At 63.2% G+C, this 112,059-nt stretch carries 110 protein-coding genes, 3 tRNA genes and 1 riboswitch (2 of these 114 running past the window's edge); of the genes, 24 read left to right on the top strand and 89 right to left on the bottom strand.

Annotated elements, in window-relative coordinates; translation table 11 throughout:
* The 18 genes from ABEA12_RS08910 to ABEA12_RS08825 form a co-directional block, all read right to left on the bottom strand.
* Positions 1 to 625 carry the 5' portion of a hypothetical protein gene (locus tag ABEA12_RS08910; protein WP_210101512.1) on the bottom strand. 32 nt of this gene lie to the left of the window's left edge, so 625 of the gene's 657 nt are visible here — the first part of the coding sequence; the start codon lies at positions 623 to 625; its stop codon lies beyond the left edge, outside the window.
* A 17-nt stretch (positions 626 to 642) separates the two neighbouring features.
* Positions 643 to 1,125: a hypothetical protein gene (locus tag ABEA12_RS08905; protein WP_210101513.1), complete on the bottom strand. Its 483-nt coding sequence runs from the start codon at positions 1,123 to 1,125 to the stop codon at positions 643 to 645.
* Positions 1,116 to 1,667: a hypothetical protein gene (locus ABEA12_RS08900; protein WP_210101514.1), complete on the bottom strand. Its 552-nt coding sequence runs from the start codon at positions 1,665 to 1,667 to the stop codon at positions 1,116 to 1,118. Before ABEA12_RS08900 ends, ABEA12_RS08905 begins: the two co-directional genes overlap by 10 nt.
* A 220-nt stretch (positions 1,668 to 1,887) precedes the next feature.
* Positions 1,888 to 2,310 carry a helix-turn-helix domain-containing protein gene (locus ABEA12_RS08895; protein WP_210101515.1) on the bottom strand — a complete coding sequence of 141 codons (423 nt, stop codon included), beginning with the start codon at positions 2,308 to 2,310 and terminating at the stop codon, positions 1,888 to 1,890.
* Complete coding sequence (locus tag ABEA12_RS08890; RefSeq protein WP_210101516.1) at positions 2,307 to 2,960, bottom strand: hypothetical protein; 654 nt, start codon at positions 2,958 to 2,960, stop codon at positions 2,307 to 2,309. The genes ABEA12_RS08895 and ABEA12_RS08890 overlap by 4 nt, the downstream gene beginning before the upstream one ends.
* Positions 2,953 to 3,099, bottom strand: coding sequence for a hypothetical protein (locus ABEA12_RS08885; protein WP_210101517.1), 147 nt, complete (start codon positions 3,097 to 3,099; stop codon positions 2,953 to 2,955). The genes ABEA12_RS08890 and ABEA12_RS08885 overlap by 8 nt, the downstream gene beginning before the upstream one ends.
* Positions 3,100 to 3,102: 3 nt before the next feature.
* Positions 3,103 to 3,453, bottom strand: coding sequence for a hypothetical protein (locus ABEA12_RS08880; protein WP_210101518.1), 351 nt, complete (start codon positions 3,451 to 3,453; stop codon positions 3,103 to 3,105).
* 153 nt (positions 3,454 to 3,606) lie between these two features.
* The gene (locus ABEA12_RS08875; protein WP_210101519.1) at positions 3,607 to 4,998 is read right to left on the bottom strand and encodes a DNA primase family protein; all 1,392 of its coding nucleotides are present in this window, start codon (positions 4,996 to 4,998) and stop codon (positions 3,607 to 3,609) included.
* The gene (locus ABEA12_RS08870) at positions 4,998 to 5,258 is read right to left on the bottom strand and encodes a hypothetical protein (RefSeq protein WP_210101520.1); all 261 of its coding nucleotides are present in this window, start codon (positions 5,256 to 5,258) and stop codon (positions 4,998 to 5,000) included. The genes ABEA12_RS08875 and ABEA12_RS08870 overlap by 1 nt, the downstream gene beginning before the upstream one ends.
* Positions 5,255 to 5,548 (bottom strand): hypothetical protein, encoded by a 294-nt coding sequence (locus tag ABEA12_RS08865; RefSeq protein WP_210101521.1) that lies wholly within the window; start codon positions 5,546 to 5,548, stop codon positions 5,255 to 5,257. Before ABEA12_RS08865 ends, ABEA12_RS08870 begins: the two co-directional genes overlap by 4 nt.
* Positions 5,549 to 5,666: 118 nt before the next feature.
* Positions 5,667 to 5,873 (bottom strand): O-methyltransferase, encoded by a 207-nt coding sequence (locus ABEA12_RS08860; RefSeq protein WP_210101522.1) that lies wholly within the window; start codon positions 5,871 to 5,873, stop codon positions 5,667 to 5,669.
* Positions 5,874 to 6,046: 173 nt separating this feature from the next.
* Positions 6,047 to 6,499, bottom strand: a complete 453-nt coding sequence (locus ABEA12_RS08855) for a hypothetical protein (protein WP_210101523.1) — start codon at positions 6,497 to 6,499, stop codon at positions 6,047 to 6,049.
* 139 nt (positions 6,500 to 6,638) lie between these two features.
* A complete protein-coding gene (locus tag ABEA12_RS08850) occupies positions 6,639 to 7,985 on the bottom strand; it encodes a recombinase family protein (protein WP_210101524.1) in 1,347 nt (448 codons plus the stop codon).
* Positions 7,986 to 8,002: 17 nt separating this feature from the next.
* Positions 8,003 to 9,382 (bottom strand): M50 family metallopeptidase, encoded by a 1,380-nt coding sequence (locus tag ABEA12_RS08845; protein ID WP_345467693.1) that lies wholly within the window; start codon positions 9,380 to 9,382, stop codon positions 8,003 to 8,005.
* Positions 9,379 to 10,554 (bottom strand): 1-deoxy-D-xylulose-5-phosphate reductoisomerase, encoded by a 1,176-nt coding sequence (gene dxr / locus ABEA12_RS08840; RefSeq protein WP_210102620.1) that lies wholly within the window; start codon positions 10,552 to 10,554, stop codon positions 9,379 to 9,381. The genes ABEA12_RS08845 and dxr overlap by 4 nt, the downstream gene beginning before the upstream one ends.
* Positions 10,555 to 10,775: 221 nt before the next feature.
* A complete protein-coding gene (locus tag ABEA12_RS08835) occupies positions 10,776 to 12,410 on the bottom strand; it encodes a tripartite tricarboxylate transporter permease (protein WP_425571761.1) in 1,635 nt (544 codons plus the stop codon).
* Between the two features lie 15 nt (positions 12,411 to 12,425).
* Positions 12,426 to 12,929: a tripartite tricarboxylate transporter TctB family protein gene (locus tag ABEA12_RS08830; RefSeq protein WP_210101525.1), complete on the bottom strand. Its 504-nt coding sequence runs from the start codon at positions 12,927 to 12,929 to the stop codon at positions 12,426 to 12,428.
* On the bottom strand, positions 12,926 to 13,930 hold the full coding sequence (locus ABEA12_RS08825) for a Bug family tripartite tricarboxylate transporter substrate binding protein (protein WP_210101526.1): 1,005 nt from the start codon (positions 13,928 to 13,930) through the stop codon (positions 12,926 to 12,928). Before ABEA12_RS08825 ends, ABEA12_RS08830 begins: the two co-directional genes overlap by 4 nt.
* A gap of 260 nt (positions 13,931 to 14,190) precedes the next feature.
* Here ABEA12_RS08825 and ABEA12_RS08820 point away from each other — a divergent pair, with 260 nt between their 5' ends.
* Both ABEA12_RS08820 and ABEA12_RS08815 read left to right on the top strand, forming a co-directional pair.
* Complete coding sequence (locus tag ABEA12_RS08820; RefSeq protein ID WP_210102622.1) at positions 14,191 to 15,765, top strand: sensor histidine kinase; 1,575 nt, start codon at positions 14,191 to 14,193, stop codon at positions 15,763 to 15,765.
* The gene (locus ABEA12_RS08815) at positions 15,762 to 16,442 is read left to right on the top strand and encodes a response regulator (RefSeq protein ID WP_210101527.1); all 681 of its coding nucleotides are present in this window, start codon (positions 15,762 to 15,764) and stop codon (positions 16,440 to 16,442) included. The genes ABEA12_RS08820 and ABEA12_RS08815 overlap by 4 nt, the downstream gene beginning before the upstream one ends.
* Here the strand turns inward: ABEA12_RS08815 and ABEA12_RS08810 are convergent.
* Positions 16,439 to 16,969: a MaoC family dehydratase gene (locus tag ABEA12_RS08810; protein WP_210101528.1), complete on the bottom strand. Its 531-nt coding sequence runs from the start codon at positions 16,967 to 16,969 to the stop codon at positions 16,439 to 16,441. The two genes, ABEA12_RS08815 and ABEA12_RS08810, sit on opposite strands and share 4 nt — an antisense overlap.
* 232 nt (positions 16,970 to 17,201) lie before the next feature.
* Between ABEA12_RS08810 and ABEA12_RS08805 the strand changes: the two genes are divergently transcribed.
* Positions 17,202 to 17,693 (top strand): tetratricopeptide repeat protein, encoded by a 492-nt coding sequence (locus ABEA12_RS08805; protein ID WP_210101529.1) that lies wholly within the window; start codon positions 17,202 to 17,204, stop codon positions 17,691 to 17,693.
* A gap of 12 nt (positions 17,694 to 17,705) precedes the next feature.
* Here ABEA12_RS08805 and ABEA12_RS18665 read toward each other — a convergent pair whose 3' ends face one another.
* From ABEA12_RS18665 to ABEA12_RS08795, 3 genes are all read right to left on the bottom strand, one after another.
* Positions 17,706 to 17,897 carry an HAD family hydrolase gene (locus tag ABEA12_RS18665; RefSeq protein WP_425571760.1) on the bottom strand — a complete coding sequence of 64 codons (192 nt, stop codon included), beginning with the start codon at positions 17,895 to 17,897 and terminating at the stop codon, positions 17,706 to 17,708.
* Positions 17,879 to 18,049 (bottom strand): hypothetical protein, encoded by a 171-nt coding sequence (locus ABEA12_RS08800; RefSeq protein ID WP_345467681.1) that lies wholly within the window; start codon positions 18,047 to 18,049, stop codon positions 17,879 to 17,881. Before ABEA12_RS08800 ends, ABEA12_RS18665 begins: the two co-directional genes overlap by 19 nt.
* 410 nt (positions 18,050 to 18,459) lie before the next feature.
* A complete protein-coding gene (locus tag ABEA12_RS08795) occupies positions 18,460 to 19,623 on the bottom strand; it encodes an acyl-CoA dehydrogenase family protein (RefSeq protein ID WP_210101530.1) in 1,164 nt (387 codons plus the stop codon).
* Between the two features lie 263 nt (positions 19,624 to 19,886).
* Here ABEA12_RS08795 and ABEA12_RS08790 point away from each other — a divergent pair, with 263 nt between their 5' ends.
* Together ABEA12_RS08790 and ABEA12_RS08785 are read left to right on the top strand one after the other, a co-directional pair.
* Positions 19,887 to 20,519, top strand: coding sequence for a TetR/AcrR family transcriptional regulator (locus ABEA12_RS08790; RefSeq protein WP_210101531.1), 633 nt, complete (start codon positions 19,887 to 19,889; stop codon positions 20,517 to 20,519).
* A gap of 37 nt (positions 20,520 to 20,556) precedes the next feature.
* On the top strand, positions 20,557 to 21,021 hold the full coding sequence (locus ABEA12_RS08785) for a GNAT family N-acetyltransferase (RefSeq protein WP_210101532.1): 465 nt from the start codon (positions 20,557 to 20,559) through the stop codon (positions 21,019 to 21,021).
* Between the two features lie 97 nt (positions 21,022 to 21,118).
* Here the strand turns inward: ABEA12_RS08785 and ABEA12_RS08780 are convergent, their stop codons facing one another.
* The 11 genes from ABEA12_RS08780 to pdhA form a co-directional block, all read right to left on the bottom strand.
* Positions 21,119 to 22,822 carry an ABC transporter ATP-binding protein gene (locus tag ABEA12_RS08780; RefSeq protein WP_210101533.1) on the bottom strand — a complete coding sequence of 568 codons (1,704 nt, stop codon included), beginning with the start codon at positions 22,820 to 22,822 and terminating at the stop codon, positions 21,119 to 21,121.
* Positions 22,819 to 23,904 carry an ABC transporter permease gene (locus ABEA12_RS08775; RefSeq protein ID WP_210101534.1) on the bottom strand — a complete coding sequence of 362 codons (1,086 nt, stop codon included), beginning with the start codon at positions 23,902 to 23,904 and terminating at the stop codon, positions 22,819 to 22,821. The genes ABEA12_RS08780 and ABEA12_RS08775 overlap by 4 nt, the downstream gene beginning before the upstream one ends.
* On the bottom strand, positions 23,901 to 25,418 hold the full coding sequence (locus ABEA12_RS08770) for an ABC transporter permease (RefSeq protein WP_210101535.1): 1,518 nt from the start codon (positions 25,416 to 25,418) through the stop codon (positions 23,901 to 23,903). Before ABEA12_RS08770 ends, ABEA12_RS08775 begins: the two co-directional genes overlap by 4 nt.
* Positions 25,419 to 25,536: 118 nt before the next feature.
* On the bottom strand, positions 25,537 to 27,345 hold the full coding sequence (locus ABEA12_RS08765) for an ABC transporter family substrate-binding protein (protein WP_210101536.1): 1,809 nt from the start codon (positions 27,343 to 27,345) through the stop codon (positions 25,537 to 25,539).
* A 755-nt stretch (positions 27,346 to 28,100) separates the two neighbouring features.
* Entirely contained in the window at positions 28,101 to 29,801 is a 1,701-nt protein-coding gene (locus tag ABEA12_RS08760) for an ABC transporter ATP-binding protein (RefSeq protein ID WP_210101537.1), read from the bottom strand.
* A 4-nt stretch (positions 29,802 to 29,805) separates the two neighbouring features.
* A complete protein-coding gene (locus tag ABEA12_RS08755) occupies positions 29,806 to 30,771 on the bottom strand; it encodes an ABC transporter permease (protein WP_425571759.1) in 966 nt (321 codons plus the stop codon).
* Positions 30,772 to 30,811: 40 nt separating this feature from the next.
* Positions 30,812 to 31,738: an ABC transporter permease gene (locus tag ABEA12_RS08750; RefSeq protein WP_210101539.1), complete on the bottom strand. Its 927-nt coding sequence runs from the start codon at positions 31,736 to 31,738 to the stop codon at positions 30,812 to 30,814.
* Between the two features lie 166 nt (positions 31,739 to 31,904).
* A complete protein-coding gene (locus tag ABEA12_RS08745) occupies positions 31,905 to 33,542 on the bottom strand; it encodes a peptide ABC transporter substrate-binding protein (RefSeq protein WP_210101540.1) in 1,638 nt (545 codons plus the stop codon).
* Between the two features lie 229 nt (positions 33,543 to 33,771).
* Positions 33,772 to 35,172 carry a dihydrolipoamide acetyltransferase family protein gene (locus ABEA12_RS08740; protein ID WP_210101541.1) on the bottom strand — a complete coding sequence of 467 codons (1,401 nt, stop codon included), beginning with the start codon at positions 35,170 to 35,172 and terminating at the stop codon, positions 33,772 to 33,774.
* Positions 35,169 to 36,176, bottom strand: a complete 1,008-nt coding sequence (locus ABEA12_RS08735) for an alpha-ketoacid dehydrogenase subunit beta (protein WP_210101542.1) — start codon at positions 36,174 to 36,176, stop codon at positions 35,169 to 35,171. Before ABEA12_RS08735 ends, ABEA12_RS08740 begins: the two co-directional genes overlap by 4 nt.
* Positions 36,173 to 37,303, bottom strand: coding sequence for a pyruvate dehydrogenase (acetyl-transferring) E1 component subunit alpha (gene pdhA, locus ABEA12_RS08730; protein ID WP_210101543.1), 1,131 nt, complete (start codon positions 37,301 to 37,303; stop codon positions 36,173 to 36,175). The genes ABEA12_RS08735 and pdhA overlap by 4 nt, the downstream gene beginning before the upstream one ends.
* 185 nt (positions 37,304 to 37,488) lie before the next feature.
* On the opposite strand from pdhA, the gene ABEA12_RS08725 reads away from it, so the two are divergent.
* Complete coding sequence (locus ABEA12_RS08725) at positions 37,489 to 38,019, top strand: Lrp/AsnC family transcriptional regulator (RefSeq protein ID WP_210101544.1); 531 nt, start codon at positions 37,489 to 37,491, stop codon at positions 38,017 to 38,019.
* Between the two features lie 175 nt (positions 38,020 to 38,194).
* Here the strand turns inward: ABEA12_RS08725 and ABEA12_RS08720 are convergent, their stop codons facing one another.
* From ABEA12_RS08720 to ABEA12_RS08705, 4 genes are all read right to left on the bottom strand, one after another.
* The gene (locus ABEA12_RS08720) at positions 38,195 to 39,073 is read right to left on the bottom strand and encodes an ABC transporter permease (protein ID WP_210101545.1); all 879 of its coding nucleotides are present in this window, start codon (positions 39,071 to 39,073) and stop codon (positions 38,195 to 38,197) included.
* Positions 39,070 to 39,957, bottom strand: coding sequence for an ABC transporter ATP-binding protein (locus tag ABEA12_RS08715; RefSeq protein WP_345467667.1), 888 nt, complete (start codon positions 39,955 to 39,957; stop codon positions 39,070 to 39,072). Before ABEA12_RS08715 ends, ABEA12_RS08720 begins: the two co-directional genes overlap by 4 nt.
* Before the next feature lie 322 nt (positions 39,958 to 40,279).
* A complete protein-coding gene (locus ABEA12_RS08710) occupies positions 40,280 to 41,905 on the bottom strand; it encodes a solute symporter family protein (protein WP_210101547.1) in 1,626 nt (541 codons plus the stop codon).
* A 3-nt stretch (positions 41,906 to 41,908) separates the two neighbouring features.
* Positions 41,909 to 42,253, bottom strand: a complete 345-nt coding sequence (locus ABEA12_RS08705; RefSeq protein WP_210101548.1) for a DUF485 domain-containing protein — start codon at positions 42,251 to 42,253, stop codon at positions 41,909 to 41,911.
* A gap of 245 nt (positions 42,254 to 42,498) precedes the next feature.
* On the opposite strand from ABEA12_RS08705, the gene ABEA12_RS08700 reads away from it, so the two are divergent.
* The 4 genes from ABEA12_RS08700 to ABEA12_RS08685 are packed head-to-tail and all read left to right on the top strand — an operon-like array spanning position 42,499 to position 46,345.
* On the top strand, positions 42,499 to 43,692 hold the full coding sequence (locus ABEA12_RS08700; protein ID WP_210101549.1) for a sensor histidine kinase: 1,194 nt from the start codon (positions 42,499 to 42,501) through the stop codon (positions 43,690 to 43,692).
* 54 nt (positions 43,693 to 43,746) lie between these two features.
* Positions 43,747 to 44,463 (top strand): LytR/AlgR family response regulator transcription factor, encoded by a 717-nt coding sequence (locus ABEA12_RS08695; RefSeq protein ID WP_210102624.1) that lies wholly within the window; start codon positions 43,747 to 43,749, stop codon positions 44,461 to 44,463.
* A complete protein-coding gene (locus ABEA12_RS08690; protein ID WP_345467662.1) occupies positions 44,460 to 44,879 on the top strand; it encodes a hypothetical protein in 420 nt (139 codons plus the stop codon). Before ABEA12_RS08695 ends, ABEA12_RS08690 begins: the two co-directional genes overlap by 4 nt.
* On the top strand, positions 44,879 to 46,345 hold the full coding sequence (locus ABEA12_RS08685; RefSeq protein ID WP_210102626.1) for a sodium/solute symporter: 1,467 nt from the start codon (positions 44,879 to 44,881) through the stop codon (positions 46,343 to 46,345). Before ABEA12_RS08690 ends, ABEA12_RS08685 begins: the two co-directional genes overlap by 1 nt.
* Before the next feature lie 92 nt (positions 46,346 to 46,437).
* On the opposite strand, the gene ABEA12_RS08680 is transcribed toward ABEA12_RS08685, so the two are convergent.
* The 6 genes from ABEA12_RS08680 to rpsB all read right to left on the bottom strand — a co-directional run bounded on the left by ABEA12_RS08680 (position 46,438) and on the right by rpsB (position 51,602).
* On the bottom strand, positions 46,438 to 47,022 hold the full coding sequence (locus ABEA12_RS08680) for a DivIVA domain-containing protein (protein ID WP_345467659.1): 585 nt from the start codon (positions 47,020 to 47,022) through the stop codon (positions 46,438 to 46,440).
* 132 nt (positions 47,023 to 47,154) lie between these two features.
* Positions 47,155 to 48,087: a phosphatidate cytidylyltransferase gene (locus ABEA12_RS08675; protein ID WP_210101550.1), complete on the bottom strand. Its 933-nt coding sequence runs from the start codon at positions 48,085 to 48,087 to the stop codon at positions 47,155 to 47,157.
* Positions 48,087 to 48,644, bottom strand: a complete 558-nt coding sequence (gene frr, locus ABEA12_RS08670) for a ribosome recycling factor (RefSeq protein WP_210101551.1) — start codon at positions 48,642 to 48,644, stop codon at positions 48,087 to 48,089. Before frr ends, ABEA12_RS08675 begins: the two co-directional genes overlap by 1 nt.
* Positions 48,645 to 48,743: 99 nt before the next feature.
* Entirely contained in the window at positions 48,744 to 49,487 is a 744-nt protein-coding gene (gene pyrH / locus ABEA12_RS08665) for a UMP kinase (protein ID WP_210101552.1), read from the bottom strand.
* A 211-nt stretch (positions 49,488 to 49,698) separates the two neighbouring features.
* Positions 49,699 to 50,538: a translation elongation factor Ts gene (gene tsf / locus ABEA12_RS08660; protein WP_210101553.1), complete on the bottom strand. Its 840-nt coding sequence runs from the start codon at positions 50,536 to 50,538 to the stop codon at positions 49,699 to 49,701.
* A 137-nt stretch (positions 50,539 to 50,675) separates the two neighbouring features.
* Positions 50,676 to 51,602: a 30S ribosomal protein S2 gene (gene rpsB, locus ABEA12_RS08655; RefSeq protein WP_210101554.1), complete on the bottom strand. Its 927-nt coding sequence runs from the start codon at positions 51,600 to 51,602 to the stop codon at positions 50,676 to 50,678.
* Between the two features lie 435 nt (positions 51,603 to 52,037).
* Between rpsB and ABEA12_RS08650 the strand changes: the two genes are divergently transcribed.
* Positions 52,038 to 52,559 carry a M23 family metallopeptidase gene (locus ABEA12_RS08650; protein ID WP_210101555.1) on the top strand — a complete coding sequence of 174 codons (522 nt, stop codon included), beginning with the start codon at positions 52,038 to 52,040 and terminating at the stop codon, positions 52,557 to 52,559.
* Here the strand turns inward: ABEA12_RS08650 and ABEA12_RS08645 are convergent.
* The 18 genes from ABEA12_RS08645 to ABEA12_RS08560 form a co-directional block, all read right to left on the bottom strand.
* Positions 52,556 to 53,710, bottom strand: a complete 1,155-nt coding sequence (locus ABEA12_RS08645; RefSeq protein WP_345467649.1) for a glycosyltransferase — start codon at positions 53,708 to 53,710, stop codon at positions 52,556 to 52,558. The genes ABEA12_RS08650 and ABEA12_RS08645 overlap by 4 nt on opposite strands.
* 244 nt (positions 53,711 to 53,954) lie before the next feature.
* Positions 53,955 to 54,028 (bottom strand) — tRNA-Ile (locus ABEA12_RS08640).
* Between the two features lie 123 nt (positions 54,029 to 54,151).
* Positions 54,152 to 55,339, bottom strand: a complete 1,188-nt coding sequence (locus ABEA12_RS08635) for a glycosyltransferase (protein ID WP_210101557.1) — start codon at positions 55,337 to 55,339, stop codon at positions 54,152 to 54,154.
* Positions 55,340 to 55,431: 92 nt separating this feature from the next.
* Entirely contained in the window at positions 55,432 to 56,343 is a 912-nt protein-coding gene (locus tag ABEA12_RS08630) for a DMT family transporter (RefSeq protein WP_210101558.1), read from the bottom strand.
* Positions 56,331 to 56,951: a CDP-alcohol phosphatidyltransferase family protein gene (locus tag ABEA12_RS08625; RefSeq protein WP_210101559.1), complete on the bottom strand. Its 621-nt coding sequence runs from the start codon at positions 56,949 to 56,951 to the stop codon at positions 56,331 to 56,333. Before ABEA12_RS08625 ends, ABEA12_RS08630 begins: the two co-directional genes overlap by 13 nt.
* Before the next feature lie 156 nt (positions 56,952 to 57,107).
* Entirely contained in the window at positions 57,108 to 57,983 is an 876-nt protein-coding gene (locus ABEA12_RS08620) for a phage holin family protein (RefSeq protein WP_210101560.1), read from the bottom strand.
* 163 nt (positions 57,984 to 58,146) lie between these two features.
* A tRNA-Asn gene (locus ABEA12_RS08615) sits at positions 58,147 to 58,219 on the bottom strand.
* A 96-nt stretch (positions 58,220 to 58,315) separates the two neighbouring features.
* Positions 58,316 to 59,998 (bottom strand): ABC-F family ATP-binding cassette domain-containing protein, encoded by a 1,683-nt coding sequence (locus ABEA12_RS08610; RefSeq protein ID WP_210101561.1) that lies wholly within the window; start codon positions 59,996 to 59,998, stop codon positions 58,316 to 58,318.
* A gap of 148 nt (positions 59,999 to 60,146) precedes the next feature.
* A tRNA-Asn gene (locus tag ABEA12_RS08605) sits at positions 60,147 to 60,222 on the bottom strand.
* A 66-nt stretch (positions 60,223 to 60,288) separates the two neighbouring features.
* Positions 60,289 to 62,166 carry a DNA primase gene (gene dnaG / locus ABEA12_RS08600; RefSeq protein WP_210101562.1) on the bottom strand — a complete coding sequence of 626 codons (1,878 nt, stop codon included), beginning with the start codon at positions 62,164 to 62,166 and terminating at the stop codon, positions 60,289 to 60,291.
* 74 nt (positions 62,167 to 62,240) lie between these two features.
* Positions 62,241 to 63,524: a deoxyguanosinetriphosphate triphosphohydrolase gene (locus ABEA12_RS08595; protein WP_210101563.1), complete on the bottom strand. Its 1,284-nt coding sequence runs from the start codon at positions 63,522 to 63,524 to the stop codon at positions 62,241 to 62,243.
* A gap of 8 nt (positions 63,525 to 63,532) precedes the next feature.
* Complete coding sequence (gene dusB / locus ABEA12_RS08590) at positions 63,533 to 64,729, bottom strand: tRNA dihydrouridine synthase DusB (protein ID WP_210101564.1); 1,197 nt, start codon at positions 64,727 to 64,729, stop codon at positions 63,533 to 63,535.
* A 143-nt stretch (positions 64,730 to 64,872) separates the two neighbouring features.
* Positions 64,873 to 66,255: an FAD-binding oxidoreductase gene (locus ABEA12_RS08585; protein WP_210101565.1), complete on the bottom strand. Its 1,383-nt coding sequence runs from the start codon at positions 66,253 to 66,255 to the stop codon at positions 64,873 to 64,875.
* A gap of 14 nt (positions 66,256 to 66,269) precedes the next feature.
* Complete coding sequence (locus ABEA12_RS08580; RefSeq protein WP_210101566.1) at positions 66,270 to 67,529, bottom strand: alpha-hydroxy acid oxidase; 1,260 nt, start codon at positions 67,527 to 67,529, stop codon at positions 66,270 to 66,272.
* Positions 67,530 to 67,668: 139 nt separating this feature from the next.
* Complete coding sequence (locus tag ABEA12_RS08575) at positions 67,669 to 68,403, bottom strand: IclR family transcriptional regulator (protein ID WP_210101567.1); 735 nt, start codon at positions 68,401 to 68,403, stop codon at positions 67,669 to 67,671.
* 22 nt (positions 68,404 to 68,425) lie between these two features.
* Entirely contained in the window at positions 68,426 to 69,193 is a 768-nt protein-coding gene (locus ABEA12_RS08570; RefSeq protein ID WP_345467633.1) for an amino acid ABC transporter ATP-binding protein, read from the bottom strand.
* Positions 69,190 to 70,110, bottom strand: a complete 921-nt coding sequence (locus ABEA12_RS08565) for an amino acid ABC transporter permease (protein WP_345467630.1) — start codon at positions 70,108 to 70,110, stop codon at positions 69,190 to 69,192. The genes ABEA12_RS08570 and ABEA12_RS08565 overlap by 4 nt, the downstream gene beginning before the upstream one ends.
* 48 nt (positions 70,111 to 70,158) lie before the next feature.
* A complete protein-coding gene (locus ABEA12_RS08560; RefSeq protein WP_210101569.1) occupies positions 70,159 to 71,082 on the bottom strand; it encodes an ABC transporter substrate-binding protein in 924 nt (307 codons plus the stop codon).
* Positions 71,083 to 71,383: 301 nt separating this feature from the next.
* Between ABEA12_RS08560 and ABEA12_RS08555 the strand changes: the two genes are divergently transcribed.
* The 3 genes from ABEA12_RS08555 to ABEA12_RS08545 are packed head-to-tail and all read left to right on the top strand — an operon-like array spanning position 71,384 to position 73,986.
* Positions 71,384 to 72,460 (top strand): pyridoxal phosphate-dependent aminotransferase, encoded by a 1,077-nt coding sequence (locus tag ABEA12_RS08555; protein ID WP_210101570.1) that lies wholly within the window; start codon positions 71,384 to 71,386, stop codon positions 72,458 to 72,460.
* 12 nt (positions 72,461 to 72,472) lie between these two features.
* Positions 72,473 to 73,504, top strand: coding sequence for a Rieske 2Fe-2S domain-containing protein (locus ABEA12_RS08550; protein WP_210101571.1), 1,032 nt, complete (start codon positions 72,473 to 72,475; stop codon positions 73,502 to 73,504).
* On the top strand, positions 73,501 to 73,986 hold the full coding sequence (locus ABEA12_RS08545; RefSeq protein WP_210101572.1) for a hypothetical protein: 486 nt from the start codon (positions 73,501 to 73,503) through the stop codon (positions 73,984 to 73,986). The genes ABEA12_RS08550 and ABEA12_RS08545 overlap by 4 nt, the downstream gene beginning before the upstream one ends.
* Before the next feature lie 128 nt (positions 73,987 to 74,114).
* On the opposite strand, the gene ABEA12_RS08540 is transcribed toward ABEA12_RS08545, so the two are convergent.
* Positions 74,115 to 75,362 (bottom strand): hypothetical protein, encoded by a 1,248-nt coding sequence (locus ABEA12_RS08540; protein ID WP_210101573.1) that lies wholly within the window; start codon positions 75,360 to 75,362, stop codon positions 74,115 to 74,117.
* 995 nt (positions 75,363 to 76,357) lie between these two features.
* On the opposite strand from ABEA12_RS08540, the gene ABEA12_RS08535 reads away from it, so the two are divergent.
* Positions 76,358 to 76,507 carry a hypothetical protein gene (locus tag ABEA12_RS08535; RefSeq protein ID WP_210101574.1) on the top strand — a complete coding sequence of 50 codons (150 nt, stop codon included), beginning with the start codon at positions 76,358 to 76,360 and terminating at the stop codon, positions 76,505 to 76,507.
* Between the two features lies 1 nt (position 76,508).
* On the opposite strand, the gene ABEA12_RS08530 is transcribed toward ABEA12_RS08535, so the two are convergent.
* The 4 genes from ABEA12_RS08530 to ABEA12_RS08515 all read right to left on the bottom strand — a co-directional run bounded on the left by ABEA12_RS08530 (position 76,509) and on the right by ABEA12_RS08515 (position 81,066).
* A complete protein-coding gene (locus tag ABEA12_RS08530) occupies positions 76,509 to 77,426 on the bottom strand; it encodes a GNAT family N-acetyltransferase (RefSeq protein WP_210101575.1) in 918 nt (305 codons plus the stop codon).
* A 4-nt stretch (positions 77,427 to 77,430) separates the two neighbouring features.
* Positions 77,431 to 78,816, bottom strand: a complete 1,386-nt coding sequence (locus tag ABEA12_RS08525) for a glycine--tRNA ligase (RefSeq protein ID WP_210101576.1) — start codon at positions 78,814 to 78,816, stop codon at positions 77,431 to 77,433.
* A 283-nt stretch (positions 78,817 to 79,099) separates the two neighbouring features.
* Entirely contained in the window at positions 79,100 to 80,089 is a 990-nt protein-coding gene (locus ABEA12_RS08520; protein WP_210101577.1) for a DMT family transporter, read from the bottom strand.
* Positions 80,086 to 81,066 (bottom strand): DMT family transporter, encoded by a 981-nt coding sequence (locus ABEA12_RS08515; RefSeq protein ID WP_210101578.1) that lies wholly within the window; start codon positions 81,064 to 81,066, stop codon positions 80,086 to 80,088. Before ABEA12_RS08515 ends, ABEA12_RS08520 begins: the two co-directional genes overlap by 4 nt.
* A 146-nt stretch (positions 81,067 to 81,212) precedes the next feature.
* Here ABEA12_RS08515 and ABEA12_RS08510 point away from each other — a divergent pair, with 146 nt between their 5' ends.
* Positions 81,213 to 81,440 (top strand): RNA-binding S4 domain-containing protein, encoded by a 228-nt coding sequence (locus ABEA12_RS08510; protein ID WP_210101579.1) that lies wholly within the window; start codon positions 81,213 to 81,215, stop codon positions 81,438 to 81,440.
* Here the strand turns inward: ABEA12_RS08510 and ABEA12_RS08505 are convergent.
* The 3 genes from ABEA12_RS08505 to ABEA12_RS08495 all read right to left on the bottom strand — a co-directional run bounded on the left by ABEA12_RS08505 (position 81,437) and on the right by ABEA12_RS08495 (position 83,644).
* Positions 81,437 to 81,823, bottom strand: a complete 387-nt coding sequence (locus ABEA12_RS08505) for a GntR family transcriptional regulator (protein ID WP_210101580.1) — start codon at positions 81,821 to 81,823, stop codon at positions 81,437 to 81,439. The two genes, ABEA12_RS08510 and ABEA12_RS08505, sit on opposite strands and share 4 nt — an antisense overlap.
* Positions 81,820 to 82,881, bottom strand: coding sequence for a hypothetical protein (locus ABEA12_RS08500; protein ID WP_210101581.1), 1,062 nt, complete (start codon positions 82,879 to 82,881; stop codon positions 81,820 to 81,822). Before ABEA12_RS08500 ends, ABEA12_RS08505 begins: the two co-directional genes overlap by 4 nt.
* A 106-nt stretch (positions 82,882 to 82,987) precedes the next feature.
* A complete protein-coding gene (locus tag ABEA12_RS08495) occupies positions 82,988 to 83,644 on the bottom strand; it encodes an alpha/beta hydrolase (RefSeq protein WP_210101582.1) in 657 nt (218 codons plus the stop codon).
* 92 nt (positions 83,645 to 83,736) lie between these two features.
* Between ABEA12_RS08495 and ABEA12_RS08490 the strand changes: the two genes are divergently transcribed.
* Both ABEA12_RS08490 and ABEA12_RS08485 read left to right on the top strand, forming a co-directional pair.
* A complete protein-coding gene (locus ABEA12_RS08490; RefSeq protein WP_210101583.1) occupies positions 83,737 to 84,597 on the top strand; it encodes an SGNH/GDSL hydrolase family protein in 861 nt (286 codons plus the stop codon).
* A 179-nt stretch (positions 84,598 to 84,776) separates the two neighbouring features.
* Positions 84,777 to 85,148 (top strand): SHOCT domain-containing protein, encoded by a 372-nt coding sequence (locus tag ABEA12_RS08485; protein ID WP_210101584.1) that lies wholly within the window; start codon positions 84,777 to 84,779, stop codon positions 85,146 to 85,148.
* Between the two features lie 43 nt (positions 85,149 to 85,191).
* Here the strand turns inward: ABEA12_RS08485 and metX are convergent, their stop codons facing one another.
* A complete protein-coding gene (metX, locus tag ABEA12_RS08480) occupies positions 85,192 to 86,322 on the bottom strand; it encodes a homoserine O-acetyltransferase MetX (protein ID WP_345467617.1) in 1,131 nt (376 codons plus the stop codon).
* Positions 86,323 to 86,336: 14 nt separating this feature from the next.
* Positions 86,337 to 87,683, bottom strand: a complete 1,347-nt coding sequence (locus tag ABEA12_RS08475) for a bifunctional o-acetylhomoserine/o-acetylserine sulfhydrylase (RefSeq protein WP_210101586.1) — start codon at positions 87,681 to 87,683, stop codon at positions 86,337 to 86,339.
* Between the two features lie 72 nt (positions 87,684 to 87,755).
* A riboswitch (SAM riboswitch) is annotated at positions 87,756 to 87,871 on the bottom strand.
* Positions 87,872 to 88,037: 166 nt separating this feature from the next.
* Between ABEA12_RS08475 and ABEA12_RS08470 the strand changes: the two genes are divergently transcribed.
* Positions 88,038 to 88,682 (top strand): VOC family protein, encoded by a 645-nt coding sequence (locus ABEA12_RS08470; RefSeq protein WP_210101587.1) that lies wholly within the window; start codon positions 88,038 to 88,040, stop codon positions 88,680 to 88,682.
* A 67-nt stretch (positions 88,683 to 88,749) separates the two neighbouring features.
* On the opposite strand, the gene ABEA12_RS08465 is transcribed toward ABEA12_RS08470, so the two are convergent.
* From ABEA12_RS08465 to ABEA12_RS08455, 3 genes are all read right to left on the bottom strand, one after another.
* Entirely contained in the window at positions 88,750 to 89,043 is a 294-nt protein-coding gene (locus ABEA12_RS08465; protein WP_210101588.1) for a hypothetical protein, read from the bottom strand.
* An 83-nt stretch (positions 89,044 to 89,126) separates the two neighbouring features.
* On the bottom strand, positions 89,127 to 89,420 hold the full coding sequence (locus tag ABEA12_RS08460) for a hypothetical protein (protein WP_210101589.1): 294 nt from the start codon (positions 89,418 to 89,420) through the stop codon (positions 89,127 to 89,129).
* 142 nt (positions 89,421 to 89,562) lie between these two features.
* Positions 89,563 to 90,375, bottom strand: a complete 813-nt coding sequence (locus tag ABEA12_RS08455; RefSeq protein ID WP_210101590.1) for a CPBP family intramembrane glutamic endopeptidase — start codon at positions 90,373 to 90,375, stop codon at positions 89,563 to 89,565.
* A gap of 63 nt (positions 90,376 to 90,438) precedes the next feature.
* Between ABEA12_RS08455 and ABEA12_RS08450 the strand changes: the two genes are divergently transcribed.
* Positions 90,439 to 91,281 carry a phosphotransferase family protein gene (locus tag ABEA12_RS08450; RefSeq protein WP_210101591.1) on the top strand — a complete coding sequence of 281 codons (843 nt, stop codon included), beginning with the start codon at positions 90,439 to 90,441 and terminating at the stop codon, positions 91,279 to 91,281.
* Here the strand turns inward: ABEA12_RS08450 and ABEA12_RS08445 are convergent.
* The 15 genes from ABEA12_RS08445 to ABEA12_RS08375 form a co-directional block, all read right to left on the bottom strand.
* A complete protein-coding gene (locus ABEA12_RS08445) occupies positions 91,278 to 92,081 on the bottom strand; it encodes a DeoR/GlpR family DNA-binding transcription regulator (RefSeq protein WP_210101592.1) in 804 nt (267 codons plus the stop codon). The genes ABEA12_RS08450 and ABEA12_RS08445 overlap by 4 nt on opposite strands.
* 125 nt (positions 92,082 to 92,206) lie before the next feature.
* Positions 92,207 to 93,064, bottom strand: a complete 858-nt coding sequence (locus tag ABEA12_RS08440; RefSeq protein WP_210101593.1) for a carbohydrate ABC transporter permease — start codon at positions 93,062 to 93,064, stop codon at positions 92,207 to 92,209.
* 6 nt (positions 93,065 to 93,070) lie between these two features.
* Positions 93,071 to 93,994 carry a carbohydrate ABC transporter permease gene (locus ABEA12_RS08435; protein WP_210101594.1) on the bottom strand — a complete coding sequence of 308 codons (924 nt, stop codon included), beginning with the start codon at positions 93,992 to 93,994 and terminating at the stop codon, positions 93,071 to 93,073.
* A 116-nt stretch (positions 93,995 to 94,110) separates the two neighbouring features.
* On the bottom strand, positions 94,111 to 95,376 hold the full coding sequence (locus ABEA12_RS08430; protein WP_210101595.1) for an extracellular solute-binding protein: 1,266 nt from the start codon (positions 95,374 to 95,376) through the stop codon (positions 94,111 to 94,113).
* A gap of 276 nt (positions 95,377 to 95,652) precedes the next feature.
* Positions 95,653 to 96,495 (bottom strand): class II fructose-bisphosphate aldolase, encoded by an 843-nt coding sequence (locus ABEA12_RS08425; protein ID WP_210101596.1) that lies wholly within the window; start codon positions 96,493 to 96,495, stop codon positions 95,653 to 95,655.
* A 37-nt stretch (positions 96,496 to 96,532) separates the two neighbouring features.
* Complete coding sequence (locus ABEA12_RS08420) at positions 96,533 to 97,471, bottom strand: 1-phosphofructokinase family hexose kinase (RefSeq protein ID WP_210101597.1); 939 nt, start codon at positions 97,469 to 97,471, stop codon at positions 96,533 to 96,535.
* Positions 97,468 to 98,409 carry an ROK family protein gene (locus ABEA12_RS08415; protein WP_345467606.1) on the bottom strand — a complete coding sequence of 314 codons (942 nt, stop codon included), beginning with the start codon at positions 98,407 to 98,409 and terminating at the stop codon, positions 97,468 to 97,470. Before ABEA12_RS08415 ends, ABEA12_RS08420 begins: the two co-directional genes overlap by 4 nt.
* Positions 98,410 to 98,423: 14 nt before the next feature.
* Entirely contained in the window at positions 98,424 to 99,332 is a 909-nt protein-coding gene (locus tag ABEA12_RS08410) for an SIS domain-containing protein (protein ID WP_210101598.1), read from the bottom strand.
* A 309-nt stretch (positions 99,333 to 99,641) separates the two neighbouring features.
* Positions 99,642 to 100,139: a thiol peroxidase gene (tpx, locus tag ABEA12_RS08405; RefSeq protein WP_210101599.1), complete on the bottom strand. Its 498-nt coding sequence runs from the start codon at positions 100,137 to 100,139 to the stop codon at positions 99,642 to 99,644.
* A 44-nt stretch (positions 100,140 to 100,183) separates the two neighbouring features.
* The gene (gene hutI, locus ABEA12_RS08400; protein WP_210101600.1) at positions 100,184 to 101,383 is read right to left on the bottom strand and encodes an imidazolonepropionase; all 1,200 of its coding nucleotides are present in this window, start codon (positions 101,381 to 101,383) and stop codon (positions 100,184 to 100,186) included.
* The gene (locus ABEA12_RS08395; RefSeq protein ID WP_210101601.1) at positions 101,380 to 102,624 is read right to left on the bottom strand and encodes a formimidoylglutamate deiminase; all 1,245 of its coding nucleotides are present in this window, start codon (positions 102,622 to 102,624) and stop codon (positions 101,380 to 101,382) included. The genes hutI and ABEA12_RS08395 overlap by 4 nt, the downstream gene beginning before the upstream one ends.
* Positions 102,621 to 103,898, bottom strand: coding sequence for an allantoate amidohydrolase (locus ABEA12_RS08390; RefSeq protein ID WP_210101602.1), 1,278 nt, complete (start codon positions 103,896 to 103,898; stop codon positions 102,621 to 102,623). Before ABEA12_RS08390 ends, ABEA12_RS08395 begins: the two co-directional genes overlap by 4 nt.
* Positions 103,899 to 103,909: 11 nt before the next feature.
* Positions 103,910 to 105,253: a YjiH family protein gene (locus tag ABEA12_RS08385; RefSeq protein ID WP_210101603.1), complete on the bottom strand. Its 1,344-nt coding sequence runs from the start codon at positions 105,251 to 105,253 to the stop codon at positions 103,910 to 103,912.
* Between the two features lie 10 nt (positions 105,254 to 105,263).
* Entirely contained in the window at positions 105,264 to 106,943 is a 1,680-nt protein-coding gene (hutU, locus tag ABEA12_RS08380) for a urocanate hydratase (protein ID WP_210101604.1), read from the bottom strand.
* A gap of 49 nt (positions 106,944 to 106,992) precedes the next feature.
* A complete protein-coding gene (locus tag ABEA12_RS08375) occupies positions 106,993 to 107,670 on the bottom strand; it encodes an IclR family transcriptional regulator (RefSeq protein ID WP_210101605.1) in 678 nt (225 codons plus the stop codon).
* Between the two features lie 232 nt (positions 107,671 to 107,902).
* On the opposite strand from ABEA12_RS08375, the gene hutH reads away from it, so the two are divergent.
* The 4 genes from hutH to ABEA12_RS08355 all read left to right on the top strand — a co-directional run.
* A complete protein-coding gene (hutH, locus tag ABEA12_RS08370; protein WP_210101606.1) occupies positions 107,903 to 109,465 on the top strand; it encodes a histidine ammonia-lyase in 1,563 nt (520 codons plus the stop codon).
* Between the two features lie 105 nt (positions 109,466 to 109,570).
* Positions 109,571 to 110,230 carry a LysE family translocator gene (locus tag ABEA12_RS08365; protein WP_210101607.1) on the top strand — a complete coding sequence of 220 codons (660 nt, stop codon included), beginning with the start codon at positions 109,571 to 109,573 and terminating at the stop codon, positions 110,228 to 110,230.
* Between the two features lie 20 nt (positions 110,231 to 110,250).
* Positions 110,251 to 110,856 (top strand): HutD/Ves family protein, encoded by a 606-nt coding sequence (locus tag ABEA12_RS08360; protein WP_210101608.1) that lies wholly within the window; start codon positions 110,251 to 110,253, stop codon positions 110,854 to 110,856.
* A gap of 264 nt (positions 110,857 to 111,120) precedes the next feature.
* A protein-coding gene (locus ABEA12_RS08355) for an alpha/beta hydrolase (protein WP_210101609.1) crosses the window boundary here: on the top strand, positions 111,121 to 112,059 show its 5' portion. Its footprint extends 33 nt past the window's final position; only the first 939 of its 972 coding nucleotides appear in the window; it begins with the start codon at positions 111,121 to 111,123; its stop codon lies beyond the right edge, outside the window.

The following is a 112,059-nucleotide window of genomic DNA, read 5'->3' as shown; positions in this document are numbered from 1 at the left end:
CGGTGACACAATCCGGGACCATGCCGGCGTATTCGTAGAGCGGCTGGCCCATCGAGGGGAAGTCGGTCCCTAGCTGCTGGTTGATTTCCCAGAAACTATCAGGTGTTTTCCCGTTGGCGATGAAGTATCGGATGACGGCCGTGCGAACGTCGCCGCGGAATGCTTCGTCACGGAGTGCCCCGGCCTTGCCAACATGGGACACCGTGGCAGTGCCTTCCCGGTAGCTCCGGCGCTCCCACTCGGCATCGTCGAACTCTTCGAGCTTGGCCAGCATGGCATTGACCTTGGCCTCGTGCGCGTCGGCTTGCTTGCGTGCCTTGTCGGCGCGGGCTGTTTCGTCCTCGGCGGCGGTTTCCAGCGCTGCAAGGCGTGCCGTTTTCAGTCGGCCGGCTGCCTCGGTTGCTGCCTGGTCATAGGCGCGGGCCTTGCGTTCCAAGCTCTGCACCTGCAAGGTGACGCGTTCGGCGGCGCTCTCGTCTTCGAGGATCGCGGCCCCGGCGTTGGCGTCGAGGTCGTTTGCTTCGGCGCGTGCTGCTGCTGCCTTGGCTTGCCACTCGGTGACGGTGGCCTCGGCTTTGATGATGTTGTTCTGTGCGCGTTCGGCACTCGTGGCGATAAGGGCCATGGTGTGATGCTCCTAAGTCAGTCGGTAAGTTTGCGGGTGTTGCGGTCAAGCTCGGCGGCCGCGGCTTCCATGCGGGCGGCTTGTGCCTCTGCTATCGGTCGGGCCTTATCCACAATCGTGGTGAGGGCCAGCAGGCGGGCCCAGTACGCGGCGCGGGACTCGAGGCGGGCATAGAGTCGGGCGGGCATCCATCGGGGTCTGTGCACGCCGTCCATGATGTGGCCCAAGGCGTATCCTGCGTACTCGCTCACGCCGTCCCCGCCTGTCTTGCGGACACCGAACGCCCGGTGCAATAGAAGCTCATGGGCGAGGCACACATAGGACTTGTGGCCGCTGGCATCGATCACTTCACTGTCCGCGTTCCCGGGATAGTTCCCAATGCACATAGTGCAGGTGTCTCCCACGCCTGTGGAGTTGGGCCGGCCGGTGAAGATCGGACCCATGAGCGGGTGGATCTTCCCGCCGATGTGCAGGGCGGCGGCTTTGAGCCTTAGAGCCACGGGCTCTTGCCCTGTTCGCTAATCATCTGAATGTTCCCGTTGACGCGTGTCGTCTTAGGTGTGGTGCTCAGCTTGGCCGCGGGCTTGGTGGTCGCGCTCTTCGGCTTCGCTTCGCGCACCGTGGCCGTGGTGCTGGTGGCCCGTTCCTTGATGATGCGCGCAGCTTCGTCGAGACGGTCAAACTCGGTGGGGTTGGATGCGGCCGCGGTTTCGTAGGCTTCAATGAGTGCCTGCTCTACACGCATTTCGACGATGCCGCCGGTGAGCTTCGGATCTGCCTTGAGCATGGCCTCTGCAAGCTGCGTCTTGGCGGCTTCCACGCCCAACGTGCCCAGCCAATCGTTGGCGCCGGGCTTGCCTGTGCCGATGGGGTTCTGGTCGTCGTGGCCCAGTGCCTTGAGTACGGCGTTCTGGTGGGCCTCTTCGACTTTGCTGGGCTGTCCAGTCAGCACGCGGTGGATGCTGTCGTTGTGGGCTTCCTTTGCGGGGCTGGAAACGCCGTTGAGTGCGTTCACGATGTCTTGGTTGGTTGGCTCTGCCATGGTCCCTACTTCCGAAAGTATTGGTGTTGTTCGGTGGGCCGGGGCGATCCAGCTCCCGGCCCACCATTGGGGGTGAGCGTCCGAAAAACCCTTGCGGGCAACCCGGCTCCGGACGCTCGGTGTCAGGGAGAGAAGGAGGAAATGAACCTGACATGCCCCACTCTGCCCGGGTGCAAAGTATCGTGCTGCTAATTTCCCCAAACACGGGAATTTGAGGTAACTAGGCGGCCTTCGGCATGGTCTGGGCCAGCTTCAAGGCGTCCAAGCTCTCGCGGGAAATATGCCAGAACTTCCCGTCACGCTTCCCAGTCAGTCGCCCGGCTTCCCGGTACTTGCGGACCATGTTCACCGTCCGGTCAAGCTCTCGCGCTGCAACGGCGGTAGATACCCACGCGGGCGGCTCCGGTGCTGCCGCAAGTGCTGCCATAGTCCGTAGACCCTGCATCTCGCGGTAAGCCTCTGCGGACTCGCGGATTTCGTGAACCTCGTCCATGACCTTGGCGCGCTCCCCTGGTGGCAGGTTGGCGAGGATCTGGGCCAGCACGGCCGGGTCCGGCAACCTTGTCACAAGGACGTGTGAAGTCAGCGGCGATAAGACAGCACGGGCAATGCGGGCCCGGGACTTGGGCCGGTAGCCGCTCATGCTGCATCCCCCGCTAGCCGGCGCATTTCCTCCGGAACAATCTGCCCAGTGAGTGCGGCCTGTTCCGTGGTGAGGTTCAGCCGGTCAAGGATGCGGCGCACGACCATAGCCACAAGTGCCCCGTCAGCTTCGGCCATACGCAGGCGTCTCTCTTCGACTCCGGCGCGCAGGGCCTTCGAGGCGTACTCGGCAAGCTGGTCTTCGGCTTGGCGCAGGAGGGACCACCACACGCTTGGCAACGCCTTCTCTGTGGACACGGAGATAGGTCCTTCGGGGCCCACACCTTCCCGGTGCTCTATCGTTCCCCATGCCAGATGCGCGGGTTCCAATTCCTGCACCTTCCCGCGCAACCATTGGACCTCCCCGTGCTTCCACGCAATGAGCTTTAGCAGGGCCTGCGCCGGGTCTATGGGGGTCGGTTCCCCAAGAGCTTTTAGAGCTCGTCTGGCGGCGTCCTGTTGCACTCGCTCGGCTGCCTTCGCGGCAACGGATGGGGCCTTTGCTCCATGGATGTTGCAGACGGTCGCGCCCTTGGCCGGGACCCGCTTGCATCGGTTCCCCGATTGCTTGGCTTTGGCGGTGCATTGTCTGGTGGCGTCCATGAGGTCATCGGATTCTGGTGGCGTCCATGAGGTCTCTGCGTTAGTCATGGCGTCGGTCCTGCTGGTCGTCGTCCTGGTGTCGTGGTGCGCGTTGGGTGTAGTTGCTCTTGGAGGTTGCGCGCTTGGCTGCTTCGAGTAGTGCGCGCTGGCGTTTCTGGTGTCCAATGTCGTGCTTTTGCTTGGCCATGGTTCAGAGCTCCTGGGGGTTGATGATGCGGGCGCGCAGGGCGGCCAGCTGGGCTTTGTGGGTTGCGGCGTGGTGCTGGTGGTAGAAGACGCGTTCGTTGAGGTCGTGCACGTCTGGCATCGGGTGTGTGTCGAGGCCGGCGCTCCTGCCTGCTGCTAGCACAACGTCGTTGATGTGTAGGTTGAGGGCGGTCGCGATGCCTTGGAGGGTGTTCACGCTGGGGAATGCTGTGCCGGTCGCGGTGGCCAGGGCTTGGAGTGAAGCGGCCTTGACCTGCCCGTCGGATGCTTCGGCAAGGTTGGCATATGAGCGCTTGCCCTTGTGGGCTTGGATCAGCTCTTGGAGGTTGTTCACGGGGCGGTTCCTTCGGTGTGAGTTTGTCCAGTGGGGGCGCTGGGGGTAGATGGGGTAGACGTTTGCACTAGTCCCCTACATTCGATTCCCCCGAGAGTCGATGCAAAAGAGTGCCCCCTGCTGCCCCCTCGTGCCCCCATTTCAGCGTTTCGCCTAGTCAGTATTGGGTTCATCATTTTTGAGTCCTGCCCCCTTCCAGTGGAGGGTTCCGCGTATCTTTGCCTCTCCGATGCCGGGAAGGGCTGCAACACGGGGCACAAGGGCCCGGGGCGTGAGCTGTTCCGCTCCGTTGTCTCGTGCCCATTCGAGGTATGCATGATGCAGGTCCGACCGGCTCACGCGGGCGTTCGGGTTCATCACGCATTCGTCGGCCATGAATTGTTGGACGGTGTCATTCTCGGCGCGGTAAGCATCGGTGCGGGCGAGTACCTGGGCAGGCGCATTTAGCCCTTCCCGGTGGTATGCCCAAAGGCCGGCTACTGCCCAGTCAAGGATGGAGTCAGCGGCTAGCTGTAGGTCATCCTCGAGGCGGGTGTCTTCCTTGCCCTCGAAAGAGACATCGAACGGGACCACGCGCATTCGTGCCCAAACGGCCTTCGCGGTGGGGTCCACGTTGGGCAGTTCATTGGTGAGCATGAAGAACGAATGGGATGGTTTGAATTCAATCCGGTCTTGGCCCATGAACTTTGCTGAAATGGTGTCTCCACCTGTGAGCGTTTTCATGGTGGATTCTGCCAGCTCCGAGCCCTTCTCAAGTTCGGACATGACAGCGAATCGTGAACCGCGCAGGACCATTTGAGCGGACAACTCCCCGGCGGATTTGTGCCCCTTGTATTTCCCCGAGACAAGCATGTCGTTTGAGGCGGTGACGGCGTAGTCCCCGAGCATGTTTGCCACGGCGTTGGCAAGCACAGATTTCCCGTTTCGTCCTGTGCCGGTCGCTATGACAAGTACGTGATCAATGACTTTCCCAATGAGTGCGGACCCCGTGAACCGTTGCAAGAATTCCTGAACCGCGACGTCTGGCAACGATGAGTTGAGGAAGTCGACCCATCGGGCACTGTCGATGCCTGGCGTGTAGCTGGCATTGCATATTTTCGTGATCTGGTCGGCCGGGTCGTGTGGTCGCAATTCGAGTTTGTGAAGGTCGAGGGTGCCGTTTTGGCAGTTCAGTAGGTACGGGTCTACGTCAACTTCGGCGGCGAATAGTCGGCGTGAAGCGAGATCTAGGACGCTGTTTGATCCTGCCCCGGTGTTAGCGGCGCGCAGGTCGGCCGCTAGGTCTTTGTCTGTCATCCCTTCTGCGGCCCAGCAGACTTTTATAAGTTCGGTCAGTGTCTTGTGTGCCTGTACCTTGTGGAGGTCAGCGGCCCAGCGGGCACCGTCCCAGTAGTGCCAGCCGGTGCCGTGGACATAGAGCGCGGTTGATTCTGCATACTGGGCGAACCGGGCGGCAATGCGCTGGTGTGAGCGTAGCCCGCTGTCTTGCCACTGGATTGGGGCGGCGTCGTAGGTGTCGGCTTGGAAGTAGTCGGGAATGGTCATTAGTGGGCACCTCCGGCGCTTTGGGCGCGGTGCTGCGCCACGTCTACCCATTCGGCTGCATTCTTGGCCGCGGCCCGCTGGTGGGCCTCTTGTGCGTCCATGGCATAGAAGATGCGGGCGGCGTGCTCGGCTTCGGTTTCGGCGCTGCGGTCGGCCGCGTTGAAGCCTTGAATGTAGCCGGCTTCGATGCCCATGAAGTAGATGCGCGACGCGGTGCGATTCTTGCAGATGAAGTCTGTCAGCTCTTGATCTGTCGTCATTCGGCCTCACCTACTGGCATGAGTCGGCACAGTACTAAGTGGGCCTCGAGCCCTTCGGTGGTGGCACGATCAAGGGCGCGTTGGGCGCTGGGAAGGTTCCAGTAGGTGCGGCGTCGGTAGCGGCGGGGCACGTGATCGCCGCGGACCTGAACCACGGCTACATAGACCCCTGCGATTAGGCCGGTGGGGTCGATACCTTCGCATGTGTCGGGTAGAGTTGGGTCATCGTGTGATGCTGTTGCAGGGCCCTGGTTCGCCGCCGGGGCCTCTTGCTTTTTGTGGTCGCTCATTAGGAACGCTCACCGCCGATGAATAGCGTGGATACGCGGTCTACTTGAGCTTGCGTGAGCGGTGGCCAGGACGCAGCAACCTTGGCAATGTGCGCGGCGAGGGCTTCGGCGGGCGCGCTCATGCGGCACTTCCCTGCAAGAGGGTGGAAAGCTGTTTGAGCTGCTCGGCGTCGAGCTTGGGGCCCGTGTTGAGTGCGACGCGGATCTGATCGGTTAGGCGCGCAGCTTTGAGGTTGCGGCGTGCTTCGATCAGGTCGGGGTCATTGTCAGCCCGTGAGCGTGAAAGCGCTCCAACTTTGGCTTTGAAATGGTTTACAGCGGACATGGTGGACGGTCTCCTACTAAGGAAACAGTCCGCTGAAACTGTGGCTTTTCGCCGTACTCACGGTGTTGTACATATCCGGGCCGTGAGCCCCGCTCGAATCACATGCTTGTGATTCACCTCTAAACTATCAGTGCGTCGCGATAGTTGCAACGTGGCCATGACGCATGAATCCCCTACTCAAGTACGATGGACTTTTTCCCGGTGGCCAGGGCCGCCACGTAGCGCAACAATAGGCTGTCAGCCTTGAGCACGATGTTCCGCTTGGGATTCTTCACCCGGCACACTGGGCATTGGATGGTCACGCGCTCGAGGTCGGCAATGACGTTGCCTGGCGAGTTGTCGAGGTGTGCAGTCGGTCGGCTGTCGGTAGTCAAGTTTGCGCCGGCTGCTCCCGGCAGGATTTCAAAGTTCACGTTCGGCTCTGTGCCCTCGAGCCCGTGCGTGCGGATCTTCACCGCCATGATGTCGTGCCTCTTGGAGCACTTCAACATCACGGGGCGCAGCGCGGCGGGGTCTCCCAGCTCCGGGCGCTCTGTCTTGATGCGTTCCCAAAGGTCATAGGTCGCCGTGAGAATTTCTAGGCGGTGCGACGACTGGTCGTAGTCTTCCGGGTCTATCTCGGTCACGATGTTTTCCTGTCTCAAATACGGTGGTGTGGTGCGACGTGATCCGGCTCCGGGCGGTCCGCGTCGATTCAAGGGTTCCCGGTCGCATAAACGTGTCTCGTTATCGGAAGTCCAAGACGCCGGGATTATGCGACACTGCTCATTGCCTGGGGACTACCTGCACCGCCTCCGGTTCCGGGCGGGCGCGGTTCTTCACCGGGTGCACCGTCACCACTGCCAGTGCGTCGATGATGGAACGCTGGCGAGGGATTGACAGTTTCCCCCACTTCTCCCGAACGTCCCCGGCGCCGGCCAATGGTGCGAGGATACCCGCGGCCCCACGCCTGGCCATGGCCTTCTCAATCTGGGCGAGGTTCCCCTGTATCCGCTCGGTGGCCGTACGCAGCTGGGATGCCGTGAGGTCGCCGTCTGCAAACTCCGTGGCCAGTGAGTCGAGGCGGTGGCGCAGCGTGTCTGCATCCTTTGTCAGCTGGCTATACTTTGGTGCGCTCTTGTCTGCTGTGAGATCCGGCAATGGTGTTGCGTCGAGGATTGCAAGGACCGTTTCGGTGACCTGGTACTCGAGGGCATCGGCAGCCCGGGCAACGTGCTTGCCAGATGTGCACGCGTAGGTCCGCTTCTTCCCGGGAAGGTATGCAGTCACCATGCCTTGCCCACATATCCCGCATTTGGCTACGCCGGTGAGCAGGTACTTCCGGGCCCCTCCCCCGCCGGCGTTCGTGCTGGTGCGTTCCAAGGCCACGCGGTAGGTCTCTTCGGTGACGATGGGGTCCCACTGGCCCTTGCCCACTATCTCGCCCTTGTAGTGGCTTAGACCGGCGTTACGCGGGGCCCGCAAGAGATTGCGGACGGTGGTTTGATTCCATGGTTTCCCAGTGGTGGAGAGTTGGCCACGCTCGTTGAGTCCCCGAGCAATGGCGTGCTGTGAGACGCCCGCTATCAGGTCGTCGTACATGCCGCGCACGTTCTCCACCTCGAGGGGAACGTGTGCCATGGTGACGTGCTCGAAACCGTACGGCCGATGGGGGCCCCATTGCTTGCCCTGCTGGGCGCGTTGCAGTCCCGCGGCGCGCTGTCGGTCAGATTTCGTTTTCATTTCACCGCGGGCAATGTTGGCCAAGATCCCGGCAATGGTCTGCCCGGACCCGGTGCTTAGGTCAATATCGCCGTCTGCGGTGGCCAGGTTCACGCCGTGCTTTTCGTGCAGCTCTATCCACTGCTCTATCTCGATTGGACGGCGGGTGAGGCGGTCAATCTTCCATGACACAACTACGTCGATGCCTCCGGCTTTCACGTCTTCGATCATGCGATCGTAGGCCGGCCGCTGCACTTTCTTTGTGGCTGAAATGCTGTTGTCTACGTACTCTTTGACGACTTCCCAGCCCTTGTATTCCGCATGTCGGCGGCATATTTCGCGCTGTCGTTCGACCCCGAGACCTTCGCCGGTGGTGTCTTTGGAGATACGCAGGTAAATGGCAGCTTTCATGCACCCATCATACTAGGTCAGTTTGACAAGGTGACAGGCTTGACGATGTCCGCATAGACCAGCACCGCACCCATGACCAGCATTCCGGCGAAAACCACATAGGTCAGCGGCAGCATCTTGGCGATGTCCACCGGCCCCGGATCGGCGCGGTGGAAGATCTTGGCGAAGAGACGGCGTATTGATTCGTAGAGTGCACCGATGATGTGCCCGCCATCCAAGGGAAGCAGCGGGATCAGGTTGAAGACGAACAGGGCGATGTTCAGCCCGCCGACCAGCGAAACCAGCGAGGCGGCCTTGTCCACCACACCGATCTGCTCCATCGCGCTGATCTCCCCGGCAATGCGGCCCACGCCCACCACGGAGATCGGCCCGTTGGGATCACGCGGGGCGTCGGTGAAGGCGGCCTTGCCCACGGCGGCTACGCGGGCCGGCAGGTCGATGACCACCTTGGCGACCCCGGTGAGCTGTTGGCCCACCGCGGGGAGGACAGCGGATACAGGCTGGGAAATGTTGCTCACCTTCGAGCCCATGCCGATGAACCCGACGTCCTGGGTCTTGGTGGCCCCGGAGGAATCGGTGATCAGCTGGCCCGCCTCGTTGACCATCGGTCGCTCGGTCTTATACGGGGTGATGGTGGTGGAGTGCGCGACGCCCTCGCGCTCGTAGTCAAGGGCCACGGATTCCCCGGCGTGGGAACGGATCGAGGCGGTCAACGCTGCCCAGTCGGTTTCGCCCACCGGCGCGCCGTCGAAGGAGGTGATCACGTCCCCGGGACGCAGCCCCGCGGCGTAGGCCGGACCGGCAACATCCGAGGGAAGGCAGCCGTCGTTCACCGAGGAATCGCGGTTGGCCTCCTGGCCCAGGGGCACTACGCACTTGTAAACATCGGCCACGGTGCTGGTCTGGGTAGGAAGGCCGAACCCGACGGTGACGATGCCGATCATCACGATGCCGATGAGCAGGTTCATGATCGGTCCGCCGAGCATGATGATGATCCGCTTGTGGACTGGCAGCTTGTAGAACAGCCGGTTGTCATCGCCATCCTGCAACTGCTCGGCGGCCATGTGCCTGGCCTCGTCAGCCATCTGCTGGAACATGCCGGTGGAGGACTTGCGCAACACCGGGGCGTCGGTGGCGCCCACCGCCCCCTTGTTCTTCGCCGGTGGGTACATCCCGATCATGGAGATGTAGCCGCCCAGCGGGATCGCCTTGAAACCGTATTCGGTGTCCCCTCGCTTGAAGGACCACAAGGTCTTGCCGAAGCCGATCATGTATTGCGGAACGCGCACGCCGAAGGCCTTGGCCGGAACCAAGTGGCCGACCTCGTGCAGGCCGATGGATACGCCGACGGCGATCACCATGATCAGCACCCCGAGGATGAAAAGAAGGATGCTCACAGTGTTTCCAAACGTTTGGCGGCGGCGTTTCGTGCCCAGGTCTCGGCGGCCAGCACCGTATCCAGATCCAGGGTGGCGGTGTCCGGGGTGTATTTCTGCAGGATCGCCTCGATCGTCTCGACGATGTCGGTGAATCGGATGGAGCCGGCGTGGAATGCGCTCACGGCTTCCTCGTTCACCGCGTTGTACACGGCCATGTGGGTGGGCGAGGCCATCGCTGCTTCCTTGGCCAGCTCGATCGCCGGGAAGGCATCGGTGTCCAGTGGTTCGAAGGTCCAAGACGCGGCGGCGCTCCAGTCGCAGGGTGCCGCGGCTCCGGGGACCCGGTGCGGCCACCCCATGCCCAGGGCGATGGGAAGGGCCATGTCCGGCGGTGAGGCCTGGGCGATGGTGGACCCGTCGATGAACTCGACCATCGAGTGCACCACCGACTGGGGATGCACCACCGCTTCGATGCGCTCCAGCGGGATGCCGAAGAGCAAGTGGGCCTCGATGACTTCCAGCGCCTTGTTGACCATCGTCGCCGAGTTGGTGGTCACCACCTTGCCCATCGCCCAGGTGGGGTGGGCCAATGCCTGGGCCGGGGTGGCATCGGCCAATGCCTGCCGGCTCCAACCACGGAAGGGACCTCCCGAGGCGGTGACGATCAGCTTGTGCACTTCCTCCGGGGCACCGGCACGCAGCGCCTGGGCCAAGGCCGAATGCTCGGAGTCCACCGGGACCAGTTGCCCCGGTGCGGCGGCTGCCTTGACCAGTTCCCCGCCGACGATCAAGGACTCCTTGTTGGCCAGTGCCAGCAGGTGTCCGGCATCCAACGCGGCCAGGGTGGGGGCGAGCCCGATGGATCCGGTGATGCCGTTGAGCACCACGTCGGTGGCCGAAAACGTGGCGATGTCCGTGGCGGCTGCGGGACCGGCGAACAGTGCCGGGGAATAGCCGCGTACCCCGGCCAACTCGCAGGCTTCGTCGATGGCTGCGCAAAGCGCGTCGAGATCGGGGTGCGCGCAGCCCACGGCGGCCGCGCGCGTGGAGACGGCTTGGCTGGCCAGCAGCCCGAGGTTGTGCCCGCCGGAAAGGGCGGCGACCGTGAAGCGCTCCGGCGCCGCGGCGATGACATCCAGGGCCTGTGTGCCGATGGATCCGGTGGAGCCGATCAGCGTGATCCGCCGGATGGACCCGGGGGTTGGCGGAACGAAGACCGTGGGCTTTCTCGAGGCGGGGTGCGGGGTCGAAGGCTGCGCGATGTTCACCTGACCATTATGTCCGCTCTTGCTGTGCCAACCCAATGAGCCGATATGAGGCCCCCCGCGAGGCGGGTTCGGGTTAAGCCGGTGCGGCCCGTGTTTTCCTGCACCAAGGCAGTCAAACACGGGCCGCGGTGGGTTGCGGCTTCCTAGAGGTGCGGCGGCCCCTGGCCAGGCGCGGATCCGGGCTCCCCTTCGGACTTGTGGCCCGGCCGGGCGCTGTCGCCGGAAACGTGGTGCCCGGCGACGGACTTTTCGGGTGTCCCCTCCATGAAGTCGGACTCGACGAACGACTCGAATCCGGTGGCCGTCTTGGGGAACAGGCCGCGAAGCAGCTTTGCGGCCAAGGGCCAGAGCAGGACCAACGCAATGATCGCGTACACGACGACGGCGATCGGCTCGCTGAACAGACCCGCGGGGTCCCCCGCGCTGAGCTGCATGGATTTGCGCAGCTGTGACTCGGCCCTGGGGCCAAGGATCACCCCGATGATCAGCGGCAACACCGGGATCCCGAAGCGGCGCATCGCGAAGCCAAGCAACCCCAGCAGAAGCAACAGCACCAAATCGAAGGCCTGCAGGTTCACCGCATAGCCGCCCAAGGTGGCGAAGAACAGGATCCCGGCATACAGGTAGGGCCGCGGAAGCTGCAGCAGCTTGGCCCACAACGGCGCTAGGGGCAGGTTGATCAGCAGCAACAACGTGTTGCCGATGAAGAGGCTGGCGATCAGCGCCCACACCAGCTTCGGCTCGTCCTCGAAGAGCAGCGGGCCGGGCTGGATGCCGAACTGCATGAAGGCCGCCAGCATGACCGCGGCCGTGGCGTTGGTCGGCAGTCCCAGGGCCAGCATCGGGGTCAGGGTGCCGGCGGCGGAGGCATTGTTCGCTGCCTCGGGGCCGGCGACCCCCTCGATGGCGCCGTGGCCGAACTCCTCCGGATGTTTAGACAGGCGCTTTTCGGTGACGTAGGACAGGAACGTGGGTATCTCCGCGCCGCCGGCCGGCAGTGCACCGAAGGGGAACCCGAGCGCGGTTCCGCGCAGCCACGGCTTCCAGGAGCGCTTCCAGTCCGACTTGCCCATCCACGGGCGTCCGACGGGAATGGTGTGGCTGCGGGTCTTGCGCAGGTGCGCGGCGACCCACAGTGCCTCGCCGACGGCGAAGATCGCCACGGCAACCACCACGATGTCCAGCCCGTCGGCAAGCAACGGCTGTGAAAAGAGCAGCCTGCCCTGCCCGGTGACCGGGTCCATGCCCACCAGCCCGATCGCCAGTCCCAGTCCCAGCGCGGCGAAGCCACGCAACTTCGAGGATCCCAGGACCGCCGTCACCGCGATCAGTGCCAGCAACATGATCGCCAGGTAGCTCGGGGCACCGAGGCTCACGGCGAACTTCACCACCCAGGGGGCGATGGTGGCCAGCAGTGCGGTGCCGATGGTCCCGGCGACGAAGGACCCGATGGCGGCCGTTGCCAGCGCCTGGGCGGCGCGTCCGGCCTTGGCCATCTTGTGTCCCTCGATGGCGGTGATGACCGTCGAGGATTCCCCGGGGGTATTGAGCAGGATGGAGGTTGTCGAGCCTCCGTACATGCCCCCGTAGTAGATCCCGGCGAACATGATCATCGCCCCGGTGGGTTCCATCCCGTAGGTCACCGGCAGCAGCAAGGCCACCGTCATCGCGGGCCCGATGCCCGGAAGGACGCCGACCGCGGTGCCCAGCAGCACCCCGATCAGGGCGAAGAGCAGGTTCATGGGGGTGGCCGCGGTGGCGAACCCCTGCATGAGCATATTGAGCGTATCCACTTACAGCACTCCCTCAAGCAGGCCGGCGGGCAGGTGGATGCCCAGGCCCAGGTAGAACCCGTAGAAGGTGCCCACGGCCATCGCGACCGAAATCAGCCCGTCACGGACGTAGTTTCGCCCACCCAGCGCCCAGACGCTACCCCAGAAGAGGAACGTTCCGGAAATGACCCAGCCGAGCGTGTCGATGAAGATGATGTTGATGATGAAGACCAGTCCGAGCGGCACCACGACTTTCCAGTCGATGGGGGTGCCGGGTTCGATGTCTTCCCCGTCGTCGGCCTGGGCCGCTCCGCCGCGGGTGACATTGACCGCGAGCATCACCGCGCACAGCAGCAGCAGCGCCGCCACGATGTAGGGAACGGTCTTGGGACCCAGCCCGTCGGACTGCTGGAAGGGCACCTCCAGGCCCAGCGCGTCGATGAGCACAATGACCCCGACCGCCCCGAGGAGGGCCGCGAAGCCCAGCTCGGAGCGGCCTCGCAGCCAGAGGGCTACTGGTTTCATGCCAGGCCCAGTTTGGTCAGAACCTCGGCAACGCGGGTGTCCTGGTCGGTGAGGAAGGTGGTGAATTCATCGCCGGTGATGAAGGCATCGGTCCAGCCGTTGTCGGCGAGCGCCTTCTTCCATTGTTCGGTGCCGTGCATCTGCTCGAGCATGGAGATCCAGCGGGCCTTTGCCTCGTCGCTGATCTCCGGCGGGGCCACCAGCCCGCGCCAGTTGCTGAATTCCAGGTCGATGTTCGATTCCTTCAGGGTCGGTGCATCCACGCCTTCGAGGCGTTCGGCACCGGAGGTCGCCAGGACGCGGACGTCGCCGGATTCGATCTGCTTGAGGAACTCCCCGGCACCGGATGCGGCGAAGCCGAGCTTGTTGCCCAGGATCGCCGGCAGCAGGTCACCGCCGCCGTCGTAGGAAACGTAGTTGACCTTGGTCGGGTCGATGCCCACGCTCTGTGCCAGCTGCATCGGCAGCAGGTGGTCCGGTCCGCCCGGGGATGAGCCGCCGCCGACGGCGACCTTGGAGGGGTCCTTCTTCCACGCCGCGACAAGATCGTCAATGGTCTTGTACGGGGAGTCCTTGGAAACCATGATGGCCCCGGGCTCCTGGATCAGCCGTGCGATCGGCGTGGTGTCGGTGAGCTTGGCGTCGGTGTCGTTGGTGTAGCTGGCGCCGACCACGCCAAGGCCCATGAGCATGGCCAAGTCGTCATTGCCCTTTTCATTGACGATCCGGGCCAGTCCCACGGTGCCCCCGGCACCGGAGAGGTTGAAGACCTCCAGCGACTTGGCGATGTCGGTTTCCTCCATGACCTTTGCCGAGACGCGGGCGGTCGTGTCGTAGCCGCCGCCGGGGCTGTTGGGAACCATGATGCGCAATCCGGAGACCGGGCCGGACTCCGCGGCACCGGAGGACGCCGAATCGGTGCTGGTCACACCGCATCCGGTGGCGGCCAGCATCAGGCCCGCGGCCACTGCCGCAAGCCGAATGAATTTTGTGGGTGCCATGATGGTTCCTATCTCGAAGAAGCGAATGAGTGATGCGCTCCACACTAGGGTGCGCTTTTCGCGTCCCGATCCTTGTGTTCGCAAAGAAAGTTGTGTTCATTGTGTTCATGCTCACATTGAACGAAAACGCCCGCCTTGGGTAGAGTTCCCCCCGTCCGGCACATGAGCCGGGGGCGAATCGCGCTCCGCACCACCGGGCATCGAAAGGACCGCACGTGTCCAGGCATTCCATTGGCCCACGCATCGCCCGCACCAGTAAACTGACCCTCGCCGGGCAGTTCCTGGCGCTGCAATTGCTGATCCTGCTGGCAGTGATGGCGGGGGTCCTTGCCATGTCCTTGGCGCAGTCCACGCAGACCTTTGAACGGGTCGAATCCCGGCGGGCGCTTTCCGCCGCGGAGAACCTCGCATCCATCCCGCTGGTCAGGGCGCTGCTGCCCGATGCGAGCCCGCGGTTCGGTGCGGCGCTCCCTGCCATCGCCGAGTCAGTCCGCGCGGTTTCCGGCAGCGACACCGCGTTGTTGGCCAACGCCGCGGGCATCGTCATCACCTCCTCGGACCCGTCCATGCTCGGCGAGCGGTTCCCGCTGGGTGAATCCACCGTCATGCACGGCCGCGCCTGGACCGGAGCGACCGAACGCGACGGCCGGGAGATGCTCGATGCCCACGTCCCGGTCCTTGATGACAACGGAAAGCTGGTGGGAATGGCCTTGGTGGGCCGCACCTACCCCTCGATGGTGGAACGCCTGCTGGAGGCGACGCCCAACCTCATGGTCTACCTCGGGATTTCGGTGGCCCTGGGGACCGTGGGCTCGTTGCTGCTCTCCCGCCGGGTCAAGCGCCAGACCCTGGGACTGGAACCGGGGGAAATCACCGGGTTGGTTGAACACCGCGATGCGATCCTCCACGGAGTCAAGGAAGGGGTGGTGGCCATAGACCTGCGAGAACGCATCACCCTGGTCAACGACGCGGCACGCCGACTGCTGGGCTGGCCCCAGGACTGCGAGGGCCGCACCCTGTCCGACCTGTCCATCGAACCCGCGCTGCGCGAGGTGCTGACCCAGAAGCAACAGGACACCGACCGGTTGGTGCTGGTCGGCGAGCGCCTGGTGGTGCTCAACAGCCGGCCCATGGAATCGCGCGGGCGCCTGGTGGGCTCGGTGACCACGCTGCGGGACCGCACCGAGCTATCGACCTTGGAAAAAGAGCTCGGGGCGACGCGGATGACCACCGACACCTTGCGCGCCCAGACCCACGAATTCGCCAACCAGCTGCACACGATCTCCGGGTTGATCCAGCTGGGAGAATACGACGAGGTGGTCTCCTACGTGGACGGAGTCAGCTTCAGCCGCACCCGTTTGCTCGATGACGTGACAACCCGGATCGAGGATCCCGCGCTGGCGGCACTGCTGATAGCCAAGTCCTCGCTCGCCTCCGAGCGCGGGGTCGGCCTCGAGATGGACCCGGCAACATTGGTCGGCCGGATCGACGAGGCGCTCTCCCGGGATCTGGCCACGGTGCTGGGCAACCTGGTGGACAATGCCATCGATGCGGTCGCCGGAACCCCCGGTGCCAGCGTGGGCATCGCGCTCTGGGAGGACGCGGATACGGTCTCGGTGCGGGTGCGGGACTCCGGAACGGGTGTGGACCCGCACGACATCGGGAACATTTTCCTCCAGGGCTACAGCACCAAGGCCTCCTCCTCCGTCGCCGGACGCGGCTTCGGCCTGGCATTGACCCGCCTGGTGTGCATGCGCCGGGGCGGGGACGTGGATGTGGCCAATGACGACGGGGCGGTCTTCACCGCCCGCCTCGGGAAGAGCGTGAAGGCATGATCAAGGTACTGATCGTCGACGACGATTTCATGGTCGCACGGATACATTCGGGGTTCGTGGCGCAAATGCCCGGATTCGAGGTTTCGGGGGTCGCGCGCACCGGGGCGCAGGCCCTCATCGAAGCCCGTCGCATCCTGCCGGATCTGGTATTGCTGGACATCCACCTGCCCGACATCTCCGGGCTGGACCTGCTTGGCCAGTTGCGCAGCGCGGTACCCGACCTGGATGTCCTGGTGATCAGTGCCGCCCGCGAGTCCGAGACGGTGCGCAGGGCGCTGCGCGGAGGCATCGTGCATTACCTCATGAAGCCCTTCACCCAGGAGGACCTGCACCAGCGCCTGGAACACTACAGGCGCACGTACCGCTCCCTGGAGTCCGTGGACACTGCCGATCAATCCGACGTGGACGCGGTCTTCGGCCTCGCCGGAACGGAGAAGCCGCTGCCCAAGGGCTGCGGGCCAGAGACGATGGAACGGGTGCAGGTGGCCCTGCGTTCGGCCGGGGGCGACCTGTCGGCTTTCGAGGTGGGCCAGATGCTCGGCCTGTCCAGGGTCAGTGCTCGACGCTACCTGGAGTACCTCAATGACATCGGGCGAGCACGAGTGGAGCTTCGCTATGGCAGCGGGCGACCGGAGCGTCGCTACAGCTGGCGGGGCCTGGGCCCGGGGCCGGCTTAGACCCAGTCGTCGGTGCCGTAGCTGGCGTCGTGGTGCTTCTGGTGCGCTTCGCGGGTGAACATCAGGCACACCCGGGTCGCTTCCGCCACGGTGATGCCGTCCTGGTTCTTGCCCACGTGGGCAAAGGTCGCCACCCCGAGCCCCGGACGGGAATTCGAGGGGCGCAGGTCCACGATGCGGGTTTGGGTGTAGAGCGTGTCGCCCGGGAACAGGGGGTGCGGGAAGCCGACGTCGGTCAGGCCCAGCTGGCCCATCAACGTTCCCTGGGTCAGCTGGGAGACCGATTGCCCGACCATGGTGGCCAGGGTGAACATCGAGTTCATCACCCGGCGGCCGAAGGGCTGTGTCGCGGCGAATGCCGCATCCAGGTGCAGCGCCTGGGTGTTCATGCTCAGCGTGGTGAACAGGACGTTGTCCGCCTCGGTCATGGTGCGCCCGGGCGAGTGGATGTAGACCGCCCCGGCATCTAGTTCATCGAAGTACAGACCACGTTGGTGGACCTCATGTACGTCCTCGTTCTCCGCCATGGTTCTCACGCATCCTTTTCTGTTCGTGTCGATGAGTCTTGTCCTGGGGGCCGCACACTCCGGCGCGGCCCGTTCAGGACCCGGTAAACTGGAACCCCGTCCCTAGGTATCCTACAAACTTTCCCTGCAGCACGTGGCTGCCATTCCCGGGAACCGGATGCGCCACCGGTATCCCAGGTGTTGGGGAAGGCGCCCGGAAACCCCTACCGCGATGAAACGGCACAATGGATGGATGACACTTGATGAAGAGCTCGACCGGATCTTCGCCGCTCGCGACCGGGAGGACATGCAGCCCACCATCGATGCACTGTTGCCGCTTCTGGAGGAGCACCCGGCAAATGCCCGTGTGCTCTACGAAGTCGGCGGTGCCCACGACACCGCGGGAAACGGGCACACCGCGCGCTCCTACTACGAACAAGCCCTCCGGGCGGGCCTCTCCGGTGATCTGCTGCGCCGATGCTACGTCCAATACGGATCCACGTTGCGCAACCTCGGTGAGTTCGACGGTGCGCTGGATGTCTTCACGCGCGCCCGGCAAGCCTTCCCGGATTCCGCATCCCTGGCGGTGTTCCACGCGATCTCTCTTCACGCCTCCAGCCGCTTGGACGAAGCCGTCGCTTCATTGCTTGAAGTGATAGCCGATGGTGCCGGGTCACCGGAGATTGAACGGTACAAACCAGCCATCGCCGCGAACGCGCGTTACATCCGGTCCCTCGCGGATTGAACGGCTCGATCCTTAACCACTGACGGATCCCGGGCGAACCACGGCATCCACGAGCTGCGCCGTGCTTGCCGCCATACGCGTTGGAGACCCGATGCCCCTTGGCCGTCGAGCTCTCCGCAAAACCCAGCCCGTGTCCAGAGCTGCTGCGTGCTCTCCGGCAACGTCCGCCTGCGGGTGGTCCCCGATCATCCAACCACCGGCCAGGCACCTACCCAGGCGGCGCGCGGCAATCGTGAAGATCTCCGGGGCCGGCTTTTCTCGTCGTCTGCCTCGGAGATCAGCTCGGCATCGACATGGGGGCCAAGCCGGACCGTCTTGATCTTGAGACTTTGCTGCACTGCGGTCCCGGTGGTCACGATACCTACCCTGCCGCCCGATTCACGCGCATTGCATAGTGCCCCCGCAATCGGCCGGCATATTCTCAGCAGCTTCACATGCCCGCAGGGAAGCCGGTCCACAAGGGCTTCGATTGACAGCTCGGTCTTGAACCGCCTCTTGCTGGCCCTTGCCAACGATTCCCTCGGCCTGCAGCCATTGCGGTCGGTAGTGAAAAGCCACGCCGTTTTCGAAGCCGGTATCCCGCGCGAGCGGACGAAGCGCACTGCCCAGTCTTCGAACGCGCCTTCCCTCTGGCTCAAGGTGTTAACGAGGCCCGCCGGTAGCAGCATCCCCCAGCTTGGATGAGCCGACTCCCCCGTTGCGACTCGGGCCACAGTGCCCTCGACCGCAAACACGTTGCTACACCCGCGATAGCTGCCGGCCTGTCCTATAGTCCCAGCGAGCGGGCGATCAGCAGCAACTGCACCTCGGTGGTGCCTTCCCCGATTTCCAGGATCTTCGAATCCCTGTAGTGCCGGGCCACCAGCGTCTCATTCATGAACCCGTAGCCGCCGAAGATCTGCGTGGCGTCGCGTGCGTTGTCCATTGCCGCTTCGCCGGCGACCAGCTTGGCGATGGCGGCCTCTGTCTTGAAGTCCTTGCCGGCAAGCATCCTCGCCGCGGCACAGTAGTAGGCCAGGCGCGAGGTGTGAACACGGGCGGCCATGCGGGCCAACTTGAAGGAGATCCCTTGGTTGGATCCGATGGTGCGGCCAAAGGCGGTGCGGGTCTTGGCGTAGGCCGTTGCCTCGTCCAGGCATCCCTGCGCGGCACCGGTGCCCAGTGCAGCAATGGCGATGCGGCCTTCGTCCAGGATCGAGAGGAAGTTCGCGTACCCACGTCCCTGCTCTCCCAGAAGGTTTTCCTCGGGAACTGTGGCCTCCTCGAAGCGCAGCGGGTGGGTGTCCGAGGCACGCCAGCCGACCTTGTCGTAGGCGGGTTCGACGTTGTACCCGGGGGTTTCACGAGGCACCAGTAGGGTGGATATTTCCTTGGCGGTGGATCCGTCGTCCCGTTTGTGGGTTCCGGTGACGGCGGTGACGGTGACGAGGGTGGAAATATCGGTACCGCTGTTGGTGATGAATTCCTTGGCTCCGTTGATCACCCAGGAGCCGTCCTTCAAGACCGCGGTGGTCGCGGTGCCTCCGGCGTCGGAACCAGCACCTGACTCGGTGAGGCCGAAACCGGCCAGCTCGGTCCCCGCGCACAGGGCCGGAAGCCAGCGCTCCTTCTGTGCTTGGTTGCCGAAGCAGTAGATCGGCATGGCTCCCAGGCTGACGCCGGCCTCCAAGGTGATGGCCACCGACTGGTCAACGCGGGCGAGTTCCTCGATGGCCAGGGACAAGGCGAAGTAGTCCCCTCCCATGCCTCCGAAGTCCTCGCTGAAGGGCAGCCCGAACAGGCCCAGCTCGCCCATCTGTTTCATGACGGAGTAGGGGAAGGAATGCTCGGCATCGTGCTTGGCCGAGACCGGAGCGACGACTTCGTTGGCAAACTCGCGAACCGTCTTGGTGAGCTCTTGGTAGTCCTCGTTAAGTTCCAGGCTGATCATGATCGCCGGTTCCCCTTTCGTTTCTGGGCGTGTATGCCCGCTTGCTGGCCGCCAGCCGTCACTAACGCGGGTTATGCGCCGTGCCGGTGTTGGGCCAAAGCCGGTGCGCGGTGCGATGGCGACCCGCTTGGGCTTTGGCCGGCGACCACGTATTGTTAGTGATCATTAACTGAACTCGAGGGTAGTGGCGTAGCGCACACTTGTCTAGCCTTCGAGGAAGGATAGCCACCGCCGGTTTTTCCCCGGCGTTCGGGACCAGCGGCATGAAGGAGCACCACGGCGTGAAGGGCAGCGGCAAGGACCCGGCAGCAACCGATCGCGAACGTGCCAAGGCTCAACGTCGCGAAGACCTCTTGGCCGAGGCAACCCGGCTTTTTGCCATCCATGGCTACTCCGGGGTCTCGCTCGAGGATCTCGGGGCCGCGTGCGGCATCAGCGGACCGGCCGTATACCGACACTTTTCCGGCAAGCCAGCCGTGCTCACTGCCCTGCTTGTAGGGGTCAGCCAAGACCTGCTCGACGGCGGGGAGCAGGTTGCCAAGACCGGCGGCAACGCCGAACAGGCCCTCAAGGCGCTCATCGCCTTCCACGTGGATTTTGCCCTGGCCAAACCCGACATCATCCAGGTCCAGGACCGGAACCTGGAAACCCTTCCCGCGGCGGAACTGCAATTGGTGCGCAAGCTCCAGCGTGCCTACATCGCCCTGTGGACCGAGCAACTCCACCGGATCCACCCGCAGGAAACCCCTGCGGTCATCAGGTTCCGGGCGCACGCCGCCTTCGGATTACTGAACTCCACCGCTCATTCGGCCCACTCCCCGCGCACTTCGAAGGCAGGTTTGCGCAAACTGCTGAACCAGATGGCGGCATCGGCGTTGTTTACACCGGTAGGCTAGGGATCAGACGACCACCACAACGAGAGAGGCAGTGACCGTGCAGCTACGGCCTTTGCAGCCCGAAGACCTGGATCAGTTCTTCGAACACCAGCAGGACCCCGAAGCCAACCTCATGGCCGCCTTCACGGCCCGGAACCCGGCGGACCGCGGGGTATTCGACCACCACTGGGGTTCGATCGCCAACGACCCGAAGGTCGTTGTGCGCACCATCGAAAGCAACGGCGAGGTCGCCGGTTCCATCTTGGTCTTCGAACACGAGGACATCCCGGAGATCACCTTCTGGATTGCCCGGCGGTTCTGGGGCAAGGGCATCACGACTTCGGCCGTGGATGCCTTCCTGGCCGAGTACGAGGCTCGGCCGTTGCACGCCCGGGTCCCGGAAGACAACATCGGTTCCATCAAGGTCTTGGAACGACGTGGTTTCAAGGTCGTTGACGAGACAGCCGAGTTCTCCCACGCGCGCGCCGCGGTCGTCAAGGAATACGTCATGGAGCTCAACTAGCTCCTGCCATGCGCACCATGCCCCGCATCGAAGGGCAACGAAAAGGCCAGGAACCCCGAACCGGGGATCCTGGCCTATGTCATTGCCCGCGGTGTTCTCAGCTGTCCGGATGCTCCGCAGCCAGCAACAGACGGCGCGCCTCACGGCGTTGGGCCTGTTCCTTTGGTTCCGGGACCGGTGCCGCCGCCAGCAGCCGGCGAGTGTAGTCGTGCTGTGGTGCGTGCAGCACATCGGACACCCTGCCTTGTTCCATCGACTTGCCGTCCTTCATGACGACCACGTTGTGTGCCAGCAGATCCACGACGGCCAGGTCGTGGCTCACGAACAGGCAAGCGAACTCATAACGGACCTGTAGTTCCTGGATCATTTCCAGCACTGCGGCCTGGACGGAGACATCCAACGCACTAGTCGGCTCATCTGCAATGAGCAGTTCCGGGTCAAGGGTCAGCGCACGGGCAATGCATACGCGCTGTCGCTGCCCGCCGGAGAGTTCGTGCGGATAGCGGTTGATCACCGAACGCGGCAGGTGCACTGCATCGAGTAGCTCCTCAGCGCGCTTGATGCGCTCGACGCGGGTGCCGACCTTGTGCACCACCATTGGCTCGGTGATGCAGTCGCCGATCGGGAAGCGTGGATCCAGCGAGGCTGCCGGGTCCTGGAAGATCACCCCGATCTTTGCACGGATCTTCCTCGCGGCCCGTGGGCGAAGCGAGGCAAGGTTGGTGCCCTGGACCGCCAGCACTCCCGAGGCAACGGGCAGCAATCCGAGCACTGCCTTGGCGACGGTGGACTTGCCCGAACCCGATTCGCCCACAATGCCTAGGATCTCCCCGCGCGCAAGTTCGAACGAGACATCATCGACAGCACGGAACTTGGTGCCACGCATATCGTATTCCAGCACCAGGTTCCTGGCTTCGAGCACCAGTTCGCGCTTCGGGTCGATGATATCGGCCGGCTTCGATTCCCAGGTTTCTCCCAATTCAAGGGTTTCCAACCGTGGCACCGAGGCGAGCAGCTTTTGCGTGTACGGGTGCTCGGGGTGGTTGAGCACCTGTTCCACGGTGCCAGTCTCCACTAGCGATCCGCGGAACATCACCGCGACGCGGTCCGCCAGGTCGGCGACCACGCCCATGTTGTGGGTGATCAGCAGGATGCCGGTGTTCAACCTGTCCTTGAGCTCGCGCAGCAAATCCAGGATCTCCGCCTGCACCGTGACATCCAGTGCCGTTGTCGGTTCATCGGCAATGATGACCTTGGGATCGCAGGAGATCGCCATGGCGATCACGACGCGCTGGCGCTGTCCGCCGGAGAACTGGTGGGGGTATTGTTTGATGCGTTTGCCCGGCTCGGGGATGCCTACCATTTCCAGCAGCTCGATCGCCCGCTCGGTTGCTTCGCGGCCATAGGCCAGTCCGTGCAGCTCCAAGGATTCGGTGAGCTGGCGCTCGATGGTCAGCACCGGGTTCAGCGCGGTCATGGGCTCCTGGAATACCATGGCGATCTCCGTGGCGCGCATCTTGCGCATCTTGTTTTCGGCCATGCCAACCACGTTGATCCCACCGACCATTGCCTTGCCGGTGATATAGGCGTTGGGCGGCAGCAGGCCGATGGCAGCGGTAGAGGTCACCGATTTGCCCGAACCAGACTCCCCGACCAGGGCCACGACCTCTCCGGGGTAGACCTCAAGGGATATGCCCTTGACAGCGTGCACGTCGGCGAACTCGGTCTCGAAGGTGACGCTGAGGTTTTCGAACTTCAGCGCAGTTGCGGTTTCGCTGGGCAGCGGAGTAGAGATGCTCATGCGTTGGCCTCTTCCTTCTTCGAGCGGCGTCTGGTCTTTTTGGTCTGCCGCGGATCAAAGGCGTCGCGCAATCCGTCACCCAGGAAGTTCACGCTCAACGCTATCGCCACGATCAGCATGCCCGGCCACCAAAAGAGCCAGGGCCGGTTGGTGAAAGCGTTTTGGTATTGGCTGATCAACAGGCCCAGGGAGGATTCGGGGGCCACAACGCCGAAGCCCAAGTAGCTCAGCGCTGTTTCGAGCAAGATGGCGCCAGCAATCGCGAAGGTCGCGTTGACCACGATCACCCCGATGGTGTTGGGCAGCAGGTGCTTGAAGATCACGCGGCTCGTCTTCGAGCCCATGGCCTGGGCCGCTGCAACGTATTCGCGTTCACGCAGCGAGAGGATCTCCCCGCGCACGAGCCGGGCAAGCCCTGTCCAAGTCAACAGTCCCAGCACGAGTGCCAATGCAAAGATGGATGAGGAGATCGAGCCAGCGAGCTGGCCGAGCACAGCCGCAAGCACCAGCAGCGGGATGACGATGAACAAATCCGTCAGCCGCATTAGGACCTCGTCGACCCAGCCGCGGAAGTATCCCGCGAGCGCACCGACGATGGCTCCGATGAAGGTGGACAGCCCGCCGACGACCACGGCGATGATGATGGATTTCTGGGTGCCGCGCATCACCAAGGCAAAATAGTCCTTGCCAGTGTTGTCCTGGCCGAAGGGGTTCTCGCCAATGTTGATCCCGTTGCCTCCCAGGAAAGTCGGCCAGAGGCTGAGCGTGGGAACCCCGCCGTTGATGACCGTCCCGGACATCATGTAGCTCTTGGACCACCAGCCGGGAATCCCGGCGAAACCGATGGAGGTAAACGCCGTGAGGGTAATGACCACTAGGACCACCGAGGAGATCATGGCCGCTTTGTGGTTAAGGAAGCGACGGCGGACCAGTTGGCTCTGGCTCTTGGACTCGCCTTCCTTGCGGGCCAGTTCCGCGTCCTCTACCTCGACCAAGGAGACGAGCTGTTGATCGTTGGGTGGGGTTTCAGGGTTCATGTCCGATGGACCTCGCAGCTCGTCGTTGTCGCGGTGCTTGCTCATACCCGGATCCTTGGGTCAAGCAGTGCGTAGAAGATGTCGGCGAGCATGTTGAACAGCACGGCCGCGCTTCCGGTCACCAGGAAGAACGCCATGACCGGGGCCGGATCCACGGCCGTCAGCCCGGTCCGGAACATTTCCCCCATGCCCTTCCAACCGAAGACCGCCTCGGTGATCACCGCTCCGCCGATCAGACCGGCGAAGTCGAAGGCGGCGATCGTTGCAATTGGGATCAGCGCGTTGCGAAATGCATGGCGAAAGATCACGGTGCGTTCAGATAACCCCTTCGAGCGAGCGGTCCGGATATAGTCCTGCTGCCCGACCTCGAGCATCGATGAACGCGTGTAGCGCGAATAGGATGCCAGGGAGATGACCGCCAGCAAGATGGTGGGAAGCAACAATTGCGCCCCTCGGTCCAGAAAGATCTCCCAGAAATCCCCGGTGAAGTTCGGGGTCTGGGAACCAATTGTGGCGATCGGACGGGGCTTCAGCGCCAGGAATCCGGGCCAGGCGCGGAAGATGTGGTCAACAACTGTCAATCCGGCAAACACGAAGCCGGTGACTGCGCTGACGGTCATCGCGACCTTACGCAGGCGTCCCCCCATGAAGTACCCAATCGCACCGGGAATGAGGACGGAAAGGATTCCACCAATGACCAGCATTAACGTCGTAGGGCTCTTGAGCATCGAGAAGCTGGCGTAGTAGATGCCCAAGCCCAAGGCAACGGCGATCAAGGCGGGGTAGAGCACCTGCTTATTGCGCACGCCCACCGACACCGCTGTGGCACTCAATGCCACAGCGAGGGACAACAAGACGATGGCGGCTGGCCCAAGTTGAGGGTATCGGAAGAAGTTCAACCACAACAGGTACGGGATGGCCACGCCGATGAACGCCGCAGAGACGATGAAGGTGATCACCCGGCGACGCAAGCTTCCGGCGAGGAAGACCTGCATCACGAAGCCCACCAGCAACGCGATAACAATGATTTGCACCGTTGAGAACGCAGGGTCCTTCATCCAGTCGTTGTATCCAATGGCCATGTATTCCTTGAGCATCACAGCTGCCCAGAAAACCGGAAGAGAGAAGAACAAGAACGTCAGGAACGTGACACCGTAGTCGAGGCCGGAATATTGGCGGATGGCCGTCAGCACACCGATGGCAATGCCGAAGATCGCGGCCAGCACGGTGGCCAGGACGACCAGGCGCATTGTTGATGCAGCTGCCGCCGCCAACATTCCGTTGACTTCGACGCCGTTGATGTTCGTTCCCAGGTCGCATTTGAGCGCAAAGCAACCGGCCACTCCCACGAGCCAGGTCCAGTAGCGCTGATACCACGGCTGGTCCAGGTTCATGTAGTCGCTTCGCTGGGCCATCAGGTAATCGCGGTTATCGGCGATGGACTCACGCAGTCCGGCCAAGGGATCCCCCGAGTTGATGACCAAAACGTAGAGGAGGAAGGAGGCGGCAAGCAGAATGCCGAGGGAGGCAATCAGCCTTTTCGAGATAAATTTCAACACTGCGGGGTTCTTCCCTTTCGGTTTTGGTCCGCCCTTGGAAGTGGGGCTAACAAGGGCGTGTGGGGCACGGCTTGTTGGCCGAACCCCACACTAAGACGCTGGTGTTGCCGGAAGGCAATTACTTAGCGCGGACCCACTGTTCGGCGTTCCAGACGATCTGCGACTGAGTCGCAGTGTGGCGCACGTTCTGGATGTCTGCCGAGGAGGCCGAGAGTCCCGGGTGGGCGAACAGCGGAATACCGAAGAGGTTGTCCCACAGCAGCTTCTCGATCTTCTTGGTTTGTTCCAGGTGAACGGCCGGATCCAAGGAAGAAGCCAAGGTCTTCCAAGCTGCGTCCACTTCCTTGTTGGAGAACTCGCCATAGTTCTGCGGCTTGCCCGTGGCGTAGATGTTCTGACCGGAAGTGATCTGGCCTGAACCTGCCCAGGCGAACAGTGCTACATCATAGTCGCCGCGTTCCTGGGTGCCACCTGGTGCAAAGAACTTCGCGTCCGCTGCGTCAATGACTTCGAAGCCGGCCTGGTCACAAGAGGACTTGATCGTAGCAACCTCATCTGTCCGGCGCGGGTTCGGTGATGAGTAGCCAATGCGCACCTTGGTGCCGACTGCTTTTTGCTCCTCGAGGATTTTCTTGGCGCCTTCGATATCGACGGTGTCGTACTTTCCGCCGTAAGACGCCTCGGTGACTGCTGCGTAGTTCTCCTGGAACGGGAAGACCTCGCGTGCATTGAGCACCTTGGCTTCCGGGTTCAGCGGCTTGATCAGGTTGTCAACGATTTCTTGGCGCGGGACGCACATGGCAAATGCCTGGCGTAGTTCTAGGCTGTCCTTGAAAGCAGCCTTGTCGCGGAAGTTGAAGTCGAGGTGCTCCCAGGTAAGGGTGTCACCCTTCTGGATTTCAACCTGATCTCCGAGTGCTTCGAGCTGCGCCAACGTGTCAACAGTTGGCTGTGGGGCAATGACATCCAGGTCCTTGTTCTGCAGGGCCTGGACCATGGCGCCGTCGTCGGTGAACCGGAAAGTCAACGTCTTGGTGGCTGCCGGTGCGCCATAGTAGTTCTCGTTGGCTTCAAGGGTCACCGACTGTCCTGCGCTCCAGCTCTTGAGCTTGTAGGGGCCTGAGGACGGGATCGAATCAGCGGCCGGCAAGGTGCCTGGTTTGGTGGTCCATCCGGTGTTCCAGAACTCAGCAGCCTTGGTGAGCTTGGAGGCATCCCCTGCACGCGCTGCCTTGACCAGATCATCGGTGCTCATGCCGCCCTGCTTGGCCACGACATGGGCCGGCTGGGCCATCCAGGTCTGGATCTCCCAGTCCGGATCCGGATCCTTGAACGTGACGGTGAATTCCTTGCCCGCCGCGTCACCCTCAGGACCCTTCGGGACCGTGTCTCCGAGGTCTGCTGAAACCGAGTCGAAGAGCTGCGTGCCCTTGGAGTTCTTCAGGTTGGCGTTTTGGGTAGCCCAGGCCAGCACGGCGTCGGCGACAGTGATGGGAGTTCCATCGGACCACTTGGCTTCGTCCTTGATGGTGTATTTGACGGTCAGCGGATCATCGCTGGTCTTTTCGTAGGACACCATGTCCTTGTTGGGGTAAATAGTCCCATCGGTGCCGTAGTAGACGAATCCGGAGAGCACACGGTCCATGATGGCCGAGTTGTACGTGGAGTAGGTCTGAGGGGTCAAATTGTTGTAGCCAATGAACTCCGGTGACCCGACGCTGATCTTGATCTCGCCATCCTGCGTCTTGATGTCGCCAAGGTCCGCGAGGCCTGAGTTCGCAGGCTCAACGCTGTTCGTCCCGGTGCCGGATGCCGACGTTTTGGCTGACTCGCTGGGCGCGTCTCCGCCACCGGGCGCGCACGCCGTCAGTGCCAGTGCGAGAGCAGCGCCAACTGCGACAGCCTTGGAAATACGCTTAACACGCATTTCTCCTCCTAATTAGCTTGATCTTCAGGTAACCGGACTTGCGCCCGAATGCGGTCCATGCAGTGTGCGATGCCCCACACTTTAGAACCATAGCGGTCATTGACCTAGATGGATATAAAAATACCGCTTCACATTTAACGTGTCGCTGAGCACGCCACAGAGAGATGCGGGCCACGTTTCCAACGCCATGGGATGCGCAGTAGAGATCAGCCGCGAAAACTCAAGGATCTGCTTCAGATTGGCATTTGCCAATTACTACCCACAAGTAGATACAGCGTGGTTTCAGCGTTTATAACAGTTTGGAAACATCCGCCTGCCCTGTGGCAAAGTTGCAGGTTTCGCCAGATCTCGGAAATTGCCGCGCAGGGCGGATCCAGATAGCTGTCATGTCAATCAGGTGGGCTTATCTTAGCGTTGCCCTACTGCGGGACGAAAGATCATTAGTCCGGCGGTGGACCAAAGGTCATTCACTTGGAATTTCATAGCCGGATCACCATGGCCTATTGACACGCCCGGCTACGAGACGTGTAGAAGGAGCTTCACGGCGACTTTGTGCCGAAAAGCGCCACCGGGCCGACCCGAAGAATTGCTCCCGCACATTCATCCTGCGGGGCCCATTGGAACAAAGCTCCCTTGGTGGGTCACCACCCCGCGAACGCTGAAGAGCCGTTAACGAGCAACGGGGATGGAGCAAGCCGTCGCTTGTTCCATCCCCGTTGCAGCTCCCCCTAATGCCAAGGGAAGCGCATACTTCTTTAGATCAACAAGGTTGCCCCGGGAATGGCCCTGAGCAAGTTGTCCGTGTACTCGGTCTGCGGGTTGTTGAAGACCGAGTCGGTCGTGGAATGTTCCACTATCCGACCGTCTTGCATCACACATACGTCATCGGCGATCTGGCGTACCACTGCCAAGTCGTGCGTGATGAACAGGTAGGTCAGGTTCAAATCCTCCTGCAACTTGTTGAGCAGGTTCAGGATCTGCGCCTGCACCAGCACGTCCAGGGCGGAGACGGCCTCGTCGCAAATGATCACTTCCGGGTTCAACGCCAGTGCCCGCGCGATCGCAATGCGCTGGCGCTGTCCCCCAGAGAGCTCGTTGGGGAACCGGTGCATGGTGGAGGAGGGCATTTGGACCTGCTCCAGGAGCTCCTTCACACGGTTCTGCCGGGACTTCGAATTGCCGATCCCGTGGATGCGCAATGGCTCCTCGATGGTTCGGTAGATGCTGTACATCGGATCCAAGGAACCGTAAGGGTCCTGGAAGATCGGTTGCACCCGACGCCGGAACTTGAACAGCTCGCGTTCGCTGCGGTCGGTCATCACCTGTCCGTCGAAGGTGATGAACCCCGAAGTGGGTTCCAGCAGGCTCAGCACCATCTGCGCGACAGTGGACTTGCCCGAACCGGACTCCCCTACGATCGCCGTGGTGGTACCGCGTTTAACCGAAAAGGACACATTGTCCACCGCGGTGAAGTCCACACTGCGCCCAAGCCCCTTGCGGATTTTGAACACCTTAGTGAGGTCCTTGACCTTCAGGATCTCATCGCCGGTGGTCACCGGCTCGGTCTTGACCACGGCATTGATGTCCTCGGCGACCTCGGTTGGCTTCGATTGCAGGCGCTTGGAAGCCAGTGAAGGTGCTGCGGCGACGAGACGCTGCGTGTAGGGGTGGCGCGGGTTGCGCAGGATCTCGAGTGCTGGGCCGGCTTCCACCACCTGGCCCTTGTACATCACCACGATCTTCTCCGCGCGCTCTGCAGCGAGCCCGAGGTCGTGGGTGATCAACAACACCGCGGTACCCAGTTCACTGGTCATGGTGTCCAGGTGATCCAAGATCTGCTGCTGCACCGTGACATCCAGTGCGCTGGTCGGCTCGTCGGCAATCAATAGGCGCGGACGACAGGCCAACCCGATGGCGATGAGCGCGCGTTGGCGCATGCCGCCGGAAAATTCGTGCGGGTACTGTCCCGCACGTGTTGCCGCGTCAGGGAGTCCGGCCTCGGCCAGGACCTCCGCCACGCGTTCGTTGGAGTTGCTTCCCGCCAAACCGTTGGCCTTGAGGGTTTCCTTGACCTGGAACCCGATCTTCCACACCGGATTGAGGTTGGACATCGGGTCCTGCGGAACCATGCCGATGGAACTGCCGCGCAGCTCGACGATCCGCTTCGGGGTGGGGTGAGTGATGTCCTCACCGTCGAAAATGATCTGGCCGCCGGTGACCTTGCCGTTGCCTGGCAGAAGCCCGATGGCGGCAAGCGCCGTGGTGGACTTGCCTGAGCCCGACTCCCCCACGATGGCCACGGTTTCACCGGGCATCACGGTCAACCGACCGTTGCGCACCGCATGGACCGGGCCCTCGGGGGTCGAAAAGGTGATCGCCAGGTCCTTGATTTCAAGCAATGGACGGTCTGCATCTGTTGTTACGCTCACGGATGGTTCCTTCGATGGTTCATTCATGGTGCTATCCCTTCCGTGACTTGGGGTCCAGCGCGTCGCGAACCGCATCGCCGAGCATGATGAAGCTCAACACCGTGATGGACAGCGCCAGCGCCGGCCACATGAGGATTCCCGGATTGTTACGCAGCGAGATCTGGGCATCGGAGATGTCTCTGCCCCAGCTCATGATGCTCGGGGGAAGCCCGACACCGAGGAAGGACAGCGTCGCCTCGGCAACGATGAAGATGCCTAGGGAAATGGTCGCGATCACGATGACCGGAGCCAGTGAATTGGGCACCACGTGCTTGACCAGGGTCTTGAACTTGGACAACCCCAGGGAACGGGAGGCCATGACATAGTCCGAGCTCTTGGCCTCGATCACCGAGCCGCGGGTGATGCGCGCCATCTGCGGCCAGCCGAAGATCGTTAAGGTGATGATGACGGTCCACATGCTCTTGTTGTCCCGAAATGCGGGCAACTGCATGATGATGATTGCACCCAGGATCAGCGGGAGGGCGAAGAAGATATCGGTCAGGCGGGCCAGAATGGCATCGAGCCAGCCGCCATAGTATCCGGCCAGAGCGCCGAAGGTCCCTCCGATGATGATCACGCCGATGGTGGTGAACAAGCCAACCAGCACTGAGGCCTGGGTGCCGTAGATCAATCGCGAGTAGATATCGCAGCCTAAGAAGGTGAAGCCCAGGGGATGTCCTTCGGCAGGGCCTTTCCGGGCGAAATTCAAATCGCAGGCACGGGGATCACCCGAGGTAAAGAGGCTCGGGAACACCGCAACCACAATGACCAAGATGATCAGGAAGGCGGAGATGATGAAGAGCGGTTGCGTGCGAAGCGAACGCCACGCCTGGTTCCACATACTCAGCGGGGCCGAGGTCTCGTCGACCTTGTCGACGGTCTGCAGCGGAGTTTCCTCGAGCGGGGCAACGAAGTGCTCGATCCGGCGGTGGGAGACTTTTCCTGCACGGATGCGCAAGTTCGGCTCGTTCGGCTCAATGATTTCTGGAGTTGGGTTATCAGGCAAGGCGAATCCTTGGGTCAAGCCACGCGTAGAGCAAATCAACGACGAGGTTAGCGAGAACAAAGACAAGCACGAGAACGCTGACGACGGCCACGATCGTTGCGCTTTCGCCCTTGAGTATTGCTTGGTACAGCAGGTTACCGACACCGGGTACGTTGAAGATGCCCTCGGTGACGATCGCGCCACCCATGAGGGCTCCAAGGTCGGCGCCCAGGAACGTCACCACTGGGATCAGCGAGTTGCGCAGGATGTGCACCACGACGACGCGTCGGCGGCTCAGGCCCTTGGCTGTTGCGGTCCGCACGTAATCGGCTTGCTTGTTTTCGATGATGGAGGTTCGAGTCAGGCGGATCACGTAAGCCAAAGAGACCAGCCCCAGTACAACGGCCGGAAGCACCAAGTCTCCCCAGGAGGCACCGGAACTCACCGTCGGTTTCGCCCAGCCAAGCTTGACTCCAACCACGAACTGGAGCACGAAGCCAAGGACGAAGGTCGGAACGGCGATGACCAGCAGCGAGGCGATCAAGACGGTCGAGTCGAAGAGCTTGCCCTTGCGCAGCCCGGCGAAAACGCCGAAGATTACGCCAAAGATCGCTTCGATCGCCAATGCCATGACGGCTAGGCGCGCGGTGACGGGCAGGGCACGACCGATTACATCGGAGACCGCCTGGCCAGAGAAGGTCTGGCCCAGGTCGAAGGTGACGAGGTTCTTAAGGTACATGCCGTACTGCACCCAGAAGGGCTGGTCCAGGTTGTACTGGGCGCGCAGCGCGGATTCAACGGCCGGGCTCATTGGCTTGCCGCCGGAGAGCGCAGCGATCGGATCGCCGGGAGTGGCAAAGACCAAGAAATAAACCAGCAGCGTCGCCCCGAAGAACACGGGGATCAGCTGCAGGATTCTCTTGAGGGTAAACATGATCATGGAACTGCCACCGTGGGTGTCGTTGGTGTGATCGAAGCGATCAAGGGACTACTCCTTGTTAGGAAGTGTTGGGAGTTGGGAACGGTTTGTTGCCCTATCACGCGAGGAAGGGGGACCCTTGGTGGGGTCCCCCTTTCTCGCGTGTCAGATCAAGATGCAGGAAGGCTTACTTACCGACAATGGTGTTGTAAACCGGAACGCCGTTCCAACCGAACTTCACGTCGGAGACATTCTGGCTCCAGCCGCCCTGGACTGCCTGGTACCACAGCGGCACGACCGGCAGGTCCTTGAGCAGGATCTCCTGGGCCTCGTTGAAGAGCTTGTTGCCTTCGTCCACGGAAGTCGCGGAAAGGCCCTCCGCCAGCTTCTTGTCCAACTCGGGGTTCGAGTAGTCCCCGTCGTTGGATCCTGCCCCGGTACCGTAGAGCGGGCCGAGGAAGTTGTACAGCGACGGGTAGTCAGCCTGCCAGCCTGCACGTGATGCACCGGTGAGCTTCTTGTCCCCGACCAGCGTGCGCATTTCCTTGAACGTCGGAATCGGGTTCAGCTCTGCCTTGATTCCCAACGTGTTGGAAATCTGGTTGGCCATGGCCGTGATGTATTCCTTATTGCCCGCGCCATCGATGTTCGAGGTAATGGTGAAAGCCTTGCCTTCGGGCCACTTGTCCATCTTGTCGGCCTTGTCCCACAGTTCCTTGGCCTTGGCAGCGTCAAAGGACAGTACATCGTTGCCCTCTAGGGAATCGGAGTAGCCATCGAGCACCGGCGAGGTGAATTCCTTGGCGACTTCCTTGCCACCGAAGAAGATGTTGTCGATGATCTGCTGACGGTCGATGGCCATCGAAATCGCCTGGCGACGCATCTGGCCGGCTTCACCCTTGAACTCCGGTAGGTAGCTCGGGATCGTCATGGTCGCATTGCCGGCATAGGCCTGGTTAACCCAACGGTCACCCAGGTCGCCCTTGTAGTTCTGCAGGGCGCTCGGCGGGATCTGGTCCAGCACGTCGAGGTTTTCGGCCAGAAGATCCTGGTAGGCAGCATCGAAGTTGCTGTAGATCTTGAACGTCACGCCACCGTTGACCGGTTCGCGTGGACCAGCATAGTCCTCGTTGGGAACGAGTTCGATGGAAACGTTGTGCTTCCAGCCACCTTCGGCCAACTTGTAGGGACCGTTTCCTGCCGGCATCTCGCCGAAGGCCTTCGGGTCATCGAATGCGGCCTGCGGCAGCGGGTAGAAAGCCGTATAGCCCAGGCGGAGCGGGAAGTCGGACTCGGCGCGGCTGAGTTCAACGGTGAAGGTCTGGTCGTCAACGACCTTCAGGCCTTCCATGGTGTCCTCGGTCGCGCCCTCGGCACTGACCTTGTCGAAGCCCTTGATGGACTCAAAGAAGTACGAGTTCAGCTGTGCGTTCTTGGCTGCTGCGCCGAAGTTCCAGGCGTCAACGAAGGAATTGGCGGTAATGGGATCGCCGTTGGTGAACTTCGCGCCCGATTTGATCTTGATCGTGTACTTCTGGGCATCTTCGGTTTCAATCGACTCGGCCAGTTCGTTGACCGGCTTGCCATCGAGGTCGTAACTGACCAGACCGGTGAAGAGCAGGTCCATGACACGCCCGCCACCGACTTCGTTGGTATTCGCCGGCAGCAGGCCGTTCTGTGGTTCGGTCGAGTTGGCCGTAATGATCTTCGACTTGTCGCCGCCGCCATTTTCGCCGGCGTTGTCGCCGCCGCCGCCACACGCGGTCAGGGTCAGGGCAAGAGCTGCCGAAAGCACCAGTGCTTTCGAAGTGCGGTTGTAACGCATACGTTCTCCTCAACGAGTTGTCGGCCAGCGGGAACGGTTTTCACACTTCGCCGACCTTTGGTGAGTCTCATCACTCATAGGTGAGACTACTCATAAATCTCTGAAACAACCAATGAACGACTGCTTCCATGCAGAATCTTTATGAAGTTGCAACAAAAAATCACGTATTGCTGTTGATCATTCATTCTCAATCCCGGGTAACCACGGTGTTTCCCGGGATTCGACTACTTCAAATCAAGCCCATAAGCATCCCCGGGTCCTCCAGGATCCCTCCGACCTCCGCCAGGAAGGATGCACCCTGCTCTCCGTCGACTAAACGGTGGTCGAATGAAAGCGAAAGCGCCATCACCTGCCGCAAGGCAATCTCATCCTGGTACTCCCACGGCATCTTGCGCACCTGGCCCACCGCAAGGATCCCGGCTTGTCCCGGAGGCAGGATCGGGGTTCCCGCATCGATGCCAAAGACACCCACGTTGCTGATGCTGAAGGTGCCCCCGGTCAGCTGGGGCGGGGTGATGGTTCCCTCGCGGGCAGCGTGTGTCAGGTCCCCGGCAGCCGCGGCAAGCGCGGCCAGGTCCATCCGTTGCGCCCCATGCACCACCGGGACCATCAATCCACGCTCCGTCGCCGCGGCAAGGCCTAGGTTCACGTGGCCGAACTCGATGATTTCCCTGTTTTCACCGTCCCATTGCGAATTCAGGGCGCGGTGCCGGGCCAAGGACAGCGTGACCACCTTGGCCACCAGCGATGTCACGGTGAGCTTCACCCCGGCAAAGCGCTTCGAGGCACGCAAGCGTTCAAGCAGCGCCATGGTCTCGGTGACATCGACACTAAGGAACACCGTGACGTGAGGAGCGGTGAAGGCGCTGGCGACCATGGCAGCGGCGGTTGCCTTGCGCACGCCCCGGATCGGCGTGCGGGTATCCCCCGAGCTTGGCGCTGGTGCTGGTGCTGCTTTCGCATTCTTCGACGATGTAGACCTATCAGGGGAGGTCTCCCCGGGCGCCGCGTGCATGACATCCTCGCGGGTGATCAACCCTTTGGTTCCGGTGCCTTGGACCGATTGAAGGTCGATGCCGCGGTCCCTGGCAAGCTTGCGAACCGGTGGGCTTGACCGAAGGTGGCCGATCCCTCGGGACGCTTCGGCCCTGGTTTCGGCCTCCACTTCATCGGTGGCCTGGACAGGCGGGGCTGCGGCCGCCGATCCAACCGGTTCGTCATTGAGCGGGCTCTGTGCCGATACCGCGCCGGTGCGCCGTGCCCTTCGCGCCGGCCGGCCGGAGGATTCGGTGGGGGCGCCGTATCCGACGAGGGTCGGCTGCGGTTTCTCCGCACCGGCATCCGCCCTTGGGGCTTCCGGCGAAGAGGTACCGGGGGCCTGGGCCACCTCAAAGGAAACGATGGGTTTGCCGACGTTCACCACGGCGCCGACCGGCTCGTAGAGCTTCTTGACCACGCCGGAAAACGGCGAGGGAAGTTCCACCACGGCCTTGGCCGTTTCGACCTCGGCAATGACCTGGTTCAGTTCCACCGTGTCACCCTCAGCTACGCGCCAGGAGAGGATCTCAGATTCCGTCAGGCCCTCGCCCAGGTCGGGAAGGTTGAAAAGTTTCTCCATGGTGATGCTCATCCGTCCTCTCCCCGCAGGGGAGAATTGCGCCGCAAGGCCCGATCGACCCCGTCAAGGATCCGGTCAAGGTCAGGCAGGTGATGGGACTCGAGCTTCGCCGGCGGGTAGGGGATGTCGAAGCCGGTGACGCGCACCGGAGCGTGGTCGAGGTGGTCGAAGCAGCGTTCGGTCAGGCTTGCGGCGAGTTCGGCCCCCACGCCGCCAAACTTGCCGGCCTCGTGGGTGATCAGGACCCGTCCGGTCTTGCGGACCGAGGCGCTTAGCGTTGTGAAGTCCACCGGTTCGATGCTGCGCAGGTCAATGACCTCGATGTCGATGCCTTCGTCCTTGGCAGCATCGGCGGCATCCATTGCCGTTTTCACCAATGGCCCGTAGGCGATCAGCGTCAGGTCCGTGCCTTCACGCACCACATGGGCACGGTAGAGCGATTCCGGGTCGGGATTCAGCTCCGTATCGACCTCGCCACGCATGTGGTAGCGGCGCTTGGGCTCCAGGAAGATCACCGGGTCGTCGTCCGCGATGGCCTGGGCGAGCATGGTGTAAGCGTCCTGCGGGTTGGACGGGGCGACGACGCGAAGCCCCGCCGTGTGCGCGAAATAGGCTTCGGGAGACTCGGAGTGGTGCTCGGGTGAACCGATGCCCCCGCCGAAGGGAATGCGGATGGTCACCGGAAGCTTGACCTTGCCGCGAGAGCGGAAGTGCATCTTGGCCAACTGGGAGACGATCTGGTCAAAGGCCGGGTAGACGAATCCGTCAAACTGGATTTCCACCACCGGGCGGTAGCCGCGGAAGGCCAACCCGATGGCCGTTCCCACGATGCCGGATTCGGCAAGCGGGGTGTCGATGACCCGGTGTGCACCGAAGTCCTTCTGCAATCCGTCGGTGATGCGGAAGACGCCGCCGAGCTTGCCGATGTCCTCGCCCATGAGCACGACCTTTTGATCGCGTTCCATCGATGCGCGCAGCGAGGAGTTCAGTGCCTGGGAGAAAGTGAGGGTGCTCATGACCGTGCCTCCGTTTCCTCTGCGAAGCCCGCAAGGTAATCCGCGTAGTTCTCTCGTTGTTCCTCAAGCCACGGGTGGGAGTGGCTGTAGACGTTGGAAAAGAGGTCGTCGACCGAGGGCTCGGGCATCGTGGTGATCGCCTCGCGCAGTCCGGCGGCCATGTCGTTGGTTGCCGTGGCCGTGCGTTCCTTCAACTCGCCCAGGTCGGTTCCCAGGGTGTCCAGGTGGGCGGCGATTCGATCCAGCGGGTCCTTGGCAGCCCATTGTTCGAGCTCGAGGGCGTCGCGGTAGCGGGTGGGGTCATCGGCGGTGGTGTGTGCACCCATCCGGTAGGTGACCGCTTCGATGAATGCCGGGCCGCTGCCGGTGCGCACATGGGCCAGGGCCGCGCGGGTGGCTGCCATGACGGCGATGACGTCGTTGCCGTCGACCCGCCAGGTGGCCAGGCCGAAGCCCTTGGCCCGATCAGCGATGTATCCCACCGACTGGGTGCTCACCGGTTCGGAGATGGCCCAATGGTTGTTTTGGCAGAAGAACACCAGCGGCGCCTGGTAACTGGCGGCGAAGACCATCGCCTCGGAGACGTCACCCTGGCTGGTGGCCCCGTCACCGAAGTAGGTGATGGCCGCGGCGGAAGAGCCATCGAACTTCAGTCCCATAGCGTAGCCGGCGGCATGCAGCGTCTGGGCGCCGATGACGATTTGCTGGTTGGCGATGTTGACCTCGTAGGGGTTCCAGCCGCTGGGGGCCGCCCCGCGCCACATGCGCAAAAGGTCGTGCGGGTCTACGCCGCGGCAGTAGGCCACCCCGTGCTCGCGGTAGGAGGGGAAGATGAAATCCTCATGCTCCAGTGCGCGTCCGGAGCCGATCTGCGCGGCTTCCTGGCCCAGCAAAGGGGCCCAGAGCCCCAGCTCGCCCTGGCGTTGAAGGGCGGTGCCTTCGTTGTCCAGGCGGCGGATGCAGGCCATGTCGATGTAAAGCTTTTCCAGGGCGGGCGCATCAAGGTCCTGTACCCATTGATCAAGTTCGGGGCATGGCCGGCGGGTTCCGTCCGGGGCAATGACCTGGAGGTAGGGCTCGGCACCCTCGGGGGCCGAAGAGTCAAACGTGGTGGACACGATCAGCATCCTTTGCGTCGATGGCGATTGAAGGTCCGGCGTCCTTGTGGGACATCGTTGACCTGCGGCTTCGGCCTCATCGCCGTCGCTTACCTGTGATGCTACTCACGTAAAGCAGTGCGCACAATCCTTGGCTCTCAAATTGAGCAACCTGCACTATCCATGGCCTCCAAGCGGTGCTAATATTGCGCATTATGCAACAACTTGACGTCAATGACGTGCGCATCCTTGACGCGATGTGCCAGAACCCCAAGGCCAGCGCCGTGGCACTGGCCTCCGTACTGTCGCTGAGCCGCAACACCGTGCAGGCCCGCCTCGTCAGGCTGGAATCCAACGGGGCGCTGCTTCCCTTTGAGCAACGGGTGAACCCCGCCGTGCTGGGCTTCGGGTTGGTCAGCTTCGTGCACATCCACGTGCAACAGCGTCTGCTGGGGGAAATCGTAAGGCAGCTGGTGCTGATCCCGGAGATCATCGAAGCCCACGGCGTCACCGGCGCGGCCGATATCCTTGCCCGCGTGGTGGCGGGAAGTGCCGAGGAGCTCTTCAAGGTCAACGGGCAGATCCTGTCAATCGAAGGCGTCGAACGCGCGGACACCTCGCTGTCCATGGCCGAGCTCATCCCCCGCCGCACCACCTCACTGATCGACCTGCACCTGAATGGCGGGCGGGAGCAGGCGCCGGAGCAAGACGCCGCACACGAAGCAGGCACCCTCTCCGCCCGATGAGGCTCTGGGCCCTCCACTGCTCCGGCTCAGGCGGGCGCCCCCTTACCTCGTTCGAACCAGGACACCAGTGTCTCTGCGAGGCCACGCCAGCGCGTGGGCAAATCGCGCGGCACGGCCAAGGACAAAGAGCGCGGCCATCAACGAGGAGACACCTTTAGGTGCAGGAAAGCGGCCATCACCGAATCCTCCGCGAGAGCTGCCACGCACCCAAGGCGGAGAAAACAAGGAGCACGCCGACCAAGACGGTGATGGCAATGCCCGTGGTTACCTGGAAATCACCAACATGGACGGTGATGCCGTAAAATCCTTCGATGGCCTCAATGGCGCGTGGTTCTCCGCCGGTGATGGCATCCAGGGCGTCGGCGGCATAGGGCCCCCTGATAAGCATGGCCGATTGGACGAACGGAAGTGAATTCATGATGTTCACGACGCCCGCGGGCAAAGCACCCACGGGGATGTATGCACCGGCAAGGAATCCGATGAGCGTGCCTACCACGGTTGACAGGGCAGCGAATGCGCCGGAACTCTTAAGAAAGGTTGCCACGAAGCTGGACAACGCTGCAAAGGCAGCGCTGGACAGTGCGATATAGCCTAGCAAGCGGACAAGCTGTGCCACGGACATCGGCTCGCTCCCCTGTATCAGCAGGTAGAGCTGTCCGACCAGCAACACGACCAACGTCATGATCACCGAGACGATGAAACTGGAGACCAGGTAGCCAAGTATCAACTGCCAACGGCGGATCGGCGAGACGACGAAGTCGCTGAATCTGCCCGAGGAGCGATCATCGACGAATACTCCCAGCGAGGCGAGCCCCGTGGTCAAGGTCGTGATCATGGTGATGCCCGCGAACACCCACGCGTTGACGAACCACTGGATATCGTCGGCGCTGGCTCCGGGCAGTTGCTCGGTGAGGTTCTCGACCTGCAGGTTGCCGAGGAAAAGGGCATACAGCCCGAAGAGGAGCAACGCGGAGAGCAGCGAAAAGAAGACTCCCGAGCGATCGCGGAAGAATATGCGCAGATTGCGACCGGTCAGCAGCCCGATAGTCCTCATGCGACCTCCCCGCCGGTGACGGCAAGGAAGACATCATTCATGGTGCCATGGCGGTACTCGAAGTCATCGGTATCCAGCGCCGTCAACAGCTCAAGCGCCTGTGCGGAGGAACTGACCGGGATCAGTATGTCATGGTCATCGAGCGAGGATTCGAGTCCTCGCAGCCGGCATTCCTCCAGGACGGCTGTCGGCTGCGAGGTGCGCACCGTCAGGACGCTGGAACTGTGTCTGGCGCGAAGCTCGGATGGGGTGCCCTGCGCCACGATCTCGCCCTTGTCCAGGATGCAGACGTTGTTGGCTCTTTCGGTTTCCTCCATGTAGTGCGTGGTGAGGAAGACGGTAGTGCCCTGCGTGGCGCGCAATTCCTCAATGGCCGCCCAGATGTGCTCACGCGACTGGGGGTCCAAACCGCCTGTCGGTTCGTCCAGGAACACGATCGAGGGGTTGTGGATCAGCGCCCGGGCGATGTCCGCACGACGCTTTTCGCCACCGGATAGGACCCCATGGCGCCGGTTGAGGAAGGACTTCAGGTTCACGAGCTCAGCGAGTCTCTCGATACGGGAGAGAGCTTCCTTGCGTGTGAGACCGTAGAAGCCCGCACGGAGCACGAGGTTCTCCTTGACCGTGAGCAGCGGGTCGAGCAGCGATGCCTGGAATACCGCCCCGATCGCAGCGCGCACGGCATGGGCATCCTTGGCCACGTCGTATCCGGCGACACGGATTTCACCCGAGGTCGGGGCCAACGTCGTGGTGATGCAGCCAATGGCGGTACTCTTGCCCGCACCGTTGGAACCGATAAACGCAAACACGGATCCGGATTGGACGCTGAAAGACAGATCCTTGACCGCCACAAATTTTCCGTATTTCTTGTTCAACCGAGTCACTTCGATTGCCATACAACCTCCCGCTTAGGCCTGGGCTTGGCTCGTGGACCGTCCCGCTGTTCATGCCACCGCGCAAGAGGGCGGCCTCGGCGGCCGGTGGAGCCGCATTTTAAGCATAGTAGGTGGTCCCATGCCCAGGGCTAACGGACACGAACACGCTGCCCGGTCGAAAACGGCGAACCGCCGCCACCGGCCAAACCCGCTACCGACCCGCACCGGGAGTGTTGTCCGGTTCAAGTGCCCCCGGGCCGGAGCGGAACGGGCCCCCGGCGATTTCACCGGGGGCCCGTTCCACAATCACACCAGATCAGGAAATATTCGCTCAGTGGTCAACTGCCTTTTCGGCACCGACACCGGTGAGCGAGCGGACTTCCATTTCCGCGGCCTTGATGGGATCCTCGGTGTTCCTATCGAGCACCGAACCGAGCCAGCCCAGGAAGAACGCCAACGGGATCGAGACGAGGCCGGGGTTGGCCAGCGGGAAGATCGCGAAGTCGGCGCCCGGGATCATGGAGGTCGGCAGGGACGACATGACCGGGGAGAAGACGATCAGCAAGATGGCCGAGCTGAGGCCTCCCACCATGGACCAAACGGCGCCTTGAGTGGTGAACTTCTTCCAGAACAAAGAGAACAGGATGGTCGGAAGGTTCGCCGATGCGGCAACAGCGAAGGCCAATGCCACCAGGAAGGCGACGTTCTGTCCCTGGGCTCCGATGCCGCCGACGATGGCGAAGATGCCGATGACGACCACGGTGCGCCGTGCCACCTTCATTTCCTTTTCCGGAGTGCTCTTTTCCTTGGCGATGACCGAGGAGTACACATCGTGGGCGAAGGAAGCCGCCGCGGTGATGGTCAGGCCGGCAACCACCGCCAGGATCGTGGCGAAGGCGACCGCGGAGATCAATCCCAGCAGCAGCGGACCGCCGAGTTCGAAGGCCAGCAGAGGTGCAGCGGAGTTCACGCCGCCGGGGGCTGCGTTGATCTTGTCGGCACCGATCATGGCGCCGGCACCGTAGCCAAGCACCAGGGTGAAGAGGTAGAAGGCGCCGATGAGCCAGATGGCCCAGACCACCGAGCGGCGGGCTTCCTTTGCGGTGGGAACCGTGTAGAAGCGCATCAATACGTGCGGCAGGCCGGCGGTCCCAAGCACCAGGGCCAGCGCCAAGGAGATGAAGTCGAGCTTGGAGGTGCCCGAAGCGCCGTACTTCATGCCCGGGTTCAGGATCTCGGGGTTGTTCGCGGTTTCGACCGCCGCACCCAGGAGTTCGGAGAGGTTGAAGCCGTAGTTGGCCAGCACCATGATGGTCATCACGAACGTGCCGGCGATCAGCAAGCAGGCCTTGATGATCTGCACCCAGGTGGTGCCCTTCATTCCGCCGATCAGTACGTAGACGATCATCAGCGCGCCGACAACCACAATGACCAGGGACTGGCCCAGTTTCCCGTCGATGCCCAGCAGCAGCGAGACCAGCGCACCGGCGCCGGCCATCTGCGCAAGCAGGTAGAAGACACAGACCGCGAGGGTGGAGATCGCCGCGGCAATGCGCACAGGGCGCTGCTTGAGGCGGAAAGAGAGCACATCGGCCATGGTGAACTTGCCGGTGTTGCGCAGCAGCTCGGCGACCAGCAGCAGGGCCACCAGCCAGGCGACCAGGAAGCCGATGGAGTAGAGGAATCCGTCGTAGCCGTTGATGGCGATGGCCCCGACGATGCCCAGGAAGGACGCTGCCGAAAGGTAATCACCGGCAATCGCGGTGCCGTTCTGGGTTCCGGTGAAGGAACGCCCGCCGGCGTAGTAGTCCGCTGCGGTCTTGTTGTTCGAGGATGCCTTGAGGACCACAATGAGCGTGATGCCCACGAAGAGGCCGAAGATGCCGATATTGACCCACGGGTTGCCGACCTTCGTCGATTCGGGGGCCGCGAGGATCAGTGCCGATAATGCGTGCATGGCTTATTCCCCTTCCTGTGCTTCGAGACGGTCGCGCATGGCGGTCGCCTTCGGGTCGATCTTCCTGTTGCTGTAGGAGACGTAGGCTGCGGTGATGCCGAAGGTCGAGACGAACTGCAACAGGCCCAGCAGCAGGCCGACGTTGATGTTGCCCCAGACCTTGATGGACATGAATTCGTGTGCATAGTCCGCCAGCAATACGTAGGCAAAGTACCACAGCAGGAAAATGACGGCCATGGGGAAAGCGAAGCTGCGGTGGGTCTTGCGCAGGTCCTTGAACTCTTCCGAGTCCTGTTCCTTGACGAAATCGATGTCGGGTCCTAGATCCGACTCCGGGGTGATGCTCATGATTCCTCCTTCACAAGGGGTTCAAGGCGTCAGGTGCAGTACCTCTTGGAAGAACAAGCACCGGTTGGTCCCGATCCGTAAGGCGGGTCACCTGACAGGGTGACTGAGATCACTCTGCGGCATCAAAGACCCGTGCGTGAAGAGGGACCGGCCGGGCAACCGGCAAGCGGTCACCCAGATGCGCCAAGCGGCAATGCCGATCGATGAACGGCATGCCCGATTGCGCCCCACGTAGGCTGGGGGCCATGCTCTCCACCGCACTGCAAATAACCCTCATCGTGACCACCGTCGTGGTCGGCGGGGCACTGGTGGGGTACCTGGGGTTCAGGATCGCACGCTCCAACCGCGACCTGGGCACCGACGCCGAAAAGGCCACATTTGAAACCCTGCACCAGGTCTCGGTCGCCGCCCCGCACCTGGCCGCGGGACTGACCCCCGAGGGGGCCGCCACCGCTTCGAAGCACCTGCGCTCGCTGCTGGCCGCCCAGGCGCTGGTGATCACCGACACCTCCGCGGTGCTGGCGATCGACGGGAACACCCCCGGGCACGAGGGCAACGCAAGCCACGCTGCACTGGAGCTTGCCGCCGCCGCGCTGGGCGCCAAGCGCACCCAGGTCAAGCGCTCGGATTCCGCTGACATGGTCTGCGCCCCGATCATGGTCGGGGACACCCCCGTGGGCACCGTGTGCGCCTTCACCCCGCGCGCCCGGGCGGGTTTTGTCCGGGCGGTGGCCGAGGTCGCGGCATGGGTGGCCGCCCAGGTGGGACTTGCCGAGCTCGATGCCTCCCGCGCCCTGCTCATGGAGGCCGAGGTCCGTGCGCTGCGTGCCCAGATCAGCCCGCATTTCATCTACAACTCGCTGAACGCCATCGCGTCGTTCATCAACACCGATCCGGCACGGGCCCGGGAACTGGTCGTCGAGTTCGCCGACTTCACCCGTTATTCCTTCCGCCGCCACGGGGACTTCACCACGCTGGCCGAGGAACTGACCGCCATCGATCGGTACCTGCTGCTGGAAAAGGCAAGGTTCGGCGAACGCATCAAGGTGTCCCTGGCCATTGCCCCGGAGGTGCTGGGAACCGCCATCCCGTTTTTGTCCCTGCAGCCGTTGGTGGAAAATGCGGTGCGCCACGGCCTGGAATCCAAGCCCGGCGGCGGGCGCATCACCATCAGCGCCTCTGACTCGGGGGAATACGCGCTGATCACCGTCGAGGACGACGGGGTGGGGATCGACCCGGCCGCCTTGGCCGCGGTGCTGGCCGGGACCACGGAGTCCATCCACGTGGGGTTGCGCAACGTGGATGTGCGGTTGCGCCAGGTCTACGGCGACGCCCACGGGCTGGTCATCGACACCGCACCGGGGGCCGGGACGCTGATCACCATGCGCATTCCCAAGTTCCGGCCCGGCGTGGAACCCTCGGCCCCGGTTGCGCATTGACGCGCCATCGGCGGCATCCCGGCGCGGGCAACAGGGGCAGGTAAAATGTCATCCATGATTAACGTGGTCGTTGCCGACGATGAACTGCCGGCCGTCGAGGAACTGGCCTACCTACTCTCCCTCGATGCCAGGGTGGGGACCATCCACCGCGCCAATTCCGGGGCCGAGGCGCTGAAGGCGCTGGAGGAATTCGAGGTCGACGCACTGTTCCTGGACATCCATATGCCGGCGCTTTCCGGGCTGGACATCGCCCGGGTCATCTCGCGCTTCACCCGTCCCCCGGCCGTCGTGTTCGTCACCGCCGACGAGGACCAGGCCCTTGAAGCCTTCGAGCTAGCCGCGTTGGACTATGTGCTCAAGCCGGTGCGCCCCGAACGGCTGGCCGAATCAATCCGCCGGATCTGCGAGCAGGTCGAAGAGGAAATCGCCAAGCCCGAGGTCGTCACCGTTGACCAGGGCGGGGTCACCAAGATGATCCGCCGCGATGAGATCCGCTATGTGCAGGCCCAGGGCGACTACGCCCGGCTGCACACCAAGGACGCCAGCTACCTGATCCGGGTGCCGTTGAACGATTTGGAACAGCAGTGGTCCTCGGCCGGGTACATCCGCATCCACCGCTCCTACCTCGTGGCCATGGAAAAGATCGACACGGTGAAACTTGCAACCGGCAAGGCCTCGGTTCTCATCAGCGGGATCGAACTGCCCGTCTCGCGCCGCGCCCTGCCCTACCTGCGCGAACGCCTGGCAGCCAATCGTGTCAGGCCGCTGTGAGCGACCCCGCTCCCGGGGACCTGCCACCATCACCGGAAACCACCGTGGCGCCCGGCGATGAGATGCTGCCCCCGCCCACGGGCAACAGGGTGCGCGTCAGTGCCCCTGCCGGCACCATGCTGAACATCGTGCGCCGCTCGGCCCCGGCGGCGGCCGACACCTTCTACGTCCATTCGCTGATCCGCTCGCAGCTGCGCCTTGCCGTCTCGGTCGCGCTGGGCTTCCTGCTGTTGCTGGTGGGGATGGCGGTGATGGTCGTCGCCTGGCCGCAGATCAACAACATCCGCCTGGCCACCATCCCGCTGCCCTGGTGGCTGCTGGGGGTGGGCGTCTATCCGCTGATCATGCTCTCGGCGATCCTGTTCACCAAGGCCGCGGCCCGCAACGAGGCCAAGTACCGGAGCATCGCCAAATGATCAACCCCACCGTTGCGCTGCTGGCCGTGGTGCTCGTGTGCCTGGCAACGGTGCTCATTGCGATCAACGGGCTGCGCCTCTCCCGCACCACCGAGGACTTCTATGTCGCTTCACGCACCGTGAAGCCCTGGTGGAACGCCAGCGCCATTGGCGGGGAATACCTCTCGGCGGCATCATTCTTGGGTATTGCCGGGCTGATCGTAGTCTCCGGGCAGGACGCGCTGTGGTTCCCCATCGGGTACACCGCCGGCTACCTGATGCTGCTGCTTTTCGTCGCTGCCCCGCTGCGCCGCTCCCGGGCCTACACCATCCCGGACTTTGCGCAGATCCGGTTGGGGTCGATGAAGTTGCGCCGGCTCACCAGTTTCCTGGTGGTGGTGATCTGTTGGCTGTATATCGTCCCTCAGCTGCACGGCGCCTCGCTGACCATGGGCATCAGCACCGGCCTGCCCGGCTGGATCGGCTCGGTGCTGGTGATGGGAATCGTGTGCCTCACGGTGCTGGCTGGCGGGATGCGCTCGATCACCTTCGTCCAGGCGTTCCAGTACTGGCTCAAGCTGGCCGCCTTGGCGATCCCGGTGGTGTTCCTGCTGCTGCACCTGGAACTAGCCGGGGAGTCGGCCACCCTTGACGGGGCGATCTTCGACACCGCCGCAGACGCTTCGGCAGGCAAAGGCCTCTACTACAACATCTCGCTGATTGTTGCGCTGCTCTTTGGCACCCTGGGCCTGCCGCACGTGCTCGTGCGTTTCTACACCAACCCCGACGGGCCCTCGGCGCGGAAAACCACCGTGATCGTGTTGGGCCTGCTGGCCCTGTTCTACCTCTTCCCCACTGTCTTGGGCATCCTGGGCCGTGCCTACACCCCCGAGCTGGCCACCAGCGGGAACGCCGATGCCACGGTGCTGCTGCTTCCCGGCCGGATCCTGGGCGGGAGCGCCGGGGACGCGTTGAGCGCGATCATCATCGGCGGCGCTTTCGCGGCTTTCCTTTCCACGTCCTCCGGCTTGGTGGTCTCCCTGGCCGGAACCATCTCCCAGGACCTCTTCCAAGGCACCGTGCGTGGATTCCGGATCTCCACGCTCATTGCCACGGTCGTGCCGCTGTTGCTCGCGCTGGGCACCAGCACCTTCGCGCTGGCCGGTGCCATCGGCTCCGTCTTCGCCTTCACCGCGGCGACCATCTGTCCCTTGTTGCTGCTGGGCATCTGGTGGCGCGGGCTGACGGTTGCCGGGGCGATGTCCGGGATGCTGGCCGGGGCAGTGGGTTGCGGCTCCTCCCTGGCCCTAGCCGCCATACTGCCCAACACACCGGGATCCATGCACGCCTTGGTGGCCCAGCCGGCAGCATGGTGCGTGCCTCTGGCGTTCCTGGTGATGATCACGGTCTCCCTGGCAACCAGGCATCGTGCGCCGGGGCGCATCGATGCCGTGATGGCCCGGCTCCACGTACCCGAAGCCCGCTAGCGGCCCCGTTTCTGAGATAAAAAATGCTGTTGGCCCGCCCGGGGTATCCCGGTGGGCCAACAGCATGAAAACCATTGGATACGCATCGATGGCTAGTCGATGGAGGCCATCAACTCCACGACGCGGTCAAGGAACGCATCGACCTGTGATTCCTCGTACCCGTGCTCGCCCTCCGCGCGACGGAACTCGGCGCGGCGCACGGCATCCACGCTCATCGGAACGTCCTTCTCGAAGTAGTCGATGAGCTGGGAGGAGAGCTTGTCAACGTCTTGCACGTTGTAGCTCGAGGCGTTGGCCCGCGAGGGGCGGCGGAAGCGTTCCCCCGGGGAGCGGTGCAGGCGCCCGCGAAGGATCGCAGAGAGCCTTCCGACCTGTTGCAGCCAGGCGTCTTCCCCGTTGGACTGGATCAGGGCGTCGCGTTCGCGTTGGGCAAAGACGTCCTCGAGCCTATCCAGTGCACCATCGACCTCCCGGGCACTGTAGCCACCGCGCTGGGCCGGAAAGACGGTGCGGCGCACCATGTGGCTGGTGACAATCGAATCGTCGTCACCGTCGCCGTTGAACGTGGCGCGGGCACGGGAGAGGAAGACATCGACCTGTTTGGTGTTGTAACCGAACTCTTTTTCCCCCACGCGCTCAAATGGGCTGGGGGCCGGCTGTGCCTTTTCCTGACTCAAATTTCTTTCCTTGATCTTGGTTCCGCATACCGGCTAACCGGCATCGTGTTCCTGCTGATGGTGCGTGGTCCCTTACGGGGCCGCACCTGCCTGTAAGTACCCATCCTAGGGAATCGCGGGCAGCTCTTCGAACTAGAGCGCGCCGGGAATCAGCAAAATGGTGAGGATATAGGTCACGGGGATCGCAAAGACGACCGAATCGAGCCTGTCCATGACCCCGCCGTGGCCCGGCAAGATGTTGCTCATGTCCTTGATGCCAAGCTCCCGCTTGACCATGGATTCGGCAAGGTCGCCGGTTGTTGCCGCCGCGACGGTGGCCACGGCCAGCGGCACCCCGAACCACCATGGTGCATCGAGCAGGAAGACCGCCGCCAGGATACCGACCAGGGTCGCTCCCCCGACGGATCCGGCAAAACCTTCCCAGGACTTCTTGGGACTGATCTTCGGGGCCATCGGGTGCTTTCCGAAAAGCGCACCCACCAGATATCCAAAGGTGTCATTGGAGACCACCAGCAGCAGCATCGTGGTCAGCAGCAGGTAGCCGCGTGGCTCCTTGAGCACCAGAACCGCGAAGCTCAGCAGCAGCGGCACCCAGGACAACACGAAGATGCTGGCCACGACCGAGGCCACCGATTTGGCCGGTCCTTCGATGATGCGCCACAGGAACACCAACAGCGCGCTGGCGGTGAACGCAATGCCCAGTGATTCAAGCCCCCCGTAGAACGCGGAGAAAGGCATGGCGATCGCGCCCACGGCCAACGGCACCAACGGGGTGTCGATGCCGGTGCTGTTCAGCGCCCGGGAAACTTCCCAGCAGCCCACCACCCCGAAGATCGCGACCGTGGCGACGAACGCCAACGGCAGGAAAAACAGCCCGGTAAGCACCACTGCCAGAAGCACGAGCCCGACCACGATGGCCGCCGGGAGGTCCCGGCCGGCCTTCGAGGTCTTTTTCTGCTCGGCCTTGCCGCTGCGTCGTGTTTTCGGTTCAAGCCCGCCGGTATCCGGCGACGGCTGCGAAAGGGACTCTTCGGCTCCCTCGCTCGGCTCGGTGGGATTGGACATTAGACTTCCAGCAGCTCGGTTTCCTTGCGCTTGAGCAAGTCATCGATGCCGTCGGCGTGGGACTTGGTCAGTGCGTCGAGGTCCTTTTCGGCGCGTGCGCCTTCGTCCTCACCGACGTCGCCGTCCTTGACGAGCTTGTCAATGGAGTCCTTGGCCCGGCGACGAATGTTGCGCAATGCAACCTTGGCGTCCTCGCCCTTGCCGCGCACGACCTTGACGTATTCCTTGCGGCGTTCCTCGGTCAGCACCGGCAGGATCACGCGAATGGTCTTGCCGTCGTTCGACGGGTTGGCGCCGACCTCGGAGTCACCCAGGGCCTTTTCGATCTCGCGCAGTGCGCTGACATCGTAGGGGCTGATCAACAAGGTGCGTGCTTCCGGAACGGCGAAGGACGCCAGCTGCTGCAGCGGGGTCGGGGTGCCGTAGTAGTCCACCAGGACCTTGGCGTACATTCCCGGGTGGGCGCGGCCCGTGCGAATTGCGGAGAAATCCTCTTTCGCGGTTTCGATGGTTCGATCCATCTTGTCGGCAGCTTCGGCGAGGGTTTCCTCAATCACGGTCTACTCCTTTGAATCGGCTGCCCAAAAAAAGGGGCGGCCTGATGATTTTGGGCTTTCAGTCAATCCTATGCCACAAACGCTGATGACTTGGGGCAGCTAGATGGTGACGCGGGTTCCGTTTTCCTCGCCCAAGATGGCGCGGGTGACGTTTCCTTCGCCTTCCATGCCGAAGACCAACATCTCCAGCCCATTGTCCTTGCACATGGTCATGGCCGTCTGGTCCATGACCCGGATATCCTTGATGAGCGCCTCGTCGTACGTCAGGTGATCGATCTTCACTGCGTTCGGATCCTTCTTCGGGTCCGCGGTGTAGACACCGTCGACACCGCTCTTTGCCATCAGCACCAGGTCGGCATCGACTTCCAGGGCACGCTGTGCGGCCACGGTGTCGGTGGAGAAGTAGGGCAGTCCGGCGCCGGCGCCGAAGATGACTACGCGGTCCTTTTCCAGGTGCCGGATGGCACGGCGCGGGATGTATGCCTCTGCGACCTGGGCCATGGAGATCGCGGACTGCACGCGGGTGTCCACGCCTGCCTGCTCCAGGAAGTCCTGCAGCGCCAGGCAGTTCATGACGGTGCCGAGCATGCCCATGTAGTCGGCGCGGGAACGGTCCATGCCGGATGCCGAGAGCTCGGCTCCGCGGAAGAAGTTTCCTCCGCCGACCACGATGGCTACCTCGACCTTGCCCACCGTTGCTGCAATCTGTTCGGCGACTCCGCGCACGGTGTCAGGGTCGACGCCCAGCTTGCCGCCTCCGAAGACCTCGCCGGATAGCTTCAGCAAGACCCTCCGACGACGGGGTACGTGTGGGTGCTCGCTCGTTTCACGGGTTGCGTCCATGGGGATCTCGTTCCTCCTGCGTGCGGGTCGGTGCCGGCCCACGTCGTTGCTGTCTTTTGGGTGGACCACGGGAATACTCGCGGTCCATTGGGGCTGGCAGGAAAAAGGGGACGGCCACTGTGAAGTGGCCACCCCCTTTTTACCAAGCTGTGCAGCAATTGGCCAGCGGTGCCGTGGCGCCGCAAACCAACTTACCTGCAGATGGAACTAGTTACGCGCCGACACGGAAGCGTGCGAATGCGGTGGCCTTGACGCCGGCCTCTTCGAGCACGGCGCCCACGGACTTCTTGGCATCCTTGGCGAACGCCTGGTCAACCAGCACCGATTCCTTGAAGAAACCGGTCAGGCGCCCTTCAACGATCTTCGGCAGTGCGGCTTCGGGCTTGCCCTCGGCCACTGCGGTTTCCATAGCGATGCGGCGTTCGTTCTCCACGGTCTCGGCGGCGATGCCATCGCGGCCCAGGACCGACGGGGACATGGCAGCGATATGCACTGCAACGTCATGTGCAACGGTGAAAGCACCGTCGCCGTCGCCGTCGACTGCGAACAGGACGCCGACCTGGGCCGGCAGATCCTTCGAGGTCTTGTGCAGGTATGCATCCACGGTTGCGCCTTCGACGCGGCTCATGCGACGGACGATGACCTTCTCGCCGAGCACTGCGCCTTCTTCGGTGACGACATCGGCCAGGGCCTTGCCCTCAACGTCGACGGCCAGCAGGGTTTCCAGATCGGCTGCGGCGGAGGAAACCGCAACTTCCAGGACCTGGTTTGCCAGGGCGATGAACTTCTCGTTCTTGGCAACGAAGTCGGTCTCGCAGCTCAGTTCGATCATGACGCCGACGGTGCCGTCGATGACCTTGGCGGCAATGAGGCCTTCCGAGGTCGAGCGGCCTTCGCGCTTGGTGGCGCCCTTGAGGCCCTTGATGCGGATGAGCTCCATGGCCTTCTCGGCGTTGCCATCGGCTTCGTCGAGGGCCTTCTTGACGTCCATCATGCCAGCGCCGGTGCGCTCGCGCAGTGCCTTAATGTCAGCAGCGGTGTAGTTTGCCACGTGCAACCCCATTCAATAAGTGGTTTTGGTCTTTTTCGCCGAAGGACGGGCCGTTGTGGCCCGTCCCGCGGTTTGTCCCCGAAGCCGGAGCTTCCCTTAGGAGGAAGCCCCGGCTCCTGCGGGCCTTGGTTTTGTGACTACTCGGCCGAAGCGGCCGGTGCCTCTTCGGCAGCCGGGGCTGCTTCTGCGGCGGGTGCCTCTTCGGCAACCGGAGCTGCTTCTGCGGCGGGTGCCTCTTCGGCAACCGGAGCTGCTTCTGCGGCTGCCGGAGCAGCTTCAGCGGCAGGAGCCTCGGTCTTGTTGGTCTCCAACAGTTCGCGCTCCCACTCGGCCAGCGGCTCGGCCGGGGCTTCGGTGTTGCCTGCAGCCTTGTTGTTGCGGGCGATTAGGCCCTCGGCAACGGCGTCTGCAACAACGCGGGTGAGCAGGTTGACGGAGCGGATGGCGTCGTCGTTGCCCGGGATCGGGTACTGGACTTCATCCGGGTCGCAGTTAGTATCGAGAATTGCAACAACCGGGATGCCCAGCTTCCGCGCTTCGTCGATGGCCAAGTGCTCCTTCTTGGTGTCAACAACCCAGATGACCGAAGGGGTCTTGGTCAGGTTGCGGATACCGCCAAGGTTGGTCTGCAACTTGGTGAGCTCGCGGCGGAGCAGCAGCAGTTCCTTCTTGGTGTGGCCCGAGCCGGCTACGTCCTCGAAATCGATCTCTTCGAGTTCCTTCATGCGTGAGATGCGCTTGGAAACCGTCTGGAAGTTGGTGAGCATGCCACCGAGCCAGCGCTGGTTGACGTAGGGCTGGCCCACGCGGGTAGCCTGCTCGGAAATTGATTCCTGAGCCTGCTTCTTGGTGCCAACGAACAGAACGGTGCCGCCGTGGGCAACAGTCTGCTTGACGAACTCGAAGGCGCGGTCGATGTACGACAGCGACTGCTGCAAGTCAATGATGTAGATGCCGTTGCGCTCCGTGAAGATGAAACGCTTCATCTTCGGGTTCCAACGACGGGTCTGGTGTCCAAAGTGAACGCCGCTGTCGAGCAGCTGGCGCATGGTTACGACTGGCATGTCGCAACTCCTTCCGGCAGTAGCTGGCCGGCCCATCCCTGGACCGCGGTAACTGCCATTGTTATCGGTTGATGGTGCACATCCGGAATTGGACGCAACCCCTGGCATGAGAGGACCGGCGGACCGCTCCCGCCGCTGGCTACAACCGAAGTGATTCGGACCGTGGGCCTGGGCGTCACACACAGCCAATCACCACATTTTGCGGGGATCGGGTTGCATGGATGACTCATACGCGAAGTCGGCTTCATGCGTCCTCTTTTCAGCGCAGGCATCAAGAGGGCACAGAGAACCGCATGTTCAAGTGTACTACAGGCGAAGGTCCTGGAAATTGACTCATCCGCACCGCCTGATGGGACGTGCCTCACACCCGCGCGCCCTTCCACAGCGCACCGGGCCGGGACCCACAGCGAGGCGCCATCGGCCCAGGCTTGGGGCATGAAAACCGTTTCCGCACTAGCGGGCTTCGTGGTGGGCGCCGTCCTGCTGCTGGTTCCCGCGGCTACTTCCCCACTCTCCACCGCGTCGCCGGAACCGGCTGGGCTCCATTCCGGTCCATGGGCGTGGCCGCTGGATCCTGTGCCGACAGTGTTGCGCGCCTTCGACCCACCGGCCCAGCGCTGGCTCAGCGGTCACCGCGGCGTAGATCTGGCCGGGAATCCCGGAGCCAGGGTCGGTGCACCGTCGGACGGCATCGTCTCTTTCGTGGGCCAAATCGTTGACCGTCCCGTCCTGGTCATCGACCACGGATCGGGCTTGCTCACCAGCCTTGAGCCGGTGCGCAGCACGTTGGCCCGCGGAGCGATTGTCAGCACCGGGGATGAGGTCGGGATGATCGGGACAGGGTCCCACTGCACCGGGCGTTGCCTGCATTGGGGCTTGCGGCTGGACGGGCGGTACATCGATCCGTTGCTCACGATCCACGACACCCGGCCATCGGTCCTGCTGCCGTTGGACTAGTTGCCGGGGCGGGCCCTGGCCCCGGATTCCTTGATCGCGGCCTCGTAGACCTTAACCATGAGTTCGGTCTGCCGGCTTTGCAGAAACGACTCCGGGTCGAAGGAAGCCGTGTCCGGGCCGCTGCCGTCCTTGATCTGCGCGACACAGTGATCAAGGGTCTTGGCCAGCGTCTGGATCGAGTCGTCGCGGGTCAGCCAGTAGCCTCCTCGCGGCAGATCTTGGGCGATGTTGCGGTCGCTGAGCAGCGAGGGGGTGCCCAGCGCAGCTGCTTCGAAAACGGTCATCCCCTGGGTCTCGAAACCCTGGGAGGTCTGGACCAATGCGTCGGCACGGCGCAATTCGCCAAGCATTTGCCGGTACGGGACTTTTCCGCGGACGTGGACCGTTGCGTTATTCATCTCCTTGGCCTTGGCTTCGGCCTTGGCACGGTCGGCGCCGTCACCGAAAACATGGATGTCGGCATCGATGTCTGCCATTGCCACGGCGTCCAGGAAGGGAAGTAGTCGTTTCTCGGGACTGAACCGGCCGACCCAGGCCAACCTCGGTCGTGGATTGGGTCCCTGCGGTGGTTGGGACAGGAGCTCGGCGGCGATCGTGTCGTCCATCCCGTTGGGTACCACGTCCACCGGGTTGAAAACCCCTTCACGTTGTAGCAACTTCGCGAAATGGCTCGAGGGAGCCGTGACGCATTCGGCGTTGTCGGTGAAACGTGCGAGATACGTCCAAGCATCCACCGCCGCGGGCCTGTCGGTGTGCAGAAAGATTTTCTGCGCCAGCCCGAATCCACGCTGCACCATGCCCGGGAACGGCATGGTTGCCGCGATGCCCACGTCGAGCCGGTTGTGCATCGTGTGCACCACCGGCAGGTGCCGGGCCTCGGCGAAACGATAGCCGATGACGGCACCCCAGAAATCTGCTTGGACATGAACGACATCCGCGTGCCCGCGTGCGGCGAGGGCCTTCGCCAGGACCTTGTCGGTACTTTTCCCCGGTATGCACAGGGAATACTCCCCAGGGCCCAAGGGCATCGAGGGCAGTTCGATAACCGCGGGATCCTGTGCGTGCGCACCACGACAGCGAGGGGAAACGATGGTGACCTTGTGACCCGATAGTTCCAGGAAGCGCCGTTGCAAGCGGACGGAGGTTTGCATGCCTCCAAGGGTGTCGGGATGCTGGTCAACGAATATGACGCAATGCATGGACCCTCTCGTCCTTTCATCGGTGCTGCGCAAAAGGTGAACGCTCGGCCGGGCCGAAAGGACAAATACAAATCCTGCGGTGGTGCTTTCCAAGCTCCGTCTGGAGGTGCCTGACCCGTAGGGGAATCCGTCCAGCGATCGAAAAAGTCCCGGCCGGATTCCTCACATATGAGTACTCGACCAGGACTTCCATTCGTAGGGCGGGTCGGGCTTGAACCGACGACCAAGGGATTATGAGTCCCCTGCTCTGACCAACTGAGCTACCGCCCCAATACCGGGTGTCCCGCTCTTCGACGCCGAAACGTCGATCAGTGAAACATCCCTCGCCATACTAGTGGATTTCGCCGCGCGTTTTCATCTTCCACGGCCGTAATCCCAAAGCCCACTGAGGAATCAGGGCAGGAAGTCCTCGGCCTTGGCCCCTCGATAGATGGATTCGAAGGTGTCCATGGTCTTGCTGTGGCTGTGCTCGGCGGCCTTGGCATGCCCGGCCTTGCCCATTATTTCCTGCTCGGGCGATGTCAAGGCAAGGATCGTGTCGATCTTGTTGGCCAGGTCTGCGCGGTCGCCGGGCTCAAAGAGGTAGCCGTTGACACCGTTCTCAACCAAGTGAGGCAGCGCCATGGCGTTGGCCAAGACCACGGGCCGTGAAGCCGACAGCGCTTCCAGGGTCACCAAGGACTGCAGTTCGGCGGTACCGGGCTGGCAGAACACATCGCAACGCAAGTAGGCCCTGCGCAATTCCGCGTCGTCCACGTGTCCCAGGAAGCGCACGCGGTCGGCCACACCATTTTCGCGCGCCAGCTTTTCCAGCGGTGCGCGCTGCTCTCCGCCACCGATGACTTCAAGGTGCACCTCGGGTGCGGTCTTCATCAAAGAAAGCGCATCAATGAGTTCGTTGACGTTCTTTTCCACGGCCAGCCTGCCGACAAACAGGATCGTGGGGTACGGGTTGCACTCAATCGTTTCGTTGTCGCCGAGCTCGTAGTGGCTCGAATCGATGCCATTGGACAGCGGAAGCACGGTGCTTAAGCGCGCGAACCGGCTCATGGCCCGGGCGGCCAACGGGGTCGGGGTGGTCACGACATTCGCCTTGCCCATGATCTTGCCCATGTCACGCCAGGAATTGCGTGCAATGATGCGCTTGAACCACTGCGGAAACGGCAGGAACGGGTCAAGGTTTTCCGGCATGAAGTGGTTGGTCGCAACGGTTTGAACGCCCAGCTTGTTCCCAACGGCCAGGGCTTGCTGACCAATCATGTAGTGGCACTGGGCATGGACCACGTCCGGCTGGATCTTGTTCAGCAACTTCTTGATCTCAGGATTGATTTCCCAAGGGAAGCAAATGCGGAAATACTCATGGGTCGGCACCGAGTGCGAACGCAGCCTGTAAACGGTTGCCTCGGGGCGCACTTCGGTGATGGTCGGCCCCTTGGTCGGCCGGGTGGCCATAACGTAGACCTCATGTCCGCGCTCAGTCATCGCTGTGGCCAGACGATGGCAAAAGACTGCAGCGCCGTTTACATCCGGCGGATAGGTATCCGCTGCAATGACGATCTTCAATGGTTTCTCGCCCGTCACGGGGTGTGTTCACTCCTTGACATGACCGCTTCTGGAGGCCACGGTAGTCGCTTCATTGTCTTGGTTGACGAATCGCAGGATTTCAACGCCATCTAATTGCCGTCGGAGAGCTTCGGCCTCTTCTTGGCCTCTGCCTTGCGCTCAAGTACGTCAGGGTGGTGCCGGGACAACGCGATGACCCCCACGATAGCAATGCATCCGGCAGCAACCATGCTCAACGCCATGGCGGGTCGGACATTGGGATCGAGTTCACCAAGAATCGCGATCCCGATGGAGATCCCGACGATGGGGTCGATCACGGTCAATCCGGCAATCACCAGGTCCGGCGGACCCTTGGAATAGGCGTTCTGGACGAAGTAGGAGCCAAGGAGTCCGGCAACCACCACCGCCAACACGGAGTACCACGTAACGTTCGCGAGGAATCGACCGTTGGGGTCAAGCAGGGCGATAGCGATGGTGCGAACCAGCACCGCCACGAAGCCGAAGAGGACACCTGCACCCATGATGTAAAAGAAGGCGCCGAGGCGGTGCGGCAACATGACAACGGCGCCGCCGAAGACCAGCACGACAACCACGAGAATCATGATCGTGAGCAATTCTTGGGAAACGGTGATCATATGGTCCGCGGCACTGACCTGGATGGCAAGAACGACAAAACCCACGCTGCCAATCATGCAGGCGATGATTGCAAGAATCGTGGGCCGGTTCATCTTGATGTGGTGTTCCCGGGCATTGACCACAGTGGTGATCACCAACGCGATCGCGCCAATGGGCTGCACGACGGTCAAGGGTGCATTGGCCAACGCATAGACGTTCAGGCTCATGCCCATGCCCAGGAGCACCAGCCCGAAAACCCAGCGCGGCGTCTTGAACAAACGAACCATGCCCAACCCGGTCACGTTCAGCCCGCCGGCACTGGCACGCACCGCGCTGGATTGCCGTTGTGTGCCGAAGGCCAGAAAGAACGCCCCGGTGATCGCGGCCGTGACCGCTAGCCAGACCACTCGGTTCCCGCCTTCAGCGCCTTGGCCTTCCGGTGCGCCTGGATAAAGTATTGGACGAAGGCAACCAGGTGAAGCGCACAGGCCAGTGCAAGGATCCAGAGCGAGATGTCCCGCAGCATTGTCCCGCGGCCCCAGTCGGTGCTTCCCAGAAGAAGCAGCGGGGTGCCGACCAGCAACAAGGCGGTACGGATCTTTCCAAGGTTGCTCACCCGGAGGTTGGGATTGCCATGGAAGAGCACCCAGGCGTTGGTGATCAAGATGGCATCGGGAATCATGATGGCGAGCGCCAACCATGGCGGGGCGATTCCTGTTGCGACGAACGTGGTGGCAATGGCGAACAGGGCCAGCCTGTCTGCCACCGGGTCCAGCCACTTTCCGACGCTGGATATCTGATCCAGGCGCCGGGCTGCGTAGCCGTCGATCCAGTCCGAAGAACCGAGGATCACCAAGGTCAGCGTGGCCCAACCGTAGTGCAGGGTCAAGGTCTGCCAGATGAATAGCGGGACCAACAGGAACCTCAAAACGGTGATGAGGTTGGGAACCGTCCAGAACGTGGTGAGCTCGCGGTATTCAAAATTGTCGCGGGTTCCCGCCCCAATGATGCGCATGCTCACCTCCTTCGTGCTCTAGCTAGTTGCCCCTGCCCGTCGGGCCGGCTGTCGGTGCCTGCCTGGCTGTCGCCCCTCCTGTCCTGAGCGGATCTCGGGAGGGGCAACTGCTGGAGGACGTGGACGGGAACTAGGTCTCTGGCCCGGTTCCCGTAACTACTTGCGCATCAGCTTGCGCAGGAACACAAAGAACATGGTCACGGACCCGGCCATGATGGCCAGCGGCTGCCAGCGCTCACGCAGGGCCTCCTTGGCGTTTTCGCCGTCGACGCCGCTGAGAGATGCAAACTTGTCTGTCGCCCGTTCGACCCCCTCCGACATCTTCACTGAAGCGGCATCGGCAAGATCACGTGCCTGGCTGGCGGCCTTGGTCACCGTGTCACCGGCTGCCTGGCCGGCTTCGGACACCTTTGCGCTGAATTGCATCGGGATGTCGATTTTTCGTCCCAGTCCGTCGCGGTACAAGGCAATCTCGTCGCGACGTTCCCGGGTACGAATGATCAGTTCGTTGTGGGTCGGCTTCTCGACCTTGGGCTCGTCGTCCTTCTCACCCTTATTGTCCTTGTCGGCGTCATCCTTCGATGCCTTGGGCTCGTCGAGGGTGGCGACATCAAACGCGCTGCCTTCCTTGACCACTCCAAGGTCGTGGCGGAATCCACGGATCGCTTCCTCGGGCATGAACGGCATCGCCTTCTTGACCTTCAGGAATGCGAATAGCCCAAGGATCAGGGCAAGAACAAGGAAGCCCGCAGCTACCAGCAACGCGGCCAGCCACGGCGAGATGAGCGTACCGATTCCCATGATCAAGGCAACGACCAAGGCGATCATCATGAAGCTGAGCAGGGCCAGGGCAACAACTGCGGCGCCGGCGGCAATGCCGACGTTGATGCCCTTTGACTTCAAGACACAGGCGGCGATGCGCGTCTCATCGATCAGTTGTTTCGGGATCAGGCGGCTAAGCCCGCCCAGTTGTCCCTTTAAGGTTTTTGACGCTGACTGGTACTGGGTTCCAGTCGATTCCGATCCAGACATGCTGTCTCCATTTCATGCGGCCTCGGCCCGGCCTGCTCATCCCAAAACTATCATCGGACGGCCGAAAACAACTCACCCTGAAGAAGTACTTCTACGGTATGAGCTGGCCCGGAGACGAAAAATCCCCGTTCTCCTAAAAGGAGGACGGGGTTTTCCTATTGCGCTCCCCCGAATGGACTTGAACCAGTAACCTTCCGATTAACAGTCGGACGCTCTGCCAATTGAGCTACGGGGGAATGAAGCAGGTAATACTTTACCAGAGCACCAATTGGATCCCAAATCATGCCCACGGTTTTCCGGACGACTCCAGGCCCTCATCCAGAAGCGCTCCCTTATCTTTCGCGCTGCACCCGGGCCTCATCCCAAACGGGCTCCGTGGACTCGTAGACCTTTCCGTTGGACCCAAACACCAGGAACCGGTCGAAGGACCTGGCGAACCACCGATCGTGGGTCACCGCCAGGACGGTGCCCTCGAAGGAGTCGATGGCGCTTTCGAGCGCTTCGCCCGAGTGCAGGTCGAGGTTGTCCGTGGGCTCGTCAAGCAATAGGAGCGTGGCTCCGGAAAGCTGCAGCAAAAGGATCTGGAATCGCGCTTGCTGGCCGCCGGAGAGCGAATCATACTTTTGTTCAGCTTGGCCGGCCAGACCGTATCCATCGAGCGCACCGGATGCCGCTTCCCGTGCCATGCCCGAACGGTGCTCGTCCCCGCGATGCAGGATATCAAGCAGGGGTCGACCCATAAGGTCCGGTCGGCTGTGGGTTTGGGCGAAGAATCCGGGCCGGATACGGGCACCGAGCTTTACCGTGCCCTCATGCGGAACCTCGGCGATCTCGAAGTCCGAGACCGGCAGGTGCTCGCGTTCGGGGTCGGTGCCTCCGGCTGCCAGCAAGCGAAGGAAGTGGGATTTTCCCGAGCCGTTCGAGCCGAGGATGGCCACGCGGTCACCGAACCAGATTTCGTTGCTGAAGGGTTTCATCAGCCCGGTGAGCTCAAGCTTCTTCGCGACGATGGCTCGCTTGGCCGTTCGTCCGCCCTTGAGCCTCATGTTGACGTTTTGTTCCAGCGGGATGGCCTGCGGCGGGCCCGCTTCGAGGAACTTGGCCAGGCGCGTCTGGGCCGCGTGGTAGCGATTGGCCATGTCGGAACGGAAGGCTGCCTTGTTCTTGTACATGTTCACCAGCTCCTTGAGCTTGACATGTTCCTCGTCCCACCGCTTGCGCAGCTCTTCGAAGCGCTCGTTGCGTTCGCGCCGCGCATCGACGTATGTCCCGAATGCTCCGCCGTGGATCCATGCCGTGGCACCCGAGTGGCCAGGTTCCAGGGTCACGATGCGGCTAGCCGCGTTGTTCAACAGCTCGCGGTCGTGGCTGATGAACAGGACGGTCTTGGGCGACTCGTTCATGGTGGCTTCAAGCCATCGCTTGCCCGGGACATCAAGGTAGTTGTCCGGCTCGTCCAGAAGCAGGAGCTCGTCGGGACCTTCGAAGAGGGCCTCGAGCACCAATCGCTTCTGTTCCCCGCCCGAGAGGGAGGATGCCAGCCGGTGTGAGGCACGTTCGAAGGGGACACCCAGCGCCGTTATGCATACCTTGTCCCATGCGGTTTCCAGCTCGTAGCCGCCGGCGTCGCCCCAGTCAATGATGGCTTGCGCATAGCGCATCTGGACCTTTTCATCATCGGATTCCATCATCAGCAGCTCGGTTTCGTCCATGGCCTTCGCCGCTTTTGCCAAGTCCGCCGAAGCCGTCGAGACCAACAGGTCGCGCACCGTGGATTCATCACGGACCTGGCCCACGAACTGTCGCATGATGCCCATGCCTCCGGAACGGCTGATCGCGCCTTCATCGGCCTTGATGTCCCCGGCGATGATCCTGATCAGTGTCGTCTTGCCTGCCCCGTTGGGCCCGATGAGAGCTGTTTTCGAACCGGAAGTGACTTTGAAGGTCACGCCTCCCAGGAGCTGGGTTCCGTCCGAAAGGAAGTAATGGATGTCGGATACGTCGATATGAGCCACCGCTCCATCATACGGTTGCCTCCGGGCTCAGCCGATTCCACGCTTATGGGGCAGAGCCGGCGATGTCTTGAATTCAAGTACTTTTTGGTGACAATGCATTAAACAAAGAAATCCGTATTCCCAATAATGAGAATACGGATTTCCTATCTGGCTCCCCCGAATGGACTTGAACCAGTAACCTTCCGATTAACAGTCGGACGCTCTGCCAATTGAGCTACGGGGGAAGGCAACGAGAAATACTCTACACAAGGTTTCAGGAAAACAAAAATCGGTGTTTTCCGCGGTGAAAACTACTCCTGGCGCAGTGAACGTCGCCGCAATTCCAGCTCCAAAAGCTCCCGGTTGATGCGTTGGAAGCCCTCTGGATCCCCGGCCGGATCCATGCGCTGCAACTCTCCCATTTTCTCCGCCTTCATATGCGTGATCTGAAGCTCGAAGAGCCTGTTGATGATGTCGTTGCAATAGCGCAGCAGGGCATCGTTGGTGCTCGCCGGCAACGGGGTCACGGCAAGTTCGGAAACGAAGGAGCGCAATGGCTCGGGAACTTCCTGCCTGATTGCCTCGACCCACTGCGAGGGAGTGGCCCCGGACTGTCCGGCCGCCCTGACCGCGTCATGGACAGCCGCGTGGGCCGGTGCCATGAATCGGGCATCGTAGAACGCCTGCCATTGTTCCGCGCTCAGCTGCGCCGGCTGCTGCAGCACGACTTCCAGGGCCTCGCGCTCCATCCGGGACACGGGGTCCCGCGGGTCCGGGCGGGTGTAGACCGGTGTTGCGGGCTGTTCCTGGGTACCCTGGGTTTGGTTCCCGTGCACCGGTTCGGCACTTTTGGGCATGCGGTTGCGTCGCACCGCAGCGCCCACCGACCGGTTGACGTCCTCCATGTCCATGCCCAGCCAGCCTGCAAGCTCGCGGGCATAGGCAGGGCGAATGGCCGAGTCGCGGATACCTGCCACGATGGGGGCGCTTACGCGCAGCGCTTGCACCCTGCCTTCGACGGTGTTCAGGTTGAAATTCTTCAACCCGGCCTTGATGGCGAATTCGAAGAGCGGACGCTTGGCGTCGATGAGTTCCCGCACGGCCTCCGGGCCGCGCGTCTGGCGCAGGTCGCATGGGTCGGCGCCGGTGGGTTCGACGGCAACGTAGGTCTGGGCGATGAACTTCTGGTCTTCCTCGAAGGCGCGCAAGGCCGCCTTCTGCCCGGCGGCATCTCCGTCGAAGGTGAAGACCACTTCGCCGCCGGATCCGTCGTCGCGCAACAGACGACGGGCGATCTTGATGTGGTCGGCTCCAAACGCGGTGCCGCAGGTGGCCACGGCCGTGCCGATGCCTGAGAGGTGGCAGGCCATGACGTCGGTGTAGCCCTCGACCACGACCAGCTGCCGGGTCTTGGTGATCTCCCGCTTGGCAAGATCCACCCCGTAGAGAACCTGGGACTTCTTGTAGAGCTGGGTTTCGGGGGTATTGAGGTACTTGGGTCCCTGGTCATCCTCGTAGAGCTTGCGCGCACCGAACCCGATGGTCGCCCCGGAGAGATCGCGGATCGGCCAGATCAACCGGCCTCGAAAACGGTCGTAAATCCCGCGGTTGCCCTCGGAAAAGATGCCGGTGAGCTTGAGCTCCTCATCCTGGAACCCACGGCCACGTAAGTGCTTGAGCGCCGCATCCCATCCCTGGGGCGCGTAACCGACCCCGAATTGCGCCGCGGCTTCCTCATCGAAGCCACGTTCGGAAAGGAACTTTTGGCCCTCGGCAGCCCCGGGGGTGGACAGTTGCTCGCGGAAGAACTCCTCGGCGATCTTGTGGGCATCGAGCAGGCGCTGGCGACGGCCGATTTCCTCACGCCGGGGACCGGTGCCGCCGTCCTCGTAGTGCAGTTCGACGCCGACGCGGGCAGCGAGCTGCTCGACGGTCTCGGAGAACGTGCCGTGGTTGATCTTCTGCAAGAAGGCAATCGCGTCACCGGATTCGCCGCAGCCAAAGCAGTGGAAGGAGCCGACCTGCGGGCGCACGTGGAATGACGGTGAGCGTTCGTCGTGGAAGGGGCAAAGACCCTTCCACGACCCGACACCCGCACTGCGCAACGTCACATATCCATCGATGACTTCCTTGAGGTCCGTGCGGTTTCGGACTTCATCGATATCTTCACGCTTAATCAGGCCTGCCATGCCCTCCAGTCTAGTGACCGCGACCAAACGCAACGTACCGTGCGGGCACGGGCTGTGGATCCTGCCTTGCGGAGCTAGAAGAGACGCTCGTTGTAGCTCTTGCCCAGCACCAGGGTGGCGTGCCATTCGATGGCCGAGGCATCGGTGAGCGAGGCCACCTGGTCGATGACGGTACGCAGGCGGGCGTCGTCGTCGCCCGCGTCGCGCCAGTCGGCGGCGAAGAGCGGTTCGAGGTATTTTTCCCCGGTGCCCTCAAGCAACCCCACCAGCTCGGTGAGGGTGTCGCGTTGCCGCCTGTAGATGGGTTGGCGTTCCTCGCTGGTCATCACATACGCGGTGGCCAGGCCCTTCATCGCGGCGATCTCGTGCTCGGTGGATTCGGGGACGATGAGTGCGGCGTTGAAGCGTGTCAATGCCCCGGGGCCGAACTGCTCGCGCGTGGCGTCGATGGCGGACTGGCAGAACCGCCCGATGAACTGACTGGTCATGTCCTTCAAGGCAGCCATCGAGCGGCGTGATCCATCGGCATGCGGCACCCATTCGCTGGTCGCCTCCAGCCGGGCGAATGCGGCATCGATGACGTCTTCCTGGACCTGGGGCAGGTACCACTGCTTGGTGAAGGCAATGACGCGGGCGCGCTGCTCGGGGTCCTTGATCCAACGCAACTGGAAACGTGAAGCGTTCATTGCATCTTCCACATCGTGCACGGAGTAGGAGATGTCATCTGCCAGGTCCATGACCTGGGCTTCGATGCAGGTTTGCCTGGCCTCGGCTCCGGAACCTGCACGCAGCCAGTGAAAGACCGGTGCGTCATCGATGTACACGCCGAACTTGGAGGTCTTCTTCCCGTTGCGTTCCGGGGCATCCTCGCGCAGCCAGGGGTACTTGCAGGCGGCGTCCAGCGATGCCCTGGTGAGGTTCAATCCGGCTGAGGCTCCGGTGTGCCTGAAGGTCTTGGTCTCGATCCGGGTGAGCAGGCGCAGGGTCTGGGCGTTGCCTTCGAAACCGCCGATGCCCTTGGCCAGCTCGTTGAGCGCGGTCTCCCCGTTGTGCCCGAATGGCGGGTGGCCCAGGTCGTGGGCGAGACAGGCGGTGTCCACGACATCCGGGTCGCAACCTAGGGTGGCTCCTAGTTCGCGGCCCACCTGGGCCACTTCCAGGGAGTGGGTGAGCCTGGTGCGCACGAAGTCGTCGGAGGACGGAGCCACTACCTGGGTCTTGGCCCCGAGCCGGCGCAGCGCCGAGGAGTGCAGTACCCGGGCACGGTCTCGCTCAAAGGCCGTGCGGTAGGCCTTCTTGGGCGGTTCGGGCGCCCAGCGTTCCTGATCGTGGGCGCTGTATCCGGCTATCTGGGTCATGTGGCTCCTTAACCGCCGGAAATATCTAGTTCGGCCGCGGAGATCATGGCCTTGTGCTTCTCGTCCATTTCGCGGGTGGCCAGCCACCCGTCGGGCAGGTGGGTCTTCTTCGGGGATCCGGCCCGTCCGCGCTGGCCCTCGGCGTCCTTGCCCGGGTAGGGCATCGAATGGTCGAGCTGCTCGAGCAGTTCGCGCAGCACCTCGAGGCTGGGAACCTGGGCCAAGGCGGAGCGGATGTCACTGCCGACCGGGTAGCCCTTGAAGTACCAGGCCATGTGCTTGCGGATGTCGCGCAGCCCCTTGGCCTCGTCCTCGAAGTACTCAGTGAGCAGCTCTGCATGCCGGTAAACGGTTTCGGCGACCTTTCCCAAGCCGGGGGTGAAGCGCGTGGAGGTGCCTTCGAAGGCTGCCTGCAGGTCACCGAAGAGCCACGGGCGGCCCATGCAGCCTCGGCCCACGACGATTCCGTCGACACCGGTCTGCTTCACCATCGCCACCGCGTCCTCGGCGCTCCAGATATCCCCGTTGCCCAGCACCGGCATGTCCGGCAGAGCCTCGCGCAGGTTCGCGATCGCGGACCAATCGGCCTTGCCGGAGTAGTACTGGCTGGCGGTGCGCCCGTGCAGGGCCACGGCGGCGACGCCGTGGTCGCGGGCGATCCTGCCCGATTCGATGTAGGTGAGGTGGTCCTCGTTGATGCCCTTGCGCATCTTGATGGTCAGCGGCACGTCCCCGCGGGCGGCCTCGGTGGTGGCCGCCTTGATGATGGAGGTGAACAGATCGGTCTTCCAGGGAAGCGCCGCTCCCCCGCCCTTGCGGGTGACCTTGGGCACCGGGCAGCCGAAGTTCAAATCGATGTGGTCGGCGCGGTCTTCCTCGACGATCAGGCGCACCGCGGCACCGACGGTCTTGGGGTCCACGCCGTAGAGCTGGATGGAGCGCAGGGATTCGTCGGCATCGTGGGAGATGATGCGCATGGACTCGGCGTTGCGTTCCACCAAGGCGCGGGAGGTGACCATCTCGGTGACATACACCCCTCCCCCGTATTCGCGGCAGAGCCGTCGGAAGGCCTTGTTGGTGATGCCGGCCATCGGGGCAAGGATCACCGGGGTGTCGATGGTGTGCCTGCCCAGTTTCAATGGGGGCAGCTCGAGGCGTGCCGGCGCGTGGGCGGATTCTTCGGGGGCGGGTACGGTAAGGGTCACCCGCCCATTGTCTCAAACATTGACAAATCGTTCACCATGAGAACCATCACCGCGCTTTCCCGGCACCCCGCCCGCCACGGTTCGGCGCCCAAGTGGAGTGTTTGTCCCGTGCATGATCCCGGGCGCCGGGGTCTGCCGTGGCCCTAGTGTGCAGGCCCGCCCTGCCCCAGCGGGTCCAGGACCTTACCCGGGTTCAGCAGCCCGTCGGGATCGAAGACCGCCTTGATCTGCCGTTGGAGCAGAAGCTGCGTTTCGCCCAGCTCGTCGCCGAGCCAGCGCTTTTTCAGCAGGCCGATGCCGTGCTCCCCGGTGAGGGTTCCACCCAGTTCCAGTGCGTAGGTGAACAGTTCGCCGGCAGCTTCCCAGATCTCCTCGGGCACCTCTGCGCCCTGGAAGACGAAGCTGGGGTGCAGGTTCCCGTCACCGGCGTGCGCGCTGGTGGGGATCATCAGGCCATACTTGTCCTCCACCTGCGCGACCTTGTCGAACATTGCCGTCATCGCATCGCGCGGTACGGCGACGTCTTCGACCAAAAGCGTTCCGGCCGCTTCCAGCGAGGGAAACACCTGGCGGCGGACCTCCACCCACTGGTTGGCGGTTTCCTCGTCAGTGGTGCTTTCCGCTTTTGCCCCGGTGGCATGGATGATCTCCATCATGGCCGCGGCTTCCGCCTGGGCTGCCGCGCCGTCGCATTGGATCAGCAGGTAGGCATTGCCACGGGCCCGCAGGTCCTGCCCCGTGTAGTTGCCCAGGAATTCCAGGGAACGCGCATCGAGCAGTTCCATCAGGGCCGGCTGCAGCCCGGCGGCACTGATCTTCGCGGCAATTCCCGCACCGGTGTCCACGCTGTCCAGGTAGGCGGCAATGGTCGACACGCTCCCGGCAACCAGCGGGCGAAGTTTCAGGGTAGCCTCCACGATGATGCCCAGGGTGCCCTCGGAACCGATCATCAACGCACACAGGTCATAGCCGGTCACGCCCTTGACCGTGCGGTGGCCCACGGAGATCAGCCGTCCGTCGGCCAAGACAACCTTCAGCGCCAGGACCGCTTCGCGGGTAACCCCGTACTTGGCGCACAGCAGTCCCCCGGCGTTCATGGCGATGTTCCCGCCAACGGTGGAGATCTCCTTGGATGCCGGATCCGGTGCCCACCACATGCCGTGCTCGTCGAGCGCCCGGTTCAGGTCCCCGTTGAATATCCCCGGCTGGACCACGGCCAGCTGGTTGGCGACCGAGACCTCCAGGATCGCTGTCATGTTCACCGTGGAGAGCACAATTTCCCCACTCCCGGCGATGCCGCCGCCGGAGAGCCCGGTTCCGGCACCACGGGAGACCACTGGCGTGGCCGTGGCGGTGGCCAGCCGGCAGACAGTCTGGACGTCCTCGATGCTGCGGGCCTCGATCAGTGCCAGCGGGCGGCCCGATGAGAGGTGTCCGGAGCGGTCGGTGCGGCATGCCTCCAGTGACGCGGCATCGGTCCGCACGATGCCGGGCAGGGCGCGGGTGAGTTGTTCTACGATGTCCATCTGGGTGTTCTTCCTTAGGTGTTGGATGCGGTTCGCCGCACCGGGCCGGTCGCGGCGGTGTTCTGCCGGTTCAGCAGTTCGGGGCCCAGTGCGCGCAGCTCGTGAACCGAGCGCACACCGAGCAGTTGCAGTGTACGGGTGAATTCGGCGCTAAGCATCCCTATGAGGTGCCCGACGCCCGCTTCGCCCCCGGCCGCCAGCGCCCAGAGGTAGGGCCGGCCCACGAAGGCCGCGTCGGCGCCCAGCGCGATGGCGGTGGCGATGTCCGATCCGTGGCGTATCCCGGAGTCCACGAAGAGGCCGAACTCTTCCCCGACCGCAGCGCGGACCGGGGCGATCAGCTCCACCGGGGCAAGCGTGCGGTCGAGCTGGCGGCCCCCGTGGTTGGAAAGGTGGACCCCGTCGATCCCGAGGCCTCGGGCGTGTAGGGCATCTTGCGGTCCCAGCGGCCCCTTGAGCACCATCGGGCCTTCCCAGATTTCGCGGATCCGGGCCAGGTCGTCCCAATCGACCGAGGGGTCGAACTGCTCGGAGATCCCCGCGATGGTGCTTCCGGAGCCGGAGCCGCCGGAGGGCACGTTGGCGAACTCGAGTTTCTCCCCGCGCAGCATGCCCATCCAGTAGTTGGGCTTCGAGGCGATGTCCAGCAGGCTGCCCAGCGACAGGGCAGGGGGAATAGTCAGTCCGTTGCGCCTGTCCCGGATCCGGTTTCCCGACACCGCGGTGTCCACCGCGACTTCAAGGACCCGGTAACCGCTGTTTTGGGCACGCCGGATCATCGAGTGGGTCAGCTCGCGGTCCTTCCAGACATAGAGCTGGAACCATGAATCCGCCCCGTCCCCGGTGGCCCGGGCAAGGTCCTCGATCGAGGTGCTGGCCATGGTGGAGAGCACATAGGGTATCTGTCCGGCGCGTGCCGCCCGTCCCACTGCAGGTTCGCCCGCCGGGTGCATCATCCGGGTGTATCCGGTGGGTGCCAGCCCCAGCGGAAGTGCTGCGGGCCGGCCGAGGAATGTGCCGGTGGTGTCGGGGTTCGAAACGTCCCGCATGAGCCTGGGGCTGTATCGGTAGGCGGAGAAGGCCGATGGATTGGCGGCCAAGGACAGTTCCTGGTCCGCTCCGCCGTCGACGTAGTCGAATACCGAGCGCGGGAGCCGTCTGCGGGCCGCCCCGCGCAAATCCGCGACCGTGTAGCAGGATTGCAGCCGGCGCTGGCTCCGCGTTCCGTGCGGCAACCGGGGGGCCACCAGCCCCAGGGCGTCGGTGAGCTTCATGCCGCGATCCGGCCTGTGGGGTACCGGTCGCAGATGATTCTACCATTCATGGTGTTCACTGCCCTTTCATTGGATGGTTCTTGTGGGTTCCGGTTCGCTCCTCGTTGCGCACACCGGCACCCGTGTTCCGCCAAAGATCCTAGGACCGGTGTCCCAGGACCTCGCTTGCTCTCAGCGCTGCCTGCATGACACCGTCAATGACCATCCGGTCCTCGAGTCCCGATCCCATCAGGTAGCTCACTCCGATGGAGCCCGGGGGCCCGGAGGGGTAGGTGACCGGGGCGGCAACGCAACGCACGCCCTGGGCGGTGTCGCCGTCATCGGAACTGTATCCTCGTTCCCGTACCCCGGCGAGCTCGCGGTGCAGCTTCTCCATGGCCCCCCGCCCGTCCTTCCTGCCGGCAATGGCTGCCAGGAATCCGGCCTGACTGGTCTCGGGCAGCGAGGCAAGGGCCGCCTTGCCCACCGCAGTGGTGTGCGCCGGCAGCCGGGCACCCACCGAGCTGGCCAGTTTCAGGCCCAGCCCCGGCGGGTCCTCCTTGCACAGGTACACGGCGTCGGCTCCGTCCAGGATGGCGTAGTGGGAGGTGATCCCCAGCTCACGCGTCAGTTCGACAAGTTGCGGGATCACCACCTCCACTGCATTGGTGGAGCGAAGGTGGGAGGCTCCGACCTCGAATGCCTTAAGCCCGACCGTGTATGCCTGGTACTCGTCCACATCCAGGAAACCGCGGCCGGTCAGGGACTTGAGGATGGAGTGGGCGGTGCTCTTGGGAATTTCAAGATCGTCCGAGAGGGCAGTGAGCGTCATGGGACGCCCTGCTTCGGAGAGCAACTCCAGTATCCGCATGGCCCGTATAACCGATGTGCTCATGGCTGCTTCCTGTTTTCCTGTTTTAAAGGACCGCGCTGAGGAACGCCTTGGTGCGTTCTTCCCGGGGATTTCCGAGCACTTGCTCCGGAAGTCCCGCTTCAAGGACGCGGCCCTGATCAATGAAGACTATTCCGTCGGCCACCTCGCGGGCAAAACCCATCTCGTGGGTCACCACCACCATGGTCATCCCCGACCTGGCGAGGTCCTTCATGACATCGAGGACCTCTCCGACCAGTTCCGGGTCCAACGCAGAGGTCGGCTCGTCGAAGAGCATGAGCTTGGGTTCCATCGCCAGTGCCCGGGCAATGGCAACGCGTTGCTGCTGCCCGCCGGACATCGAGCGTGGGTAGGCATGGGCGCGATGGCCCAGCCCGACCCGTTCCAGCAGCGCCAGGCCCTGCTTGATCGCCGTCTTTTTTCCCACGCCCTTGACCTGGATCGGACCCTCGATCACGTTTTCCAGTGCGGTCATGTGGGCGAACAGGTTGAAGTGCTGGAAGACCATGCCGATGTTCGAGCGTTCGGCGCACACCGCCCGGTCGGGCAACTCGTAGAGCTTTTCCCCGACCTCGCGGTAGCCCACCAGGGACCCGTTGACGATCAGGCGTCCTCCGTCGATCTTCTCCAGGTGGTTGATGCAGCGCAGGAACGTGGATTTTCCCGAGCCCGATGGCCCGATGATGCATAGCACCTCGCCGCGGGAGACCTGCAGGTCGATGCCGTTGAGGATGTGCAGGTCCCCGAAGGACTTGGTGACCTGTTCGGCACGGACGATGACGTCTGTGCTCATGATGCCCTCCTGAGGGATAGGTTTCGGCGCAGCCGCTGGATGAATCCAACCCGGGCCCCGGGTACCCCGCGGCTCAAACGGTCTTCGAGCAGCTGCTGGAAGAAGCTGAAGATCGTGGTCAGTGCGATGTACCAGATTGCCGCGGTGAACAGCAGCTCGATGACCTTGAAGTTCGCGGTGTAGATCTTGTTGGCCGAGTGCAGCAGTTCGCTGTAGGAAATGGTGTATGCCAGCGAGGTGAATTTCAGGCAGGAGATGAACTCGTTGCCCAGCGGCGGGACGATGACCCGCATCGCCTGGGGAAGCACGATCCGGCGCATCGTCTTGGCGCGTGACATCCCGATGGCCGAGGCCGCCTCGCGCTGTCCGTGGTCCACCGCGAGGATGCCGCCGCGGACGATCTCCGAGATGTAGGCCCCCTCGTTGATGCCCAGCCCCAGAAGCGCGGCAACGAACGGGGTCATCAAGGTGTTCATCGGGATCGAGACCAGCCCGGGGATGGTGAAGGACTCGAAGATGATCGAGAGGTTGAACCAGATCAGCAGCTGCACCAGCAGCGGGGTGCCGCGGAAGAGCCAGATGTATCCCCCGGCCACCCAGCGCAGCACCGGGTTCGGCGACTGGCGCATGACGGCCGCCAGGACACCCAGCACCATTCCCAGGGTCATGGAGGCCAGCAGGAGCACCAAGGTGTTGCGCACCCCGGTCAGGATCCCGGCGTTGGTCAGGTATTTGATGACCACGTCGTAGTTGATGTCGGCGGCCAGGAAGGCCTTTGCGACGAATCCCAACACGACCAGGACCAGGGCTGCGGTGACCCAGCGCCATGGATAGCGCAGCGGGACGACCGTGTATTTCTTGGCCTCTTCCGCTGGCAACGGCCGGGCCTGCTCCGTTTCGGCTGTATTCTCAAGCACGCTGTGCTCCGTTTCCTTGATCTTTTCCGGCGGTCGGATCGTCATTGGCTACGGTTCGATGCCTGCGGTCACCGGGTTCACGACGGAGGTCTTGATACCGATCGCGTCCAGTTCCCACTCCTGGAGGATCTTGTCGTAGGAGCCATCGTCGATGATCGCCTGCCAGCCCTCGCGCAGTGCGTCGCGCAGCTGTGTCTGTTCCTTGCTGACAACCATCGAGAAGAAGCGCTTTTCGACCTGGAAGTCCGGGACGACCTCGAGGGAGCCTTCAGAGTTCTTCGCGAAGTAGGCGGCCGTCGGGTAGTTCTCCAGCATCGCCACCGCGCGGCCCTGCTTCACGGCCAGCTGTTCCTGGGAGTTGCCGTCAAAGGTCAGCACCTCGATGGGCTTCAGCCCATCGGAGACGCATTCCTTGGAGCGCTCCTCCAGGTACTGCGGCTGGATCCCGCCGCGGACCGCGGCAATGGCCTTGCCGCACATGTCGTCCTCCGTGGCGATTCCCGTATCGACCCCGGCCTTGGACACCAGGCCCTGGGAGGATTGCAGGTAGGAGACCATGTCGAAGCTCTCTTCACGGTCCTTGGTGTCATTGGTGGCACCGAAGATCACGTCGTAGCGTTTGGTGGTCAAGGCCGGCAGCAAAGTGTCGAAGCTTGCGTTGTTCCAGGTGAACGGAACCCCGAGCTGCTTTTCCAGTTCCTTGGACAGATCGACCTCGAACCCGGCCAGATCGCCGTTTTCCTCGTAAAACTCGAAGGGCGGGTAGTCGATGGCGGACCCGATCTGGATGGTCCCGGCCTTCTTGATCGCTTCGGGGAGCTGGGAATACAGCGGGGCGGAGTCATCCACGGCTGCTGCCTTGGCAGGTTCGGCCGGGGCGTCGGATGCTGAGCATCCGGCAAGCAGCAGGCCTGCAACCAAGGGGAGGGCGAACAATGCTGTCCTGCGGGAAGATTTCGGGATGGTACGCATTTTTTGTCCTCTGGTCGGAGCGAAAAAGTCTAGAAACTATTCGTATATGCGAACGGTGTACCGTATGTCGAATTACATTAGGTGTGCTCCAGCTCACTGTCAATGCCTTGATTCTTATAAGTCCAACCTTCGTCACGGACCCGGAGCTGCCTGTTGACAGTGGCTCACACAGCTTCTACCGTGTTCACATACATGCACTTCATTCACATATGTGAACCCGTGCTGGTCGACAGGACATCCCTTCCCCCATCCCCACGGCACGCCGCCGAGACCCAATCCCGCAGCCGAAGGAGCACCAAGCATGAGCATCGCACCCCGCCCCTGGGTGAATGACATCCAGTCCTACCGGCCCGGAGCCGCTTCCGGTTCCGAGGATGGCTCCATGGCCTCGAACGAGTCCCCGCTCGGGGCAAGCCCACGGTTGGGCGCGGCGCTGGCCGACGCCGTATCCCGTTTGCACCGCTATCCAGATCCGCTGGCCGGGGAGCTGTGCAGCAAACTGGCTTCGCTGCACGGGGTCCACCCCGACCAGATCCTGGTGGGCAACGGATCCGACGAACTGATCTTCCTACTGTCCACCGCGTTCCTGGCCCAGGGCGGGCACGCCGTGTGCGCCGAGCCTGCCTACCAGATCGATGCGATCTCCGCGGCGTCGGTCAATGCCCGCGTCACCCGCGTCCCCCTTGCCCAGTGGAAGCATGACCTGGCCGCGATGGCCCGCGTACGGGCCGACATCGCCTACGTCGTAAATCCGCACAACCCGACCGGAACCGTCAGGTCCCTTCAGGAGATTCGGGCATTCGCCGAGTCAGACGCCGCCTCGCTGGTCGTCGTGGACGAGGCCTACATCGACTTCACCGAAGATCCGGAGGCAATGACCGCGATCCCCTTGGTCGCTTCCGGCCGCGTCGCGGTGCTGCGCACCTTCTCCAAGATCCACGGCCTGGCCGGATTGCGGATCGGCTACCTGGTGGCCGCGAAGGAAGTCATCGCCGCGCTGCGCAAGGTCCGGGCGCCCTTCTCCGTGGGGACGTTAGCCCAGGCCGCGGCGCTCAACGCACTGGAAGACACCGGACACCGAGATGCCGTGCGAGAGCACACGCTGCGGGTGCGTAACGAGCTGTGCCGGCTGTTGGCCGCCCACCAGCTCCACGCCGTGGAGTCCCACGCGAACTTCGTGCTGGTCCCGGTTCCCGACGAAGCCGGATTCGTTGCCGGCCTGCGGGCCCACGGGGTATCGGTCCGTCCGGGCTCCGCCCTGGGAGCACCGGGGACCGTGCGCATTTCCGTTCCCACCGAGGCCGGGCTGGCCCTGCTGGCCGAGGCCCTGCACCACGTCCTTCCCGTGAACCATCTTGAAACATGCGACCACCGCTAAAGGAGAAAACACATGTACGTCCGCAATGCCTGGTATGTCATCGCACTGTCCGAGGAAGTCACCCGCGAGCCGCTCAAGCGCACCGCGCTGGGCGAGGACATGGTCCTCTTTCGCAAGAAGGACGGCTCGATCGCCGTCCTGGACGACCGCTGCGCGCACCGCGCCTATCCACTCTCCGAAGGCAGGATCGTCGGGGACAACATCCAGTGCGGCTACCACGGCTTCGAATACAACTGCGCCGGGGTCTGCGTCAAGGTCCCAGCCCAGGCCCGCATCCCCGAACGCGCCGTGGTCAAGTCCTACCCCGTGGCGGAAGCCCACCGCTGGGTATGGATCTGGATGGGCGATCCCGCGTTGGCCGAAACCACCGAGGTACCCGACACCCACTGGATGACCGACCCCGCGTGGGACCGGGTCACCCATGAGCGCGTCTTTGAATGCAGCGCCGACCTGATCCACGACAACCTTTTGGATTTGACCCACGAGGGCTTCCTGCACGAGTCAACCATCGGCGACGAAGCCGTGTACGAAAACGGGGTGACCGTCGAGGTCGACGGAAACACCGTCTCGGTGGACCGCTGGATGCCAGAATGCCACCCTTCCCCGCTTTTTGAGAAGGCGACCGGCATGACCCTGGTGGACCGCTGGCACACCACGGTCTTCCAGCTGCCCTCGCTGCACGTGATCCACGCCGGCGTTGTCGAGGTTGGCGGGAAGCGCGAGGACGGGAACCTGTTGCGCGTGCTCAACGCCATCACACCCATCACCGAAAACACCGCGTGGTACTTCTACGCCTTCTGCCGTGACTTCGCCGTCGGCGATTCCGGCTTGAACGAGCTGCTCACCGAAAGCCTGGGCGGGGTGCTGACCGAGGATTCCGATGCGCTGGCCCTGCAGCAGATCAGGATGGAATCCCGTCCAGCGAACCTGCCCGACGTGTTGATTGCCCAGGACGCGGGTGTGGCCAAGGCCCGGCGGATGATGAAGCAGTTGCTTGCCGCCGAGGCAAAGGCCGCCGCGCTCCAGAAGGTCACGGCGCCATGAGGCTGCTGTTGCGCGCCAACGCTCACCGTACGCAGGCCGGCGAGGGGACCGAGGTCGCGGCCTCCCCCGACACCCACGGCCGCGAACGCTGGCAGTGGGACGTGCGCCTGGCCCCGGACGCAGGGTCGCAGGCAGCGGAGCCCGACGGGGCCCTGGTGGCAAGCGGCGAACTCCGGCTAGCCGATGGCAAGGCGCTGCAGGTCGTGGCCCGCAGCGCACCCGAGGCGGCAGTGCCATCGGTGGAAATCCACCATGTCAGAGCCCGTACCGAACTCACGCGCGAACTCCAGGAAGTCATGGTGCTGCTCTCCGGCGGCCCCGGACTGCTGGTCGAGGGCCGGCACCACTTGGGCCGGCTCGATGCCCTGATATTGGAGGGCGATGATCCCTTCTCGGTCCCGCTGGAGGCCGAGGGCGCCGAAGGCACTGAGCTGGCCGTGATCCGGCTCAAGGGCTTGGCCGCACTGGGCTGGGTTCCCTAGGCGCGCACCGCAGCGCTCGCTGGGCTGCGCCGCGGCGGGCACTCTCGGTGCCCACCGCGGGTCCAACCGCTTTCCACCGGCCGATGACACCCACCGGGTCTCGAAGACCGCACCTCGCTACCCAGGCGCTAGTGGCTTTGGCGTACCCGCGGGCCGGGCTCTGGTTCCTCTCCGAGCGCCACCGCCACGGCAAGCCGGCGGGCAGTGGATAGTTCGAGCACCGCGGCCAGGGCAAGCACGACCATGAGCAGCGCCATGATGCTGAACAGTATCGCGCAGATGACCACATAGACCCCGCTGAGCATGGTGTCGTGGTAGAAATGCTCCACGCTTGGGCCATCCATGCGCTCATCCCCCGCCAAGGTGAGCATCGCTCCTCCGCTCAGGATTGCCACGGTGGCCAAGGTGGCCAAGAGCCCGGCACCGGCCAGGCCGGCGACCAACTTGGCCTTCAGTGTCCTGGCCAGGTCATCGATCCCCAGCAGTTGGCGTTCGGTGCTCCGCGGCGCCCTCGCCAGGGCTCGGAGCAACAGCAGGGACAGCACGAGCACTGCCAGGGCCGTCGCCGCCACCGGTACCCCGTAATACCATCCGGGGAAGCTTTCCATCTGGAGCGCTGGGGTCAGCGGTGGAACCCTGCCCACGGATGGATCGGAGACGGAAACATGGCGTTCAACCGTGAGGATCGCATATCTGCCATATCCGTCGCGGCTGGAGAACAGGCCGGTCACCACCAGCCAGCTGATGAGCACCAGAGCGGTGAGCGCCGGAATGGCCAGTGCCCAGCGCGGCCCGAAACTGAAGATGCCGCGCGGGCGCAGCCCTGCGGATACCATCGCCCCATTCCCGATCTTGGGGTTCCGCAGTCTGGCGAGGAGCAAAGCCAGCACCGCGAGTGACACCAGTGCCGCAAGAACCGGAGCCAGTATGCCCAGCAGCATGGGGGCGGCATCGTTGTATATCGCCGTCGGAGTTTCGATGAGCCCATCCAAGCACTTCGCCGTTGCGGCTTCGGAATCAGCCACCCCCGAGGTTGCGAGCATCTCGCAGGCCTGCTGGTCGTGGGCGTACTGGTTGTTGGCTTCTTCCAGTGGATCCAACGCCACGTCAATGATGCGCCGGTGCCAGAAAAAACCTGTCACGCGCAGCACCACATAGGTGCCGATCCCGGCGGCAAGGGCCCATCCACCGGCACCACCCCAACCCGAGAGCAATGTTGCCGCGGATCGGCGGGAGGGTTCGTCGAGACGGGCCGTCTCTGCCCGGAGCCGGCCGCGGGTCCGCGGAAGGGATCGCACGAGCACCCACACAAGCGCTGCCAACACGATCGTTGCCGCGATAAGTCCAAGAAGCGTGCTGGTCAAGATTTGCATCATTCAATCCACCTTGTGCCAAGGTCCGAGGGGACCCGCTATCCGCTGCCGTCGAATTTGTCTCGACAGGCCATCCGCCACCTGGCGTGCGGACGCTGGCAGGTGATGACGGAGAATCAAGGAAAAATCAGGAAGCCGGCAATCGGGATCGGCTCAAAGAAACGTTCATCAGCACCCGGGACCCGGGGTGGGTCGATCCGCGTATCCGGCTCGTTCCGGGGAAGCCGCCATGGTGTTCCTCCCCTTTCGCCATCAAGATGTTAACTAAATCGTTTGTATCATTGACACCATGAAAGCAGCGGATGTCCCTTGTGTCAATAGAGTGACACAAGATCATTCGCCAGCGCCCAGGCCACCGCCGAGCTTTAGCCCCTGCCGGTGGGCCGCGCCCCGATCCACCCGGGGCATCGTTCATCTACGGCAACCAGAGTCGCGGTGGCAGAAGACCTGGGGTGGCGCATCCAATCACAACCATCGACCGTGACCGTGGTCCGACGCCGCCTCGCCCTGGAGGCAGCGTCGGACTGCGGAACGCGTGAATCCCTGGCCATGGCCCCGCGGGGCTTCCGGGAACCGGCCCCAAGAGCAAAAACAACGGTGCCGGATCTGCGACGCAAGCGAGAGTTGATGCAAGCGCTCGCCACCAAGCGGATGTCCCCTTAAATGAAGTTACTTGCGGGCGCACTCGTAATGGCAGTCGCGCCCTTCATCGCCCTTGGCCTCTTGGTCGGCAGGCTGGGTCGATCAATGACTTTTCCACCGGGGGCTTTGTTTACCGGGGGCTCTACGCCGCGTTTGTCTTGACTCTGCTGGTCTGCGCCACAGCGGTTGGACTTGCTTGGCCAACGGGGGTCGGACAAAAACTCGAACCCCTGCTGGCCACCACTGTCCTGTGGTTTGCCTTCGCCTCGATCCTCATTGGGCTCTTCGGCATGGATGTCGAAAGCACATCGAGCAAAACGGTGTGGACCGCGTGCCTTCTGGCAGGAACCGCATGCATGGCTATCGCTCAGATCGCTGCCGTGGCGTCTTCACGAAAGTACACACGGAAGATCGGCGGAAACCTGGCGAAGCCTGCATGCAACGATGGCGTCGGATCCACCCCCTTGCAGGGAGCATCCGACGCCATCGGCGATATATTGCGCTGAACTATGCGGTTGCCACGATATGCGTGGTCGCGATGACCGTAGCGTGCTCCGCACGCACCAGCGCATCCACCAACGAGGACAGGACGACCATCGAACCGTCGACCTCCAGCTTCACCGGGTGCTCGTGCGCGAGCATGGCCAGCAGCCCGCGGATTGGCTCGGCCGACTCGTCCCGGCCAAGGAGCGGATTCCAGCCCAGCAGCACGTCCGCTGGCGCATCAACCCGCGCCGGGGTGTAGCTAATGGCAAAGGAAAGGATCTTCCCGCCCATGGCCTTGGGCTTGTTGCGCAACACGATCACGCCCTGGGCACCGGTGGCATCATTAAGGAGCATCTTCTGCGCACTGCCCAGCGTCATCGCCGCCGGATCCCATTCGTGGATCGAGTTGTAGAACTCGATCACCAGCTGGGTCAGCTCTACGCTACCTGTCCCGAGGTCTTCCAGGGTCAGCCCCCCGTCATCGAAGACCGGCAGCAACAAGCCGCCGGGTTCAACGATTACGTCACGCGCTTCCTGGATCTTCTCCATGCCCAGCGAGGCACAGAACCCGGCAGCCGCGGCCGCATCGGTTCCGGCCGTCAGCGTGTAACGTGCCTTGAGTTCCACGGGCTGGCCGGCGGGAACCAGTGCGCGCAGGCGCGCCACCACTTCGGTTCCCACGCCGGTGCGGCGGTGCTCCCGCGCCACTTCCACATACAGCCACAACCGCTTCGGGTGCAGCGTGGAAGCGAATACGACCCCTGCGGCAACGGCGATGCCCTGGTCCGTGGCCACCAATGCCCGGCTGAAGGGCTTCTCCGCGTCGACCCGGAACATCGTACGATCCTGGTGGGCGTGCGGGGACGCCGGGTCACCGAGGATCTCCAGCAACGCCAGGTCATCCCCGTCGGCCCAGGGCCGGAATTCGAGTGTTACCATCTGACTAGGCTCCGTTGAGACGCTCGGAGAGGTAGGTGCGCACCTTGTCCAGCGCAACCCGTTCCTGGCTCATGGTGTCACGGTCACGGATCGTCACTGCCTGGTCATCGAGGGTGTCGAAGTCCACGGTGATGCAGAACGGGGTGCCGATCTCATCCTGGCGGCGGTAGCGACGGCCAATGGCGCCGGCATCGTCGAAGTCGATGTTCCAGGACTTGCGCAGCTCGTTGGCCAGAGCCTTGGCCTTCGGGGAGAGCTCCTCGTTGCGCGAGAGCGGAAGCACGGCGGCCTTGACCGGGGCTAGGCGCGGGTCGAGCTTGAGTACGGTGCGCTTATCCACTCCGCCCTTGGAATTCGGGGCTTCATCCTCGACATAGGCATCGACCAGGAACGCCATCATCGAACGTGTCAGGCCGAAGGACGGCTCGATCACGTAGGGAGTGTAACGTTCCCCTGTGGACTGGTTAAAGTAGCTAAGCTCGGTGCCCGAGGCCTTGGAGTGGGCCTTGAGGTCGAAGTCGGTGCGGTTGGCAACACCCATCAGCTCTCCCCACTCAGAGCCCTGGAACCCGAACCGGTACTCGAAGTCGATGGTGACATCGGAGTAGTGCGCGCGTTCGTCATCCGGGACCTCGAAGCGGCGCAGGTTCTCCTCGTTGATGCCAAGATCCAGGAACCACGCCCAGCAATCCTCGACCCACGTGTCGAAGAACGCCGGGGCGTCCTCCGGCGCAGTGAAGAACTCGATTTCCATCTGCTCGAACTCACGGGTGCGGAAGATGAAATTCCCTGGGGTGATCTCGTTGCGGAAGGCCTTGCCGATCTGGCCGATTCCGAACGGGGGCTTCTTACGCGAAGCGGTGAGCACGTTGTTGAAGTTCACGAAGATGCCCTGTGCGGTTTCCGGGCGCATGAAATGCATGCCGGCGGCCGTGTCGACCGGACCCAGGAACGTTTTGACCAGCCCGGAGAAGAGCTGTGGTTCGGTGAACTGACCCTTGGTGCCGCAGTCCGGGCAGGCGATTTCGCTCATGCCGTCGACCGGCTGGCGCTTCTTCTTGGCGACGAACGCCTCGATGAGGTGGTCTTCGCGGTGGCGCTTGTGGCAGGAGGTGCACTCGACCAGCGGGTCGGTGAACGTCTCGACGTGGCCGGAGGCTTCCCAGACGGCCTTGGGCAAGATGATGGAGGAGTCAAGGCCCACCATGTCTTCGCGTCCGCGCACGAAGGTCTGCCACCATTCGCGTTTGATGTTTTCCTTCAGCTCGGTACCCAGTGGCCCGTAGTCCCATGCAGAACGGGAACCACCGTAGATTTCACCGGCCTGGAAGACGAAGCCGCGCCGTTTGGCGAGGGAGATGACTTGATCGAGCTTGGACTGAGGCGCCATAACAACTCCAATGGTTCACGAGGCCGCTGGTTGCGGTCCGTTGGGCGAAAACATACCTTCCAAGCCTAACGTGTTTGCCTCCTGAAGTCCGAGTTTCCGTTTCCCCGAGGCCTCAGCAAAACCCTAGGATCAAGCAACTCGATGCGGCACTTGCACCGCTCAACACCGTGCCATGGCTCTTGCCCGTCACGGGCAGCTTCGCGTGCCTCATGATGGGGCGCTGCATACGGGCCGGTTTTGTTGGGAGCCGCGAGCATTCCCGTGCTACGGCCACGTTCCCGGCTTATGCCCGGAGGCGCAGGAACCGGCTACCGGAAATCGAGGCCAAGGCAATCGCGGCAAGGGTAAGCAGCGTCCCGGCGACGGTTGCCGCGGCGATCACGGTCCCGGGTGCCGGCACAATGAGGTCGATAAGCAGCGAGCCAACCAATTGCCCGCAGATCATTCCCAAGCCGGTCAACAGAACCCCAAGGTGTTTGACGAGAAACGCGGAAAATCCGATGAACACGCACCCCAGGGGACCACCCAGGTAGTACCACCACTGGGACGGCAAGGCCCCGGGCGTACCAACGATGGGAATTCGAACCAATAACAGGATCGCGAGCAGGATCCCTCCAACCAAAAAATTCATCAGCGTCGCGGCTATCGGAGTTCCATAGACCTGTGCCTGGACGCCGTTCATCGCTGCCTGGAATCCCATGAGGAACCCCACGACCAATGGCACCACCATCAGCAACAGCAAGGTTCCTACCGATACGGAGGATCCCATCCGAGGGCTGACCGCCCAAATCACACCCACGATGGTCAAACCGGAACCCAACGCCCGAATGAACCCGATGCGTCGCCGGCCACCGGGACCGAACCCAATACTGTCCACCAGCAGCGATCCCAGAGTTTGACCTGTTGCAATCGAAACAGTAAACAGGGCCACCCCCAGCAGCGGAACCGTCAAGGTTTGCGAGATCACCACGAACGCACCGACGAAGCCGGCAGCCAGGTACCAAACCGGAAAACGCTTTTCGCGCACCGCCTTGGGAATGGACATGACCCCGGCCCGCGCCCGAGGCAGCAGCAAGGAAATCGTCGTCAGCAAGATCAACCCGGTGGTGAAGCTGACCAGCGAAGCCGCCACGGGATCCCCCAGATCGGTGCCCAGCGCACTGTTGATCCTGCTCTGGATCGGCATTGCCAGGCCTCCGAACACCGCCAACAGCAGGTAAAGCGGTACCAGCGAGCGTTCCTTCCGCTGAGGATGTGCCGCTGGTGAACTCATGTTGATTGCCGGGCCTTCCATCGTGGGCGACCGTTGGGTTGCCAGGAGGCAACCAAGACCGCCACCAGGGTAACCATTGTTCCAATGATTTCGTTTCCGCCGACCTTCCCTGGTGAGAGGACCATGTCCATGGCCAACGAACCGACCAGCTGGCCGGTGACCAGTCCGATGCCCAGTACCAGGGCACCAAGCTTGGGAACCAAGGTGACCCCGGTGACAACGAACAGGATTCCCAACGGTCCGGCCAAATACATCCACCACAACGGCACGCTGGTGAAACCGAATGACTCAATTTCCAGGACCGAGAGGATCGCCATGGCCACGAGCAGGCCGGCGGTGGAGGCCAGGTAGTTGATTGCCGTTGCGGTGGTGGTTGATCCGTAGGCCTGCCCGGCCCGCCCGTTCATTGACTGCTGGAAACTCACCAGGAGTCCCGCGCCGACGGCCACCAACAATGAAGTCCAGGCCAGGGGCGATTCCGCAGAACGTGCCCCGGTCCCCCACGCTGCAATGACTGCACCGATGACCAACAGCGACGCACCCAGGATGCGGATGCGGGTAATGGGCTGCTTGCCTGCCGGGCTGAACCCGATCACGTCGATCACGATGCTCGACAGGGTCCTGGCGCCGACCACGGCGACGGCGAAGAGTGCCAATCCGATGTTGCTCACGCTCATCGCTTGGGCAACCATGTAGTACGCACCTACCAGCCCGGCCAACATGAACCAGCGCGGAATGGGTCGCTCCCGCCACACGGCACCGAACTTCTTCCAGCCCGCCCGGCCGCCTGGAAGGGCAAAACTGGCGACTGCAAGACACACCAACGAGGTCAATGCGCTGAGCAATGCCGCGGCGAAATAGCCGCCGAGGAACCCAGCGGCATGGGAGGTGATCAATGCCTGCAACGGCATCAGCATGCCCGCAGATCCTGCCAATGCCAAGGGAACGGCATTCGTGCGCCGTTCGGTGCGTGCCACTTTCCTCCTTGGGAGTCGATTTTCCTACTACTGAAACCTACGCCCCATCTTCCACGGGTACGGCATTATGTCGTTCGCAGCACAAAACCTGTCCCAGTGGCCCTCCTGGTGCACGGCTACGCCCGAGCATGCACCATGATGGATACATGGCAAAACCCGAATCACACCCCCTCCAGATCCGCGACGAATCCATCCGACTGGGCCAACTGCTCAAGCTCGCCTCGTTCGCCGAAGATGGCCTCCACGCCAAGCAAATGATTGAAGACGGCCTGGTGAAGGTCAACGGCGAGGTCGAAACCCGCCGTGGTGCCCAGATCCGCAATGGCGACACCGTCAGCATCAACGGCGAGTCGATCACCGTCGAAAGCGCCTAGCTTCCACGTGGCGCATCGGCCGAATCGGGGTTCAGCGGGATCCAGGTGATTGCCACCAGGCCCTGCACCTCCGCCAGGCTCATTCCGGCAGTCCGGGCCGCGGTGACCAGGCGTTGGACTTCCTTCAGCGCCGGGACACCCAATTCCATGCCCGGGTTTACCCGGGTGCCGTTGGCGCGACCGGTACGGACCAGTCCTGCTTCCTCGAGTTCCTTGTAGGCCTTGGCCACGGTTCCCGGTGCCACACGCAGATCCCCCGCGAGCTGCCTCACCGGTGGCAGCTTGAGGTCGGCGACCAGCTCTCCGGATTGGATCAAGGCAGTGAGCTGTCCACGGATCTGTTCGGCCGGGCCGCTGGGATGGGTCGGGTCCAGAATGATCATGTGCCCGCGATTTCAGTGGCGGGCAGGCGCAGTGGTTTCAGCGTCGGTCCCAGCCATCCGAGCAGGCGCAGTAACAGCGTGGCCCCAACGACCAACAGCAGCACGGCGCCGACCAAGATGCCCATCGACAGCGCACCGGCCGCGGGATCGATTTCCAGGCTTGGCACGACCGCCTCGTCGATGGCTTCTCCAACGGTATAGACCGGGTGCGTTCCCGAGCTGCTGACGGCCGATGCTGCGACCAACATCATCGGTGCGGCCTGGAAACAGAGCATTGCGCTGAAGCCAGTGCTGATCACATAGCCCACGTTGGTTCGTACCGCGTCGTCGAATCCACGCAGGTCCACGCCACGTAGCCGTGGCCGGTGGGCGTTGGAGCTCAAGGCCCGAAGGCCCACCACCGTCCCCAACAGCAAGAGCACCATGACCGGCATGCCGTAGTACCACCCCGGAAACGGGCCAACGGCGCCTTCACCGATTTGCAGCCCGGTGATAACCATGTTGCTGTCCAACTCGGCACCACCGGACGAGACATATGGCAGGTTTCTGTAGCGTCCTTGCGCGTCGGTTCCAGATGCGAGACCCGCCACGAGAAGTCCAAGGACGGTGGTCGCCAACAGGGCGGCCGGAAGCATGAGTCCCCACGCCGGTCCGAACCTCGAGACGGTGCGCGGCACCAGTTCCGCCGTGGATTGTTCGAACGAATCGGTTGGCAAGGCGGTGAATTCGTGGGGCAGCCGCCAGAAGGCGAAGACCGATGCCGCCAGAACCCATATGCCAGCGGGAGCGAGTGCCAGCGCCAGCCCTGCCGCGTCAGGGAAAATGTGCTGGAGAGTAACGGCCGCGAAGCCGCCCGCGACCACGGCTACCACGGCCGCAAGGTTTCGTGCCCGCAGGCTGCGCAGCACTTCACGCGCGTTACCCTGCTCCGTGGCGCTTCCCATTCGTGCCAAGGACCCGAGATCTGCACGGTGCTGCGTCAGGACACCGCGCCGAACCAGCATGACCAGACCAACAACAAAGCCGATGAGAACCACAAACACCGCGCCGTTGACCATCGGTTTCTCCCACCCAGGGGGACGCGTGGAACGCCCCCGCTTGTATCGTTGAACCAATACAAGCAGGAGCGGTGCCGTTGCGTCAATGAACCAATGCGCAAACCTGTTACTTCATGGCACCCTTAAGCACCACGTGGCTCAGGAACTCATGCACATGCGCCATCTCCTGCGCATTGACCGAGTGGAACATGTTCGCATAGAGCACCTTGGTGACATGGACGTCACTGGTCGCCCAATCATGGGTGTACTCGATCTTGTCCTGCGTGATCACCGGATCGGCCTGGTCGCGGCCCCAGAAGACCGGCTTGTTCATCGCCTTGAGCTCCTCATCCCTGAAGAACCCCTCCCCTTCTTCCGGGACGGCAAATCCCGAGAGTCCGATCACCGTGGAGATGGCTTCGGGCTGGTGGCGCAGCAAGGAAGTGGCAACGGCCATGCCCATCGAGAAGCCCAACAGGCTCACCGACGAATGCGCCTTGGCAACCGGTTCCAACCATGCCCAGAGATCGGCGATGGACTGCTTCACGGCATCGAACGAGTAGTCAAGGTCCTGCATCAGCGGGAACCAGGTGTACCCTGGTCCCAACGCCTGAGGCGCCCTAACCGAGACGATGGTGAACTCTTCGGGCAGCATGGGGGCGAGACCCATCAAGTCCTCTTCATTGGACAGGTACCCATGCAAAAGAACTAAAAGCGGGGTGCCGGCGCGCTCGGCTTCCGGGCGGGACCAAATGACGGTGGGGTTCCAACTATTTTCACTCACCAGACCAGTCAAGCAGAATTTCCTCGCCGTCGAGCAATTCCAACGTAACCTACGCTTAGGTAACTTAGGTATTCTTTGGTAAGAATGACCCTGTGAACAACCTTGGTGAAACACCGTCAGCTGCTTTGGCGGCCCAAAGCATCACCCAGCATCCGTGGCGCCGCTATGTTGCCTTGGGCGATTCGTTCACCGAGGGCATTGGCGATGTCGACCCGCACAGCCCGGGAGGCAACCGCGGTTGGGCAGATCGTGTTGCCGAGCAGCTCAGCCATGGACTCGAAGACTTCTCCTACGCCAACCTCGCCATCCGGGGACGGCTTATTACCCGGATCTTCGATGAGCAAGCCGGCCCGGCGCTCGAGCTCAAGCCCGACCTCATCAGCCTGTGCGCAGGCGGCAACGACGTCATCCGTCCCGGCGGGGATCCCGATGCCATTGCCGACAAGCTCGATGCGCTGATGCGCATCATGGCCACCTCAAACGCGACCATCCTGCTCTTTACCGGTCCGGATATCCGCGACACTCCTATGCTTGGCGGCATCCGCGGCAAAGTAGCCATCTACAACGAAAACGTGCGCGCGATTGCAGAGCGCTACGACGCCGTAGTGGCAGATATGTGGTCATTGCGCGAATTGCACCAACCCAGGATGTGGGCCGATGACCGCCTGCACTTCTCCCCCTTGGGCCACCACACCATTGCGGCGATGGCCCTTGATGCCCTCAACGTGCCACACAATATGCAACACGTTCAACCGAGCCAGACCGAACCCAAGAATTGGCGCAGCGCCCGGCGCGATGACTTGATCTGGGCCCGCACACATCTGGCCCCGTGGGTGGTGCGGCGCATTCGCCACCAGTCCTCCGGCGACGGCATCTCCCCCAAGCGCCCGTTGGCCGCGCCGTTCACTGAGCAACCTCCCAACGCCTCGCTGGGCAACGGACCGGCGATCTAGTACCGCTACTCCCCGCTTTGCCCTCGACGAGAAGCATCGGCACCTAAAGTATCTGCTCACGGTATGGCGAGGGATCCACCGCTGCCCGCCACAAGGCGCTTGGATATGGTTCACTGGTTTCATCCAATGACAGATCCTAGGCTTCCCGCCAGGATCGGCAACGTGAGAATGGAAGTCGCATGGATGAGTTCAACCCGTTCCGGGATGACCCGGAGTTTACGGACTTCGGGATGATTGGCCAGGAGACTTCCCCCGGCGGCGCAGTCTTTGACGCCTTCCCGGTTTTCATGCTCGTCTTTGCCGTTCTCTTTATGGCCGCCGTCGGCTTCATCATCTTTGTGGGGGTCAGGAACTACAACGCCAGCAGGCGTGCCGGCTTTGATCCGTTCACCTTGCAAACGGAGCTGGCCACCAGGGCGGCAAATTCACGGATGCTCGCTCCGCAACAAAACCGCGAGCAACGCCTGGCAGAGCTCAGCGACCTGTTGGCCCGGCAAGTGATCACGCGCGAGGAGTATGACAAGGCACGACTAAAGATCCTGACCGAATAGCCGCACCTCCGCAAGTGGGCCGACGCCTCCTGCACGAAACCTGCTAGGTCAGGATCTCCCGATTCAAGACTTCACGAAGCTGCTCGATGTCGGTCAGGAAGCCGTCATGGCCAATGGGTGAGGTGATGTAGTGGACGTTGCAGGGATCCGGAAGGCTCCGGGCCAGCAACTCCGACTGCTCGGGCCAGTACAAACGGTCCGAGTCGACGGCCCCCACCAGGAACCTCACCCCGCCAAGACGCCCGAGGGCCCCCTGCATGGACCCGTGGCCCCGGGCCACGTCATGGCTCATGAGCGCTTCGGTGAGCACAACGTAGCTGTTGGCATCAAAGCGGCTCACCAGCTTGTCGGCCTGGTGGTCAAGGTAGCTTTCAACCTGGTACCTGCCACGGCCCTTCCCGGGCCCGGCAACAGGCTCTTCCGCGCCTTGCGCTGCCCGCCCAAAGCGGACATCCAACTCCGCCGCCGTGCGGTAGGTGATGTGGGCAATGCGCCGCGCAATTCCCAGGCCCGCCGACGGGACCCGTTCGTTCTCGTAGTAGTCCCCTCCGGCAAAGTCCGGGTCCAAACGGATGACCGCGGTTTGAGCCTGCGCGAAAGCGATTTGCTCGGCCGACGACTCGGCGGTGGCCGCAACCACCACGCAGTTGCGCACCCGCTCGGGAAACTCCACTGCCCACTCAAGGGCCCGTGCCCCACCCAGTGAACCGCCAAGAACGGTGTGCCACACCTTGATGCCCAAGGCATCGGCCAAACGGGATTCAAGACGGACCGAGTCCTTGATGGTGGTGAAGGGGAAACGCGAGCCCCACGCCTTTCCGTTCGGATCCGGGCTGGCCGGGCCCGTGCTTCCGGAGCAGCCGCCAACCATGTTGGCCGCCACCACGAAGTAACGCTCGGTGTCCACGGTCTGGCCCGGACCCACAAAGCCATCCCACCACCCGGCCTCGCTGGAGGCACCCTGGGCAACGTGGCTGTCCCCGGTCAGTGCGTGGGCAACGAAAACCGCATTCGACGCGTCCTTGTTCAACGTGCCCCAGGTTTCGTAACCGAGCACGATCTGCGGAAGCGTGGCACCGGTTTCAAAGGTATAGGCACCGGTGTTCAGGTGCTTCAGGATCCCGTCCGGGGCATAGTCCAACGCCGCAAAGGTTTCCGAGTCATAGAGATCCACGTCGGCCTCCACACTCACCGGGTGGCCTGCAGTTCAGCACCTGCCAACGACGCTACCGCCTCAAATCCGGTTTTCAGGTCGTCGATGATGTCCGCAACGTTTTCAATGCCCACGCTCAAGCGCACCAGTCCGGGGGAAACACCGGCGGCGATCTGCTCCGCGTCGGTGAGCTGGGAATGCGTGGTGGAAGCCGGGTGGATCACCAGGGAACGGACGTCCCCGAGGTTGGCTACATGGGAATGCAGCTTCAAGGCATCGACAAAGCCCTGTCCGGCCTCCCTGCCGCCGGAAATCTCAAAGGAGACAATCGCTCCGGTGCCCTTGGGCCCATACTTGCGTCCGCGCTCGAACCAGGGGCTTGAGGGGTGGCCTGCATAGATGATGCGCTGCACCTGCGGCTGGGTTTCAAGCCACTGGGCCACTTGCACGGCGTTGGACACGTGGCGTTCCATGCGCAGCGATAACGTCTCAAGGCCCTGGGCGATCAGGAAGGCGTTGAAGGGGGATACGGCCGATCCAAGGTCACGCAGCAACTGCACACGTGCCTTGAGCACATAGGCAAGGTTGGCTCCGAGCGCTCCGTTGACCCCAAGGTCCCGCGCGTAGACCAGGCCGTTGTAGGACTCGTCTGGGGTGTTGAAGCCGGGGAACCTCTCCGGGTCGGCGGCGAAGTCGAAGTTGCCCGAGTCCACGATGACACCTGCCATCGCGGTGCCGTGTCCGCCGAGATACTTGGTGGCGGAGTGCACGACGATGTCCGCACCCCACTCGATCGGACGGATCAGGTACGGGGTGGCGAGGGTGTTGTCGACGATCAAGGGGACACCGGCCTCGTGGGCGATCTCAGAGACGGCCCGGATGTCGAGCACATCCTGGCGCGGGTTGGAAACCACTTCGCCGAAGAATGCCTTCGTGTTTGGCTTGACCGCGGCGCGCCATCCCTCAAGGTCATCGGGCTCCGAGACGAAGGTGACTTCGATGCCCAGTTTGCGCAATGAGTGCTTCAGCAGGTTCTGGGTGCCGCCGTAGAGGCTGGGGCTTGCCACGATATGGTCGCCGGCTTCGGCGATGTTCAGGATCGAGAAAGTGGTGGCCGCCTGTCCCGAGGCCAGCAGGAGTGCTCCAACGCCACCTTCGAGGCTGGCGACGCGCTTCTCCACTGCATCTTGGGTCGGGTTGCCGAGGCGGGTATAGATGGGTTCGAGCTCGGTCAGGGCGAACCGCGCAGCTGCACTTTCCGCGCTCGGGAACACGAAGGCCGTGGTCTGGTAGATCGGCAGGGCGCGTGCACCAGTTGTCGGGTCGGGCTCCTGCCCTGCGTGGATCTGACGTGTTTCGAATGACCAGTTATCTTGGCTCATTGCTTCCCCCTCAAGGATTCAGGGGTATGCCCATTGCCGGCTCCGTCATGGAGTCGTTTATGTGCTGGTGCATTCCCGCGCTTGTCCTACGTCTTCTTGACGCAGGGCCTGGTCTTCACCCGGGGCACCCCACCGCGGTGGAGGGTTGCCGTTCAGCAAGCCGGGGCTTTTTACTGAAACTCATGACCTTGTCAATAAGTCTGGCCCACGACACCATGAGTCCGCAAGCACATCTCAAATTGTGACCAGCCGACTGTGTCCCCCGCGCCCTGAAGGCGATTTCCCGACGGCGCTTAAATGCAAGTTAGGTCCACCTAAGTCGAGAGCAAGGTCACAAAGTGCCATGATTGACACATGATGAGGTTGGACCATGTTTCTTATGCTTGTGGACCCGACGGTCTCGCGGCAACTGCCGCCCGGATCGGCGAGGCCCTTGGACTCGAATCTGTAAAGGGCGGTGTACACCCACGTTTTGGTACGCGCAATGTCATCTTCCCGCTGAAGAATCGTCAGTATCTGGAAGTTGTCGAAGTCTTGAATCACCCGTCCTCCGACAAGGCGCCGTTTGGGCAGGCCGTTCGCGCCCGCTCCGAACTCGGCGGCGGTTGGATGGGCTGGTGCGTTGCCGTTGACGACTTGGCTCCGGCTGAGGAACGTCTGGGCAGGGGTTCCGTTCCGGGAAACCGAAAGTTCCCCGACGGACAGGAACTCACTTGGCGCCAGATAGGCATCAATGGCTTGATCGCCGATCCGCAGGTTCCGTATCTGCTGCGCTGGGATGAGGGAACCGAAGACCTTCACCCGTCAAAGGCCTTGGACCCGGTAGGCAAGATCTCTTCGATCAGCATTGCCGGATCCAGCGAACGCGTCGCAGACTGGCTCGGACAGCCCGAGCAGCTACCGGTAGGGGACGTAGATGTGGATTGGCAGGCACCCCACGGGATACCTGGAATCCTCTCGGTCACCTTTGAAACACCCAAGGGTGCAATCACGCTCTAACGATACAGCGCGACGAGCCACCAGCACTGTGGACCCCATTGAATCTTTTCGGTGGGGTCCACAGTGCTTAAGTTCTGGTTTTGCCGGAGCCGGGCGCATCCGGGCGGGAGGCCTGTTGCACTTCGGTTTTCAGGATCTCGAAGTGCCGCACTATCAGCGAACCGATGAGCAGGAACAGGCCGCCGATGAACAAGACCTGCTGCAACAAGTTGCCCGCCCCCGGGATCGCATCCTCAACCGGCAGCGTTGCCTCGTAATACCAGCCCCACTGCGCACCGATGACCAACCGGTGTCCCACTCCAACCAGGGCCATCACCGCACCGAGGACAAGCATCGTTTTGGAGCCCATGAGCTTGGGCATGGTCGTCCTCGCTTTCTTCGGGTTTGGGAGCGAATCTGCTCATCAGCCGAACGGCCGCAGGGTCCCGCACCCGGAATCGCTGGCTAGTCCTGCGGGGAATGTTCGGTGAAACCATTTTTATTGTGCACCGCGGCAACGGCTTCTTCGGCCGAGCGGACCACGAATGATCCAGCCAGCAGGAACAACCCTCCGAGGAATGCTCCCTGCTGGATGACGGCGATGAATCCGAGCGCGATTCCAAGGCCGGGATTGGAGAAACTGTTCTCGTTGATCATCCAGTTCAGCAGCGGCGAAGCGAAGACCTGGAAAACAGCCCCGAAAATCGCGAGCACCAATCCCAGCCGGAACATCTTCCCTGAGCCCACCACCTGCACCATGCACTACTCCTTGATCGGCCATTCCCGGCCCCGGCACCGAAACGGGGAAAGGCGAATTGTTTGATGATCCGTTGTCTCCATCGAGCCTAGCAAGGCCCGCACTGGGCGCAAGGCTCCGGAAAGAACGTGATCAAACCGTTCTTTACGTGCCAAGTCCGATGGCGGGACCCAACAACGCATAGCCGACGAAACCTGCGATATCCAAAAATGCATGGGCAATGACCAGCGGCATGACCCGGCCCTTCCTGGAGTATACAAAACCAAAGACAATTCCCATGGCCACATTGCCGATGAAGGGCCCGATTCCTTGGTAAAGATGGTAGCTGCCTCGCAGCACGGCACTGGAGCAGACTATTTGCCATTTGCCCCACCCCAGTCGCCCGAGGCGTTCAAAGAGGTATCCAACGACGATGACTTCCTCCAGGATCCCGTGGCGGATCGCTGAGAAGACCAGCACCGGGATCGTCCACCAATAATCATCCAGCGCCGCAGGAACAAGGACCGTGGTCAGCCCAAGGGCGCGACCCAGCGCATAGACGCCGAGGGTGCCAAGGCCCATGGCCGCGAAAAGCCCCGCTCCCCAGCCCAGGTCCTTGAACGGCCGCTTGAACTCCAAGCCCAGCATCGCAAACGGGTTTCTTCCGGGAATCCGCCAGAGCAGGTAGAGCACCAGCATGACCGGAACCAGGGCAAAGAAGATGTCCAGCAGCTGGTAGGTAAGGTCAAAGTACTCGCGCTGGTTTAACGGGTTGTTCAGTGAGGTCGTCTGGGAACCCAGGGGCGCGCGCGTCATTTTGTCGACCAGGTTCACGATGGCGTAGATCCCTGATTTCCCCAGTGACAGCCCCAAGACAACCAACAGTTCGATCTTCAATCCGCGGCGTACTCCCGAAGGTGCCCCCGCCGGGACCAAGGACTTGCCGAAAGGGGTATCCGCTGCCGCTTCTGAGCTCATACAAGCGATCCTACGCGGTGTGTCTGTGCACCCACATACGTGTTGACCTGCGAGGATCGATAGGTGAGCACCGAAGCGCTGTCCAAGGCCCGCGAGTTGGCACATGCCCTTTATCCGGGGCCCGACTGGAACGCGGCGCACGTGGAGGAGGGTGGTCAATTCCACCGGGTCCTAGTGGCGAACGGCGAAGCGGTCATGCGCATGAGTCGAACCCCGCAGGCCGCACGGGACATGCAACGGCGCGTGGATCTGGTTGATTCCCTGGCAGGTGAGTTCAGTTTCCGGCTCCCCACTTCGTTGAGCAGGGTGTGGCACGGTGAAGGATTCTCGGCCGTCATCCAACGCTTTGTCCCCGGTGCACCCCACCGGCCCCACGCCGGTGATGCTGCCTCTCTTCGCCGGATCCTGGATGAACTTGCGTCCGTTGATGTCCAGCCGCTTGGGGACCTGCTGGCCCCGCAGTTTTCTTTCCGGGGCCCGTGGACCACCCCGAAAGTCGCGGCAACCCTGGATGCCTTGCCGGTGGATCTACGGGATGGCACACAGCGGGTGCTGGACACGATTGCCTCGTTTGCCGAGGTTCCGGCCGCGTTGGTGCACGGGGACCTGGCCGGACACAACATGCGCTGGAGTGATGGCAAGCTGCACGGCATCCTGGATTGGGACATGGCAGCGGCCTGGGATCCCGCGCTCAACACCGCCTACCTGGGTTTGTGGCATGGCGAGGGTTTCATCGAGGAGATTGCCCCGGGCCCCGACGTTGCCTGGCGCGCGCGGGTTTGGCTCGGCGCGATGTCCCTGGAGAGCGTCTTCGACGCGTCTCTTGACCAGGAAAAGGACCTCGGTGCGCTGGTCGGGAAAATCGGGCCGCGCCTGGCCATGGCCGCGACGGCCGCCGGCAGCTAGCGGGTGTTCACCACGGCGGCGGCGACGATCACCGGAATGCTGGCTTCCACAAGCTCGAGCCTTTGGTCCTCGGTGATCCCGGCGTCGGTGATCAATGCGCTGAAGGTCGAGGTGGCCAAGGCGGCGAAGGCGCTGTGTCCGATCTTCGAGGAGTCACACACCAAATAGCTGCGTCGGGCGCGGCGGATCATCAGGTCGTTGATTGAGGCTTCAAGCTCGTCGGAGACCGTCGGGCCGATATGTGCTTCCAGCCCGTTGATTCCCACGAAGGCGACATCAAGAGTGACCTTTTCCAGGCTTTGCTCGGCGAAGGGTCCCACCAGTTCGTAGGACCGGGGGTTGAGCACCCCTCCGGTGACCATGACCTTCACGTGCGTGCGCACCGCGAGCATCGCGGCGATGTTCACGGCGTTGGTCACCACTGTGAAAGTGGTTCGCCCGGACTCGTTGACCAGGTCCCGCCGCATTCCCAGTTGCGTGGCAATCGCGCTTGAGGTGGTGCCGCCGGAGAGCCCCACCACCATCTCCTGGGAGACCATGGATGCGGCAAGCACCGCGATGGCGTGCTTTTGCACCGCGGCTTCTTCCTTTTGGTAGCGCACCGGCAGGTCGTAGGCCACGGTGTTGCTGACCGCTCCCCCATGGGTGCGTGAGAGCAACGAGGCCACCGCCAGGGAGTCCAGGTCTCGCCGCGCCGTGGCGGGCGAGACCTCGAGCCGGTGCACGATTTCATCGACCTCGACCTTCCCTGACTGGGAGAGCATCTCGAGGATGGCATTGAGGCGTTCTTCGCGTTTCACCTTGCTCCCGTCTATCGTCTATGTGCTGCTGGCAGGCTGTTCCCAGCCGTTGTTGGTAGGTAGGTCACCGGCGGGACCGGCCCGGCTTCATTCGTGTGGTTCAACAGTGCCGCGGGCCCTTGAGCCTACTTTACGGCTCCGGCGGACAGCCCGCCGATCAGGCGCTTTTCAATGAGCATGAACAAGACGATCACCGGGATGATCGCCACGATCGAGACGCCGAAGACATACTGCCACGAAGTGGAGTACTGTCCAACGAACTTGGTCAGGGCCACCGACAGCGGCTGATTCTCCGCCGTGGAGAGGATCACCAGGGAGGCGGCGAATTCGTTCCAGCAGGAAACGAAGGTGAAGATCACCGCGGTCACGATGCCCGGCCACACCAGTGGCAGGTTGATGCGGAAGAGCACCCGGAGCTTTCCGGCGCCGTCGATCTGCGCCGCCTCGTCGACTTCCTTGGGAACCGAGGAGAAGAACGAGTGCATGATCCACACCGCGAAGGCCAGGTTGAAGGCGGCGTTGATCAGGATCATCGCCAACCAGGTGTCATAGAGGTTCATCGCGAGCATCTGCTTGAACAACCCTGCTGTAAGTACCGCGGGCTGCAGCATCTGGGTGACGATCACCAGGAACATGAAGACCATCTTGCCCGGGAACTTGAAGCGTGCGGTGTAGTAGGCCGCGGGGGTGGCAACCAGCAGCACCAGCAAGGTGGCGCAGAGGGAAATGACAATGGTGGAGATCAGGTTGTAGGCAACCGGGGTTTCGGGGGTATCCCACATAGTCAGGTAGTTCGACCACTGCGCCCCGTCGCGCGGCAGGTAGTCCGGCGGGATCGAAAGGATCTCGGAGCGGGTCTTGAGCGAGCCGATGAGCATGACCGCATACGGAATCAGGAACAGCGCGGCGACGATGAGGCCGGTGACCATCCGTCGGATGACGATCTTGCGGGGCGCGAGGTCTTCTGTAGTCAGGAGAGACATGGCTTCCTAGACCTCCTTCATGGGCTTGACGGTCTTGACGTAGATGGCGACGATCACCAGGACGATCGCGAAGTTCACGACCGAAAGCGCCGAGGAGATATCCAGGCGCCTGTCGAACTGCAGGACCTTGAAGATGTAGGTCATCAGCGTGTCGGCGCTGTAGCCGGGGATGGAGCCGGTGATGATCTTCAGGATCGGCAGGTTGTTGAACACGTTGATGATGTTGATCAGCACGGCAACGGCAAGTGCCCCACGCAGCTGGGGCAGGACCACGAAGATGTAGGTCTTCCAGGGGCTGGCCCCGTCCATGCGGGCGGCCTCGAGGGTTTCGTTGGGGATCGCCTGCAGGCCGGCAAGAAGCGTGTAGGCGGTGAACGGGATGGAGACGAAGATGGCAACCGCGATGGCCAGAGCCATTGCCGGAACCGCATTCTTGGTGAAGCCGAATCCTTCGTCGATCAGCCCGATGTCCATGAGGAACTTGTTGAAGATGCCGTAGTTCGGATCCGCGGCGTAGTAGAACACGGTGGTGGTCATGACCACCGAGGCGGCCCACGGGACAATCACGGCCATGCGGACCAGGGTCCGTCCGGGGAAGGGCTTGTTCAGGAACTGCGCCAGGAGCAGGGACAACAGGACGGTGAAGCCCACGACGACCACGACCCACACCACGGTATTGAGCAAGATGCGCGGCAGGTTGGGGTCCGCGAAGACCTTGGCGAAGTTATCGAACCCCACCCCCTTGAGGTCCGTGCCGACCTGGGAGATCTTCCGGGTGGAGTTGTAGATCATGTACCCGGCGGGGAAGACCACGATCGCCAGGATCAGCAATAGCGCCGGCCCGATCCAGGGCAGGGCCGAAACGAATGAACCGCCTTCCCTGGCAGAGGGGCGCTTGGCCTTGCGCTTCGGGGCAGTTGCGACACTCATGAGGGTTCTCCTGCGATACGTGGTTAGGAAATTGTCTTGCCCGGCCAAAGACGGGGCTCCCCTTGGGTGAGGTGAGCCCCGTCCGTGGTGGTTGGATTGGTGTTGCGCCGGGGCAGCTACTTGGCTGCGTCGGCTTTGGCCTGGATTTCCTTCAGGACATCGGCTGCGCTCTTGCCGGTGGCGATCTGGCCCATCAGGGACTTGAAGGCACCGTCGGTGGCGTTCCATTCCGGGTTGGTAGTCGGGTAGAACACCGCATTGGGCAGCATGTCCAGGAACGGCTTGAGGGTTTCGTCCCCGGCTAGCTTGTCCGAACCGGACTGGGTGGTCGGCAGGAATCCTTCGGCGGAGACCCACTCGGTGTAGACATCGGCGGAGAAGAAGTAGTCCATGAACTTCGTGACTGCTTCGGCCTTGGTTCCGTCGTTCTTGAAGGACATCAGGCGGTCTGCGACGCCAAGGGTTGCCGGCTCGCCGGACTTCGTGGCGACCGGTGCGATGCCGTATTCAAGATCCGGGTTCTCGGTCTTGATCTGGCCGACATTCTGCGGCAGTGCGTAGGCGAAGCCGAGCTTGCCCTGGACGAAGGTGTTCAGCATCGGGGTGCGCTGGGTGGAACCCGGGTTCTTCTGCGTCACGCCGTCCTTGATCATCTTCTGCATGTACTCGGCGGCCTCGAGGTTGGCTGGGGTGTCCACGGAGATCTTGGTTGCATCGCCGAAGTTTCCGCCGTTGCCCGCGAACCAGATCAGCGATTCGCCCTGGGCTTCTTCGTTGCCCAGCGGCATGCCGTAGCCATCGGCCTTGGTCTTCCCGCTCACTGCCTTGGCTGCGTCGTGCAATTCGTCCCAGGTGGTCGGAACGTCGGCAACACCGGCTTCCTTCATCAGGGTCTTGTTGTAGAACAGGGCGCGTGCCGAAGCGATCAGCGGCAGTCCGTACTGGGTGCCGTCGACCTTCTCGTTGTCGGCGAACGATGGCTGGAAGTCTGCCACGGTGGCTTCCGAGGCGATGTCCGAGGCCGGTGCCAGCAGGCCTTCGGCAGCGAATTCGGCGAACGCGCCGCCGTTGTAAATATCCGGTGCTTTGTTGCCCTGGATCTTGGTCTTCAACACGCCTTCGATGTTTTCCCACGACTGCATCTCAAGGTTGACCTTGACATCGGTGTTGGCTGCCTCGAAATCCTTGATGACCTTTTCCCAGAGGGTCTTGGTGCCGTCGGAGTAGCTGGGGACCATCATGTCCAGGGTGGTGACGGCACCAGATCCGTCGGCGTTTTTGTTTCCGCCGTCGTCTCCCCCGCCGAAACCGCAGGATGTCAGCAGCAGTGCGGCTGCGGCGGCGCCGGCAACTACTGCCCCTTTGAGATTGCGCTTCTTCATGGGTCCTCGCTTCGTGTGGTCGGTGTGCTCTTTTGGTGCTTCACTCCGACAAAAATGATGTTATGTGATTTATTTACGTTGAGAACGATCAATAACGAACATGTACTAACGATTATGCTGTGACAACCAACACAGGGTCAAGCCAGTTGGGTCACAAAGCGGATACTTTTCCTTCGGAGCGCAAAGCCGGGCGTGGAGGGCGGATTTTCCGGGCACCACGAACGTGCCCGATAGCTCCTAGTGATCCAACGAAAAGCGGTAGGCCCTCGGGTGTAGCTAGTTGTTCCTTCCGGCAAAGAGCCGAAGCAGCCTGGCGCTCTCCCCTGCCATCGCCTCACGGCCGCGGGCCAGGTACTTGCGCGAATCCACCACCGTGGGATTGGCCTCGAGGTACTCCCGGATGGCCCGGGTGAAGAAACCGTTGAGGTGGGTGGAAACGTTGATCTTTGTCATGCCCGCCTCGATCGCTGCGACAATGTTTTGGTCGCTGACACCCGAGGATCCATGAAGCACCAGTGGCACTGCCAGGGCGGCGCGGATGGAGGCGATCAGCTCGATGTCCAGTGCGGCCGAGCGGTCGAGCATCGCGTGGGAGGATCCCACGGCCACGGCCAGCGCGTCGACGCCGGTGGCCGCAACGAAGGCTCGGGCCTCCAGGGGATCCGTGCGGACGCCCGGCGCGTGTGCCCCGTCCTTGCCGCCGATCTTGCCCAGTTCGGCCTCGACGTAGACCCCTGCCGCATGGGCGCGCTCGGTCACGCGCCGGGTGGCAGCAACATTTTCTTCGTACTCCAGGTGCGCCCCGTCGAACATAATCGAGCCGAAGCCCAGATCGATCGCTGCCCTGGCGAGGGCCTCGGATTCGGCGTGGTCCAGGTGAACCGCCACGGGGACCTCGGCGTTCCGGGCGGCGGCCAGGCAAGCCAGGGCTATGGGTTCCAGGGAGCCGTGGTAGCTGACGCAGTTCTCGGAGATCTGCAAGATCACCGGGGTCCGGGCCATCTCCGCGCCCTTCACCAGTGCCTCGGCGCTCTCTAGGTGGATGACGTTGAATGCGCCTTGGCCGATGTTCTCCCGGCGTGCGGCGTTCATGATCTCAGCGGTTTTTACCAGGGGCACGGTAGGTGCGCTCCTTTCGGGGTGGCCAACGGAGGGATTAATCCCGTGTGCTGGAGGAGGAAAAAATCAAGGTCTTAGCGAGCTCGGTATGCGAAGGATGGAGCTCCCCGGCTGCGGGCATAAGCACCGCGGAGGCGGACCAGGCCGCGGCGCGTGGAAGGATCACCGAGGAGTGGCCTTCCCCGCGGTGCAGCCCCACGGCTATGGCCGCGACCACCGCGTCTCCCGCCCCGGTGGGGTTGCCCACCAGCGGTTCGGGCAGCCAGGTTGCGTCCCAGCGTCCCGGAGTCTTCGCGGCAAAGTGGAACAACCCGTCCTCCCCCGCACTTGCGTAAACGTTTTCGGCACCGGCCCCAAGCAAGACCTGGGCACCATCGAGGATCGAATCTTCTCCGGTGATGGCCGCCAGCTCGTGGTGGTTGGGCTTCAAGACCGTGGCCCCGGCGCGCGCCGCCGCCAGCAGTGCGGGGCCGGAGGTGTCGATGATGCTTGGAATCGAGCGGCGCTTGGCCTCGCGCACGCACCACGGGTAGAAGTCCTCGTCCGCACCCTCGGGCAACGACCCGGAGGCGACAAGGACGGTTGTCCCTTGCTCCAGCAGCGAGAGCACCTGTTCGCGCAGGGTGTCCCACTCGGCAGTGCTCAGCGCGCCGCCTCGTTCATTGATCACCGTGGTGCGACCGGTTCCGTGTTCGACAACGGCCATGCTGCGACGGGTCTGCGCCGCAACGTGGACCAGCGAGTGTTCAACGCCGGCGGTAACAAGCTCCCCGGTGAACACGCGACCGCCGTCCCCGCCCACGGGGGCCAACGCGATGACGGGCACCCCTAGGCTGTTCACGATGCGGGCCACGTTCAGGCCCTTGCCGCCAGCACGTCGCAGCGGGGCATCGACGCGGTTGGTCCCCCCGACGTCCAGGAGTTCCAGCCCGTAGGTTTCATCCACTGCGGGGTTGGGAGTGATGGTCAGGATCATGGTTGGTTCTCCTTGGCTTCGACTGCCTTGAGGTACGCACCGCGCAAGCCGGCGTCCTGTCCCAGTTGGGCCGGGACGATCAGCGGTTCACGGTGGTATGACAATTTCTTCCTAAGGGCCAGCCGCAACGGGCCAAGCAACGCCTCGCCGGACTGGGCCAGACCACCGCCGATGATTACGGTCTCCGGCGAAATGGATGAACAAAGTTGGGCGATGGAGAACGCCAGTGCCTCGATCGCCTCGTCCCAGATACGTGTGGCCACGATATCCCCGGCGTTCATCGCCTCGAGCACTTCGCGGGCGCCGTTAACCTGTCTGCCGGTGGCATGGGCGTAGCGCTTGGCAATGGCCCCCGCGGAGCCAATGGTCTCCAAGCAGCCATGGGCGCCGCAAGGGCAATCCAGTCCGCCGGGCACCGCGGCATGGCCAAGTTCCCCGGCATACCCGCCGGAGGATACCGGGTGTCCGTCAACGAAGAGCGCCGCGGCGATCCCCGTACCAACGACCATCATCACGGCGTTGCGCACCTTGGAGCCCAACGCCGCCCCTGCACCGAAGCGCAGTTCGGCGGCCCCGGCGCTCGAGACGTCGTGGCCGAAGCCCACCGGCAGCGCAAAGGCCTTCGAGGCCATGTCGCGCAGCGGCGCATCGCGCCATCCGAGATTCGCCGAGAACACCCCGCGCCCATGGGTCTCGTCAACAACCCCGCAAACCAGCAGGCCGACGGCCTTTGGCTTGACCAAGGGCGATTCGGCCATCAGGTCGGTGCCCAGCGTGTGGAGTTGGTCGATCAGTCCGGCGGCGGGATCGGGAGTGCCGTGCCGGGTGGGCACCCGGCGGATGCCCAGCAGGTTTCCCGCGTCGTCCGAAAGCGCCGACTTGATATCAGTGCCTCCCACATCGAAAAGCAGGTACGGAGGGTTCACTTTCTGCGGCACTCCCAATTCTTGGCCTAGGCGTCTTCGGCGAGAATGACCGAGCGGGACAGGTTGCGTGGCGCATCCGGGTTCATGCCGCGGGCTCGGGCACGATCCAAGGTGACGCGGTGGATCCGGGCCAGTTCGGCCAGCGGGTGCACCTCGTTGTTAATGTACAGGGCGCCGGTGCGCACCATGTCCCCGGCCAAGCCTTCGGGCTCTTCTCCCAGCATCCAGGTCACGCGGTTCGGTGCAGCAATGGAGATCGGGCCATGGCGGTACTCCATGGCGGCGTAGGACTCGGTCCATCCCTGCACGGCTTCACGCATCTTCAGTGCTGCCTCGTGGGCAAGGCCGACGGTCCAACCGCGGCCCAGGAAGGTGAACTGCTCTGCATCGATCAGTTCGGCCGGGGTTTGTGCGCTGACGGCGGTGCGCGCATCGGCAACGGCCTGGTTCAACTCGACCCCGACGCTGGTGAGCAGGTAGGCCAGTGCCGTGGTGGCAAAGCGGGTCTGCACCACCGACTGCTCGTCAGCGTAGGGCAGCTCGATGACGGCGTCCACCTTTTCAACGATCGGCGATGAGGTGTCCCCGATGAGCGCGACGGTCGCGATGGATTCATCAAGGCCGGCCAGCAGTTCCAGGACCTCGGAGGTCGTACCCGAGCGGGTGATCGCCACCACCGCGTCGTACTTCCGGGTGGCCACGAAGGCCTCGGAAGCAGCGAAGGCGTCGGTGACGCCCTTACCCGCGGACTCGCGGGCGGCGGCATAGGCTTGGGCCATGAACCAGGAGGTGCCGCAGCCGACAACGGCGACGCGCTTGCCGTCCGCTGGCAGCAGGTTCTCGGTCTTGGACTGGGCGATTGCGCGCTCCCACATTTCCGGCTGCGAGGTGAGTTCAAGATCCATGTAGTGGCCAAGCTGGCTGTTGTCGCTCAAGTCTGTCTCCTTCTGTGTCCCGGAGCACATAAATGCGCCACGGAATGGCAAGTTCTTCCCTACTATGATTGCTTATGATCGTTTGACTTGTCTAGCGATCAAAAAAACTCGTGATTAGATTTACGTTTTCCGGCGCTGGTCGCCACCGTTTGGGCACGCGTGTTCCAGCGAATTCCGCAAAGGTCCACAAGACAGGCCGTTTAACGAGGCAAGGGCCCGGTGGGCGGAATCGTGGATGATTCCGCCCACCGGGCCCGTGCCTGCAGACCGCTGCCCGCAAGGGGTCGGTGCGGCCATGCGGGGCAATCGCTAGTTCAGCGCTGCGAGCACTGCATCGTAGTCCGGCTCGGTGGTGATTTCGGGAACCACCTGGTGGTGCAGGACCACGCCGTTCTCGTCAAGGACCACCACGGCACGTGCCAGTAGGCCGCGCAACGGGCCATCGGCCTGGGTCAGTCCGTACTGGGCGCCGAAATCGGAGCGGAACGCCGAGGCCGGCACGACGTTCTCGATGCCTTCTGCACCACAGAAGCGCCCGAGCGCGAACGGCAGGTCCGCGGAGGCGCAGATCACTGCGGTGTCATCGAGTCCGGCTGCCAGCTCGTTGAAGCGGCGGACCGAAGCGGCGCACACGCCGGTGTCAACCGACGGGAAGATGTTGAGCACAACGCGCTTGCCGCGCAGTTCGGCGCTGGTCACCTCGCCGAGGTCGATGCCGGTGAAGCTGAAGTCAGGAGCGGATTCGCCAACGGCGGGCAGCTCGCCAACGGTTTGGACAGGGGTACCTTGGAATGCAGTAATAGCCATGGCTCTTGTTTATCACGAAGGCGCCCGGCATCGCGAAGGCTACGCTACAGGCGTCCTGCCACCAGCTCCCCGGCACGGAACACCGGACCGTTGAGGTGCATCCCCGGACGGTAGGCCAGATGCGCCACCGCAGGTGCGTTCAGCAACTGGATATCCGCGCGCTTACCGACCTCCAGGGACCCCACGTTCCCCTGCTCACCCAAGGCAAGGGCGCCACCATAGGTAGCTGCAACAATCGCCTCCTCAATGCTCAAATTCATCTGTAACACGGCAGTCGCTACGCAAAATGCCATGGATGAGGTGTATGAAGTGCCCGGATTGCAATTCGAGGCCAAGGCGACCTGCACTCCGGCGTCAAGCAGTTCACGCCCCGGCGCCAGCGGTTGGCGGGTCGAAAGGTCGCAGGCCGGCAGGCATGTGGCCACGGTGCCGACAGAACCCGTCCGGGATGACGCATCCCACCGGTTCCAGGAACCAGACAGCGCCGTCACATCAGCTTCATCTAGGTAGTTCACGTGATCGACGCTGGCGGCACCAAACTCCACCGCAAGGCGCACGCCCGGCCCCGCGCCCAGCTGGTTTCCGTGGACGCGCAGTCCCAGGCCAGCGTCGCGGGCCGCGGTGAGCACCTGGCGGGACTGGGCCTCGTTGAAGGCGCCGCGTTCACAAAAGACATCGGCGTACTGGACGTAGGGCAGGACCCTCCGGAGCATCTCGCCGCAGACCAGGTCCGTGTATTCCTGCGCATCGGCACCGGCTGGGACCAGGTGTGCACCCAGGAACGTGACCTTGTCCGCCACGGTGGAGGCGATGCGGGCATGCCGCGTTTCCTCCTCGACGCTGAGGCCGTATCCCGTCTTGGTTTCCAGGTAGGTGGTCCCCCCGGCCAGGGCTTCGGTGGCGCGGCCCATCAGCAACCGTGTCAAATCGTAGTCCGAGGATGCACCGGTCGCCGCCGTGGTGACCGCGATCCCACCCGCGGCATAGTCCTGCCCGGCCATGCGGGCAACGAATTCCGCGCTTCGATCTCCGGCGAAGACCATGTGGGTGTGGGAGTCGACCCAACCCGGCAAGGCTGCCCGGAATCCGGCATCGATGACGTTCTCCGCACCCGGGGCGTCCGTGGCCTTCCCGATCCAGGCGATTCGCGAATCCTCGATGAGGATCGCCGCCTCGGGAATCAACGTGGCTGAGGCGTCGGAGGTGAAGGCCTCGGACAGGTTGGTGATCAGTGTGGTGCTCAAGAAAACTCCCCGTGTTCTAAGAGGAACGCAGCGAACAATCCCGCAGGGTCCCCCAGGGTGGTGTGGATGCCGTCGGTGGCGACGAGCACCCCGTTGATATGTACTTGCGCCACGTCTGCCGCCGTGGCGCTCAAGGGCAGTTGCGCGGTGCGCGAGCCGATGGTTCGCACCGAATCGGTGCGCACCATCAGGTGGTCCTCGTTGGGCGCCAGGCCCAGGGAGCGCAAGCCTCCGGCGCGCGCGGCGGCGGCGATCTCCCGAGGGCTGAATCGCCCGCGCACCCCGCTGCGCAGCCTCTCTGCGTGCTCCAGTGCGCGCTGCTCCAGATACGGGTCCACGACCGCATGCTGGTCGGTCCCCAGGGCGATGACTGCCCCGGCGTCCGCAAGTTCGCGGGCCGGTCCGATGCCATCTCCCAGGTCGGCCTCGGTGCTTGGGCACATCACGATACCAACGCCCGCGGCCCCGAGGGCCTCGATGTCCTCGGTGTCCAGGTGCGTTGCGTGCACCGCGGAGAGCCGGGAGCCAAGCAGCCCCGCGCGTTGAAGCAATCCGGTGGGGCTCAGCCCGTAGGCGGCCAGGCAGGCCTCGTTCTCCGCGGGCTGTTCGCTGAGGTGCACGTGAAGAGGCAGGTTCGGGTCAAGCCCGGCGGCGATTTGTGCCAGTGCCCCGGGATCCACTGCCCGCACGGAGTGGATGGCTGCCCCGAGGCTCACCAGTCCCTCGCCGTCATCTTCGCGAACCAGTGCTTCGCCCAGGGATGCGTGGCGGGCCAGCCACCCCGCGACGTCGCCGTCGGAGAAGCGGCGCTGCGTCGCATTGAGGTCCATCGCGCTGCCATCGGCCCCGAGCCCACCTTGGAGGTAGCAGGTATCAAGCAGCACCAGGCGGATTCCCACCGCCTTCGCCGCCCGGGCCAGTGCCCGTTCCATGGCGTGGGACTCACCGTGGCCCGGGGTCCCGTAGGGAGTGCCATCGACGTCGTGGTGCAGGTAGTGGAATTCCCCCACCGCGCTCCAGCCGGCCACTGCCATTTCGGCGAAGGTTGCCGTGGCCAACTGTTGGTAGGCCGCCGGACTCAGCTGCGCGGCGGCCGCATACATCTGGTCGCGCCAGGTCCAGAACGTTCCGGCGCCGCCGTCCTCACCCTCGTGGGTGCGCCCGCGCAGTATCCGGTGGAACGCATGGGAGTGGGCGTTCACCGGTGCCGGGATCCTTACCGTGGCGTTGCCGGGGCTCACAGCAGGTCCTCCAGCACATCGGCGAGGGCCTGGACACCGGCATGGGCATCGTCGTTCTCGACGTGTTCCTCCGGCGAGTGGCTGATGCCCGAGGGGTTGCGTACATAGAGCATCCCGGTCGGGACCTCCGCTGCCAGGACACCGGCGTCGTGCCCGGCACCGGTGGGCAGCAGCGGGGCGCCGGGGACCGTGCGGCGCACCGAGGCAGCCAGCGCGTTGGCCAGGACCGGGTCGAAGTGCACCGTACCGGAGAGCGATTCCTCGGTCAAGAACACCGCGCAGCCCTCCATGGCCGCGATGCGTTGGGCCTGGCCGTGGATCTTTTGAACCAGCATCGCCGTGACGGCGTCCTCCGGGTGGCGCACATCGAGCCAGAGGTCCACGCGCGAGGCGATCACGTTGGTTCCTCCGGGCACCGGCTCCAGCCTGCCGACGGTGGCCCGGGCATTGTCCTGGGCGGACGCGGTGGCGCGGACCGCCACTATCATCTGCGCCGCGGCGAGCATCGGGTCCGCACGATCGGCCATGAGCGTTGTCCCGGCGTGGTTGCCCTGCCCGGTGAAGCTCAGCTTCCAGCGACCGTGGCCCAGGATGGTGTCCCCGATGGCCAGCGCGGGGCCGCGGCCCGCGTGATCGGTGTGGGCTTCGGAGTTCAGGCCCTTGCCCTGTTCCACGTGCAGCTCGATGAAGTCCCCAATCAGCGTCAGAGCCGCCTCGTCGCGACCGAAACCGGCCGGGTCCATGCCGTTGGCGGCGGCCACGTCGGCAAAGGTGTTGCCGTTGGCATCACGCAGGTTCAGCGCCCTCACCGGGTTGATGGCACCGGTGAGCAGCCGCGAACCCAGGCAGGCGACGCCGAAGCGCGAGCCTTCCTCCTCGGGGAACACCGAGATGGCCATGGCCCGATTGCGCAAAAGCGCCCCGGAGGCCTCACGTGCCGCGAGCACGTCATGGGCCGCCAGCGCGCTGGCCACACCCAGCGGTCCGTCGAACGCCCCGCCGCCGGGCACCGAATCCAGGTGCGAGCCGGTGACCAGGGCTCCGCGGCGCGAGAGGGCCGTATCGGTGGCACCGGGCAGGTCCCACCAGGCCCAGATGATGCCGTTGGCATCGGTGGAGACATCGAGGCCGCGTGCGGTGGCCTCGGCACTGAACCATTCGCGCAGCGTGGTTTCGGCTCCGGAGTAGACCGGACGCGAGTAGCCTCCGCGGGTTTGATCGCGGCCCACGTCGCTAATGGCTGCCATGAGCGAATTGACTGTTTGCGTGTTCATGCTTGGGGTTCCTATCTTCCGACCATCAGGTAGGCAATCGGGGTGGCGATCAGCAGGCTCAGCGCCACGCGCTGGGCCCATATGGCGAACAGGTGCCAGAGCTTGATCGGGATGCGGGTGGCCAGGATGCATGGCACCAGGGCCGAGAAGAAGATGATCGCCGAGACGCACACTACGCCGATCACCAGGCGCAGCAACTCCGATTCGTGCCCCGCGACCACGGTGGCCGGCAGGAACATCTCGGCGATGCCCACCGCGGACGCCTTGGCGGCGAGCATCGGATCGGGCAGGCCCACGGCCCAGGTGATCGGCAAAAAGATGAGGCCCAGCCAGTCGAAGACCGGGGTGAACCGGGCCAGCAGCAGCCCGATCAGGCCCACGGAGAGGATCGAGGGCAGGATCGCCATCGACATCAACACCCCGCTCTTGAAGTTGGCCCAGATGTTGGCACCCAGCCTCGGTGCGGTATCCAGCATCCCCATGGCCTCGGACCAGGCGGTGGCCATCCGGCGCGAGGTGACCTTTTGTTCGGGCTGCGCGGTGGCAGCCGGGAAATAGGTGTCCTTGATGCGGCTCAGCGGCGGGATGCGCACCACGATGGCCGTGACCAGGAACGTCACCCCGAACGTGAGGAAGAAGTAGGGCAGCCAGAGGTGCATGATCTCCAGCGTCTTGGCCACGATCAGCATGAAGGTGACCGAGACGGTGGAGAAGCCGGTGGCGATGATCGCCGATTCCCGGCCGGTGTACCGGCCGGACTGGTACATCCGATCGGTGATCAACAGGCCCAACGAGTAGCTGCCGACGAACGACGCCACGGCGTCAATCGCGGAGCGACCAGGGGTTCGCCACAGCGGGCGCATGACCGGTTGCACCAGCACACCGACGAACTCCATCAGTCCGTAGCCCACCAGCAGGGCCAGGAAGATGGCGCCGACGGGCACGATCATTCCCACCGGGATCACCAGTTTGTCGAACAAAAACGGTCCGAGGTCCGACTCGAAGAGCAACGCCGGCCCCACGTTGAACACCATCATGGTGCCCGTGGCCAGGCCCAGGATGTTCAGGTACGCAAAAAGCGTCTTGATCCCGGAGTCACGCCAGCGCCCGGAGGCGAAGGGGTAGATCGTCCCGGCCAGGATCACCGCCAGGATCAGGTACTTGACCACCGGGCCCAGCCCCGTGGTGATCCCCGTGACCAGGTGGTCCAGCGGGATGGTTTCCTTTCCTGCGATGTTGATGGGAATGAAGAACATGAAGATCCCGATGAGGCTGTAGGCGAAGAAGCGCCACAGCCCGCGGGGACGTTCGGTCGTTTCGAGTCGTTCGACGCGTGTCCCGAAGCCGTCGTCCATCGCCGGAGCCCTACTTTTCCATGGGGATGCGCACCCCGCGCTCGTGCGCGACATCGATGGCACGCTCGTATCCGGCATCCACGTGGCGGATCACGCCCATGCCCGGGTCGTTGGTCAGCAGCGCTTCGAGCTTTGCGGCGGCCAGTTCAGAGCCGTCGGCGACCGAGACCTGTCCGGCATGGATAGAGCGGCCGATGCCGACCCCTCCGCCATGGTGGATCGAGACCCAGGTGGCACCGGAGCTGGTGGCCGTCAGTGCGTTGAGCAACGGCCAGTCGGCGATGGCGTCCGAGCCGTCCTTCATCGATTCGGTCTCCCGGTACGGGGAGGCAACCGATCCGGAGTCCAGGTGGTCGCGGCCGATCACGATCGGGGCCGAGACCTTGCCCTCGGCGACCAGTTTGTTGAACAGCACGCCCGCCTTGGCGCGATCGCCGTAGCCCAGCCAGCAGATGCGTGCCGGCAGGCCCTCGAACTCCACATGTTCCTGGGCCGCATTGAGCCAGCGGTGCAGGTGAGCATCCTCGGGGAAGAGTTCCTTCAGCGCCTCGTCGGTCACCCGGATGTCTTCCGGGTCCCCGGACAGCGCCACCCAGCGGAACGGGCCAAGCCCCTCGCAGAACAACGGACGAATGTAGGCCGGGACGAAGCCGGGAAATTCGAACGCGCGGGCGAATCCACCCTGGCGGGCCTCGTCGCGGATGGAGTTGCCGTAGTCGAAGACCTCCGCTCCGATGTCCTGGAAGCCGACCATGGCCTCGACGTGCAGGGCCATGGACACCTGGGCCTTCTTGGTGAAGCCGGTCTCGTCGGCCTTGGCCTCGGCATCCCATTCATCCAGGGTGTATTCAACGGGCAGGTAGGACAGCGGGTCGTGCGCGGAAGTCTGGTCGGTGACGATGTCGATGTCGATCTCGCCCGCCTTCTGGCGGCGCAGCAGTTCGGGGAAGACCTCGGCGGCGTTGCCGACGTAGCCGACGGACAGCGCGCGTTTTTCCTTCTTGGCTGCCATGACCTTAGCGATCGCTGCATCCAGGTCCAGTTCGACGTCGTCGAGGTAGCGCTTGCCCATCCGGCGGCGCAGGCGATCCTCGGAGACATCAACGATCAGGCAGGCGCCACCGTTGAGGGTGACGGCCAACGGCTGGGCCCCGCCCATGCCGCCGCAGCCGCCGGTCAGCGTCAGGGTGCCTGCCAGGGTGCCGCCGTAGCGCTTGACCCCGATTGCCGCGAAGGTCTCATAGGTGCCCTGCAGGATGCCCTGGGTGCCGATGTAGATCCAGGAGCCGGCTGTCATCTGCCCGTACATCATCAGGCCCTCGGCCTCCAGCTTGCGGAATTCGGGCCATGTGGCCCAGTCACCGACCAGGTTGGAGTTGGCGATCAACACCCGCGGTGCCCACTTGTTGGTGCGGAAGACACCGACTGGATTGCCCGACTGGATCAGCAGCGTCTCGTCTTCCTCGAGGTCCTTCAGCGTGGCGATGATCGCATCGTAGGCTTCCCAGGAGCGGGCGGCCCGACCGGTGCCACCGTAGACGACCAGGTCCTCGGGTCGCTCGGCGACCTCCGGGTCCAGGTTGTTCATCAGCATCCTCAGCGGAGCCTCGGTGGCCCAGGACTTCGCGTTCAGCGTGGTGCCGCGCGGGGCTCGGATGACGCGTGTGGGATCGTGTTGGGTGAAGCTCATTTTCGGTGTTCTCCTTAGTGGGTGCCGGGCTGGTGGTGTGGTTGGGTTTTCAGTGGGTCTTTACGCCGAAGAGGGCTTGGGCCTCGGCCGCCACCAGCTCCCCGATGCGTGCAATGTGTTCCGGGTTCATCCGGTAGCTGGGGGAAACCACGGAGAGCGCGGCAACCGGGCCGTGCCCGTTCCCGGGGTCCCCGGGGTGCTGCAGCGGGGCCGCGATCCCGGTGACATCCGCCTCGACCCCGCGGTCAGAAACCGCATAGCCCGACTCCGGCGTCGCCCCGCCAAAGACGACCCCGAGGCTAGAGCCTTCAAGGGGGACGCTGCGTCCGACCCAGGAGGCGTGGCGCACCGAATGGGTTCCCTCCACGATGGCCAGGTACACGGCATGGTCGCTACCGGTTCCCTGGTGTCCGCGCACCGAGAGGTATGCCGATTCGCCGGTGGCATCCACCAAGCGCTGAAGCGCAGGCAGGGCCAGGTCGATGAGTGATTCGTGGCTCAGTGCCTGGGCACCGAGCTGGACCAGGCGCAATCCCGGACGGTAGTCGCCCTCTGCGTCCTTGCGCACGAAGCCGCTGGTTTCCAAGGTCCGTAGCAGCCGCAGTGCGGTGGAGGCGGAAAGCTCGGTTCCGCGTGCGGCGTCGGCAAGGGACACCGCGCCGGCTTCACACACGGCGCCGAGAAGCTGCAGCGCGCGTTCCACCGTCCTGGTTGCCGGTTCTGCCACGTCGGTTCCTCCAAAGTAGGTGCGGTGCTTGATGGTCTTGGTTATTTGGCCTTGCAGTACCGCAGTCGGTGGAAAAGAGCTGGAAATGTTTTCCGTACCCTCCGGGGGCTTGCCCTCGAGGCACCTTATGCGTTTCACTTATTGAAACGCTTATTTCACCCATTGGCAAGAGCGAGTTTTTATTCGCTCACCGCCAAGCGCGGAAACCAGCCCGTCCGAAAAGGAAAAGCACATGAATGCCAGCATCACCATCTCCAACGGAGCCCTCAGCCCGGCAGACGTCGTGGCAGTGGCCCGGCACGATGCCAAGGTTCAGCTGGGTACCGACGCGCTAGCCGCCATCGACTCCTCCCGCTCGGTCATTGAGGCCCTGGTCAACGACTCGGTTCCGCACTACGGGGTGTCCACCGGATTCGGCGCACTGGCCACCAAGCAGATCCCCGTGGAGTTGCGGGCTCAGTTGCAGCGCTCGCTGATCCGCTCCCACGCCGCTTCCTCCGGCGCCGAGGTGCCCCGCGAAGTGGTGCGGGCCCTGATGCTCAACCGGCTGTCCACCCTGGCCACCGGCCGCACCGGGGTCCGCCCCGTGGTGGCACAGACCTACGCCGCGGTGCTGAACGCGGGAATCACCCCGGTCATCGGGGAATACGGTTCCCTGGGCTGCTCGGGAGATCTGGCTCCGCTGTCCCACGCTGCGCTGGCATTGATGGGCGAGGGCCCGGTCCGCGACGCAGCCGGCACAGCAATGGACGCAGCTGAGGCGCTTGCGGCAGCCGGGATCACCCCTGTGGTGCTGGCGGAGAAGGAAGGCCTGGCCCTGGTCAACGGAACCGACGGGATGCTCGGCATGCTCTTGCTGGCCGCTGCGGACCTGCACTCCCTGCTGTCCATTGCGGACCTCAGTGCCGCGATGAGCGTCGAGGGGCTGTTGGGCACCGACGCCGTCTTCGCCGAAGACATCCATGCCCTGCGCCCACACCCGGGCCAGCGCGACTCCGCCGCCAACATGCGCGCGACGCTCGACGGCTCGAGGTTGATTGCCGAGCAAAAGGCCGGCGCACACAAGTTCACCCGCGTGCAGGACGCCTATTCGCTGCGCTGCGCCCCTCAGGTGCACGGCGCCGCACGCGCCACATTGGCCCACGCCGAATCCGTTGCCGCCATCGAACTTGCCTCGGCCATCGACAACCCGGTGGTCACCGTGGACGGGCGGGTTGAATCCAACGGCAACTTCCACGGCGCCCCGGTCGGATACGTGCTGGACTTCCTGGCCATCGCCGTCGCGGATATGGCTTCCATGTCGGAGCGCCGCACCGACCGGTTCCTGGACAAGGCCCGCAACCACGGGCTCAACGCCTTCCTCGCCGCTGACCCGGGAGTGGATTCCGGGCACATGATCGCCCAATACACCGCAGCGGGCATCGTCTCGGAGCTCAAGCGCCTTGCCGTCCCTGCTTCGGTGGATTCGATTCCTTCATCGGCTATGCAAGAAGACCACGTCTCAATGGGCTGGCACGCAGGGCTGAAGCTGCGCAAGTCGATTGACGGCCTGGCACGGGTACTGGCCATCGAGCTGCTCACCAGCGCCCGCGCCCTTGACATGCGCGACGGCGGCATGGAGACCTCTAAGTCGTCCCCGGTGATCTCCGCGGTGCGCCAAGTCATCCGCACCAAGGTCGAGGGCCCGGGCACCGACAGGTTCCTCTCCCCGGAGATCGAAGCCGTCTTCCAGCTCGTCGCCAACGGCACCCTTCTTGAAGCCGCGAACACGGCAGCACGGGCACCGCTGGCCTGAGCCAACGAACATACGGCCCTAGGCAGTGCCGCACGATTCCGTTCGGTTCGCGGCACTGCCCCATGCGTCTGTTTAAGTCACGCATGAATTGCGGATAATGGGGGCATGCCGTTTTCCGCTCTTCTTGGTTTCGCCGGGGTCGCCTTGGTTGTCGTCCTCTCCCCCGGGCCCGATACCTTCTTGCTGCTTCGCTACGCGCTCAACCGCCCACGCAACGGGATCGCCGCGGCCCTGGGAATGATGGTCTCCGTGATGGCGTGGGCGGCATTAGCCGGCCTCGGAGTGGCTGCACTGCTGCAGAGATACCCCGCGATCCACCAGGCGATCGCCGTCATCGGTGGACTTTACCTGCTTTACCTGGGGTTGGGATCGCTGGTCAAGGCCAAGTTCCTGGCCGGGGCCACGGCGGCAACGGCCCGGACCGCCACCCGTTCACTGGCCGCCACCGGGCCCGTAGAGTTCACGCTCTGGCAATCGGTGCGCGCGGGAACGATTTCCTCGGCACTGAATCCCAAGCTCGGCTTGCTCTTCCTGGCCCTGATGCCGCCGTTCATCCCAGCGGATTCCAACATGCTCGCTTCCGCGTTGCTGCTCGGCGCGGTATTCGGGATCATCGGGCTTCTCTACTTCATGGTGCTGACCTTCATCGCAGCCCGTGCCATGGACTGGTTCAAGAGCCCCAAAGCCAGCATCTGGCTCGAGCGGGTGTCCTCCGCGGCATTGGCGCTCATGGGTGCCGTGGTATTCATCGGAGCCTTTGTGTAGTTCCCACTAGACTTCTTGGCATGACAGTCTCGAACGATCCTTTGGCAACCGGCACCATCGTGCACCTTGCCGATTCCACCAAGCGCAAATGGGCACACGGCGACGTGCGGGAAATCGCGGCCGGGCGCATGGGCGACAAGGCCGGCCTGCTGCCGGCAGCGGGCGGCACTTGGGATTGGAGGCTGAGCGTTGCCTCCATTGAACGGGCCGGGGAATTCACCCCCTACGACGGGTTCGACCGCACGCTGACACTCATCAGAGGGGAGCTGCTGGAGCTGACCATCGACGGCGCCGTCCAGGCAGTGGAGTCCCTTCGCCCGTTGAGGTTCTCCGGTGCCAGCGCTGTCTCCGCCGCGTTGCCAACCGGCGAGTTGCTGGCCCTGAACCTGATCACCCGCAGCGGAGCCGTGCGCGGGAACGTACGCATCGTGGAGCTGTCCAAGAAACGCGAGCAGAACCTCTTCGATGCGCAATTCGGTGTCATGCTGCAGGGCAAGGCCACGGTGCTGCACGGTGAAACCGAAGAACCACTTCAAGTGCGCGACACCATCGTGGGTGGAGAAGAGGACTCCCCGAGGATCAGCGGCCGCGGCTTCCTGGCCGTGGTGTCCCTGGACCTACCCTGAACCACCAGAAAACCCGAGAGCTGCTCCAATTACTGCGCTTCCCCAATGCCACTTGGTTGTCACCGCAGGAGGCGGAGGCGCTCGACACTCCAAGTTCCCTTGTTTCTCGATCAGTATTTACCTTCCATGACCTCGAACAGGTGTTAAGGTCAAGGAACATGCACGCTCGGTGAATCCGGCACCCGCCTCTAGACCCACCGATTTCTCCAAGAGCCCACCCCGTTGCGGAATCGCAGTAACTCCACGTCGAAGGAAGTCCGCAGCATGGCACACAAACGAGCTTCCAGCCTCATCCCCACACGTAGCGATGCGGCCCTCCTTTGGTTCACGCGGATCGTTGCCAGCCTCGGTATGGCCATCACGGCTTGGGCGGCACTTCGCACGGGATCCATGTTGGTTCATGGCCATCCGGCCTACGTGGTGCTGCTCGTCATCGTTTTTCTTGCCGGCGCCGTGCTGGCGTTGCGGACATGGCTCAAACGCACGGTGCCGCGTCGTCGATTCAAGGCCTTGAGAATGGTGGGTCTAGTGGCTTGGCTGGGTGTCGCCGGCCTTGCCTGGTGGCTGGTTCCGTTCTCCGCCGTCGAACCCGCTTTGTCGGCCATGGATTCCGACGCGAACCTCACCGTCACCGAAAGCGCCGGACAGATCTTATTGGCCCCGACCGGGACAACCAGCGAGGTCGGCGTGTTCTTCCAGCCTGGCGCCCGTGTCGATGCCAGGGCCTATGCCGCGGTGTTGCGGCCCCTGGCCGAAAATGGATTCACGGTTGTCATTCCGAAACAACCCTTCGGCATCGCTTTTCTCTCGACAGGTGCCTTCGACTCGGCGCGAGCAGAACACCGGCCGGTGGACCGTTGGGTGCTCGGAGGCCATTCACTCGGCGGAGTTGTCGCGGCGATGAACGCGGAGACCTTTGCCCGGGCAGCCAACGACCCGTCCGCGGGATTGTTGTTCTATGCTTCCTACCCGTCAACGGATATGAGCGCTTTGGACCTGCCAACGCTTTCAATATCAGGATCGCAAGACGGGTTGGCCACCCTGGTAAAGGTCAACGACTCCAAGCCGAGAATGCCCGGTGGCTCGCTCTTCACAGTAATCAAGGGCGGATCACACGCCGACTTCGGAGACTATGGCCCGCAACCAGGCGACGGAAAGCCAACGATTTCACGTGATTTCGCACGTGAGCAGATCTCCGAAGCC

This window comes from Paeniglutamicibacter antarcticus, assembly GCF_039544305.1.
Taxonomy (GTDB): Bacteria; Actinomycetota; Actinomycetes; order Actinomycetales; family Micrococcaceae; genus Paeniglutamicibacter; species Paeniglutamicibacter antarcticus_C.
Note: the sequence above shows the minus strand (reverse complement) of the source record. Positions and strands in the feature narration are given on the sequence as shown.

What these genes read in the sequence shown, in the direction of transcription:
- ABEA12_RS08765 (WP_210101536.1), bottom strand. Translation starts at nt 27,345, where the DNA reads ATGCGTGTTAAGCGTATTTCCAAGGCTGTCGCAGTTGGCGCTGCTCTC.
- ABEA12_RS08530 (WP_210101575.1), bottom strand. Translation starts at nt 77,426, where the DNA reads ATGGTAACACTCGAATTCCGGCCCTGGGCCGACGGGGATGACCTGGCG.
- ABEA12_RS08750 (WP_210101539.1), bottom strand. Translation starts at nt 31,738, where the DNA reads ATGATCATGTTTACCCTCAAGAGAATCCTGCAGCTGATCCCCGTGTTC.
- pdhA (WP_210101543.1), bottom strand. Translation starts at nt 37,303, where the DNA reads ATGCTGATCGTGTCCACCACGTTTGACTCTTCGGCCCCCGAGGGTGCC.
- ABEA12_RS08545 (WP_210101572.1), top strand. Translation starts at nt 73,501, where the DNA reads ATGAGGCTGCTGTTGCGCGCCAACGCTCACCGTACGCAGGCCGGCGAG.
- tpx (WP_210101599.1), bottom strand. Translation starts at nt 100,139, where the DNA reads ATGGCTATTACTGCATTCCAAGGTACCCCTGTCCAAACCGTTGGCGAG.
- ABEA12_RS08890 (WP_210101516.1), bottom strand. Translation starts at nt 2,960, where the DNA reads ATGACTAACGCAGAGACCTCATGGACGCCACCAGAATCCGATGACCTC.
- ABEA12_RS08780 (WP_210101533.1), bottom strand. Translation starts at nt 22,822, where the DNA reads ATGAGCATCTCTACTCCGCTGCCCAGCGAAACCGCAACTGCGCTGAAG.
- ABEA12_RS08835 (WP_425571761.1), bottom strand. Translation starts at nt 12,410, where the DNA reads ATGCTCATGCAGGGGTTCGCCACCGCGGCCACCCCCATGAACCTGCTC.
- ABEA12_RS08725 (WP_210101544.1), top strand. Translation starts at nt 37,489, where the DNA reads ATGCAACAACTTGACGTCAATGACGTGCGCATCCTTGACGCGATGTGC.
- ABEA12_RS08675 (WP_210101550.1), bottom strand. Translation starts at nt 48,087, where the DNA reads ATGTCCAATCCCACCGAGCCGAGCGAGGGAGCCGAAGAGTCCCTTTCG.
- ABEA12_RS08745 (WP_210101540.1), bottom strand. Translation starts at nt 33,542, where the DNA reads ATGCGTTACAACCGCACTTCGAAAGCACTGGTGCTTTCGGCAGCTCTT.
- ABEA12_RS08435 (WP_210101594.1), bottom strand. Translation starts at nt 93,994, where the DNA reads ATGAGTGTCGCAACTGCCCCGAAGCGCAAGGCCAAGCGCCCCTCTGCC.
- ABEA12_RS08520 (WP_210101577.1), bottom strand. Translation starts at nt 80,089, where the DNA reads ATGAGTTCACCAGCGGCACATCCTCAGCGGAAGGAACGCTCGCTGGTA.
- ABEA12_RS08420 (WP_210101597.1), bottom strand. Translation starts at nt 97,471, where the DNA reads ATGATCCTGACCATCACTCCCAACCCCGCAGTGGATGAAACCTACGGG.
- ABEA12_RS08860 (WP_210101522.1), bottom strand. Translation starts at nt 5,873, where the DNA reads ATGTCCGCTGTAAACCATTTCAAAGCCAAAGTTGGAGCGCTTTCACGC.
- ABEA12_RS08595 (WP_210101563.1), bottom strand. Translation starts at nt 63,524, where the DNA reads ATGACCCAGATAGCCGGATACAGCGCCCACGATCAGGAACGCTGGGCG.
- ABEA12_RS08510 (WP_210101579.1), top strand. Translation starts at nt 81,213, where the DNA reads ATGGCAAAACCCGAATCACACCCCCTCCAGATCCGCGACGAATCCATC.
- ABEA12_RS08865 (WP_210101521.1), bottom strand. Translation starts at nt 5,548, where the DNA reads ATGAGCGACCACAAAAAGCAAGAGGCCCCGGCGGCGAACCAGGGCCCT.
- ABEA12_RS08830 (WP_210101525.1), bottom strand. Translation starts at nt 12,929, where the DNA reads ATGAAACCAGTAGCCCTCTGGCTGCGAGGCCGCTCCGAGCTGGGCTTC.
- ABEA12_RS08500 (WP_210101581.1), bottom strand. Translation starts at nt 82,881, where the DNA reads ATGGTCAACGGCGCGGTGTTTGTGGTTCTCATCGGCTTTGTTGTTGGT.
- ABEA12_RS08760 (WP_210101537.1), bottom strand. Translation starts at nt 29,801, where the DNA reads ATGAATGAACCATCGAAGGAACCATCCGTGAGCGTAACAACAGATGCA.
- ABEA12_RS08775 (WP_210101534.1), bottom strand. Translation starts at nt 23,904, where the DNA reads ATGAGCAAGCACCGCGACAACGACGAGCTGCGAGGTCCATCGGACATG.
- ABEA12_RS08850 (WP_210101524.1), bottom strand. Translation starts at nt 7,985, where the DNA reads ATGAAAGCTGCCATTTACCTGCGTATCTCCAAAGACACCACCGGCGAA.
- ABEA12_RS08525 (WP_210101576.1), bottom strand. Translation starts at nt 78,816, where the DNA reads ATGGCGCCTCAGTCCAAGCTCGATCAAGTCATCTCCCTCGCCAAACGG.
- ABEA12_RS08875 (WP_210101519.1), bottom strand. Translation starts at nt 4,998, where the DNA reads ATGACCATTCCCGACTACTTCCAAGCCGACACCTACGACGCCGCCCCA.
- ABEA12_RS08585 (WP_210101565.1), bottom strand. Translation starts at nt 66,255, where the DNA reads ATGGACATCGTAGAACAACTCACCCGCGCCCTGCCCGGCATCGTGCGG.
- hutU (WP_210101604.1), bottom strand. Translation starts at nt 106,943, where the DNA reads ATGAGCTTCACCCAACACGATCCCACACGCGTCATCCGAGCCCCGCGC.
- ABEA12_RS08740 (WP_210101541.1), bottom strand. Translation starts at nt 35,172, where the DNA reads ATGAGCATCACCATGGAGAAACTTTTCAACCTTCCCGACCTGGGCGAG.
- ABEA12_RS08430 (WP_210101595.1), bottom strand. Translation starts at nt 95,376, where the DNA reads ATGAAGAAGCGCAATCTCAAAGGGGCAGTAGTTGCCGGCGCCGCCGCA.
- ABEA12_RS08705 (WP_210101548.1), bottom strand. Translation starts at nt 42,253, where the DNA reads ATGAGCATCACCCCGGAGTCGGATCTAGGACCCGACATCGATTTCGTC.
- ABEA12_RS08870 (WP_210101520.1), bottom strand. Translation starts at nt 5,258, where the DNA reads ATGACGACAGATCAAGAGCTGACAGACTTCATCTGCAAGAATCGCACC.
- ABEA12_RS08455 (WP_210101590.1), bottom strand. Translation starts at nt 90,375, where the DNA reads ATGAGCTCAGAAGCGGCAGCGGATACCCCTTTCGGCAAGTCCTTGGTC.
- rpsB (WP_210101554.1), bottom strand. Translation starts at nt 51,602, where the DNA reads ATGCCAGTCGTAACCATGCGCCAGCTGCTCGACAGCGGCGTTCACTTT.
- ABEA12_RS08475 (WP_210101586.1), bottom strand. Translation starts at nt 87,683, where the DNA reads ATGAGCCAAGATAACTGGTCATTCGAAACACGTCAGATCCACGCAGGG.
- ABEA12_RS08365 (WP_210101607.1), top strand. Translation starts at nt 109,571, where the DNA reads ATGCCGTTTTCCGCTCTTCTTGGTTTCGCCGGGGTCGCCTTGGTTGTC.
- ABEA12_RS08805 (WP_210101529.1), top strand. Translation starts at nt 17,202, where the DNA reads ATGACACTTGATGAAGAGCTCGACCGGATCTTCGCCGCTCGCGACCGG.
- ABEA12_RS08810 (WP_210101528.1), bottom strand. Translation starts at nt 16,969, where the DNA reads ATGGCGGAGAACGAGGACGTACATGAGGTCCACCAACGTGGTCTGTAC.
- ABEA12_RS08555 (WP_210101570.1), top strand. Translation starts at nt 71,384, where the DNA reads ATGAGCATCGCACCCCGCCCCTGGGTGAATGACATCCAGTCCTACCGG.
- ABEA12_RS08470 (WP_210101587.1), top strand. Translation starts at nt 88,038, where the DNA reads ATGATGAGGTTGGACCATGTTTCTTATGCTTGTGGACCCGACGGTCTC.
- ABEA12_RS08540 (WP_210101573.1), bottom strand. Translation starts at nt 75,362, where the DNA reads ATGATGCAAATCTTGACCAGCACGCTTCTTGGACTTATCGCGGCAACG.
- ABEA12_RS08550 (WP_210101571.1), top strand. Translation starts at nt 72,473, where the DNA reads ATGTACGTCCGCAATGCCTGGTATGTCATCGCACTGTCCGAGGAAGTC.
- ABEA12_RS08650 (WP_210101555.1), top strand. Translation starts at nt 52,038, where the DNA reads ATGAAAACCGTTTCCGCACTAGCGGGCTTCGTGGTGGGCGCCGTCCTG.
- ABEA12_RS08790 (WP_210101531.1), top strand. Translation starts at nt 19,887, where the DNA reads ATGAAGGAGCACCACGGCGTGAAGGGCAGCGGCAAGGACCCGGCAGCA.
- hutH (WP_210101606.1), top strand. Translation starts at nt 107,903, where the DNA reads ATGAATGCCAGCATCACCATCTCCAACGGAGCCCTCAGCCCGGCAGAC.
- pyrH (WP_210101552.1), bottom strand. Translation starts at nt 49,487, where the DNA reads ATGGACGCAACCCGTGAAACGAGCGAGCACCCACACGTACCCCGTCGT.
- ABEA12_RS08735 (WP_210101542.1), bottom strand. Translation starts at nt 36,176, where the DNA reads ATGAGCACCCTCACTTTCTCCCAGGCACTGAACTCCTCGCTGCGCGCA.
- ABEA12_RS08385 (WP_210101603.1), bottom strand. Translation starts at nt 105,253, where the DNA reads ATGGACGACGGCTTCGGGACACGCGTCGAACGACTCGAAACGACCGAA.
- ABEA12_RS08815 (WP_210101527.1), top strand. Translation starts at nt 15,762, where the DNA reads ATGATCAAGGTACTGATCGTCGACGACGATTTCATGGTCGCACGGATA.
- ABEA12_RS08360 (WP_210101608.1), top strand. Translation starts at nt 110,251, where the DNA reads ATGACAGTCTCGAACGATCCTTTGGCAACCGGCACCATCGTGCACCTT.
- ABEA12_RS08440 (WP_210101593.1), bottom strand. Translation starts at nt 93,064, where the DNA reads ATGTCTCTCCTGACTACAGAAGACCTCGCGCCCCGCAAGATCGTCATC.
- ABEA12_RS08620 (WP_210101560.1), bottom strand. Translation starts at nt 57,983, where the DNA reads ATGTCTGGATCGGAATCGACTGGAACCCAGTACCAGTCAGCGTCAAAA.
- ABEA12_RS08825 (WP_210101526.1), bottom strand. Translation starts at nt 13,930, where the DNA reads ATGGCACCCACAAAATTCATTCGGCTTGCGGCAGTGGCCGCGGGCCTG.
- ABEA12_RS08720 (WP_210101545.1), bottom strand. Translation starts at nt 39,073, where the DNA reads ATGAGGACTATCGGGCTGCTGACCGGTCGCAATCTGCGCATATTCTTC.
- ABEA12_RS08580 (WP_210101566.1), bottom strand. Translation starts at nt 67,529, where the DNA reads ATGAAGCTCACCGACGCCCTGGGGCTGGTGGCCCCCCGGTTGCCGCAC.
- ABEA12_RS08535 (WP_210101574.1), top strand. Translation starts at nt 76,358, where the DNA reads ATGGCTATCGCTCAGATCGCTGCCGTGGCGTCTTCACGAAAGTACACA.
- ABEA12_RS08390 (WP_210101602.1), bottom strand. Translation starts at nt 103,898, where the DNA reads ATGAACACGCAAACAGTCAATTCGCTCATGGCAGCCATTAGCGACGTG.
- ABEA12_RS08700 (WP_210101549.1), top strand. Translation starts at nt 42,499, where the DNA reads ATGCTCTCCACCGCACTGCAAATAACCCTCATCGTGACCACCGTCGTG.
- ABEA12_RS08795 (WP_210101530.1), bottom strand. Translation starts at nt 19,623, where the DNA reads ATGATCAGCCTGGAACTTAACGAGGACTACCAAGAGCTCACCAAGACG.
- ABEA12_RS08465 (WP_210101588.1), bottom strand. Translation starts at nt 89,043, where the DNA reads ATGCCCAAGCTCATGGGCTCCAAAACGATGCTTGTCCTCGGTGCGGTG.
- ABEA12_RS08570 (WP_345467633.1), bottom strand. Translation starts at nt 69,193, where the DNA reads ATGAGCACAGACGTCATCGTCCGTGCCGAACAGGTCACCAAGTCCTTC.
- ABEA12_RS08645 (WP_345467649.1), bottom strand. Translation starts at nt 53,710, where the DNA reads ATGCAAACCTCCGTCCGCTTGCAACGGCGCTTCCTGGAACTATCGGGT.
- ABEA12_RS08885 (WP_210101517.1), bottom strand. Translation starts at nt 3,099, where the DNA reads ATGGCCAAGCAAAAGCACGACATTGGACACCAGAAACGCCAGCGCGCA.
- ABEA12_RS08625 (WP_210101559.1), bottom strand. Translation starts at nt 56,951, where the DNA reads ATGCGCATCATTGGGGCGGGAACCCGCGACAATTTTGAATACCGCGAG.
- ABEA12_RS08460 (WP_210101589.1), bottom strand. Translation starts at nt 89,420, where the DNA reads ATGGTGCAGGTGGTGGGCTCAGGGAAGATGTTCCGGCTGGGATTGGTG.
- ABEA12_RS08505 (WP_210101580.1), bottom strand. Translation starts at nt 81,823, where the DNA reads ATGATCATTCTGGACCCGACCCATCCCAGCGGCCCGGCCGAACAGATC.
- ABEA12_RS08710 (WP_210101547.1), bottom strand. Translation starts at nt 41,905, where the DNA reads ATGCACGCATTATCGGCACTGATCCTCGCGGCCCCCGAATCGACGAAG.
- ABEA12_RS08485 (WP_210101584.1), top strand. Translation starts at nt 84,777, where the DNA reads ATGGATGAGTTCAACCCGTTCCGGGATGACCCGGAGTTTACGGACTTC.
- ABEA12_RS08575 (WP_210101567.1), bottom strand. Translation starts at nt 68,403, where the DNA reads ATGAGCACATCGGTTATACGGGCCATGCGGATACTGGAGTTGCTCTCC.
- ABEA12_RS08560 (WP_210101569.1), bottom strand. Translation starts at nt 71,082, where the DNA reads ATGCGTACCATCCCGAAATCTTCCCGCAGGACAGCATTGTTCGCCCTC.
- dnaG (WP_210101562.1), bottom strand. Translation starts at nt 62,166, where the DNA reads ATGGCAGGCCTGATTAAGCGTGAAGATATCGATGAAGTCCGAAACCGC.
- ABEA12_RS08895 (WP_210101515.1), bottom strand. Translation starts at nt 2,310, where the DNA reads ATGAGCGGCTACCGGCCCAAGTCCCGGGCCCGCATTGCCCGTGCTGTC.
- ABEA12_RS08695 (WP_210102624.1), top strand. Translation starts at nt 43,747, where the DNA reads ATGATTAACGTGGTCGTTGCCGACGATGAACTGCCGGCCGTCGAGGAA.
- ABEA12_RS08900 (WP_210101514.1), bottom strand. Translation starts at nt 1,667, where the DNA reads ATGGCAGAGCCAACCAACCAAGACATCGTGAACGCACTCAACGGCGTT.